The organism is Hydrogenoanaerobacterium sp., assembly GCF_032017025.1.
Classification (GTDB): domain Bacteria; phylum Bacillota; class Clostridia; order Oscillospirales; family Ruminococcaceae; genus Hydrogenoanaerobacterium.
In genome coordinates, this window is sequence record NZ_DALZQO010000003.1 from 55,366 (window position 1) to 170,708 (window position 115,343).

The 115,343-nt window shown below is 48.1% G+C and carries 116 protein-coding genes, 1 tRNA gene and 1 pseudogene (2 of these 118 only partly in view); 82 read left to right on the forward strand and 36 right to left on the reverse strand.

Annotated elements, in window-relative coordinates:
- Window positions 1-423, reverse strand: the 5' portion of a protein-coding gene (locus RTV33_RS03210; protein ID WP_312641487.1) for a GNAT family N-acetyltransferase. Its footprint begins 63 nt before the window's first position; the window shows 423 of its 486 coding nt (coding positions 1-423); its start codon is at window positions 421-423; the stop codon falls past the left edge of the window.
- A 434-nt stretch (window positions 424-857) separates the two neighbouring features.
- Here RTV33_RS03210 and RTV33_RS03215 point away from each other — a divergent pair, with 434 nt between their 5' ends.
- Window positions 858-2,666, forward strand: a complete 1,809-nt coding sequence (locus RTV33_RS03215; RefSeq protein ID WP_312641488.1) for a flavocytochrome c — start codon at window positions 858-860, stop codon at window positions 2,664-2,666.
- Between the two features lie 118 nt (window positions 2,667-2,784).
- The gene (locus RTV33_RS03220) at window positions 2,785-3,387 is read left to right on the forward strand and encodes a TetR/AcrR family transcriptional regulator (RefSeq protein ID WP_312641489.1); all 603 of its coding nucleotides are present in this window, start codon (window positions 2,785-2,787) and stop codon (window positions 3,385-3,387) included.
- Between the two features lie 279 nt (window positions 3,388-3,666).
- Here RTV33_RS03220 and RTV33_RS03225 read toward each other — a convergent pair whose 3' ends face one another.
- Window positions 3,667-4,548, reverse strand: a complete 882-nt coding sequence (locus RTV33_RS03225) for a MurR/RpiR family transcriptional regulator (RefSeq protein ID WP_312641490.1) — start codon at window positions 4,546-4,548, stop codon at window positions 3,667-3,669.
- Window positions 4,549-4,858: 310 nt separating this feature from the next.
- Between RTV33_RS03225 and RTV33_RS03230 the strand changes: the two genes are divergently transcribed.
- The 10 genes from RTV33_RS03230 (at window position 4,859) to RTV33_RS03275 (ending at window position 15,285) form a co-directional block, all read left to right on the forward strand.
- Window positions 4,859-6,562, forward strand: coding sequence for an ABC transporter substrate-binding protein (locus tag RTV33_RS03230; protein WP_312641492.1), 1,704 nt, complete (start codon window positions 4,859-4,861; stop codon window positions 6,560-6,562).
- A gap of 83 nt (window positions 6,563-6,645) precedes the next feature.
- A complete protein-coding gene (locus tag RTV33_RS03235; protein WP_312641493.1) occupies window positions 6,646-7,605 on the forward strand; it encodes an ABC transporter permease in 960 nt (319 codons plus the stop codon).
- A 15-nt stretch (window positions 7,606-7,620) separates the two neighbouring features.
- On the forward strand, window positions 7,621-8,541 hold the full coding sequence (locus RTV33_RS03240; protein ID WP_312641494.1) for an ABC transporter permease: 921 nt from the start codon (window positions 7,621-7,623) through the stop codon (window positions 8,539-8,541).
- Window positions 8,542-8,556: 15 nt separating this feature from the next.
- Window positions 8,557-9,567: an ABC transporter ATP-binding protein gene (locus RTV33_RS03245; protein WP_312641496.1), complete on the forward strand. Its 1,011-nt coding sequence runs from the start codon at window positions 8,557-8,559 to the stop codon at window positions 9,565-9,567.
- The gene (locus RTV33_RS03250; protein ID WP_312641498.1) at window positions 9,557-10,597 is read left to right on the forward strand and encodes an ABC transporter ATP-binding protein; all 1,041 of its coding nucleotides are present in this window, start codon (window positions 9,557-9,559) and stop codon (window positions 10,595-10,597) included. The genes RTV33_RS03245 and RTV33_RS03250 overlap by 11 nt, the downstream gene beginning before the upstream one ends.
- Before the next feature lie 20 nt (window positions 10,598-10,617).
- A complete protein-coding gene (locus RTV33_RS03255) occupies window positions 10,618-11,061 on the forward strand; it encodes a YhcH/YjgK/YiaL family protein (RefSeq protein WP_312641500.1) in 444 nt (147 codons plus the stop codon).
- 12 nt (window positions 11,062-11,073) lie between these two features.
- Window positions 11,074-12,753 (forward strand): FAD-binding protein, encoded by a 1,680-nt coding sequence (locus RTV33_RS03260; protein ID WP_312641503.1) that lies wholly within the window; start codon window positions 11,074-11,076, stop codon window positions 12,751-12,753.
- 5 nt (window positions 12,754-12,758) lie between these two features.
- Window positions 12,759-13,454 carry an N-acetylmannosamine-6-phosphate 2-epimerase gene (locus RTV33_RS03265; protein ID WP_312641505.1) on the forward strand — a complete coding sequence of 232 codons (696 nt, stop codon included), beginning with the start codon at window positions 12,759-12,761 and terminating at the stop codon, window positions 13,452-13,454.
- 35 nt (window positions 13,455-13,489) lie between these two features.
- Window positions 13,490-14,416 (forward strand): dihydrodipicolinate synthase family protein, encoded by a 927-nt coding sequence (locus RTV33_RS03270; RefSeq protein WP_312641507.1) that lies wholly within the window; start codon window positions 13,490-13,492, stop codon window positions 14,414-14,416.
- Window positions 14,413-15,285, forward strand: a complete 873-nt coding sequence (locus RTV33_RS03275; protein ID WP_312641508.1) for an ROK family protein — start codon at window positions 14,413-14,415, stop codon at window positions 15,283-15,285. Before RTV33_RS03270 ends, RTV33_RS03275 begins: the two co-directional genes overlap by 4 nt.
- Before the next feature lie 621 nt (window positions 15,286-15,906).
- Here the strand turns inward: RTV33_RS03275 and RTV33_RS03280 are convergent.
- On the reverse strand, window positions 15,907-16,467 hold the full coding sequence (locus RTV33_RS03280) for a phage integrase SAM-like domain-containing protein (protein ID WP_312641510.1): 561 nt from the start codon (window positions 16,465-16,467) through the stop codon (window positions 15,907-15,909).
- Between the two features lie 497 nt (window positions 16,468-16,964).
- Between RTV33_RS03280 and RTV33_RS03285 the strand changes: the two genes are divergently transcribed.
- The 7 genes and pseudogenes from RTV33_RS03285 to RTV33_RS03315 all read left to right on the forward strand — a co-directional run.
- The gene (locus RTV33_RS03285; protein ID WP_396327213.1) at window positions 16,965-17,297 is read left to right on the forward strand and encodes a tyrosine-type recombinase/integrase; all 333 of its coding nucleotides are present in this window, start codon (window positions 16,965-16,967) and stop codon (window positions 17,295-17,297) included.
- A gap of 107 nt (window positions 17,298-17,404) precedes the next feature.
- Complete coding sequence (locus RTV33_RS03290) at window positions 17,405-17,629, forward strand: hypothetical protein (protein ID WP_312641514.1); 225 nt, start codon at window positions 17,405-17,407, stop codon at window positions 17,627-17,629.
- A gap of 25 nt (window positions 17,630-17,654) precedes the next feature.
- Entirely contained in the window at window positions 17,655-18,329 is a 675-nt protein-coding gene (locus tag RTV33_RS03295; RefSeq protein ID WP_312641516.1) for a DUF2786 domain-containing protein, read from the forward strand.
- 10 nt (window positions 18,330-18,339) lie between these two features.
- Window positions 18,340-18,612: a septation protein SpoVG family protein gene (locus tag RTV33_RS03300; protein ID WP_312641518.1), complete on the forward strand. Its 273-nt coding sequence runs from the start codon at window positions 18,340-18,342 to the stop codon at window positions 18,610-18,612.
- Entirely contained in the window at window positions 18,605-18,877 is a 273-nt protein-coding gene (locus RTV33_RS03305; RefSeq protein ID WP_312641520.1) for an AAA family ATPase, read from the forward strand. Before RTV33_RS03300 ends, RTV33_RS03305 begins: the two co-directional genes overlap by 8 nt.
- Window positions 18,878-18,915: 38 nt before the next feature.
- A complete protein-coding gene (locus tag RTV33_RS03310; RefSeq protein ID WP_312641522.1) occupies window positions 18,916-19,656 on the forward strand; it encodes a helix-turn-helix domain-containing protein in 741 nt (246 codons plus the stop codon).
- A gap of 306 nt (window positions 19,657-19,962) precedes the next feature.
- Window positions 19,963-20,073: pseudogene (locus tag RTV33_RS03315) on the forward strand (hypothetical protein); the annotation flags it as partial.
- Between the two features lie 491 nt (window positions 20,074-20,564).
- Here the strand turns inward: RTV33_RS03315 and RTV33_RS03320 are convergent.
- A complete protein-coding gene (locus tag RTV33_RS03320) occupies window positions 20,565-20,729 on the reverse strand; it encodes a hypothetical protein (protein ID WP_312641524.1) in 165 nt (54 codons plus the stop codon).
- Between the two features lie 125 nt (window positions 20,730-20,854).
- On the opposite strand from RTV33_RS03320, the gene RTV33_RS03325 reads away from it, so the two are divergent.
- Window positions 20,855-21,535, forward strand: coding sequence for a manganese catalase family protein (locus RTV33_RS03325; protein ID WP_312641526.1), 681 nt, complete (start codon window positions 20,855-20,857; stop codon window positions 21,533-21,535).
- A 136-nt stretch (window positions 21,536-21,671) separates the two neighbouring features.
- On the opposite strand, the gene RTV33_RS03330 is transcribed toward RTV33_RS03325, so the two are convergent.
- Window positions 21,672-21,929 (reverse strand): GlsB/YeaQ/YmgE family stress response membrane protein, encoded by a 258-nt coding sequence (locus RTV33_RS03330; RefSeq protein WP_312641528.1) that lies wholly within the window; start codon window positions 21,927-21,929, stop codon window positions 21,672-21,674.
- A gap of 291 nt (window positions 21,930-22,220) precedes the next feature.
- The gene (locus RTV33_RS15655) at window positions 22,221-22,421 is read right to left on the reverse strand and encodes a transposase (RefSeq protein ID WP_396327214.1); all 201 of its coding nucleotides are present in this window, start codon (window positions 22,419-22,421) and stop codon (window positions 22,221-22,223) included.
- A 184-nt stretch (window positions 22,422-22,605) separates the two neighbouring features.
- Here RTV33_RS15655 and RTV33_RS03335 point away from each other — a divergent pair, with 184 nt between their 5' ends.
- Entirely contained in the window at window positions 22,606-23,460 is an 855-nt protein-coding gene (locus tag RTV33_RS03335) for a hypothetical protein (RefSeq protein WP_312641530.1), read from the forward strand.
- 124 nt (window positions 23,461-23,584) lie between these two features.
- On the opposite strand, the gene RTV33_RS03340 is transcribed toward RTV33_RS03335, so the two are convergent.
- Window positions 23,585-23,806 carry a helix-turn-helix transcriptional regulator gene (locus RTV33_RS03340; RefSeq protein WP_312641532.1) on the reverse strand — a complete coding sequence of 74 codons (222 nt, stop codon included), beginning with the start codon at window positions 23,804-23,806 and terminating at the stop codon, window positions 23,585-23,587.
- Window positions 23,807-23,984: 178 nt separating this feature from the next.
- Between RTV33_RS03340 and RTV33_RS03345 the strand changes: the two genes are divergently transcribed.
- The gene (locus RTV33_RS03345; protein ID WP_312641534.1) at window positions 23,985-24,215 is read left to right on the forward strand and encodes a hypothetical protein; all 231 of its coding nucleotides are present in this window, start codon (window positions 23,985-23,987) and stop codon (window positions 24,213-24,215) included.
- Between the two features lie 271 nt (window positions 24,216-24,486).
- The gene (locus tag RTV33_RS03350; protein WP_312641536.1) at window positions 24,487-24,717 is read left to right on the forward strand and encodes a hypothetical protein; all 231 of its coding nucleotides are present in this window, start codon (window positions 24,487-24,489) and stop codon (window positions 24,715-24,717) included.
- A gap of 795 nt (window positions 24,718-25,512) precedes the next feature.
- On the opposite strand, the gene RTV33_RS03355 is transcribed toward RTV33_RS03350, so the two are convergent.
- Window positions 25,513-25,599: transfer RNA gene (locus RTV33_RS03355), tRNA-Leu, on the reverse strand.
- Window positions 25,600-26,017: 418 nt separating this feature from the next.
- On the opposite strand from RTV33_RS03355, the gene RTV33_RS03360 reads away from it, so the two are divergent.
- From RTV33_RS03360 to RTV33_RS03375, 4 genes are all read left to right on the forward strand, one after another.
- The gene (locus tag RTV33_RS03360; RefSeq protein WP_312641538.1) at window positions 26,018-27,187 is read left to right on the forward strand and encodes a hypothetical protein; all 1,170 of its coding nucleotides are present in this window, start codon (window positions 26,018-26,020) and stop codon (window positions 27,185-27,187) included.
- Window positions 27,188-27,368: 181 nt separating this feature from the next.
- On the forward strand, window positions 27,369-28,085 hold the full coding sequence (locus tag RTV33_RS03365; protein WP_312641540.1) for a hypothetical protein: 717 nt from the start codon (window positions 27,369-27,371) through the stop codon (window positions 28,083-28,085).
- Window positions 28,086-28,326: 241 nt separating this feature from the next.
- Window positions 28,327-29,412: an NPXTG-anchored protein gene (locus tag RTV33_RS03370; protein ID WP_312641542.1), complete on the forward strand. Its 1,086-nt coding sequence runs from the start codon at window positions 28,327-28,329 to the stop codon at window positions 29,410-29,412.
- A gap of 165 nt (window positions 29,413-29,577) precedes the next feature.
- Entirely contained in the window at window positions 29,578-30,570 is a 993-nt protein-coding gene (locus RTV33_RS03375; protein ID WP_312641544.1) for a carbohydrate kinase, read from the forward strand.
- Window positions 30,571-30,634: 64 nt separating this feature from the next.
- Here the strand turns inward: RTV33_RS03375 and RTV33_RS03380 are convergent, their stop codons facing one another.
- Window positions 30,635-31,489, reverse strand: a complete 855-nt coding sequence (locus RTV33_RS03380) for a class B sortase (RefSeq protein WP_312641546.1) — start codon at window positions 31,487-31,489, stop codon at window positions 30,635-30,637.
- A 46-nt stretch (window positions 31,490-31,535) separates the two neighbouring features.
- A complete protein-coding gene (gene pyk, locus RTV33_RS03385; RefSeq protein ID WP_312641548.1) occupies window positions 31,536-33,290 on the reverse strand; it encodes a pyruvate kinase in 1,755 nt (584 codons plus the stop codon).
- Window positions 33,291-33,824: 534 nt separating this feature from the next.
- Here pyk and RTV33_RS03390 point away from each other — a divergent pair.
- Genes RTV33_RS03390 through RTV33_RS03405 form a run of 4 tightly spaced genes read left to right on the forward strand, consistent with a single transcriptional unit; the run spans window position 33,825 to window position 37,521 of the window.
- On the forward strand, window positions 33,825-34,199 hold the full coding sequence (locus RTV33_RS03390) for a GntR family transcriptional regulator (RefSeq protein WP_312641550.1): 375 nt from the start codon (window positions 33,825-33,827) through the stop codon (window positions 34,197-34,199).
- Window positions 34,196-35,095, forward strand: a complete 900-nt coding sequence (locus RTV33_RS03395) for an ABC transporter ATP-binding protein (protein ID WP_312641552.1) — start codon at window positions 34,196-34,198, stop codon at window positions 35,093-35,095. The genes RTV33_RS03390 and RTV33_RS03395 overlap by 4 nt, the downstream gene beginning before the upstream one ends.
- On the forward strand, window positions 35,070-37,328 hold the full coding sequence (locus RTV33_RS03400; protein ID WP_312641554.1) for a DUF6449 domain-containing protein: 2,259 nt from the start codon (window positions 35,070-35,072) through the stop codon (window positions 37,326-37,328). The genes RTV33_RS03395 and RTV33_RS03400 overlap by 26 nt, the downstream gene beginning before the upstream one ends.
- A 28-nt stretch (window positions 37,329-37,356) precedes the next feature.
- Window positions 37,357-37,521, forward strand: coding sequence for a hypothetical protein (locus RTV33_RS03405; RefSeq protein ID WP_312641556.1), 165 nt, complete (start codon window positions 37,357-37,359; stop codon window positions 37,519-37,521).
- A gap of 79 nt (window positions 37,522-37,600) precedes the next feature.
- Here the strand turns inward: RTV33_RS03405 and RTV33_RS03410 are convergent, their stop codons facing one another.
- The 6 genes from RTV33_RS03410 to rsmA form a co-directional block, all read right to left on the reverse strand.
- Complete coding sequence (locus RTV33_RS03410) at window positions 37,601-39,142, reverse strand: Na+/H+ antiporter NhaC family protein (RefSeq protein ID WP_312641558.1); 1,542 nt, start codon at window positions 39,140-39,142, stop codon at window positions 37,601-37,603.
- A 306-nt stretch (window positions 39,143-39,448) separates the two neighbouring features.
- A complete protein-coding gene (gene cls, locus RTV33_RS03415) occupies window positions 39,449-40,972 on the reverse strand; it encodes a cardiolipin synthase (protein WP_312641560.1) in 1,524 nt (507 codons plus the stop codon).
- A gap of 144 nt (window positions 40,973-41,116) precedes the next feature.
- Window positions 41,117-42,046 (reverse strand): alpha/beta fold hydrolase, encoded by a 930-nt coding sequence (locus RTV33_RS03420; RefSeq protein WP_312641562.1) that lies wholly within the window; start codon window positions 42,044-42,046, stop codon window positions 41,117-41,119.
- Window positions 42,047-42,073: 27 nt separating this feature from the next.
- Window positions 42,074-42,514: a hypothetical protein gene (locus RTV33_RS03425; RefSeq protein WP_312641563.1), complete on the reverse strand. Its 441-nt coding sequence runs from the start codon at window positions 42,512-42,514 to the stop codon at window positions 42,074-42,076.
- A gap of 102 nt (window positions 42,515-42,616) precedes the next feature.
- Window positions 42,617-43,780 (reverse strand): hypothetical protein, encoded by a 1,164-nt coding sequence (locus RTV33_RS03430; protein ID WP_312641565.1) that lies wholly within the window; start codon window positions 43,778-43,780, stop codon window positions 42,617-42,619.
- A gap of 191 nt (window positions 43,781-43,971) precedes the next feature.
- Complete coding sequence (gene rsmA, locus RTV33_RS03435; RefSeq protein ID WP_312641567.1) at window positions 43,972-44,850, reverse strand: 16S rRNA (adenine(1518)-N(6)/adenine(1519)-N(6))-dimethyltransferase RsmA; 879 nt, start codon at window positions 44,848-44,850, stop codon at window positions 43,972-43,974.
- Window positions 44,851-45,178: 328 nt separating this feature from the next.
- Between rsmA and RTV33_RS03440 the strand changes: the two genes are divergently transcribed.
- The 8 genes from RTV33_RS03440 (at window position 45,179) to RTV33_RS03475 (ending at window position 53,360) form a co-directional block, all read left to right on the forward strand.
- On the forward strand, window positions 45,179-45,670 hold the full coding sequence (locus tag RTV33_RS03440; RefSeq protein ID WP_312641569.1) for a dCMP deaminase family protein: 492 nt from the start codon (window positions 45,179-45,181) through the stop codon (window positions 45,668-45,670).
- 218 nt (window positions 45,671-45,888) lie between these two features.
- Window positions 45,889-46,773, forward strand: coding sequence for an ATP-dependent Clp protease proteolytic subunit (locus tag RTV33_RS03445; RefSeq protein ID WP_312641571.1), 885 nt, complete (start codon window positions 45,889-45,891; stop codon window positions 46,771-46,773).
- The gene (locus RTV33_RS03450; protein WP_312641573.1) at window positions 46,770-46,973 is read left to right on the forward strand and encodes a YlzJ-like family protein; all 204 of its coding nucleotides are present in this window, start codon (window positions 46,770-46,772) and stop codon (window positions 46,971-46,973) included. Before RTV33_RS03445 ends, RTV33_RS03450 begins: the two co-directional genes overlap by 4 nt.
- A gap of 24 nt (window positions 46,974-46,997) precedes the next feature.
- On the forward strand, window positions 46,998-49,745 hold the full coding sequence (locus tag RTV33_RS03455; protein WP_312641575.1) for a DNA translocase FtsK: 2,748 nt from the start codon (window positions 46,998-47,000) through the stop codon (window positions 49,743-49,745).
- Between the two features lie 43 nt (window positions 49,746-49,788).
- A complete protein-coding gene (locus RTV33_RS03460; RefSeq protein ID WP_312641577.1) occupies window positions 49,789-50,196 on the forward strand; it encodes a bacteriohemerythrin in 408 nt (135 codons plus the stop codon).
- 52 nt (window positions 50,197-50,248) lie between these two features.
- Window positions 50,249-52,159 (forward strand): YgiQ family radical SAM protein, encoded by a 1,911-nt coding sequence (locus RTV33_RS03465; protein ID WP_312641579.1) that lies wholly within the window; start codon window positions 50,249-50,251, stop codon window positions 52,157-52,159.
- 25 nt (window positions 52,160-52,184) lie between these two features.
- Window positions 52,185-53,126: a ComEC/Rec2 family competence protein gene (locus RTV33_RS03470; RefSeq protein WP_312641581.1), complete on the forward strand. Its 942-nt coding sequence runs from the start codon at window positions 52,185-52,187 to the stop codon at window positions 53,124-53,126.
- 12 nt (window positions 53,127-53,138) lie between these two features.
- On the forward strand, window positions 53,139-53,360 hold the full coding sequence (locus tag RTV33_RS03475; protein WP_312641583.1) for a DUF3006 domain-containing protein: 222 nt from the start codon (window positions 53,139-53,141) through the stop codon (window positions 53,358-53,360).
- Window positions 53,361-53,637: 277 nt separating this feature from the next.
- Here the strand turns inward: RTV33_RS03475 and RTV33_RS03480 are convergent, their stop codons facing one another.
- Both RTV33_RS03480 and RTV33_RS03485 read right to left on the reverse strand, forming a co-directional pair.
- On the reverse strand, window positions 53,638-54,624 hold the full coding sequence (locus RTV33_RS03480; protein ID WP_312641585.1) for an ROK family protein: 987 nt from the start codon (window positions 54,622-54,624) through the stop codon (window positions 53,638-53,640).
- 238 nt (window positions 54,625-54,862) lie between these two features.
- Complete coding sequence (locus RTV33_RS03485; RefSeq protein ID WP_312641587.1) at window positions 54,863-55,528, reverse strand: HD domain-containing protein; 666 nt, start codon at window positions 55,526-55,528, stop codon at window positions 54,863-54,865.
- A gap of 277 nt (window positions 55,529-55,805) precedes the next feature.
- Here RTV33_RS03485 and galE point away from each other — a divergent pair, with 277 nt between their 5' ends.
- Complete coding sequence (gene galE / locus RTV33_RS03490; protein ID WP_312641589.1) at window positions 55,806-56,813, forward strand: UDP-glucose 4-epimerase GalE; 1,008 nt, start codon at window positions 55,806-55,808, stop codon at window positions 56,811-56,813.
- Window positions 56,814-56,923: 110 nt separating this feature from the next.
- Here galE and trmB read toward each other — a convergent pair whose 3' ends face one another.
- Both trmB and RTV33_RS03500 read right to left on the reverse strand, forming a co-directional pair.
- Window positions 56,924-57,589 (reverse strand): tRNA (guanosine(46)-N7)-methyltransferase TrmB, encoded by a 666-nt coding sequence (gene trmB, locus RTV33_RS03495; protein WP_312641591.1) that lies wholly within the window; start codon window positions 57,587-57,589, stop codon window positions 56,924-56,926.
- Between the two features lie 110 nt (window positions 57,590-57,699).
- Entirely contained in the window at window positions 57,700-58,356 is a 657-nt protein-coding gene (locus RTV33_RS03500) for a metallophosphoesterase (RefSeq protein ID WP_312641593.1), read from the reverse strand.
- A 247-nt stretch (window positions 58,357-58,603) separates the two neighbouring features.
- On the opposite strand from RTV33_RS03500, the gene RTV33_RS03505 reads away from it, so the two are divergent.
- Window positions 58,604-59,929, forward strand: coding sequence for a D-alanyl-D-alanine carboxypeptidase family protein (locus RTV33_RS03505; protein WP_312641595.1), 1,326 nt, complete (start codon window positions 58,604-58,606; stop codon window positions 59,927-59,929).
- 56 nt (window positions 59,930-59,985) lie between these two features.
- Here the strand turns inward: RTV33_RS03505 and RTV33_RS03510 are convergent, their stop codons facing one another.
- Window positions 59,986-62,331 (reverse strand): hypothetical protein, encoded by a 2,346-nt coding sequence (locus RTV33_RS03510; protein ID WP_312641597.1) that lies wholly within the window; start codon window positions 62,329-62,331, stop codon window positions 59,986-59,988.
- Between the two features lie 337 nt (window positions 62,332-62,668).
- Window positions 62,669-64,231, reverse strand: coding sequence for a ribonuclease Y (gene rny / locus RTV33_RS03515; protein WP_312641599.1), 1,563 nt, complete (start codon window positions 64,229-64,231; stop codon window positions 62,669-62,671).
- A gap of 704 nt (window positions 64,232-64,935) precedes the next feature.
- Between rny and thrS the strand changes: the two genes are divergently transcribed.
- The 10 genes from thrS (at window position 64,936) to RTV33_RS03565 (ending at window position 75,279) form a co-directional block, all read left to right on the forward strand.
- Window positions 64,936-66,873: a threonine--tRNA ligase gene (gene thrS, locus RTV33_RS03520; RefSeq protein ID WP_312641601.1), complete on the forward strand. Its 1,938-nt coding sequence runs from the start codon at window positions 64,936-64,938 to the stop codon at window positions 66,871-66,873.
- A gap of 293 nt (window positions 66,874-67,166) precedes the next feature.
- Window positions 67,167-68,105 (forward strand): AEC family transporter, encoded by a 939-nt coding sequence (locus RTV33_RS03525; RefSeq protein WP_312641603.1) that lies wholly within the window; start codon window positions 67,167-67,169, stop codon window positions 68,103-68,105.
- 194 nt (window positions 68,106-68,299) lie between these two features.
- Window positions 68,300-69,193, forward strand: a complete 894-nt coding sequence (locus tag RTV33_RS03530) for a diaminopimelate dehydrogenase (RefSeq protein ID WP_312641605.1) — start codon at window positions 68,300-68,302, stop codon at window positions 69,191-69,193.
- Window positions 69,194-69,377: 184 nt separating this feature from the next.
- Entirely contained in the window at window positions 69,378-69,878 is a 501-nt protein-coding gene (locus RTV33_RS03535; protein WP_312641607.1) for a DUF177 domain-containing protein, read from the forward strand.
- A 30-nt stretch (window positions 69,879-69,908) separates the two neighbouring features.
- Window positions 69,909-70,091 carry a 50S ribosomal protein L32 gene (gene rpmF / locus RTV33_RS03540; protein WP_312641609.1) on the forward strand — a complete coding sequence of 61 codons (183 nt, stop codon included), beginning with the start codon at window positions 69,909-69,911 and terminating at the stop codon, window positions 70,089-70,091.
- A 117-nt stretch (window positions 70,092-70,208) separates the two neighbouring features.
- Window positions 70,209-71,537: a DUF512 domain-containing protein gene (locus tag RTV33_RS03545; protein WP_312641611.1), complete on the forward strand. Its 1,329-nt coding sequence runs from the start codon at window positions 70,209-70,211 to the stop codon at window positions 71,535-71,537.
- Between the two features lie 226 nt (window positions 71,538-71,763).
- On the forward strand, window positions 71,764-73,083 hold the full coding sequence (gene der, locus RTV33_RS03550) for a ribosome biogenesis GTPase Der (RefSeq protein ID WP_312641613.1): 1,320 nt from the start codon (window positions 71,764-71,766) through the stop codon (window positions 73,081-73,083).
- A gap of 117 nt (window positions 73,084-73,200) precedes the next feature.
- The gene (gene plsY, locus RTV33_RS03555) at window positions 73,201-73,857 is read left to right on the forward strand and encodes a glycerol-3-phosphate 1-O-acyltransferase PlsY (protein WP_312641615.1); all 657 of its coding nucleotides are present in this window, start codon (window positions 73,201-73,203) and stop codon (window positions 73,855-73,857) included.
- Window positions 73,858-73,870: 13 nt separating this feature from the next.
- The gene (locus tag RTV33_RS03560) at window positions 73,871-74,884 is read left to right on the forward strand and encodes an NAD(P)H-dependent glycerol-3-phosphate dehydrogenase (protein ID WP_312641617.1); all 1,014 of its coding nucleotides are present in this window, start codon (window positions 73,871-73,873) and stop codon (window positions 74,882-74,884) included.
- Window positions 74,885-74,901: 17 nt separating this feature from the next.
- On the forward strand, window positions 74,902-75,279 hold the full coding sequence (locus RTV33_RS03565) for a hypothetical protein (RefSeq protein WP_312641620.1): 378 nt from the start codon (window positions 74,902-74,904) through the stop codon (window positions 75,277-75,279).
- Window positions 75,280-75,319: 40 nt separating this feature from the next.
- Here RTV33_RS03565 and RTV33_RS03570 read toward each other — a convergent pair whose 3' ends face one another.
- The 4 genes from RTV33_RS03570 to rpmB form a co-directional block, all read right to left on the reverse strand.
- The gene (locus RTV33_RS03570) at window positions 75,320-76,372 is read right to left on the reverse strand and encodes a DUF4097 family beta strand repeat-containing protein (RefSeq protein WP_312641622.1); all 1,053 of its coding nucleotides are present in this window, start codon (window positions 76,370-76,372) and stop codon (window positions 75,320-75,322) included.
- Window positions 76,369-76,959 (reverse strand): HAAS signaling domain-containing protein, encoded by a 591-nt coding sequence (locus RTV33_RS03575; RefSeq protein WP_312641624.1) that lies wholly within the window; start codon window positions 76,957-76,959, stop codon window positions 76,369-76,371. The genes RTV33_RS03570 and RTV33_RS03575 overlap by 4 nt, the downstream gene beginning before the upstream one ends.
- Entirely contained in the window at window positions 76,946-77,272 is a 327-nt protein-coding gene (locus RTV33_RS03580) for a PadR family transcriptional regulator (RefSeq protein WP_312641625.1), read from the reverse strand. Before RTV33_RS03580 ends, RTV33_RS03575 begins: the two co-directional genes overlap by 14 nt.
- 138 nt (window positions 77,273-77,410) lie before the next feature.
- A complete protein-coding gene (rpmB, locus tag RTV33_RS03585) occupies window positions 77,411-77,599 on the reverse strand; it encodes a 50S ribosomal protein L28 (RefSeq protein ID WP_312641627.1) in 189 nt (62 codons plus the stop codon).
- A 368-nt stretch (window positions 77,600-77,967) separates the two neighbouring features.
- Between rpmB and RTV33_RS03590 the strand changes: the two genes are divergently transcribed.
- From RTV33_RS03590 to RTV33_RS03645, 12 genes are all read left to right on the forward strand, one after another.
- A complete protein-coding gene (locus RTV33_RS03590) occupies window positions 77,968-78,630 on the forward strand; it encodes a site-2 protease family protein (protein WP_312641629.1) in 663 nt (220 codons plus the stop codon).
- Window positions 78,631-78,640: 10 nt separating this feature from the next.
- Window positions 78,641-79,369, forward strand: a complete 729-nt coding sequence (locus RTV33_RS03595; protein WP_312641631.1) for a segregation/condensation protein A — start codon at window positions 78,641-78,643, stop codon at window positions 79,367-79,369.
- Between the two features lie 27 nt (window positions 79,370-79,396).
- Window positions 79,397-80,008 (forward strand): SMC-Scp complex subunit ScpB, encoded by a 612-nt coding sequence (scpB, locus tag RTV33_RS03600; protein ID WP_312641633.1) that lies wholly within the window; start codon window positions 79,397-79,399, stop codon window positions 80,006-80,008.
- 10 nt (window positions 80,009-80,018) lie between these two features.
- Window positions 80,019-80,684: a DUF2953 domain-containing protein gene (locus RTV33_RS03605; protein ID WP_312641635.1), complete on the forward strand. Its 666-nt coding sequence runs from the start codon at window positions 80,019-80,021 to the stop codon at window positions 80,682-80,684.
- Between the two features lie 59 nt (window positions 80,685-80,743).
- The gene (gene ytfJ, locus RTV33_RS03610) at window positions 80,744-81,154 is read left to right on the forward strand and encodes a GerW family sporulation protein (protein WP_312641637.1); all 411 of its coding nucleotides are present in this window, start codon (window positions 80,744-80,746) and stop codon (window positions 81,152-81,154) included.
- A 68-nt stretch (window positions 81,155-81,222) separates the two neighbouring features.
- Window positions 81,223-82,353 (forward strand): D-alanyl-D-alanine carboxypeptidase family protein, encoded by a 1,131-nt coding sequence (locus RTV33_RS03615; RefSeq protein WP_312641639.1) that lies wholly within the window; start codon window positions 81,223-81,225, stop codon window positions 82,351-82,353.
- Between the two features lie 110 nt (window positions 82,354-82,463).
- Window positions 82,464-83,336, forward strand: a complete 873-nt coding sequence (locus tag RTV33_RS03620; protein ID WP_312641641.1) for a pseudouridine synthase — start codon at window positions 82,464-82,466, stop codon at window positions 83,334-83,336.
- Between the two features lie 12 nt (window positions 83,337-83,348).
- Entirely contained in the window at window positions 83,349-83,726 is a 378-nt protein-coding gene (locus tag RTV33_RS03625) for a GNAT family N-acetyltransferase (RefSeq protein WP_312641643.1), read from the forward strand.
- 221 nt (window positions 83,727-83,947) lie between these two features.
- A complete protein-coding gene (locus RTV33_RS03630; RefSeq protein WP_312641645.1) occupies window positions 83,948-85,381 on the forward strand; it encodes a carboxyl transferase domain-containing protein in 1,434 nt (477 codons plus the stop codon).
- A gap of 78 nt (window positions 85,382-85,459) precedes the next feature.
- Window positions 85,460-85,870 (forward strand): biotin/lipoyl-containing protein, encoded by a 411-nt coding sequence (locus tag RTV33_RS03635; RefSeq protein ID WP_312641647.1) that lies wholly within the window; start codon window positions 85,460-85,462, stop codon window positions 85,868-85,870.
- 83 nt (window positions 85,871-85,953) lie between these two features.
- Window positions 85,954-87,354 carry an oxaloacetate decarboxylase subunit alpha gene (locus tag RTV33_RS03640; RefSeq protein ID WP_312641649.1) on the forward strand — a complete coding sequence of 467 codons (1,401 nt, stop codon included), beginning with the start codon at window positions 85,954-85,956 and terminating at the stop codon, window positions 87,352-87,354.
- Window positions 87,355-87,497: 143 nt separating this feature from the next.
- Window positions 87,498-88,499 (forward strand): DUF4349 domain-containing protein, encoded by a 1,002-nt coding sequence (locus RTV33_RS03645; protein ID WP_312641651.1) that lies wholly within the window; start codon window positions 87,498-87,500, stop codon window positions 88,497-88,499.
- 42 nt (window positions 88,500-88,541) lie between these two features.
- On the opposite strand, the gene RTV33_RS03650 is transcribed toward RTV33_RS03645, so the two are convergent.
- Window positions 88,542-88,796, reverse strand: coding sequence for a DUF3343 domain-containing protein (locus RTV33_RS03650; protein ID WP_312641653.1), 255 nt, complete (start codon window positions 88,794-88,796; stop codon window positions 88,542-88,544).
- Between the two features lie 2 nt (window positions 88,797-88,798).
- Window positions 88,799-89,401 (reverse strand): sulfurtransferase-like selenium metabolism protein YedF, encoded by a 603-nt coding sequence (yedF, locus tag RTV33_RS03655; RefSeq protein WP_312641655.1) that lies wholly within the window; start codon window positions 89,399-89,401, stop codon window positions 88,799-88,801.
- A gap of 271 nt (window positions 89,402-89,672) precedes the next feature.
- On the opposite strand from yedF, the gene RTV33_RS03660 reads away from it, so the two are divergent.
- From RTV33_RS03660 to spoIVA, 19 genes are all read left to right on the forward strand, one after another.
- Complete coding sequence (locus RTV33_RS03660; protein WP_312641657.1) at window positions 89,673-90,551, forward strand: YicC/YloC family endoribonuclease; 879 nt, start codon at window positions 89,673-89,675, stop codon at window positions 90,549-90,551.
- Window positions 90,552-90,563: 12 nt separating this feature from the next.
- On the forward strand, window positions 90,564-90,806 hold the full coding sequence (locus RTV33_RS03665) for a sodium ion-translocating decarboxylase subunit beta (RefSeq protein ID WP_312641659.1): 243 nt from the start codon (window positions 90,564-90,566) through the stop codon (window positions 90,804-90,806).
- A gap of 159 nt (window positions 90,807-90,965) precedes the next feature.
- A complete protein-coding gene (gene remA / locus RTV33_RS03670; RefSeq protein ID WP_092755666.1) occupies window positions 90,966-91,235 on the forward strand; it encodes an extracellular matrix/biofilm regulator RemA in 270 nt (89 codons plus the stop codon).
- Window positions 91,228-91,836 (forward strand): guanylate kinase, encoded by a 609-nt coding sequence (gene gmk, locus RTV33_RS03675; RefSeq protein ID WP_312641668.1) that lies wholly within the window; start codon window positions 91,228-91,230, stop codon window positions 91,834-91,836. Before remA ends, gmk begins: the two co-directional genes overlap by 8 nt.
- Complete coding sequence (gene rpoZ / locus RTV33_RS03680) at window positions 91,833-92,057, forward strand: DNA-directed RNA polymerase subunit omega (RefSeq protein WP_312641670.1); 225 nt, start codon at window positions 91,833-91,835, stop codon at window positions 92,055-92,057. Before gmk ends, rpoZ begins: the two co-directional genes overlap by 4 nt.
- Window positions 92,058-92,090: 33 nt before the next feature.
- On the forward strand, window positions 92,091-94,559 hold the full coding sequence (gene priA / locus RTV33_RS03685) for a primosomal protein N' (protein WP_312641672.1): 2,469 nt from the start codon (window positions 92,091-92,093) through the stop codon (window positions 94,557-94,559).
- 28 nt (window positions 94,560-94,587) lie between these two features.
- Window positions 94,588-95,052, forward strand: coding sequence for a peptide deformylase (gene def / locus RTV33_RS03690; protein ID WP_312641674.1), 465 nt, complete (start codon window positions 94,588-94,590; stop codon window positions 95,050-95,052).
- A 150-nt stretch (window positions 95,053-95,202) separates the two neighbouring features.
- Complete coding sequence (gene fmt, locus RTV33_RS03695) at window positions 95,203-96,129, forward strand: methionyl-tRNA formyltransferase (protein WP_312641676.1); 927 nt, start codon at window positions 95,203-95,205, stop codon at window positions 96,127-96,129.
- Window positions 96,130-96,325: 196 nt separating this feature from the next.
- Complete coding sequence (locus RTV33_RS03700) at window positions 96,326-97,024, forward strand: zinc metallopeptidase (protein WP_312641678.1); 699 nt, start codon at window positions 96,326-96,328, stop codon at window positions 97,022-97,024.
- A gap of 60 nt (window positions 97,025-97,084) precedes the next feature.
- The gene (rsmB, locus tag RTV33_RS03705; protein ID WP_312641680.1) at window positions 97,085-98,440 is read left to right on the forward strand and encodes a 16S rRNA (cytosine(967)-C(5))-methyltransferase RsmB; all 1,356 of its coding nucleotides are present in this window, start codon (window positions 97,085-97,087) and stop codon (window positions 98,438-98,440) included.
- Window positions 98,437-99,507, forward strand: a complete 1,071-nt coding sequence (gene rlmN / locus RTV33_RS03710) for a 23S rRNA (adenine(2503)-C(2))-methyltransferase RlmN (RefSeq protein ID WP_312641682.1) — start codon at window positions 98,437-98,439, stop codon at window positions 99,505-99,507. The genes rsmB and rlmN overlap by 4 nt, the downstream gene beginning before the upstream one ends.
- The gene (locus RTV33_RS03715) at window positions 99,479-100,213 is read left to right on the forward strand and encodes a Stp1/IreP family PP2C-type Ser/Thr phosphatase (RefSeq protein WP_312641684.1); all 735 of its coding nucleotides are present in this window, start codon (window positions 99,479-99,481) and stop codon (window positions 100,211-100,213) included. The genes rlmN and RTV33_RS03715 overlap by 29 nt, the downstream gene beginning before the upstream one ends.
- 33 nt (window positions 100,214-100,246) lie before the next feature.
- A complete protein-coding gene (gene pknB / locus RTV33_RS03720) occupies window positions 100,247-102,286 on the forward strand; it encodes a Stk1 family PASTA domain-containing Ser/Thr kinase (RefSeq protein ID WP_312641686.1) in 2,040 nt (679 codons plus the stop codon).
- A gap of 101 nt (window positions 102,287-102,387) precedes the next feature.
- Entirely contained in the window at window positions 102,388-103,275 is an 888-nt protein-coding gene (gene rsgA, locus RTV33_RS03725) for a ribosome small subunit-dependent GTPase A (RefSeq protein WP_312641688.1), read from the forward strand.
- Window positions 103,272-103,895 (forward strand): thiamine diphosphokinase, encoded by a 624-nt coding sequence (locus tag RTV33_RS03730; protein WP_312641691.1) that lies wholly within the window; start codon window positions 103,272-103,274, stop codon window positions 103,893-103,895. Before rsgA ends, RTV33_RS03730 begins: the two co-directional genes overlap by 4 nt.
- A gap of 108 nt (window positions 103,896-104,003) precedes the next feature.
- Window positions 104,004-104,153 (forward strand): hypothetical protein, encoded by a 150-nt coding sequence (locus tag RTV33_RS03735; protein WP_312641693.1) that lies wholly within the window; start codon window positions 104,004-104,006, stop codon window positions 104,151-104,153.
- 21 nt (window positions 104,154-104,174) lie between these two features.
- The gene (gene spoVM, locus RTV33_RS15660) at window positions 104,175-104,255 is read left to right on the forward strand and encodes a stage V sporulation protein SpoVM (RefSeq protein WP_396327216.1); all 81 of its coding nucleotides are present in this window, start codon (window positions 104,175-104,177) and stop codon (window positions 104,253-104,255) included.
- Window positions 104,256-104,405: 150 nt separating this feature from the next.
- Window positions 104,406-105,941, forward strand: a complete 1,536-nt coding sequence (locus RTV33_RS03740; RefSeq protein ID WP_312641694.1) for an SPOCS domain-containing protein — start codon at window positions 104,406-104,408, stop codon at window positions 105,939-105,941.
- Between the two features lie 25 nt (window positions 105,942-105,966).
- A complete protein-coding gene (gene spoIVA / locus RTV33_RS03745) occupies window positions 105,967-107,445 on the forward strand; it encodes a stage IV sporulation protein A (RefSeq protein WP_312641695.1) in 1,479 nt (492 codons plus the stop codon).
- A 168-nt stretch (window positions 107,446-107,613) separates the two neighbouring features.
- On the opposite strand, the gene RTV33_RS03750 is transcribed toward spoIVA, so the two are convergent.
- From RTV33_RS03750 to RTV33_RS03785, 8 genes are all read right to left on the reverse strand, one after another.
- A complete protein-coding gene (locus RTV33_RS03750; protein WP_312641697.1) occupies window positions 107,614-108,783 on the reverse strand; it encodes an ROK family protein in 1,170 nt (389 codons plus the stop codon).
- 159 nt (window positions 108,784-108,942) lie between these two features.
- Window positions 108,943-110,154: an MFS transporter gene (locus RTV33_RS03755; protein WP_312641699.1), complete on the reverse strand. Its 1,212-nt coding sequence runs from the start codon at window positions 110,152-110,154 to the stop codon at window positions 108,943-108,945.
- A 69-nt stretch (window positions 110,155-110,223) separates the two neighbouring features.
- On the reverse strand, window positions 110,224-111,258 hold the full coding sequence (locus RTV33_RS03760; RefSeq protein WP_312641701.1) for a s-methyl-5-thioribose-1-phosphate isomerase: 1,035 nt from the start codon (window positions 111,256-111,258) through the stop codon (window positions 110,224-110,226).
- Window positions 111,259-111,279: 21 nt separating this feature from the next.
- Window positions 111,280-111,921, reverse strand: coding sequence for a class II aldolase/adducin family protein (locus RTV33_RS03765; protein ID WP_312641703.1), 642 nt, complete (start codon window positions 111,919-111,921; stop codon window positions 111,280-111,282).
- Window positions 111,922-111,932: 11 nt separating this feature from the next.
- Window positions 111,933-113,228 (reverse strand): amidohydrolase, encoded by a 1,296-nt coding sequence (locus tag RTV33_RS03770; protein WP_312641705.1) that lies wholly within the window; start codon window positions 113,226-113,228, stop codon window positions 111,933-111,935.
- A gap of 9 nt (window positions 113,229-113,237) precedes the next feature.
- A complete protein-coding gene (locus RTV33_RS03775) occupies window positions 113,238-114,068 on the reverse strand; it encodes a purine-nucleoside phosphorylase (RefSeq protein ID WP_312641707.1) in 831 nt (276 codons plus the stop codon).
- Between the two features lie 31 nt (window positions 114,069-114,099).
- A complete protein-coding gene (locus RTV33_RS03780) occupies window positions 114,100-114,840 on the reverse strand; it encodes a nucleoside phosphorylase (RefSeq protein ID WP_312641709.1) in 741 nt (246 codons plus the stop codon).
- 75 nt (window positions 114,841-114,915) lie between these two features.
- On the reverse strand, window positions 114,916-115,343 hold the final stretch of the coding sequence (locus RTV33_RS03785; protein ID WP_312641711.1) for an ABC transporter permease. Its footprint extends 499 nt past the window's final position; 428 of the gene's 927 nt are visible here — the last part of the coding sequence; its start codon lies beyond the right edge, outside the window; it ends in the stop codon at window positions 114,916-114,918.

Consider the following 115,343-nt stretch of genomic DNA (forward strand, 5'->3'; position numbering starts at 1 on the left):
CTGCTTAAACCCTGTTTTAGCAAAAACTTTTTGCATTGGTATATTGTCTTTGTGGGTATCGGCACGAACATTGCCAAAATTATGAACACACCAATTCATGCAAAAGGTGGCAACCCCATGTCCGCTTGTTGCCGCCAAGCGGTGAACCGTCACATACGGTTTATCGTTCAGCCACGAGCCATCATAGATTTTTTCGTAGGTGGGCTCTCTATCATTCAGCAGGCAAAATGCTCCAACAATCTCGCCTGCATCTATGCAGATGTAACTGATGCTTTTTTCAATGTCATCAATAATCAAATCGCGTGAAGGATGGCCGTTTTGCCATTGAGTTGGATTCCCATGTTCCCTCATAAACTGGCGCGCTTTTGTGTAAAGCTCCATCAAGGTTTCTAAATCTTTCAATTTTGCCTTTTGAATCTCCACTGTATACTCCTCCCGATTGTGCTTTATAAATTTGATGCGCAAACGTTTCAATTTATTATATCATAACCCGGTCTTAAAACACAGTTTTGCACTTGCGCATAGCGCAAGTTTGCGTGCTAAGGCACGCAAAGACCGTTTCCGATGTAATAAAACATATTTGCCAAACGGCAAGTACCGCGCTGCGCGCGGCATTCAGCCAAAGGCTGAATGTTGTTTTATTATATCATAAAAAGCGTAGCATTTGCGAGGGCTTACTCTTCAGCTTTAATCCTGCAGGGTTAGATATAAAAGAGGAAAGGAAATTAGTAACAGCTTTTTATTAGAAAATTTTAATGATTTGTTAATTTCATGTTGACAAAAAGCAAAAACATTGTTATTATTTTATCGAACACATTATAGAACGATGTTCTAATTGTTTGGAAAGAGGAGACACAATGAAAAAGTTATTAAATCGAGCACTATGTGTATTGCTGTCTGTTGCTATGGTTTTTACTGTAACGGCATGCACAGGCAAAGGTGCCTCATCATCGCAAGCAGAAGCAGGCAAGTTTAAAGCTGGTACCTACACAGCGGCGGCCAAAGGAATGGGCGGCGATGTTGCGGTTGAAGTTGTTCTGACCGCAGATAAAATTGAAAGCATAAAGGTAACCTCTCACAAAGAAACACCGGGAATCGGTGACCTGCCCATTGAACAGATTCCTAACAAAATTGTTGAAATTCAGGGGCTTGGCGTAGATACCGTAGCAGGAGCAACTATAACGAGCTCGGCAATTATAGCTGCGGTGACAGACTGCTTAAAACAGGCAGGTGCTGACACAGAAGCGCTTAAAGCGATAAAGGGTGATGCTGCTCAAAAAGCAGAAGATGTAACCCTTGATGCCGACGTTGTTGTTATTGGTGCAGGCGGTGCAGGCCTTGCAGCAGCCGTTACAGCACATCAGGCAGGAAGCTCGGTAATCGTTATTGAAAAAATGCCAAAGGTTGGCGGAAACACCATACTGGCCGGCGGTGCACTCAACGCTGTTGATGAGGGAAGCGAAACAGCAATTGCCAATGACGACTCGGTTGAAAAACACTATACCCAAACCTTTGAGGGCGGCGATAAACAGGGTGACCCTGAGCTGGTTCGCACACTTGTAACAAATGCTTGGGCTGGAGTAGAATGGCTAAAAGGCATGGGCATGGAGTTTAAACCCGGTACATTTACAGTTCTGGGCGGTATGTGGCCAAGGGCACACAAACCCGTTGATCCTGTGGGAACAGGCTTCTTCAACACTTATACTAAGTACATCGATGCCAATGATAATATCGAAGTGATGCTTAATACAAAGGCTACCGAGCTTATTGTAAAAGACGGTAGAGTAAGCGGTGTAATTGCAGAAGGCGAAACCGGAAATAAGGTTACACTCAATGCAAAAAATGGTGTTGTAATGGCAACAGGCGGCTTTGCCGGAAATGTTGAAATGCGCCAGAAGTACAATACAAAATGGGCTACGCTTGATGACTCCGTTAAATCTACAAACCATGCAGGCGCAACAGGCGACGGTATTATACTGGCTGAAGCTGTAGATGCGCAGCTGGTTCAGATGGAAAACATTCAACTGCTGCCGATGGGAGACCCTGAGACAGGCAGCCTGAGCGGAAACATTGAGATGGGTGTTGAAAACAGAATCTTTGTAAACGACGAAGGAAAACGATTTGTTGATGAGGGCGCACGCCGTGATGTAATGACGGCCGCACTGTTTGAACAGACGAACAATCATATGTGGATTGTATTGGACAGCCATGACTACCCCACAGGCGACGAGAAGAACAACTTTAACGAATCGGTAAATGAGCTTATTGCTGCAGGCCGCGCATTTAAGGGTGAAACCCTGGAAGAGCTTGCAGGAAAAATAGGTGTTGACCCGGCTAACCTTACTGCAGCCGTAGAGGACTTTAACAAGCATGTAGATAGTAAGGAAAAGGATTCGTTTGGCAGAACACTTTACAAAGATAAGATTGATAAAGGGCCTTTCTATGCAGCACCGCGTATTCCCACTGTTCACCACACAATGGGTGGTGTAAAAATTAATAAGGATGCACAGGTTATTGACAAGAACGAAAAGGTGATTCCCGGTTTGTATGCAGCCGGAGAGGTAACCGGAGGAATTCACGGTACAAACCGTTTGGGCGGTAATGCGCTTACCGATATTCTTGTTTTTGGCAGAATCGCGGGTGCATCGGCTGCACAGGCTAAGTAATTTTTAAAGTATAGTTTTTATAGATTTAACGTCCGACAAAATATTCGGGCGTTAAATCTTTTTTTAGCAATATGTGGTATAATTGCCTAAAAGGCAAATTTGACAGGAGGTGCTGAAGGTGAGGGAAAGCCCAAAAAAGAGCCAAAAAAGACAGGAGCTGATTCAGACCATCATAGAGGTTGTCAACAGGTTTGGCTATGAGAATTTGACAATTCGTGATATCTGCAGAGAAGCGAGCATATCAATCGGCACCTTTTATCATTATTTTGATGAAAAGTCTGATGTAGTTCGTATACTGTTTAAAGGCATCGATGATTATTTTGAAGACAGTGTTCAGCCTACGTTTGGCAACGATGAACTGGAGAACATTCTGACCTTTGTATCGGAGTATGCTCTGTACTGTCACAAGAGCGGCGTTGCCATTACCAGGGAAATTAGCACGGCCCCGCTGATTAATACAAGCCGCAACTATCTCTCTAGCCAGCGGCGCAAGCTTTCCATTATCATTGAAGGCGTTGTTACACGCGGTCAGCAAAAAAATCAGATAACCCGTGAGCTTTCTGTTGCACAAATAGCTCAAATGGTTTTAGTTGGTATGCGCGGCTATGCTGCCGACTGGGCAAAGAATGAAGGCTCTTATGATATTGTAGAAGCGGTTAAAAGCCATTTTATCGTTTTTAATAAGGGCATAAAGCCGTTAGATGATTATATTACGGATTAACCAATACAACAAAACAATGATGTGACCGCAAAGTATTCAGCCGTACTAGAATAACAAACGCACAAAAAGCCCTCTTGCATATATTGCAAGAGGGCTTTTTAAACCCGGTTGCATCAAGCAACCGGGTATTTTTACGTTGTTCGTCACGTTTTAGGATGAACTTTGCGCAGATGGTTTGGATGAGAGGCAACGCACAAAAGCAAGGTGCTCGAGCCAAAGCCGTACCGGTAATCAGTGCTGCTTCCCCTAAATTAGCGCATAAAAAGCTAAGGGAATCAATTAAAGAAGCTTTTTGGCGGTGGCATCCGCCGTAATTTCAATGTTGCGGTAGCACATTTCGTGGTTGGTGCGGCAAAACTCATTGAACAAAACGTCAATAATGAGTAGCTGCGCCACCTTTGCCGCCACAGAACCCACCTGCAACGGGCCCTCATTGGAGCCACAGAGCAGAATGACGTCCGCAAAGGCAGCAGCAGGGGATTTTTCGAATTTTGTGACAAGGATTACCTTGAAGCCATTACGGTTGGCAAGACGCATTACATCCACAATCTCACGGGTAGCGCCGGAGTAGGAGAAAAAGAGGATCGCATCGTCCTCGGTGAGCAGGGAGGAAGCCATCGTCTGCATGTGGGAATCTTCAACATAAAAAAAGTTGGGGGAAGCGGTGATGAACCGTCCCCATGCCTCCATAGCCATAATAAGCGACGCGCCCTGCCCAAAGCAGTAGACGCGCTTTGAATGGCTTAAAATCTGCACCGCTTTGGTTATGGAGGTTTCGTCCAAAAGCTTAAGAGTCTGCTCCAGTGCGCTTACCTGTGTACTGTAAAGCTTTTCGCACATCTGCTCAAAGGTATCCTGAGAGTCCACCTTGCCATAATTGGTAACAGAGCCGGAAGCATTGACCGAAGCGGTGCTGGAATTTTCTTCTTTAAAAATAAACTTTGCCAGCGCAAGTTTGAATTCGTTATAGCCGCCAAAGCCTAACGTCTTGCAAAAACGGAAGATCGTCGCCTCTGCAACACCGCATTGCTCTGAAAGTGCAGTAATGGAAAGCTGGATAACCTCGACCTTATTACTGAAAAGATAATTTGCAATTTTTTTTTCAGATTTAGTCAAGGAATTGTATTTTTTGTTTAAAATTTCGAAAATGTCTTCTCCCAAGAAAATCACTTCCTCTTAATAGAATAGATGATATAAAACCGAGCAGATGCATTAGCACTCCTATAAAACCGCATTAATATAAGAGATTTTAGCATAAGAAGCAGCTGTATAACCTATATTAAAACACTTTTGCGAAAAGTACAATAGTTTTTAAGATAAAAAAGGTGAAACTGGAAATATGCACAATGAATGAAACTAATTTTTATTTGATGCATTAATTGAAAAATATTTTTAAAATGATATACTGGAGTTAATACAGCGATTCAGGCGTACCGAGGTCTATAAAAACAAATTAACAGGAGGATTCAGAATGAAAAAGCTTTTATGCGCAGTTTTGGCATTGGTTATGATTCTGTCGCTTACAACAGCCTGCTCCGGAGGCAACACACCCAGTAGCTCACCGGCAGCTCCACACGCTTCCGGCGGTGAGGCAAAACCTGCCGACCCCGCAAACGGTGTAGGCCCTACCAATGAGAATCCGCTTTCTGATGTAAGAATCCGTCAGGCAATTGCATATGCAATTGATATGGATGCGATTGCAACCGGTTTGTATGAGGGCGCAGCGATTCCTGCAGATTCACTGATGCCGAACGGTGACTGGAAAGCACCCGGGCTGGAGCAGTACAAGTACAATCCGGAAAAAGCAAAGGAACTCCTCAAAGAAGCCAAGTGGGACTCTAACCGCACTCTAGATGTGGTTTACTACTATGGCGATCAGCAAACCGTTGACCTGATGTCTGCAATTCAGCAATATCTTGCGGATGTTGGCATGAAAATGACTGCCAGAAAGCTGGAAGGCGATCTTTCTGCACAGCTTTGGGTAGCACCTTCCGACCCTTTAAACGGTCCTTCTGCAGTTGATTGGGATATGGCATACGGTGCGGTGGGCGCACTTGCCCCGCATGAGTACTACAACCGTTTTCTCGGCGGCAACTCCAGCAACTCCCACACACCGAAGGACGACAAATATGACGAGCTGATTGGCAAAACCAACAACCTCGCAGATGTAGCTGCACAAAAAGAAGCCTTTATGGAAGTGCAAAAGTACGAGAACGCAATGTTGCCTGCACTGCCGCTTTATTACCAGCAGGTTTATGTGCTGGAGAGCAGCAAACTGAACCGTGGCAATGTAGCACTGGGCAATGAGCAGTTTAACTATGACTGGGATATTGTCAATTTGGATATTGAAGCGACCAATGGCAAAAAGCTGATGAAAACCAACGGCGCACCCATTGAGTTCTTTGAAGTGCCGTACCTTAACCCCGGCTTCCACATGAGCACTAAGGTTTTGTATGACCACCTCGTGGTTGCAGATGCAGCCTTGGGCAGCTTTAAAGGTCAGCTTGCTTCCGAGTACAAAGTTAGCGCAGACGGTAAAGTATTCGAGTTTGTGCTTAAAGATGGAATTAAGTGGCATGACAACGAACCCATTACCGCCGCAGACGTGAAATGGAGCTATGAGTTTGCAACCAAGGTTCCGGCACTCAACAGTGTCATCGGCTCCACACTCCAGAAGGTTGACGGCTACAAAGACTACATTGACGGCAAAGCGGAAGAAATCAAGGGTATTACCATCGACGGCAACAAGGTTACCTTTACCTTTACCGAAGTAGACCCCAACGCGCTGCTTACCTTCTCGCAGTTGCCTCCTCTGCCTAAGAAATATTTTGACGGCATAGACCCTATCAATGTTCAGCAGGCAAAATACTTCCAGGCTCCCGTAGGCTCCGGCCCCTTCAAGATTAAAGAAGTAAAAATGGGCGATTACACAACCTTTGTTCCTTTTGAAGGCTACCACGATGGTAAAGCTAAAATCGAAGAGATCCAGATGTACCCCAGCGGCGAGTCTGACCCCAATCTGGTAAAAAACGCCAGCGCAGGCAATGTGGACTATGCATACACCAAGTCCGCCAGCGATTATCAGGCGCTTAAATCCGTAACAGGCATCAAGGTCACACCGGTTGATATCCGTTACACAAGGCTTTTGTATATCAACAAATTTCCACATAAGTAAGCGTTAAGCAAATCAAAAACGGCAGAGTGACGCAAACGGCGGCTCTGCCGTTTTTGAAGAATGTTATTGAAAAGGGTGTAGCTATGTTATCATACACTGTCCGCAAGCTTTTAATGCTGATACCCATGCTGCTGGTCATAACCTTTATTATATTCCTGGGTATGGAGGCTATGCCGGGGGATGCGGTCTCTTTTATGGTTCCACCGGATGCGCTCGCCAACATGACGCCGGAAAAAATGGAGATGCTGCGAGAATCGCTGGGACTAAATGACCCCTTTATTGTGCGGTATTTTAGTTGGATCACCGGAATATTACGAGGGGACTTCGGCTACAGCCTAACCAGCGGCGTACCTGTCAGCCAGATCATCATGAGCAAGCTCGGAGCTACCGTAGAGCTTTCAGTAGCAGCGTTGTTGTTTTCCACCATTCTCGGCAATGTTCTGGGCATTCTCAGCGCCATTAAAAAAGGTTCTATTGGGGATAACGCCCTCACAGTTGCAGGTATGATCGGTCTATCCATTCCCGAATTTTTCTTTGGGCTTGTCTCCCTCTTAATTTTCTCCATCAACCTTGGCTGGCTGCCCATCGGCGGTCGAATTTTGCCGGGATATGAAACATTTTGGGATCGACTTCCGCACCTGATACTTCCCGCACTGGTGCTTGGAATTGCAATGACGGCGGGCGTCATGCGTTACGCACGCTCCAGTATGCTGGATTCGATTAATAAGGATTACATAAGAACAGCAAGAAGCAAGGGCTTACCCGAATGGCGAGTAAACCTTGTACATGGCTTCCGAGTAGCATTGACGCCGGTCATCGTATTGGTTGGCTTCCGCCTTCCGGTACTCATTGGCGGCTCGGTAGTAATAGAACAGATTTTCCAGTGGCCCGGGGTAGGAAATGAATTTGTAGCGGCAATCCGAGGCGGAAATACCCCTGTCGTTATGATGATTGCACTGTTATCCGTAACGGCGGTTTTGCTTGCCAGTTTTCTGGTTGATCTTTTTACCGCTGTGCTGGATCCTCGTGTAAGACTTGATTAAGGAGGGGGAAAGGCAATGAAACGTTCCGAAATAAAACTAAACAAAAAAATGGATAAAATTAAGGCAATGGAGGAGCAAGGCCTTTATAAAAAGAAAAAAGGCAGCCGTGCCCTCCATAAGCTGCTCAACAATCGTCTGGCTGTTGTCGGGGCCATCCTGCTGCTGATTATTATTGTAATGTCCTACGGCGCGCCGCTTTTCACCCAGTACAGTTATAAAACGATGGACATGAAAAACACCCTGCAGCCCCCCAGTGTGGAGCACATTTTTGGTACGGATAAAATCGGTAGGGATGTATTTGCACGCGTGCTATACGGTGGCAGAGTCTCTATTTTTGTGGGGCTGGGCAGCGCGTTGGGCGCGGCGTTAATCGGTGTGGCGCTGGGCTGCTACGGCGGCTACAAGGGCGGCTGGTTTGACGCACTCGTATTCCGAATTTCAGAGGTATTCATGGCATTCCCTCAGATGATATTGGTGCTGCTTTTGGTCGCTATCATGGGGCAGAAGTTGAGTAACCTTATTTTAATCTTTGTTATTACCGGCTGGGGCAGCGTTTACCGCATGGCAAGGGCACGCATGCTCTCGCTGCGTGAGGAAGAATATGTGCAGGCGCTCAAGGCGTTCGGGGTAAGTGATTTTAAAATAGCATTCAAACACATGCTGCCCAACGCGATTGGCCCCATTGCGGTAAACATTACCTTGAGTACAGCGATGTTCATTTTGCAGGAGGCGGCGCTGAGTTTCCTTGGGTTGGGCGTACCCATGGAGGTTCCCACTTGGGGCAATATCCTCAATGTAGCAAACGACCTCACCATTCTCAAAGAAAACTGGTGGATATGGCTTCCCGTTGGCATTGTCATCTCTCTGTTTGTGCTCAGCATTAACTTTATCGGCGATGGCTTGCGCGATTCCGCGGATCCGTCACAGCAAGGGTAGAAGGAGGAAAAGCAAGTGAACGACAATACCGTAATTTCTGTTAAAAACCTAAAAACCTTTTTCTATCAAAACGGCAGATGCAACAAGGCGGTGAACGGAGTCTCCTTTGAAATCAAAAAGGGCAGAACTTTGTGCATCGTGGGTGAAAGTGGCTGCGGCAAAAGCGTAACGGCCTCCTCCATTATGCGCCTGCTGCCCGATCTCTCCCGCATAGAAGAGGGTGAAATCATCTACCACAAGGGCGAAGAGAATATTCACATTGAAAGGCTGGAAAAGAACGGTAAAGAAATGCGCAATCTGCGCGGGCAGGATATAGCCATGATTTTTCAAGACCCTATGACGGCGCTAAATCCGGTGTACACCGTGGGCTTTCAGATTAAAGAAATGCTTACCCAGCACTACAAGCAGCGCAATAGAAAACGCGTGGATGCAAAGGTGGTTTCACTGCTGGAGGATATGGGCATTCCTGCGCCGGCACAACGCGCAAGGGAGTACCCGCACCAGTTTTCTGGCGGTATGCGCCAGCGTGCTATGATTGCTATGGCAATGGCGTGCTCGCCCAAGGTGCTCATTGCGGATGAGCCGACCACCGCACTGGATGTTACCATACAGGCGCAGATTTTCGAGCTAATGGAGACCCTAAAGAAAAAAAACGATACTGCCATCATGCTCATTACACATGATATGGGCGTGGTAAGCGAGCTGGCGGATGACGTTGTGGTTATGTACATGGGCAATATTGTGGAAAGCGGCACCGCGGAGGAGCTGCTCCGTCACCCGCATCACCCCTATACCAGAGCACTGCTCCGCTCTATCCCTGTGCTCGGCAAGGGGCACAATCAGGATATCCAGCCCATCCGCGGTGTTACACCGGACCCGTACAACCGCCCCGTCGGCTGCCAGTTTGCACCGCGTTGTGACTACTACAATGCAAAATGCGAGGTTATGCCCGGGGAGGAAATTGTCTCGGGAACCCACTGTGTACGGTGCCACAACTACAAGGAGGCGGTAGCAGATGGAAAATAAAAAAGAAGTTTTACTTAGCCTGAAAAACGCCAAAACCTATTTTCCAATCAAAAAAGGCGTTATGAAAAAAACGGTGGGCTACGTAAAAGCGGTTGACGATGTCACCATTGATATTTACAAGGGCGAAACACTGGGCCTGGTAGGCGAAAGCGGCTGTGGTAAAACAACGCTTGGTAAGTCCATCCTACAGCTCATAAATTCTACCGGCGGCGAAATGCTTTACAATTTTGGCGGAAACATCGGCGTAAAAAACCTCAAAAAGCTAACATCTGCGGAAATGAAGCTGGCACGCAAACGCTTACAAATCGTCTTTCAGGATCCCCAATCTTCCTTAAACCCCGCGTTTACCATCTTTGGTTCGCTGGAGGACCCTCTCAAGCAAAACGGTGTTGCAAAGCGGGAAGACCGCCGAAAAATTATTGGCGACCTGCTGGAGCAGGTAAATATGCGCAGTGAGTATATGGATCGCTACCCCAACGAGTTTTCGGGCGGGCAGCGGCAGAGGATTGGCATTGCGCGCGCCTTGAGCGTCGAGCCCGAGCTGATCATCTGCGACGAGGCGGTGAGCGCGCTGGATGTTTCCATTCAGGCGCAGGTGCTCAACCTGCTCAAGGAACTCAAGGAGAAAAAGAACCTTACTTATATCTTCATTACCCATGACCTCAGCGTTGTGGAATACATCAGTGACCGCATTGCCGTTATGTACCTTGGGAAAATCGTGGAGATTGCGGACGCCGAGGCACTGTATGAGAATACCCTGCACCCCTATACAAAGGCATTGCTTTCCGCCATTCCGGTTGCAGACCTTGACAAAAAGTCGAAGCGCATCGTGTTGGAGGGCGACGTGCCCAGCCCAGCCAAGCCACCAAGCGGCTGTACCTTCCACCCAAGATGCAAGAATTGTATGGATCGCTGCAAGACCGATATTCCGGCCTTGAAAAAATACATGGTGGATGGCAAAGAACATTTTGTAGCGTGCCACCTGATGGAAGAACAACAGCAAGCAACTCCGCTAAGCGAACAATCCTGAACAGAAAAGAGTTTTTAACGATGATAATGGATCAAATCAGCAACGCCAACCGCTATACCAGCAGCGTAAAGAACCTGGCAAACGCCCTGCGCTACTTAGAGGGCAAGGGGAAGCTATCGGAGGGCAGGTACGAGTTTGACGGGGGCTTTCTGCTTGCAGTTTCGGGCGAGACGACCCCGCTGGAAAGCAAGGATTTTGAAGCCCACCACGAATACGCCGATGTGATGTTTGTATTAGAGGGCGGCGAAGAGGTGAGTTTTTGCGCGGTTTCTGAACTGGAAACCGTACAGGAATACAATGAGACAGAGGACTGCTCATTCCACAGGGGCAGCGGAAAGGGCTGTATTGTTGCGGTGCCCGCCGGCATGTTTTATGTAATGCTGCCCGGTGAGGGGCACAAGCCCTGCATCCATACAGGGCAGACCGGCAGGTACTTTAAATACATCATCAAATGCAGGCAATAGGGGGCTGGTGCAGTGCAAGAAAAGCTTTTGTTGAAACCCTGTGACATTATCGTAATCGGTGCAGGGCTTGCGGGTATCAAGGCTGCATACGAGGCAGCACTGAGCGGACTTTCTACAAGAATCATCGTAAAAAGCAGGCTTTGTTCCGGCTCCAGCTTTTACCCTAAGATGGATAGTCTCGGCTGCCAGTGTACCTCCGATGACCCCATGGACGAGCAATACTTTTTTGAGGAGATGGAGGACAGCGGGCTTACCATGAACAGTCCCTCACTCACCAAAGTTTATGTTGAAAACATTCGCGAGCGAATAGGTGATTTTGATAAGCTTGGCATCCCTTACCACAAGCTACAGGATAAAAAGATAGCCTGCTTTGCCAAACGCCCCCGCGATATCTACGTCTGGGGGGACTGGGACGGTATCCGCACCAATGTGCGGGAGCTGTTCGCAGCGTTCCCCAATGTGGAGATTCTGGAGAATACCGACGTAGTTGGTATTTTGCAGCAGGGTGGCAGGGTAAAGGGAGTGCTTGCAGTGGGCAGCGACGGCAATCTGCTGCGCATGTCTGCCAAAAGCGTGATCCTGGCGACCGGCGGGTATGGCTCTATCTACGAGCACAGCCTCAATACCTCAGATGTAAGCGGGGACGGGCAGATGCTTGCCTACAACGCGGGTGCAAAGCTTATTAATCTGGAATTTATTCAGTTTATCCCCGGCTTTCTTTCGCCCGTTTATAAGATCATTCTACGGGAGCCAATGCTGCTGCACTGCAAGGGCTTGCCGGATGCCGATGGCAGGGAGCTTCTCTCAGAATATCTGAGCAGCGATCAGGAGATTGAATCGTGCATGCAGCAACGCTCTACACATGGCCCGTTCACCTGCCGTACTGCGGCAAAGTACTTTGACATTGCCATCATGGAGGAGATTCTCAAAAGCGAAGAGACCAAGGGAGTGCAGATTAAATACGAACACTCACTTTACGAAGATGAACGAGAGGTCGTGCGCATGCACCTTGAATGGCTGCGGGAAAAATACCGCATTGACCCCTGTAGGGATAAAACCTTTGTCGCACCATTCTGCCACGCCGCGAACGGGGGTGTAAAGGTAGATGAGCACTGCTCCACCACGGTGGCGGGGCTGTTTGCAGCGGGTGAGGTGGCAGGCGGCATTCACGGGGCAGACCGCCACGGCGGCAATGCCACGGGCAGCTGCATTGTGTTCGGTACCATAGCAGGCAGGTCAGCCGTAGCCTATGCACAGGGCGCAGACATACCGCCAAGCCCCACAGAGGCAGAGCAGGAGGAATACATAAGCACTGTTTACCGTGGTGGCACGGGCGAGCTTACCCCGGCACAGGCGTCTGCCGAAGTGAAACGGGTGATGTGGCGCAATGGAAATATCATACGCAGTGAGACGGGGCTCGCCACCGCGCTGGAACAGGTGGAACAGGTAGAGGCGAACTTTGACCCTATGCGCTACATAGCCAACCCCTCGCAGCTTAAGCAGGCAGTTAACACCGTAAACACAATTCGGCTTGCAAAATTGGTGTTGGGCGCAATGCGTGGGCGCCGTGAAAGCCGCGGTTCACACTACCGTACCGACTACCCAGCACTTGACCACAATTACGATAACCTGCGCATTGAAGTTACAAAGCAAGGCAATCTGGCTGATTACAGCCTACAGGAAAGGCGATGAGAACAATGAACAACAAAGAAGTTTTAGAAAAACTGCGGGGCGGGCTGATCGTTTCTTGTCAGGCTTTGGCACATGAGCCGATGCACAGCTCCTACATTATGTCCCGCATGGCATACGCCGCATTGTTAGGCGGTGCTGTCGGTATCCGCGCAAACAGCGTGGAGGATATTACCGAGATCAAAAAGACGGTTCAGCTTCCCATCATTGGTATAATCAAAAAAGATTTTGAAAGCTGCAACATCTATATTACCCCCACCATGGAGGAGGTGGATTGCCTGGTGGAAACCGGAGTTGAGATCATTGCCATGGACGCGACCTCCCGCCCGCGCCCCAATGGGGAAAATATTGCGGAGTTTTTTGCACAGGTGCGCAAGAAATACCCGAGCCAGCTTTTCATGGCAGATTGCGCCACCTTTGAGGAAGCACAGCATGCGGATGAAATAGGGTTCGATGTGCTCAGCACCACACTTTGTGGCTACACAGAGGATACCAAGGGCGCGATCATCCCAAGCTTTGAGCTGATTCAAAAGCTTGTACAAAGCACCGAGAAATTTGTGATAGCCGAAGGCGGCATCTGGACGCCGGAGCAGCTGGTTCAGGCTTATGAATGCGGCGTGGACAGCGCCGTAGTGGGCACCGCCATTACAAGACCCATGGATATTACCAGACGGTTTACAGCAGCAATCCGACATAAAAAATAAAATTTCAAATATCAATTTGAAAGGAAACAGGTAGTATGGCTAAATTTGATATTAAGGACATTACCGGTGTGATCCCCGCGCTGATCACCACATTCGATGAACACGAGAATTTTGATGAGCAAAGAATGCGCACCGTCACCCGCCACCTGCTAAACGAGGGTGTGGATGGCTTTTACCTCACCGGAAGCACCGGCGAAACCTTTTTGATGACCCCTGAGGAGCGGCGCCGTGTGGTAGAGGTTGTGGTGGATGAAGTACAGGGTAAGGTACCTGTTATTGTACATGTGGGCGATATTGGAACCAAAAAGTCCATCGAACACGCAAAACACGCCTATGAGGCTGGTGCAGATGCCATCTCCTCGGTGCCGCCCTTTTACTGGAGATTCAGCGAAGACAATATCTACAACTATTACAAGGATATCACCGAATCCACCCCGCTGCCCATGATCATCTACAACATTCCTTTGGCGGGGCTTGTGGGGTACGATACCATCAAACGGCTTGCGACCATCGAGGGGGTAAAGGGCATCAAATATACTGCCACCACCCATTTTGAGATAATGAAAATTAAGCAGGAACTCGGGCAGGATTTTATGATTTACTCCGGTGCGGATGAAATGGCAGTCAGCGGGCTTGCCTTTGGCGCAGATGGCATCATTGGCTCGTTCTATAATGTTATCCCTGAGCTTTTTCAGGACATCTACAAGTTAATGAAACAGGGAGATGTCAACAGAGCGAGAGAAAAACAGGAGATTGCAAACAAAATCATCCTCAAGGCGGTTAGCTACGATTACCTTGCGCTGATGAAGCGTATGATGGCATGGGGCGGTGTAGACGCAGGCTACGCCAGAAAACCGTTCACCAATTACAGCGGCGAGTGTGAGGAAAGCATCAAGGCAGAGTTCAGCACAATTAAAAAAGAGAATAACATTACAGACATTAAGTTTATGAAAGAGCTATGAAGATAATTTCGCTTGATATTGGAGGAACCTCAATCAAAGCGGGCGAGGTGGTGGATGGGAAACTTGTTTCCCGACAGGAGTTTGATACCAACGCTAAGCTGGGCGGTGCGTTTGTCATGCAGCGCGCGCAGGAGATTGTAGGCAGTTTTTCCGGCTTTGACCGTATTGGAATCAGCACCGCGGGACAGGTGAATCCCGTTACAGGGACAATTCGATTTGCAAACAAAAATATCCCCGATTACACCGGAACGCAGGTGAAAAGCCTGCTGGAAGCCGCGTTTGGTAAGCCTGTAGTGGTAGAGAACGATGTAAATGCTGCCGCGGTGGGGGAAGCGCATTTTGGTGCAGGCAGGGGAGTGCGCGATTTTCTTTGCATCACCTATGGCACAGGCGTGGGCGGGGCAATCGTGATAAACGGAAAAGTCTATTCCGGCAGCAGCTTTTCCGCAGGGGAGTTCGGGCATATCATCACCCATGCAGGGGGCGAGCTGTGCAATTGTGGGCAGCAAGGTTGCTATGAACGCTATGCCTCGGCAGGTGCTCTGGTGCGCCTCGCCACAAAGCAGGATAGCACCCTCACCAGCGGGCGAGCTATCTTTGAGCAGATACACAAACCTCAGGTGCGTGAGTTGGTGGATGACTGGATGACCGAGATTCTATACGGGCTTACCACCTTGATCCATACTTTTAATCCTGCAATGGTGGTGCTGGGCGGTGGAATTATGAATGAGGATTATGTAACGCAGGGCTTGCAGCAGCGCTTACCGCAGCATATTATGAGCAGCTACCACCATGTGCAGCTGCAGCAAGCACAGCTGCGTAATAACGCTGGCCTTATGGGCGCGGCGTATCTTGCACAGCAACTATAAGCAATTTAGGTAACAGCCTAGGCTTCTCTGAGTGTTAACCAATTTAAAGATGTGTAGTATTCTTTTGAGAAGGATGCCAGCAGACAAGAGCTGAAATCGACTTAGGCAATATTAAAGCCTCTCGTACAACACAGTGCGAGAGGGCTTGGTTTTTCGCGTATGCAATAAAATTGTACCATGTTAAAGCTAATTAATTGTAGTTGTTTCATTACAAGTCTTTGATAATTTGCTCTAATTTTAAATCTGGAAAAGAGATTCACCGTTTTCAACGCCTACTCATAAAATAGAATTCAACTAATTCTGACTCTGATTCTGAAAATTATCTTTTCCTGCTCATGATACCACCTAATACGAAAAAGGATATAAGAAAACCCTCACACTTTTTTAGAGTGTAAGGGTTCTCTGCGAGCTCCGCTGTATTAAGATATCATTCGATTTTCAAGTTGGGATTTGAACTATTATGTGACAAAGATCATGCCCATAATGTTGTTTAACATCACTCTGCTTACGCAAGTACAAAATATCCCATACAAAGAGCTATAGTTGACAGCATATAAAGAGAAGCCTGTAACCATTCTTTATGTTTTATGTTGATAATCACATTTAAACTTCCAACAACTATCATAGCGACACTGTACTATTTTTAAGATCAACACAGTCCCATTGGAGGGCAACTATTTCGCTTCTACGTAAACCTAAAAGCGAAGAAATAAGAACTGGGAGAAATATTTTAGTATCTGCCATAGACTTCAATAACACTTCGATTTCATTAGGTGTATAAAATGTGTGGATGTAAATTTCCTTTTTAGGGAGTTCGGCATCCATTGCAGGATTGTACCTAATAAAGTGTTTCTTTTTCGCATAAGCCAATGCTTTACGTATATTCGCATGGTGTTTTAATACCGTGCTTCCAGAAAGCCCTCTTAATATTTGATATGAATAATAACGCTCGATATCCTCTGTGGTTATTTCAGTCAATTTTTTACCGAGCATAGAAAAATATGGTGTAATATAATTATACACCACTTTGTAATAACCCTCATAAGTCGATTTTTGAATTTTGGATCTGTGTATTTCTAACCAGTCCTTCATAAAATCACTAAACAGCACTGAGTTGTCGTTTATTACATCAGCATTTAACTTTAAAGCATCAATTAATTGCAAAAGCTCTTGCTCCGACATAATCTTTACCTCCATTGTAATGTGTTATCTAATAATTATAACACTTTATCAATAGTAAACTAACACAGCGAATCTATGAAGGACTTAAAATCCCTCGGTGGCAACATCGTACCGGTTCAATTCCGGTCAGCGGCACCATGTTAAAGTCATGTATGAGATTCGAACTCATACATGACTTTTTTCTTTATCTGTGATAATCTGAAGCAAAGTATATTTATTATAGTTTGAAAAGGAGATTATTATGAAAGTAGTTAAGTATTTTCAAATTGCATTTTTAGTTGTGGGAATGCTGACATCCTTAGAATTTATCTTTATTAGAGGGATGTTCACATGGTTAATTGCTGTTGGTAATTAAGAGAAAGGCAACATATTTAAGGTCTGAAAAAACTCTGGTAATTGAGAAGAAATTAAAAAACAGCTCTAGTTACCGGACTCTTTGCATGCCCCAAATTCTTACTGATTATCTTGTGCAAGAAAAGAGAAAGCAGAAACAATACATGGTAACCAATAGAGAAGAATACAATAAAACGTATACCAATTTTCTGTGTATAGATGAGTATGGTAACATCATTACTCCAGATTACATTACTTACGCATTTAGAAACTTCATTAAAAGAGAAAACTTAAAACCTATAAGATTTCATGACTTGCGACATAGTTTTGCTAGTGCATTGCGAAGTCAGGGAATAGATATGAAGCAAATCCAAGAATGGCTAGGGCATAGCAATTATTCTACAACAGCAAATATTTACACGCATGTTGACTTTATTGATAAACGAAACGCAGCAGAAAAAATAGATAAGTTAATGCATTTAAAAATTGTTGATTGAATGCTTTACCCTTAAATTCTACTTAAACAAAGAACTTCACATCATTTTGTGGAGTTCTTTTTATATTTATTTTCAGTTGCCATATAAAACATCAGGAGGAAAACAAAATGCAAGGAAAAGGTTTAAGAGAGTATTTACAAAAAGCCGAAATTGAGTACATTGCCACTCATGGGGGAGGATACCCCGAAACCTTCAAATGGGATGATGACATCGAAGCACATGTACGCAAAATGGGTTTCCGCATTAAGGAACGTATCGTTGTGGATGGGAATTGGTTGTGTACCACCAATGGTATCAGCATTTGCCTTGAAGATGGTTTTATAACTAAATAAGCGTTAGTAACGGAGGTATAAAAATATGGATATTAAAGATAAAATTGCGAAGCTGTTAGCACTGGCTGAAAGCCCAAATGAAAATGAAGCGCGCGCTGCAATGCTTAAGGCTAAGGAATTGATGGTACAACACAAACTAACGCTTTCCGATCTTAAAACAAAGCCAGATGCTAAAGTAATCCAATATTTAACTGGCGTAACATGTAGTAAGCGTCGAGACGCATGGATAATTGACCTTTGTGGCGTAATCGCACGTAATTACTGCTGCAAAAGTTATTGGAATTCTCGCCAATACAAACAAACTGTTGAAATCGGAATTGTTGGATTTGAGGAAGATGTGCAAATCTGCAACAAGATTTTTCATTATGCTTTGGATTGCGTGAATTCTTGGATTCAAGGAAAACGTTTACAGCTTTCTGGAATGTACGATGCGTTTACAATACGTTCTGTTTGTGATAGCTATGCAAAAGGTTTTATACAAGGGATTAGCGCAGCATATCTAAAACAGGAGGAACAACATCAGGAATGGGGGCTAGTTGTTATTACCCCAAAAGAAGTTCAAGAGGTTGTAGATGGATTTAGAGACTCTAGTTTTAAAGGCAAAAGTGCTATGGTTCCAGAAATCTATAATCACGGGTTTTCAGATGGGATGGAGTTCAATCCAGCCGACAAATTAGAAAGCCCCTCTGTAGCAGTATAAGGAGAAAAAAATGAGTATCAAAGTTTACAGTATGCACCTTTGCCAAACTCCTTTAGTAAAAGCAATTGCATCCATCACTATTGACGGCAAATTTGCCGTCAATAGCATTAAGGTGATACAGCTGAATGAACGTCTTATGGTAGTTATGCCGAGCGCCGAGAACCAGCAAGGTAAGCATCACGATTTAGTGCACCCAATTAATGAAAGCACCCGCAAACAGCTAGAAGAAGTTATTTTAACTGAATATAAAAATAAAACATCGGGAGGAAAACAAAATGAGTAAAATTATCGCAGTTGCAAATCAAAAAGGTGGGGTGGGCAAAACTACCACCGTAGTAAATTTGGCGGCAGCACTCAGCCACGCTGGGAATAGAGTGCTGATGGTAGACCTTGACCCGCAAGCAAGCCTAACGGTATGCCAAGGAATAGAGCATCCGGACGAACTGCCGATCACCATCACAAACGTGCTTGCGGATATAATGGAAGATGCATTTGATATGAAGAAAAGTCAATATATCCTAACCAAAGAAAAGCACCTGAACCATTAAAGTTCAGGTGCTTAATATTTTTGAAAGGAGATGCCAATATGAGCCGCTATATTAAACTACCGGATGCCGTTTTCAATTTTAACCTCAACGCAACCGAACTCATGGTGTACACCGCTCTGCAAAAGCATGCTAATATCTTTGGTCGTTGCATCGTCAAGCACAGCACCATCGCGCAGCTCATCGGCGCGTCCACCGGCACCGTCTCCCGCGCTACACGGGCACTAGAATCGAAAGGTCTTATCTTTATTCACGCTTGCCGTAATAAAAAGACGGGTGACCAGATCGCCAACGGCTATACCCTCGAATCATTCACTGGCGGATACACAAAGTTGCCCGCTAACATTCATGCCTACAAGCTCCCTAAAAGCGTTTTCAAGGTTTACGTATACTTTCTCAAATGCAGATGTGAAAAGAGCCTACAGGCTGTTCCAAGTCTGTCCCAGATGGTTTCTGTACTACATATGTCTAAGCGCACCGTTATAGATGCTGTAAATTATCTGCAAGAGCGGATGTATCTCAGCAAAGAGCGTTACGAGCGCAAAACCGACAATCGCATTGGCCACAACAGGCATATCGTATTTACACCAGTGCTGCGTGCTATTATGCTGCGCCTAGTGTGTGCTCTTAACAAGGCACAAAAGAGAATACGGGCAACCCTGTTTCAGAGGGTTGCCCGCATCGCAAAAAATTATATTACCAAGTCTATCTACAGTATACTTAACACCTATGAAATCGTCAAGCATATTGCGCCCAAAATCCTTTTTTATTTAGTAATTTGAGTGGTACTAATCTGATGGGGCAGTAACTATACCCACTTTACTGCAACTGAAAAGATAATATTATCATGTTCTAGTATAGTTATATCTAGGTTTAATAGATACATGGTCTTGACCGTATTTCAAACTGCGCACCGTAATTCAGTGCGTATTTTTATTTTCAGTTGTTAAGACAGGTTACCCTAGTTGTCTATTTACTTTTTAATTACAAAATTAGAATATATTGCTTGACAATACCTCCCATTAACTTATAAAGAGTTGCTGGGTATACTATCGTTACGAACGTCCGTTCTTTTGAGAGGTGAAAAAGTGGGTAGATCGATATTACATTGTGACCTCAACAATTTTTATGCATCGGTAGAGTGTCGGCATCATCCAGAGCTGCGTGGTAAGCCTGTTGCGGTCAGAGGGGATGAATGTTGAGTATTGACAAAAAATTATCTGGCTAAAAACTATGATATAAAAACAGGTGAGACAATTGGCAAAATATAAAAGCACTCTATAGCAATATATAAACGCTCATTCTGTGAAAGTCTATCGCTGTGAGCGCTAGTGCAGAAGAGCGGACATATTCATTATGCACCTATGTGTGTTTTTCTATCACATAATTTTATAATTAGGCATATAAATATAAAGAGTATATATTCGGCTACCTGCACGATATCTCTAAATACGAACACACTTCATCTCAAATCAGTGTTTTAGCGATTACGAAACAGATCATAAGCTGTTGCACATAACAAAAAAGATAGGTGAGATAAACTCGCCTATCTTTTTTGTTATGATTTCAATTTACGTTACTCAACACTGCACACCTTTTCATATTTAGTATTCTGTTTGTTAAGTCTGATATGCTTAATCGTACTTATGCAAATAATAGTAATTATAACATTAGCTTCTCATATTAATGCTTATCTATCTAATTTCATAATCAAATTATCTAAAATATTGATATCTGAATCCACATTTTTAAAATAGTCTTTTCTTGGACGTTTTCTGTCTTGCTGAACTTTAATTCTATTGCGATTGTTTTTGTAAACTCGTATAAGTTGTATTGGCATATATATAATTGCCATCTATAACACCTCTTAAATTATTTTATTTTAGTATATCCTGTAATAATGCTTTTATATTTATAAAATTACATATTGTTTTAATCAAGAGGGATAATATGAATAAATCAATATGGGAGGCCTTTTATATGTTTAAACATGAAAAACAGTTATTCCATCCTGTTGAAGTAGAAAAACCAAACCCACAATATGCGGTTTTAATGCAGGAACAGCTTGGCGGAGGTAATGGCGAATTAAAAGCAGCTTTGCAGTATATGTCTCAGAGTTTTAGAATAAAGGATCCAGAGATTAAAGATTTATTTATGGATATTGCAGCTGAAGAATTAAGCCATATGGAAATGGTGGCAACTACAATTAACTTATTAAACGGACATGATGTTGATTACAATGCTGTAAGAGCAGGGGAAATCCAAACTCATGTTATACTGGGATTAAGTCCTGGGCTAATTAACTCATCCGGCTATTCTTGGAACGCAGATTATGTTACTGTAACAGGCGATTTGTGTGCTGATTTGCTTTCAAATATTGCATCTGAGCAGCGAGCCAAAGTGGTTTATGAGTATCTCTATCGCCAGATAGACGATAAAAAAGTGAAAGAAACAATCGATTTCCTCTTAAATCGAGAAGAAGCACATAATGCGTTGTTTCGGCAAGCTTTCAACAAAGTGCAAAATACAGGTTCAAATCAAGATTTTGGAGTTACTCAAGATTCGAAACTATACTTTGACCTTTCCAGTCCATCGCCAAACAATACTCAGTTTGGTGATACTAAAGCTGCTCCCCCAAGTTTTAACAATCCTAATCAATAAAGCTATATAATTTGTAAGACAAAAGTCAAATTTAATGTTGTAAAGAGAGCGGAGCTGCTTGATGGCTCCGCTTTTATTTCACTTAGGTTGGCTAATTATTTTGATTATATTAAATATCCAAGCAAATCATGCTATATTAATTTCGATTCTTACGTATAGTGTTTACAATTAGCAGTAGAATGACTGCACCACCGGTTGCTATAAGTAAACTCCGAAGATTAAATCCTATTATTCCATATCCTCCAATCAAATTCATTGCAAGACCACCGATAAAGCAGCCGACAATACCTACCAAAATATTCATGCCGACACCCATTTTATTGTCATTATCTGTAATTAGGCTTGCAATCCACCCAGCAAGTGCACCAATAATTATCCAGCCAATAATACCCATGATTTCATCTCCTTACATATAGCTTTTCTTAATATTTAGAAATTATGACTAACAAGCAAAATACTGAAAAAGCATTGAGGTTATCTTAAAAAGCACAAAAAAATACGGGTAATCCGTTTCAGAGGGTTACCCGCTTCGCAAAAAATTATAAAATTAAGTTCTAACTACAGTTATCACTATCAGGGGCATCGAAGCGATTCTATAAAAAGTTTTTTCCCCAGGCATCGTCCGATCAGTCAGATCAGTCATTAAAAGCTTTGCATTTATACGCATGGTTAGATAGCTTAAACACTACCGGTTAAGGTTCTTTAGTTCTTGGTAAGCATCCAATGTCGGTTCAAAGTCTACTAATTTGTAATCTATTCCATAGTTTGCAATCTTTACTTTATCAAGCGGATTAGTTTTTCCTTTGCGAATCGCTATCATTGTGTATTTTTTCATGAGATAGGCATTTACAACGCTAACAAATACACCATGTTGTTTCAGAAACACCAGTATTAGATAATGATATGCACCAGTTTAAGTGCAACAATTCGGCACGACTTGCATAGTATGGATACTGGAATATTCTTATAGATTCCATCTTATCTATCTTGTGAATAGATTGGTTCCATTAATACCCTTACCTCATATAATATAGGGTAATCCAAATTTATTCTATAAAGGAGAAACAACAATGGCAACTTTTTATAATCAAGCAACTTTATCATATAATGGAAATGTTATTAACTCTAATATTACAACAGGTGAATTATTAGAGGTTCTTTCTGCAACAAAAACTGCAGTGATGGACGATTATGTCGCAAACGACGATGTAACGTATGTTATAAGCATTGTTAATGCAGGTGCAACAGCATTTACAGGTTTAACGATTACGGATAATCTCGGCACTTATGCGTTTGGAGCAACAGAATTAGTGCCGCTAACCTATATAGCGGGTTCGATTCGATATTATATTAACGGCGTTTTGCAAGCAGTTCCATCAGCTGTTGGTGGCCCACCATTGGTTATTACCGGCATTAATGTGCCTGCCAATGGAAATGCAACAATCATTTATGAGGTTCATGCAAACCAATATGCTCCCTTAGGTGTAGATGGTACCATTGTAAATGAAGCCGAAATAACAGGTGGGGGATTAGCTACTGCTATTCTTATTTCGGAAACAATTAGCACTGAGAATATTGCAGTCCTTACCATTAGTAAAAGCATTTGTCCTTCAACTGTAACTGAAAATGGACAGTTAATCTATACTTTTACTATCCAAAACACGGGCAATACTGCAGCAACAGCCGTAGATAATGTTATTCTTACGGATACCTTCAATCCCATTTTGAACCCTATTAGTGTAACATTTAATGGCGCTAATTGGAGTGTTCCCGTAAATTACTCCTATGATAATACAACAGGTGAATTTGCAACCGCATCCGGCCAAATTACAGTGCCTGCCGCAATCTTCACTCAAGACCCAGTAAATGGTAACTGGGAAGTTACTCCAGGCGTGAGCACACTAGTTGTAACGGGAACTGTATAATTTAGAGTATTATCGTATTACTATTTTAAATAGTTTTTAAATCCTCGTAAAACATTGTCTGAATTAAAATGCCGTCTTCGCGGGGAATGATAGTAAAACAAAACAGTAAAAGACGGAGCGACTCTTAACGAGTAGCTCCGTCTTCTTTATCTGGGATATATTCGACGAGATCACCTGGTTGGCATTCAAGCAATTCACACAACTTTGCAATGGTGGACATATTGACATCAGTGTTTTTAACAAGTCTTGCAACAATTGTTGGAGAGATTCCCATTTTACGCAAGTCAAATTTTTTTACTCCCTTTATCTCCATGAGTTCAAAAAGTTTTCTATAAGAAACAGGCACGGATAACCCTCCTTTCAAGTCTTATTGTATCTTATTGTATACGATAAGTCAACACAATATCGTACACAATAAGATACAATTAGCAATGTACATCTTTGTGTACATTGCTAATTGATAAAATGTATCCTATAGTGTACAATAAGTGCATAAGGTAAAACAAAAACAGGAGGGTATGAAGATGAGAGCAAGCACCGCAATGACGCTTAAGCGGGTTACAAACAAAATTCCCGGAAACCAACACATCATGGTAAGAGATTATCTATCTGGTGTGCACTATGCCGACGGAACTGCAAATGAAATCAACGAGAAAGTGTTAGATAATAGGCGGGAATTGAAAATGTCCAATGTCTACGGAATATCGATTGAGGGTAACAACATCATTGCAATAGATGTGCTGATTGAGGAATAGTCCCACTGACGAGCTGTAAACCCCGAAAGGGGTCTGCGGATAGCAAATAAATGATAAGGGGAACAAAAATGATAACGTATTATCAAAATTGGACAGAGAATGAGCTCCGTAATGCTATATGGCAATTATCAAATGGTATGTCTTGTAGGGGCCCATATGCAGATAAAGAACTGATACGTAGAGAATTAAGACGACGCGGGCTATCAGATGAGGGTTATCACAACACATAAGCCGCTACAGCCCAGCATGAGGCATCAGAAAGGAAAATATCATGAACAAGCAAAGAAGAAAAACCTTACAGGAACTGAAAGATCAGCTTTCGGACTTACGAGACGCTTTGGAGATGATTATGGATGAGGAGGAAGAATATCGTGATAACATTCCAGAAAATTTGCAAGGTTCTGAACGTTATGAGAGAGCCGATGAAGCATGCGACAACCTTTATGAAGCTGTGAGCAGCTTGGAAGGTGCTATAGAAAGCATCGAATCTTTACTTGAGTAATCAAATTAAAAACGGCGCGCTTGCCGCGCCACCGTCCGTCGGTAAAAGTCCGACGCTGAATGAGCAGGAGCGAAACGGTGCATTTTTGCTTGCGAGGGCAGGATATTTATGTAATGTTTTTTCTTCAGCTGTTTACTGGTAAATACTTGCAATGCTTGACAGCTTGTGCTATATTAGTTTCAGACAACAGAAAAACACCCTCACAGCGCACTGCCTGCTTGCAACAGACAATGCGCATTCGCCTTAAAGATGAACATAACATCTTGTAAGACTTATGAGAGTGCATTCATGTCGTGATTTTAGCACGACTTGATATACACTGTCAAGAGCTTTCAGATGCTAACCATCCATCAAGATGTATCTGAAGGCTCTTGTTTTTTGTTTTAAGGTGGTCACAACCGCTTTAAATATACCCATACCGAATAGTAAGTTCAGTCGAATAAACCTAATCGGTATGTATTGCGGAAAAGCTCGCAAGAATACACCCAGCGACCTGACCGCGATTGGAGTACATTGAAAACTGAACAACTCGAATTGACAAGGGATATCAAGTTGGTGAGATAGTGTGCCACGACATTGTTTAACACGATCGAGCACGCCTCACGTTGCATAGCAACGACCGATAACGTGTTATAAGACGTATTTACGCTTACACAGGAACAGTAGTCAATGTAGAGCCAAAATTATATAATCACCGAGCGGAGGATGTTAGCGCATTCTCTGCTCGGATTATATACCGTTATACCACAAAAGAGCCTATAGAAAATAGACTTTTTTGTGATATAATGTGAATAATGGTGCCGCTGACCGGAATTGAACCGGTACGATGTTGCCATCGAGGGATTTTAAGTCCCTTGCGTCTGCCGATTCCGCCACAGCGGCAAATCTGTTGTAAATCGACTTAATAATGATACAATATTCCCCCCTGCTTGTCAATACGAGGAATAGATAATTCCTCGGGTTTGAACTTAACCCATATCTAGTAGGTGCCGTACGTGTTATACACTAGACAAAAGAAATTTGTTCGTAGAATGCCGTATTGTTTACAATTTGTAAATAAATTATGTATATATAGGTTATATTTGGTGGTATAATAAACATATGGAAATATAGAAAGAAATAATTAGAGTTATCTGCAAAAGTGGTTACAAATGAATTACAAATTAGTGTCAAAACAGTGTTGACAAAATTTCCCGATTGTCGTATACTAAGGTTACAGGGATGAGGGGAGCTAGAGACCCCGCACCGTAATACAAAGTATTCAAACAATATAAACTATTTCTATCAGGAGGTACAAATCATGAAAAAAGTATTAACAATTGTTCTCGCGCTGACACTTGCGCTGGGTATGTCTACAGTTGCATTTGCGGCAAGCAAAACCGAAAACATTCATGTCAACGACTCGGAGATCTACACCTATGATTCCAAGGCGAAAAAAATGGAAAAATCAGACACTTCAAAAAATTTAATTCCAGGGAAGACCTATTATATTCCTGTAGAGAATTTAGATACTAACTACAGCAAGAAGGATAGTAGTACACCTTATGGAAACATCACCTCTACCAGTGCACTCAGTGGCTACAAGGTTAGACGTTCTATTGATGAGGGTGCAAAGGTAATTAGTGATGTGCAGTTTGTTATTAAAGATGTAAGCAATGGATATAGCACTACAGTGCATTCCAGCAACAAATATGCATTTATTGCGGTTACGACCAAAGATAATTTTGCTACAAGTGACATTACGGTAACAATGGATATTAACGTGTATGGCAGCAGCACCTATAAATTTGATGGGAACGTAAAGGATGTTACAGTTCCTTTTAACTATGATTTCACTTATGGCACAAAAGACGCTACCAACTATATCTCTGTAAGTGATGCAACTCCTGTAGTCAATTTCGATAACGTAGACAGCGATGAGATTGAGATTGGTTTCAACGATGCAAAAGACGATGTCCGTTTCGTAGTTAACGCAAAAGGCCAAAAAGAACTATTCCTGCGCTACAGCGATGACGAGACCAGCTCTGCAGCTTCTGCAATCGCGGACAAATATCCCGAGGCTGCCCTTGACTTCCACCTGTTCGAAGGCAACAACAAAACTTTCCGTAGAACCGGTAAGCTCTATATTCCTGCAAAAGAGATTGAAGTGAAAGACGGCAAGATGGCTGCTCCGTACCTGTACGAAATTGTAAATGGAAAACTGACCGACATCAAAGCCACTTACGATTCTAACGCTGAGGAGTTCGTAATCTCCACCAACAAACTCGGTAACTACGTAGTTTCCGACACTAAACTGAAGAGCACTTCTGATAAAGACGAGAGTTCTTCCAAAGATGAGACATCTTCTGGCAATGGCTCAACGGGTAACCCCGATACTGGTGCAAATGATGTTATAGGCGTGGCGGTAGCACTCGCAATTGTTTCTCTGGCAGCAATTGGCGCTACTTCCTTTAAAAAGCGTACAAAATAATTTAATTGAATCATACGAAAAGGGACACCACGGTGTCCCTTTTTAAATTGTATAGTTATAAATCCCCGCATCTATGCACTAAAAACAGGGAATAATCATTGATAAAGTCACCAGTTTGGGTTATAATTAGAATAAGACAAATAATGTTAAGGGTATGGCCCTATCTTACAGGAGGATTATCATGAAAAAGGTGTTGGCAATTGTTTTGGCAGTTATCTTAGTGTTCGGAATGTCTACCGTTGCATTTGCAGCGCGAGTTGTTGATATGGGCAGCCTGGGCGGAGATTTGTTTTTGTACAATGCCTCGAAAGAAAAAATGGAATCCATCGGCGTGGGCAGTGAGCCTGTGTCATCGGGTTCAACCCTATATATTCCACTGAGAACCAAAGTGGATACCGACGATGGGATAAAGAGTGCCAATATTTCAAAAGTTTCTGATTTAGGCGACTATAAAATGAAGCTGAGCGTTACCGAGGGTAAAGGCATGGTGGAAAGTGCTCGTTTTACCATACAGGATGATTTTGACGGACGCAATGCGGCGCATGTTGCGATTAAAACCAAACCAAATACCACCGGTAAAAAGGTAGATGTAGAGTTTACTCTTACCGTAACCCCCAACAACGGCGCTACTCTTGAAGGCATAGATTATGCTTTCGAATACGACTTCTACTTTACGATAGCACCTGCCAAGGGCGAAACGGCGCCTTCCGGAAGCAATAAGGAAGAGACTAAACCGGAATCGAGCTCTGCCGCGCCTGCTGAAAACAGCAATGCGGCCAACGCTCCATCCAATACCGATGCAGAGAAAAACCCCGAAACAGGTGCGAGCAGCTTTGCCGCGCTTACTGCTGTAGCAGTGCTCGCATGTACCGCGGTACTTGCAACAAAAAAGAAATAGGGCAGATATGCTTATGATAAAAAAGGAACGCTTTTGCGTTCCTTTTTATTTTCCATGATCCTAGCAGTACACATGGTAATGTTTACAAATTGTTACTTAGTTCAATTCAAAATTACAAATTGGTAACAAAAACCTCTTGATTTGCATCGAGATCACCCCTATAATGGGAAACAAGCCAAGCACACACGACAGGTTTGTTAAGTGTGCTGAGAGCTACAAAATTAAATCAGGAGGAAACCAAATGAAAAAGATCATTGCTATGATCCTTGCTCTGACAACAGCGGCAAGTCTCGCGGTTACTGCATTCGCTGAGACATCTGACAATAATACCGAAGCAAAAAATGCCACCATTTCTTTTGATAAGGATGCTGACGGCGTTGAGCTGAACAAAGACACCGTACTTACCCCTGGCAAAACCTACTACTTCCCCGTGAAGTACACCGCTGCAGGCAGCGACACTGCAGAGGCTCTTACTTCTGCACAGTTCAACAGCTTCAAATTCCACTTTGCAAACGAAGAGGGCAAACGCTCTATCGATAGCATCAAAGTTGAGAAGTACAAATCTGTTTACAGCCTGGCAGTAAAAACCAAAGCTGGTTGGCCTACCACCATCTCTGATGTTGCTTACGCTGTAACTGTTATCGACACCAAAAACACAGACGCTGAGATCAACGCAGCTTCCCTGAACTTCCAGGTTGGCTACAAAACCATTGATGAGAGCGCTCTCAAAAACCCCGATTACGTTACTGTTAACCCCTCTGCTCCTGTAATTACTGAGGACAACTTCAACACCCTCAATGACCTTGCAGACGGCAAAGAAGTTACCTTCGCTAACGGCGACTGGGAGTTTACTGTTCGCGTTAAAGGCATGAAAGATACTAACATGGTTTCTAATCAGGACGACATCGACGAGATCGTTGAGAAGTTCGAAGGTCAGGAATTTAAATTCGTATCCTTCCCCGGCGGCCCTGAGTTCCGTACAACCGGTACTTTGAGCATCGACGTTTCTTCTGAGATGGAAGATTATGCTGGCAAATTCTTTGTATACAGATACCTCAATGGCAAACTCACCAAAGTTGATGCTTCTGTAAATGCAGATGATGAGCTGCTCACCATCAAAACCAAACAGCTCGGCAGATTTGTTATCACCAACAAAGAGATCAAAGACAACACCATCGTAGTTGAGGGTGGCAACAACGGTTCTTCCTCCAACGGCAATGGCTCTGAGAAAAACCCCGACACAGGCGCTAACGATTTCGTTGGTCTGGCTGTAGCTATGGCTGCTGTAGCAGCTGCTGGCATCGTGGTTGCTCGCAAACGCAAATAATTCGGCATAACTTTATGCTAACAAAAAGAGGACGCAGAGTGCGTCCTCTTTTTTGTGCAATAAGTGTAAAGCAGCACAATTGACAAACAAACGCGAATCGAATAACATAAAAGCATAGAAGCGGCCGGTAACGGTTGTACAAGAAAGCAGATGTGACAAAAAAAGATGGAAGAGAAAAGTTTTAAGTATGATATTATTGCGGTTGGAGAGTGCCTGATCGATTTTGTATCCCGCAAAGATGACCAAGGAAAGAGGCTGGTGCTGGAAGGCAACCCGGGTGGTGCACCGGCAAATGTGCTGGCGATGGCGGCAAAGCTGGGGCTAAGAACAAGCTTTATCAGCAAGCTTGGCCAAGATAGCTTTGGAGATTTTTTGAAAGACTCTATAGCGGATGCCGGTGTTGATACGCAAAACATGATTATGACCGAGAAGCACCCCACCACATTGGCGTTTGTCACACTGGACAGCACAGGAAACAGAAGCTTTGCTTTTTACCGCAACCAGACTGCGGATGTTATGCTGACAGAGCAGGAAATTGATTATGATGAAATTGCAAAGGCGAGGGTGTTTCATTTTGGCTCTGTCTCTATGTCGGCAGAGCCTGCACGCACTGCCACCCTGCAGGCGGCGCAGTACGCCCATAAACAGGGGGTAATGGTATCTTACGACCCAAACCTGCGTGAGCTGCTGTGGCAAAGCCTGCGGGAGGCCAAAGAGGTGATGCTGCAGGGCATGCAGTATGCCAATGTGGTAAAGGTGTCGGACGAGGAGCTGGTTGTTCTCACCGGCACCCAAGACCTGGAGCAGGGGATGCGCAGTTTGTTCGAACAATATAATCTCAGCCTGCTGGCGGTGACGATGGGCCCCAAAGGCTGCGTCTGCTGCTGCAAAGCGGGCGTTTTCAGCTCGAAGACCTTTGACGTTGCCTGTGTGGACACCACCGGTGCCGGCGACGCGTTCTGGGGTGCCTGCCTCTATCAGATTTTGAAGAATGAGAAGGCACTTGACCAATACACCGCGCGGGATATGAAACAGCTTATGGATTTTTCCAATGCGGCCGGTTCCCTTACCACAACCCAAAAAGGGGCGATACCGGCGATGCCTACAGAAGAGCAGATACAGGATTGTATCGCTAACACGCCAAGATGTGAAGTGTAAAGATAAAGTACAGTGATATAAAAAACGGACATCCGAAAGGATGTCCGTTCTGCTTTTTGCGAAACTATTTAAATGTTGGTGCTTTTGGAGAGGGGTTTTTCACAACGTTAACAGGGTCGGTATCTTTCTCGCTGGTGTGCAGTAATCTGCCCATAACCACAAAGCGCTGCTGCTTGTTGCTCACTCCGCCAAATTTATAAGTACAGGTGGATAAGGTCAAAATCTTATCGCTCGCGGTCACATTGACATCAAAATTGTGCTCAGACCGAACCCTTGCCTCTTTTACCAAATCGGTAAACTGGGTCACATCGTTAAACTTGGTACGAATATAATCAAAGCCTGTCTCGGTGTAAAATGTAGCGAACACCTTAAACACCATCTCATCCTCACCGGTGGTAAAATAGACGTAAGGATGCGCCTTGGCATACTCAAGATCGGTATAGTTCATCAGCTGCGCAAAACGCAGACCGTTCTTTTTATCGTCATTGAGGTTGTGCCCGTAGATGATAGTGTTCTTGCCGAGCGACGCACGGTTCTTTGTGGTGTTGCGGTAGTCTGCAAAGTAGCAGCCCTCCAGCGCCCATTTACCGTTGTTATCCATACGCATGTATTTTTCATTGCCCTTGGGGTCTTGGAATACAACATCATCAATGGGAGTGCCGGGAATTCTCAGCCAGCCCACAGTTTCATTGCTTTTTTGTTCATATTCCTTAATCTTCTCAACGATGGTTTTATCTGGCTCTACAGGGGTATTGTCATCTGCAATATACGCAGGCTCTGTAAGCGGATTGTAGAAAGGGTAGGTGCTGACGGGTGTTACGTCATCCGGGTTTGTACTGGGCTTTTTTGAGCATGCTGCAAAAGAAAACAGCATCATAGCTGCCAAAGCAAGGCAAAGAATACGTTTGCGGTTGTTCATATGGTACCTCCGAAGTAAAAGTATACACGCCGCCAAGGTAAACAGGTTAACCCTTGTGAGGAGAATTACAAACAATGCCTCTCGCTGCATCAATGGTAACCGCTGTGCCAGATTTTAAAATCTCGGTGGCATGTTCCGCTCCAACAAGTACGGGAATATCCAGCGTAAGCCCCACTATAGCGGCGTGAGAATTCAGCCCACCCGCTTCGGTGACAATACCGGACGCTTTTTTCAAGAGTGAGAGAATGTTGTTGGAGGTTTGCGGTATTACCAATATATCACTTTGCTTAAAATTGGTCAATGCTTCTTCTTCATTCCGTGCAACACAGATGTTTCCAAATGCGCTCAGGCAGTTTACGCCCTGCCCCGAGACGAGTACATCGCCCACCATATGCACCTTCAGCAGGTTGGTGGTACCCGAAATGCCCAGCGGCACACCTGCGGTAATAACAACGAGGTCGCCGCTCTTGACGAGGTTATTGCCCTTAGCCACATCAACCGCATGCTGGAACAAATCGTCAGTAGATTCTTTTTCTTCAATCAACATAGGGGTTACGCCCCACGACAGGTTCATCTGGCGGTATACGGTTGGGTTGGTTGTACCACTGATGATGGGCATTTCGGGGCGGTATTTTGAGATCATTTTTGCAGTTTTCCCCGATTTGGTAACGGTGATGATAGCGGCTGCTCCAAGGTCATATGCGGTGGTGCAGGTTGCATGAGAAATTGCGTTTGTAACGCCCTGAAGCCCGTGCATTTCACGTTTAAAAAACCGCCCGCGATAGTCGATATCGTTTTCTGCGCGTACAGCAATACGAGCCATGGTTTTAACCGATTCAATGGGGTATGCACCGGCAGCGGTTTCGCCCGAAAGCATAATGGCACTGGTGCCGTCGTAAATTGCATTGGCAACGTCGGTTGCCTCTGCTCTGGTGGGGCGGGGGTTCTTCATCATGCTGTCCAGCATTTGGGTAGCGGTGATCACCTGCTTGCCCGCGGAATATGCCTTTTTGATGAGAAGCTTTTGCACCACGGGTACTTCCTCAAACGGAATCTCAACGCCCATGTCACCGCGTGCAATCATAACACCGTCGGATACATTCAGGATGTTATCGATATTTGTAACACCCTCGGCATTTTCAATTTTAGCAATAATACGGATGCTGTGACAATTCTTGGTGTCAAGAATTTTGCGAATCTCAAGAATATCGTCAGCAGAACGGGTGAAGGATGCTGCGATAAAATCAAAGCCCTGATCAATACCCCACAGGATATCGGCATGATCTTTTTCGCTGATATAGGGGAGAGACAAGCGCACACCGGGTACGTTTACGCCCTTGGTGTTGCTGATGATACCGCCGTTGATGATTCTGCAGATAATGTCGGTGCCACCTTCAACGCTGAGAACTTTAAGCTCAATGAGACCGTCATCCAGTAAAATTTTAGTACCTGCGTCAACATCGGCGGGCAGCCCTTTGAATGAAATAGTAGCCTTAGCGCTGTCGCCTTCAATTTCGTCGGTGGTGAGGGTGAATACCTCACCGCTTTTCAGCTCAGCCTTGCCGCCTTTAAATTTGCCCAGGCGCACCTCGGGCCCTTTGGTATCAAGCAGCGCTGCAATGGGTAGGTGCAACTCCTCACGCAGGGCGCTTAAAATATTCAGCTTTTTGAGGTGCTCCTCATAGCTGCCGTGCGAAAAGTTGAATCTTGCCACGTCCATACCGGCGAGAATCAGTTCGCGAATTTTTTCCTCTGTTTCGGTTGCAGGCCCCAGTGTGCAGATAATCTTAGTTTTCCTCATAAATACCACTCTCTTTTCTGCCCAACCATTGGCAAACTTGGCAACACAAGGTTGACCGCACTTGTGCATGCTCGCTGTGATTGGGTTCAATTTATTTGTACAGCGGGACGATCCCGCGTATTGTTGGCTAAAATAACAATCTGTTTAATTATAATATAAATAGCGAAAAAATTCAATTAAGAGTCCGTTAAGATTCAAAAAAGAAGCTGTTTTTTGCATACAAGTAGTATACCTCTTTTCAATCATTTCAGCTCAAAATGGGCATAATGTAAATAATTGTGATGGAATTCCGGTTAAAAATGGAGGGTGTAACGACGCTGACCCGGGCAAGGCATTTGCATGGCAGATGCCGGCGGACACTTTTCCAGTTTATTGACAGAAAAGCAATAAAACTCCTTGCAATTTAAAAAATTTTATGATACTGTATTACTGTACTAGACGAACTAATACAGATAATACAGTGGATAAAGTTTACAAAACAAGTGTGAAACTGTTTCTATTGAGCGGGCAATGCCTGCGGAAAGGGGTAAAAGTATGTTTGTACTGGAGCTGCAAAGCCGGGTGCCTATTTATGAGCAAATGAAGAAGAAGATTACCGAGCTTGTGATGCTGGGGGTGCTGCAAACCGATGAGCAACTGCCGAGTGTACGCAGCTTGGCGCGCGACCTTGGAGTAAACCCAAATACAGTGCAAAAAGCGTATCAAGAGCTGGAGCGTGACGGAATCGTATATTCTATGACCGGAAAAGGCAGCTTTATCGCCGATTTTGCACGGCAAAACAACGTTATTCTTCAGCAGGCGCAGAGTCTGCTGAAAGAGGCATTACAAGGGGCAAAGCTTGCCGGCATTGCAAAGAAAGAAGTGGAGCGCTTTGTTAACGAGACTTATGGGGAGGGAATGAACCGATGATTAAGGCAACCAACCTGACCAAGCGGTTTGATGATAATATTGCGCTTGCGAGCCTTACCACCGAAATTTCAGCGGGCTCTATTTATGGGCTGGTGGGCAGCAACGGTGCGGGTAAATCTACGCTGCTGCGTCTGATTGCCGGGGTATACCGCGCCGACGAGGGCAGCATAGAGGTCGACGGGCAGTCTACCTTTGAAAACAGCCAGGTGAAGGATAAAATTTTCTTTCTCGCCGACGAGCTGTTCTTTTTCTCGAATTCTACCATGAATCAAATGGCGAAATTCTACAGCGGGCTGTATGAGAACTGGTCTCACGTACGCTACAACCAACTTTGCGTTACGTTTCCCATTAACGCGAACAAACGAATTAATACTTTCTCAAAGGGTATGCAGCGGCAGGTAGCCATTATACTGGCGCTCTCCGCCCAGCCCGATATCCTGCTGCTGGATGAAGCTTTTGACGGTTTGGATCCTGTGATTCGCGGCTTGGTGCGAAAAATTTTGGCGGATGATGTGGTGACTCGCGGAATTACCGTCATCATCTCCTCGCATAACCTGCGTGAGCTGGAAGACCTGTGCGATCAGGTTGGCGTACTGCACAACGGCAGAATTTTGTTCCAGCGCGAAATCGACGACCTCAAGCTAGGCTTTTTCAAGGTGCAGTGTGCGTTTAAGCCCCTGCCCGAAAAAGCGGCATTTGCAGGGCTTGACCTGCTGCAGTTTGAAACCCGCGGAAGCCTAGTGAACCTGATTGCAAGGGGCAACCGTGAGAGCATACTGGAGTATATTGAAAAAATGTCCCCTTTGTTTGTGGAGACTGTTCCGCTGACACTGGAGGAAGTATTTATACATGAAATGGAGGCGGTCGGCTATGACTACAGCAACATCCTGTTCTAAACAGAATAAGTTTCAGCATATGTATCTCGGGGCCCTCCGCAGAGGAGCACCCCTCGGCATCTTCTATGCACTCCTGCTGTTTGCCCTGTTCCCTTTAATGTACATGATTACTCTAATGACCATGAATCCTGCCAAAGAGAATTTTCAAGCCTCTGAGTATCTGTACGGCTACGCAGGTATTTACAGCGGTGTTTCAGCGTTCGCGGTGGCAATGAGCTGTGTCGTTATTCCGATTGTATTCGGCGTAACCATATTCTCTTACCTGCATAACAAGCGTGCCACCGACGTGTATCACGCATTGCCGATGAAGCGTCAGACGCTGTTTACCGCCAACTACCTTGCAGGGCTTACCCTAATTTGGGTACCGCTGATAATAAGCTTTGCGACGGTTGCCATTGCCGGTGCCGGCTTTGCGTCAATACTCACCTGGGTATACTCGCCTGCACGTATTTTTACCGAGTTACTCGGCTGGCTTGTTGTAGCTTCTGCGGTTTTTACCATTACGGCGACAATTGCAGTGCTTGCGGGCAACAGCTTTGATACGGTGATGTTCTCGCTTGCATTTGGCGGTATGTACCCGGTGATTCTGTTCTTTGCCAAAATGGTGATTGACAGCTTGCTGCTGGGCTTTACGGGGCGGTGGAGCATTGGGCTGATGAACGAGCTGAACATGCCTGCACTCTCACCGTTTACGGTAATGATATACAGGCTTACTATGCGAATTGGTAACGAGGGTGTATCACCGCTCACGTTCAACACACGCTTTACGGTTTATACCTGGGCGACCGTTGCATGGGCAATCATCACGGTTGCGCTGTTCTTTGTAGCAAATTTTCTCTATGCCCGGCGCAAAAGCGAGCTGGCGGGGCGCACCACCTCGTCATCTGTTCTCAACAGCATTGTCAAATATGTGATTACCTTTGTGTTTGGAATTATCTTTGGCCTGCTACTGTCCGCCAGCTTTGACAGCAAAATGATGTTCCTTGTGGGCGCTGTGATTGGCGGCTGCATTGCTTACGGCGCATTTGAAGCAATTGCGGCAAGGGGCTTTAAAACCTTTCCCAGGGCGTTTATACAAATGGGGATTTCGGTGGGACTCACCGTTGCGTTTGTTGCGGTGTTCCTGACAGGCGGGCTGGGTTACGAAACCCGTATTCCCGCTGCGGAGAGCGTTGCAAGTGTTACCATTAACTACAATGGGCGATTCGGAAGCCGTTACCTTTACAGCGAGGATAGCATGGTGAAAGATTACCCCTACAACAGCGCCGAGGATATGGGCAGAAACGTTGTGCTCACCTCGCCCGAGGCGATTGAGATTGTACGCAAGCTGCATGCCGATACGGTGAAAGAGCAGCGCGGGCGTGACGAAAAACACTTCAACTGGGAAGAAAGCTCCAATATATACCCCAATATTATTTATAAGCTGAAGAATGGGAAAAGTGTAATGCGCAGCTACAGTGCCATTACGATGGAAACCGCGCAGGTGCTCGGCAGGCTGGAAGATTTGGAGGAATTCAAACGCCAGACCAACCCTGCGTTCTTGCTTGAGGCGGGGCAGCTCAAAGGTGTGGAATTTATGAACCGCTTTGCCACGGGAAATACCTTTGAAGCGCTCAGCGAGGCACAGCAAAAACAGCTGCTTGACGCATTGCAAAAGGATGCCCTCAGTGAGCGGGTAGAGGATATTGTAAACGAGAGCTACGATGCGGTGGGCTATATTCGCCTTGTGGTAGCGGGTACGTTTGCAGAGCCTACTTTTGTTCCCACCAGCAGTACCATTCTTATTACGGAACAATATGCCAATACCATTGCATGGCTAAAAAGCAACGGCTTTTACGAGAAGATGGAAGTGGACGAAAGCAAAATCACCAGGGTAGGAATCAACCGGTTGAACTCAAAATATATGGGATATGAAAACGATGCAGTCTTTATCATGATGAACCCCGATGCCGGCATGATGGATCGATACCAAGTGTTTGATTCGGAATATGCAAAAGAGGAATGGCTTGCTGTTGATGATGCAGAAACGGCGAAAAAGCTTTATAAGCTGGGCAGAAACAGCGGAGCCTCGGACCGAAATGGGTATCAGCTGTACTTCGAATATGGCGACAGTGAAAATGCACTCTGTCTATTCGTCCCCCAGAGCAAACTGCCAAAAGAACTTGCTGACCGTTACAGTACGCTTATCGGAGATGAACTAACGTATGCAAAAGAAACTGCATATTTATGGTAATGCTTAATTTTTTAAGGGAGAGCACATCTTGAAAAACATAACGATTATTATCATAGCGCTCGTTCTTGCGCTGGTAACAGGCTGCAAGAGCGTGCAAGCAAAGCCGTTTGCGCCATACAGCTCCTCTTGCAGGGATTGTTATGTATCGGTGAGCACCACCATGCAGATGACGGTAAGCATCTACTCTATATAAAGGAATAAAAACACTCACAGCAAAACAAACCCCCCGATGCCGGTTAAGGCATCGGGGGGTTTGTTTTTACTAGAGCAATTTACGCATTGGCGGCAAGCTTTTTCATAGAAAGCTTGTGGAGCACAACCAGTGCAACCAGCAGGATTAGGATAGAGGAACCGAGGGTGAGCCATAGATTCGCATGGGTGAAGCCTGCAACCAGATAACCAAAGAAGCAGCACACCGCGACGGTGAGCGCATAGGGCATTTGGGTGGAGACATGCTCAATGTGATCGACCCCCGCGCCTGTGGAGGAGAGAATGGTAGTGTCGGAAATGGGCGAGCAATGATCGCCGAATACCGAGCCTGCCAGTGTTGCAGAAAGCGAAACCACCATAAGCTCCGGAGCGATTGCCATGCATACGGGAACAACGATGGGGATAAGAATACCAAAGGTACCCCATGCAGTGCCCATGGCGAACGAAAGGAACGCTGCAATTGCAAAGATGAGCGCAGGGATGAGCGCGGCAGGCATGTTGCTGCCCTCTACAATACCCTTAACGTATTCGCCGGTGGAAAGCAGGTCACGGCAAACGCCGCTGATGGTCCATGCGAGAATGAGGATGATATCAGCGGGAATCATAGATTTTGCACCCTCGGTGATACCGTTCATAAAATCACGGAACGAAACCACCTTGCGGGGAACAAACAAAACAAATGCAACCAGCAGTGCGGCAAAACCGCCCAGAACCAGTGCTTCGGCAGCGACACAGTTGCCAAACGCAGCAGCTATGTTGCCGGCAATGGCAGGGTCGTCGCCCCAGAAGCCACCGTTGTAAAGCATTGCCAAAATTGAGAATACAATCAGTGCACCGATGGGGATAAGCATATCAAATACTCTGCCCTTGTCTGAGATTTTTGTGTTGTCCTGCATCTCAACGTCAATTGCACCGAGATCACCTTTTTGTGCCCTTAGCTCGGCTCTTTCCATCGGCCCGAAGTCCAGGTTGGTAACGGAGAGAGCAATTACCATAACAATGGATAAGATAGCGTAAAGGTTGTACGGAATCGTGGAGACAAATGCCGCAAGGTCGCTGTCAAACGCGTTGGTAACGCGCAGGTTTGACCCAACTGCCGCTGCCCAACTTGAAATAGGAGCAATAATGCAGATCGGCGCAGCGGTCGCATCAATAATGTACGCAAGCTTTGCACGCGAAATGCTGTATTTATCGGTAACAGGCTTCATAACAGTACCTACGGTAAGGCAGTTGAAGTAGTCATCAATAAAAATAAGTGCGCCCAAAGCAGAGGTTGCAAGCAGCGCAGAGCGTTTGCTTTTCAGCTTGCTGCCTGCCCACTGGCCATATGCACGTGAACCACCCGCCATGGTAACCACCATAACCAGTGCGCCCAACAGCGCAAGAAACAGCAGAATGCTCATATCAATTCTGGATGCCATCAGCTTAAAGGTGGTGTCGACGGTGCCTACAATTGGGTTGAGCCCGGTGTTCAGCGAATAAATCAGTGTGCCGGATAGGATTCCGATCATCAGCGAGGAAATAACCTCTTTGGTAATAAGTGCAAGGCTGATGGCAATAATGGGTGGAAGCAGGGATAAAAACCCTACCTGAATTGCTTCCATGAAGAAAAAACCCCTTTCCAAAATTCCTTTTTCGGCTCGTCTGCAATGCTGTGAGGCAGCCCCAAGCCAAAGTTTACAAAAATTATCATAACACAACTCGCATAGGCACACAAGGCAAAAAGTTTACAATATCTTCATATTCTGCCGATTTAATCAGATAAAGCAAATTAGACATGCTTTTTTGGTTAAAATGACGGTATCTTTGTTATTCTTGCAAAAACAAAGCAAAAAGCAGGACGTTCTCGTTTGAGAAAACATCCTGCTGCAGGGATTCTTCCGTTTTGGTGCAGATTTTATACGTTTCTGTTACATCAAAGGGGCAAAAGCGCGAAGAATGGAGCGGAGAAGCCGATGGCGGCGTGTGATGCTGCGGGATGCCTCAAGGGTAATCTCCTGCGAGGCGGCAAAGGTTTCGAGAATATCGTTTTTTACCTGCTCCACAATGGAAGAGCAGTAGAATAAAACACCGCACTCAAAATGAAGGTAGAAGCTGCGGTAATCCATGTTAGTGGTACCTACCATGGCAACCTCGTCGTCACATACCAACATCTTTGCGTGTATAAAGCCGGGGGTATATTCGTAAATTTTTACGCCCGCCTCAATCAGCTGATAGTAGTTGGACTGTGTTACCATATGCACAAACCATTTGTCGGCAATGTGCGGGGTGATGATGCGTACATCCACGCCGCTTTGTGCTGCTATGGTGAGCGCAGTGATCATCTCGTTGTCGAGAATGAGGTAGGGCGTAGTGATATAAACGTATTTTCTGGCACAATTGATCATCTGAATGTAAGCGTTCTCCGCCACATTAAAGTTGTCGATGGGGCTGTCGCCGAATGGCTGTATATAGCCATCGCTTTCAAACTGCTCGGTTGGCATATAGCGGTCGAGGTCAAGGCTGACATCGTTACTGAACTCCCACAAGTGAATAAACATCAAGGTGAGGTTGCGTACTGCGTCACCGCGTAAAACCACAGCAGTGTCTTTCCAGTGCCCGTGCTTGGGGAATGCGTTGATGTATTCATCGGCAAGGTTGATGCCGCCGCAGAAGCCTACATTGCCGTCGATAACGGTGATTTTACGGTGGTCGCGGTAATTCATTGCGCTGGAAAGGCGGGGCCGAAACGGGTTAAATACCGTCACCTCAATGCCGGCCTTGCGCATCTGCCGGTCGTAACCGGTGGGAAGCGTTTGGATGGAGCCGAGATCATCATACATAACTTTAACCTCAACACCCTCAGCCGCTTTTTGCTTGAGGATTTCAAAAATAGGGTCCCACATTTTGCCTTGCTGCACAATGAAATACTCCATAAAGATGAACTTTTTTGCTTTTTTCAGCTCTTCCAGCAGAGACACCCATTTATTCTCGCCAAGCGAAAAGTAACCCGCTTGTGTATTTTTGCATGCGGGGAAGCCGGAAATACGTGCCACATACTCCGACTGGCGAAAGAGCATAGGGTTATACTCCTGCAGCTCTTGATGTATTTTTTCATTTTCATCGAAATGATGGTACTGATCGTTGGCATAGTTGCTGATTTTAGTTTGCAGCTTTTTGTTCAGGCTCTTGTTTCCGAACATCACATAAAACAGCCCGCCGAATAACGGCACCAACAGGATGGGGATGCACCATGCCAGCTTATAGGTGGGGTTGTCCGGCTTGCCGATAATCCAAAGAATCACGGCTAGGCTGGCAAACTGAAGGCCCCAGTAAACATAAACCCATTTTTCGCTGAGTGACATGACCAGAGCTATTATAAAGAAAAGCTGTACCGCAATCAGTAGGGCGACAATGACCATCCTGCTGAATAAGAACTTTATAATCTTTTTCATACGACCACTCCTCTATATCTCGCTATCCAAATTTTATCATGATTTCAAAAAGTTTTCAATTAAAAGAATGCCACCCGCTTGCAGCGAATGGCATTGCAATATGGCTATTGTAGCAAAAAAATGCGAAAATATAAGGGTGGTGCACTAAATTTTACGTTTGACCCATTCATAAATGTCTTCGTAGACCGCATTGCGGTTCAACTCATTCAGCATCTCATGGCGCCCGCCTTTGTAAAGCTTGAGCGCCACATCAAACAGTCCGGCATCCTTTATCATCTCGTACACCTTTTGCACACCTTCACCGTAGTTACCCACGGGGTCATCCTCACCCGAAAAAATAAAAATAGGAAGGTTTTTGGGCAAACGATGCGCCCAGGTAGGCTGGTTGGCAAGATTGGTGAGCGTGAACAAATCACGGAACGCCGCATTTGTAAACAAAAAGCTGCAATTAGGGTCGGCACGGTATGCGTCTACAATGGCATGGTCGCGTGTCAGCCAGTCTTTATCGGTGCGTTTTTCAAAACGGTCGTTATACTTCCCAAACGCTAGGTTATCCAGCAGCTTGCTGCGCTTGCGCGGGCCTTGTGTTTTACACAGCAGGTTTGCCAGCTTAATCGCTACACCGGTGAGCGGGTTAGGCCCGCCGGTACCGCTGATGATTGCACCGTCATATTCCTCGCCGAAATCGGCAAGGCAGCAGCGTGCAACAAACGAGCCCATTGAGTGCCCCAGTAAAAAATACGGCATACCGGGGAAACGCTCCTTCATTTGCAGGGTGAGGGTATGAACATCGGCAACCAGATGACTGCAACCGTCTTTTTCAGAAAAAAAGCCCAGCGCGGCGGCATCGGCCGCCGAATGGTGGTGCCCAATATGGTCGTTGCCGCACACCATAAAGCCCTTGCCACATAAAAATTCGGCAAAATTATGGTAGCGGTCTATGTACTCGCACATGCCGTGCGAAATTTGCACAATGGCTGTTATGTCAATATCGGTTGGGATGAACAGCTTGGCGGATACGGTATCGGTACCGTTTGCACTTGGATAGCTGATTAGTTCTGTGTTATAACCCATTCTGTTACTCCTCCTGAGAGAATATGGTTAAAGCCTGCTTTCCGTCATCGTTGGCAGTACCTCTCCGTCCAGTGTTACGGAGAAAAAGCTGGCGTGCTCAAAGCGCGTCCAGAGTTTTGGTAGTATGGAGTTTTCTCCTTCGCGCATACCGGTGACAACGTTAATTGCTTTGTTATCGCGGATAAAATTGGCGATTGATTTTAGGGAATCGGTGGAATATTGGATGGACATCACTGCATTGTTTTGTTTTGATACTTCAAACAGGTATTCCAGCGCATCCGTGTCTTTTTTTACATCTTCGGGGTTCATCACACTAATAACGGTGAGATCGGTTTTTGAAATATCGGCAATGACACGCCCCGCTTGAATCAGTCGTTCACATTGCCGCTGATTGGTGACGCATACGACGGTAGAATTTAAAATAATATCCTGTGTAGGGTTGCTGTAGCTTGTTTCAGCTAAGTTCATAAGGACTTACCCCTTCATTTTATTGCAGCAGAAGACATTCTGCCACCCATACACAGTATACTATACATTTGTAAACAAATCATTAGCATAACTAAAACAAACCTATTTTCGCTTTGCAACAAAAGCAAGGGCGAATACCGCGCCTACAATATAAATGCCGCCAAAGAGCATGGCTTTATTACTGCTGTCCGGCGTGGTTTCCTCCTGCAATCGTGGGGGAGTGTACTCGGATGAGGGATCGGAGGCCATTGGCACAACCGTTTCAATGGAGGCGAGCAGCTTGACTTCCTGCTTGGACGACGAAGCTTTGCTTGCTCGCTCAGACCGGGAAGAGCTTGCAGCGCGGCTGCTGCTTACTTCCGATTTGGATTCGGAGGAATCTTGATTCGATACCCTTTTTGTAGAGGTTTTGCCACCGACCGGGCGTTGGAGATCGGGGTCTGTGGAAGAGGAGGAAGGCTGTGGCTCTGATTCACTACTGGGGGCAGAAAGGCTGCCTTCGGTGACGTCGCTGCCGATAAAGCTTGCCTGCGCCAAGCGCATACTGCCCGTGGAGGTATTGGGAGTTGTTCCGCCGCCTGCAAGCGCAAAGGAGCGCATCTCACGCAGCTCCAGCCGAATGTAGCGCGTGCCTGCGGGGATGGGGCAGGAGTAGGTTTCGTAGTAGCAGCCATAATCCCCGCCTTCCTCCGCTGCGCTGCGGATAGAATTGAGAACGGGTGAGGCAGGAGAAAAGCTTTTATTGTCGGCAGAGCAGGAAATGGAAAGACCATATGCCGCGGTATCCTCCGAGGGCGCTTCTCCGGGATTAAAAACAAACAGGAAATCTCTTTCCCTGAGGTGCATCGTCTGCCAGCCAAGATCCGGTGTATAAAGGTACATGCCGTCCCCGCCCTTAGACAGCTGAGGGCGATAAAAATGCGACAAATCAGATCCGCGCCCATAGCCAAGCCTATAGATACCACCGCTTTTTGAAGCCGCAGTGGAAAAAATGCTGTAAATAGAAACCGAGACCGACTGCGCACCCGATACCGCATAGAGTGCAAAGGAGGGATTGGCCGGGCTTGAAAGCGACAAAGCCGTAGCATCGGGGGCAGAGGGCCACCCAACGTCTACGGCTACGTTGTTTTTAGAAGCAACTAAATTGGAATAGCTGCGCCAAGTATCGCCTTGTGCAGAAGCAAAGTCATCCGTTATGGATGCGGCAAAGGCGGTTACAGGCAACAGGCATGCGATGCACACACAAAAAAAGAGGAACCTTTTCATATTGTCGTACCCCAAACTTCTGAATTAATACCAGTTTAACACAATTTTGGAAATACAACAACAAAATTTTACATAATTCGACAAAATATGAGTTACAGCGATTCCGTTTGCAAAATGGTACTATTTGCGTACCCAAAGGGCACGATGTTACAGCACTGGTATTGGAAGGCTGCATACATGGCCGCCGGTGCCTACTTTTCCGGTTTATTACCGGAAAAACCCGAGAGCTGCTCGGCAATCGCCTGAAACTGCTTCAGTGTAAGTTGCTCGGGGCGTGCGGTAAGGGAAATTTCCGCGCGCTCCAGCGCTGCGTTCACCGCCGCCTTTTCCACCCCCAGCGCCGAGCAAAGCGAGTTGGCGACTGTTTTTCTGCGCTGCGAAAACGCGCCTCGAACCACCTTGAAAAAGTGAGCCTCATCCGCTACCTGTACTGCAGGGGTATCGCGGATATCCAGCCGAATGACGCAGGAATCTACATCGGGTGAGGGCATAAAGCTGCCGCGTGATACCCCAAACAGTACCTCCGGCTCGCTGTAATAGCGCACGGCAAGGCTGATCGCGCCCACATCGCGCGTGCCCTCCTTTGCACAGATGCGCTGTGCCGCTTCTTTTTGTACCATAACCGTAATGGATTTGATCGGCAGCTTTGCTTCCAACAGCCCCATTAAAATGGGCGAGGTGATGTAATAGGGCAGGTTTGCGCAAACCGCAACCTCCATCCCTGCAAATTCCTCGGCAATCAGCTTGGCAAGGTCTACCTTCAGCACATCCTCGTTAATAATTTTAATATTATCGAATTCGCCAAGAGTTTCGCCAAGAATGGGCAGCAGGCGGCTGTCCAGCTCGATGACAACAACCTTGTCGGCGCGGCTTGCCAGCTCGTAGGTGAGCACGCCAATACCTGCGCCAATTTCGATGACGCCAACCCCTGCGGCTGCGCCGCCCATTTCGGCTATGCGCGGGCAGACAGACGGGTTGATGATGAAATTCTGTCCCAGAGCTTTCGAAAAGGTAAATCCATGGCGGTTTAGAATATCTTTAACGGTACCAATGTTGGTCAAATTAGACATCGGGTAATCCCTCCGGTTTTTTCTGCGTTGGTGTTTTGATATTTTCTTAATGATTGCTCTATACAAAGGGTGAAACAGTTTATTATGATAAATGATACCGCAAGCGTAGTTCGGTGATATCATTGCCTTTCTTCGGTGGTTGCCGCGTAAGCGGCGAGCCGAAGGGGATTAGAACGAGTATAATAAACGCTTTTGCGTTTATTATACCATATTTTCTTTCTGTTCGTCACAAAAAATGGATTTGCGGCAGAAGGATAAAAAATATTGCGAAGCATGCGCAATTATACTATAATAGGTGCAGACAACACACTGGAAAGGGTGAAGATTTATGACGCGACGCGACAAAATCAATTATTATCTGGATATTGCGGAAACTGTACTTACGCGCGGAACCTGTATGCGCCGGAACTTTGGTGCAATCATCGTAAAAAACGATCAGATCATATCCACCGGTTATGTTGGCGCGCCGCGCGGGCGCAAAAACTGTACCGACTTAGGTTACTGCACCCGTGAACGCCTCAAGGTGCCTCGCGGCACAAGGTACGAGCTGTGCCGTTCGGTGCATGCCGAGGCGAACGCCATTATTCACGCACAGCGCAGCGACACCATTGATTCCACCCTGTATTTGGTAGGGCGCGAATATCAAAGCGGTGATTACGTCAAAGACGCAAACCCCTGCGCCATGTGCAAGCGATTGATTATCAACGCGGGCATCACAACCGTAATTGTGCGTGACGACAAAGAAAGTTTCCGCACCATCAGCGTTGTAGACGAATGGGTCATGGACGACGAGTCGCTGGACGAAATCATTGGTTACTAAATGAGGTAAGAATCTTGTTATAATCAAAAGCCATCTGCGCGGAGCGGATGGCTTTCGTTTTCTGCTGAAGCAAGCAGCCACAGTAAAACAATTGTTCTTTTTGATTGCGCAAAGATTAAAATCAAGGTATAATATAGTATGTATGTTTATGTGACATATTACAGCGGCTTTTGTAAAGAATACCTAGTATCAATTCGGAATTTTTGGAGGATGATACGATGCGTAAAGAGCAACAGCTGCAGCAGGAAATAGAAGAGAACGAGCAAGAAAATGAACAAGAGAACGAACAAGAGAACGAGCAGGAAGTAACTGCGGATGATCAGCAAACCAGCCAGATTTTACAGACCGGCTCGATTACAGGAACCAAGGGGAAACACGTGATTCACTGCCTCACCATAATTGGGCAGGTGGAGGGGCATTTTATTTTGCCGGCACAGAACAAAACTACAAAATATGAGCATGTCATTCCACAGCTTGTCGCCATTGAGCAGGACCCTGATATAGAAGGCTTAGTGATTATACTCAACACCGTGGGCGGTGATGTAGAGGCCGGACTTGCGATTGCAGAACTGATTGCGGGGATGAAAAAACCCACCGTATCTCTGGTTTTGGGCGGCGGACACTCCATTGGCGTACCGCTTGCATGCAGCGCAAAGTATTCCTTGATTGCACCCTCGGCGACAATGACGATTCACCCTGTGCGCATGAATGGGCTGGTGCTCGGTGTACCGCAGACCCTTTCTTATTTTGACAAGATGCAGGAGCGCATTGTGCGCTTTGTTACCGATAATTCGACCATTTCACCCGAGCGCTTTCGCGAGTTGATGATGAACACAGGTGAGATGGTGATGGATGTGGGCACCGTGCTGGATGGTGAGTCCGCCGTTAAGGAGGGGCTAATCGATGAGCTGGGCGGACTTTCCCGAGTGGTAGAAAAGCTGTACGAGCTGATTGAAAGCAACCCCGCAGGCGCAGAAAAACCGGAGGATAAGCCGCAGCCTGCCAAAGAGGAAGCAGCGAAAACCCCTAAACCCAAAACAGCAAAGCCCAAGCGCTCCGGTACAAAATCGCGAGTGCGTAAAGCAAAGGAGGCAGCGCAATGACGCATTTGCACACCGTTGTTCCAATCGAGCAGGTGTTCCCGAGCGAGCCTGCGAAAACTGAAATGGTAAGCGTAGGTAGCACTTTTATTGAAGGGATGCGCGGCGAAAACGGCATTCAGATAACACGCCTGATTTCGACCGACCCAAAGATGTATCTTGATGAAAGGTATGCACCCGGGCAGAACTATAGAGACCGTTAGCTGGCAACAGAGAGGATAGAAGACATGGCAGAAAGAAAGAGCGGTGGCACCGCTACCAAACGTAAAAATTCAGAGCGGGCAAAGCGTGCCGCAGAGACCAAAGCGCGGCAGGAGGCGCAAGCCCGTTACCAAAAGCAGCTTTGCGCGCTTGGCTTGTTTGCTGCAGGCATTTTTTTGTTTGCGGTGTGCATTGTTGAGGGCCAAAACTTTTGGACAACGCTGCACAACAGCCTGTTCGGGCTGTTTGGCTGGTGCGCATTTTTGCTGCCGGCTTCCCTCATCTACATTGCGGTGCTTGCCACAATGGATAAGGGCAATATCAAGCACAAGCTGTGGCAAACCGGGGTGCTCATTCTTTTGCTATGCGGTATTACGCATGCGTTTGCGATGGGTGACTTTGAAAGCGCGGGCTTGTGGGACAGCATTGTGTACCTGTTTGAAAGTGGCATTGAGCTGCGTGGGGGCGGCCTTTTTGCCGGTGTTATAGGTGTACCGTTTACCGCGCTGTTTGGCGCAACAGGTGCAAAGGTCACCATGATTATTCTCATTTTTGTGTTCCTTATGATCATCACCGGCACAACCCTGCACGAATTTATGAAGAGCGCCTACAAACCGGTGAAAAAGATTGAAGAAGCTTATATTGAGCGTGCGGAGGAACGCCGCACCGTTTCGGGCGCGCGATTTAACATTGATGTGCCTTTGGCGGAGGAAGAGCTGCCGCAGCACCCGGTGCAGTCTCCAAAAGCTACAATGGAGTATACCGACAGCATGAAGATGGAAAGAGACAAGCTGCTTGGTAAGGATGGAGAAAGCTTTACCGGCGACCCGCCCAAGGCAAAAGGTCTTTTCGGGTTTGGCAAAAAGCAGCCTGCCGCAGCACCGGCAGACAAAGCGGACAAGCTTGGAATTGACGATATTGTCAACAAAGCCATGGGGCTAGAGGCAAATGCCTTCAAGCCCGTTTACATATCAGACGCAGATGCGGAAAGCGGCATGATTTCGGAGCCGACCGCACAGCCAAAATCCGATGATGGTCGGTTCTGTTTTCAGGTTGGTGTAGAAGAAAAGATTGAAAATGAGTTTGGCAGCGATTCTTCTGATGAGACGATGCAGTACCGCGGAGCAGTGACTGAGATTCCTGTAGAGCAGGTGAATAGCCTACCGCTTGAACCGATGGATGCGCACACAATGCTGCAGCGCGCCCTTGCTGAGGAGCTTCAGCCAGAGGAGGATACCCACATTGACGGGCGTTTCCAGGCAAAATTTACCGAGGTAGAGGGCAAAGAGGATTTCAATGCTTATATCTTCCCACCGATCAATCTGCTGAAAGAGACGAAAAACGATTTGTCGGAGGATGTACCCGATGAGCTCAAAGCCAACGCACAGCGGCTGGTGGATACCCTGAACAGCTTTGGTGTGCAGACACGTATCATCGATATTTGCCGCGGCCCCGCTGTTACCCGCTACGAGCTGCAGCCCTCGGCAGGTGTTAAAATCAGCAAAATTACAGGACTTGCCGACGATATCGCACTAAACCTCGCGGCGGCGGGTGTTCGTATCGAGGCTCCCATCCCCAACAAGGCGGCGGTGGGCATTGAGGTGCCCAACAAAACCATCAGTATGGTGGGAATTCGAGAGCTGATCGATTCGGACGTGTTTATGGATGCACAGAGCAAGCTGACCGTTGCACTTGGTAAGGACATCAGCGGCAACATCACCACCGCCGATATTGGTAAGATGCCGCACGTGCTGATTGCGGGTGCGACGGGCTCGGGTAAATCGGTGTGTATCAACTCCATTATCATCAGCCTGCTGTATAAATCTACCCCTGATGAAATCCGCCTTTTGATGATTGACCCCAAGGTGGTGGAGCTGGGCGTTTACAACGGCATTCCGCACCTATTGGTGCCTGTTGTCACCGACCCGCGCAAGGCGGCAGGTGCGCTGAATTGGGCGGTTTCTGAAATGCTAAACCGCTACAAAATTTTTGCCGACAATAGTGTGCGCGACTTAAAAGGCTACAACAAGCTCGCAAAGCAGGAGGACAGCCCCCTGCAACCTATGCCCGAGATCGTAATTATCATTGATGAGCTTGCCGACCTGATGATGGCAGCCCCGAACGAGGTGGAGGATGCGATTTGCCGTCTTGCACAGATGGCACGTGCCGCGGGGATGCATCTTGTCATTGCAACACAGCGCCCGTCGGTTGACGTTATCACCGGTGTTATTAAAGCCAATATTCCAAGCCGTATTGCGTTTGCGGTTTCATCGCAGATTGACAGCCGCACCATTTTAGACGGCGGCGGTGCGGAAAAACTGCTTGGGCGCGGCGATATGCTGTTTTTGCCGGTAGGTGTTTCAAAGCCCACGCGTGTGCAGGGGTGCTATGTCAGCGACAAAGAGGTTGAAAAGGTTGTTAAATTCGTCAAGGACAGCCAAAACACCGAATACGATGAGGAAATTATGAACGAGATTGAACGGCAGGCGGTTACCGAAAAGGGTAAAGGCAGTGGAAGCGATGGCGGCGGTTTTGACGCGGAGGATGAGATGCTTGCCAAAGCGATTGAGGTTGTCGTTGAAATCGGGCAGGCATCCACATCGCTTTTGCAACGCAAGCTCAAGCTTGGCTATGCCCGTGCGGCGCGTATCATTGATGATATGGAGGAGCGGGGCATTGTGGGCCCGTTTGAGGGCAGCAAGCCGCGCGCTGTGCTCATCACTCGTCAGCAATGGGTAGAAATGAGAATGAACAGTGAGGAACAGACAGTTTAAAACGAAACAAACCGACACCATAAATTGAAAGGGGTTTTTCACGATGGCATATGCATTTACAGATGATTTAAGAACAGGCAATGCAACGATTGACCACCAGCATGAACAGCTGTTTTTGGCTATTAATAATTTGTTGGACGCCTGCTCGCAGGGCAAAGGACGTGCGGAGATGGACAAAACCGTGAAATTTTTGTACGACTACACCATAAAGCACTTCAGCGATGAAGAAAAACTGCAGCAGCATTCGCAATACCCCGATTACTTAAACCATAAAAAATACCACGAGAGCTTCACCGGCGTGGTCAGAGAGATTATGGACGAGCTGGAACAGAAAGGCCCGTCCTTGACACTGGTGTTCAAAGTGAACCAATCGGTTGGCGGTTGGCTGATCAACCACATTAAAATAGAAGATGCAAAGGTTGCTGCGCATATCAGGCAGCACAACGGCTGAGCCGCAGCTTAACCCAAGCAGAGGGGCGGGGAACCCGCCAAAAGGAGATTTTATGCCATTTTTACCACTGAATAAACAGGAGATGCAGGAACGCGGATGGGACGGTGTGGATTTTGTCTGTGTAACAGGCGATGCGTACGTCGACCACCCAAGCTTCGGCATCGCCATTGTCTCACGTGTATTGGAGGCCGAGGGCTTTCGCGTGGGGATGATTGCACAGCCCGATTACCGCAGCGCCAAGGCGTTTGATGTATACGGCAAACCAAAGTACGGCTATTTTGTCACGGGCGGTAACATCGACAGCATGGTGGCGCATTACACCGCCGCAAAACGCAAGCGCAGTGATGACGCCTACACCCCCGGCGGCAAGGCGGGCAAACGCCCCGACCGTGCCACCATTGTTTACTGCAACAAAATTCGTGAGCTTTACCCCGATGTGCCGATTATGATTGGCGGCATTGAGGCAAGCCTGCGCCGCTTTGCGCACTACGATTACTGGGACGACGCGGTTCGCCCCTCTATTTTAGTAGATTCACAAGCGGATATTTTAAGCTTTGGCATGGGCGAAAAGCAGACAGCGGAGATTGCGCACCGCCTTGCTTCGGGCGAAGACGTACACAGTATTACTGATATACGCGGCACATGTTACATCGCAGCACACGGCACGCCGGTAGAGAATGCAGTATCCATCGCCTCATTCGCTAAGGTGAGCGCCGAGAAAACCGCCTACGCCAAGGCGACGAAACAGCAAATTGATGAGCAAGATTATGTGTACGGCAGACCCATTGTGCAAAAGCATGGCGATGTGGTTGTGGTGCAAAACCCGCCCATGACCGCGCTGAGCCAAGAGGAGCTGGACCGGGTATTTTCGTTGCCGTTTATGCGCTATTACCACCCCAGTTACGAGGCGCAGGGCGGGGTTGCGGCCATTGAAGAAGTCGAATTTTCGATTATGCACAACCGCGGCTGCTTTGGGCACTGCAACTTCTGTTCCATCGCGTATCATCAGGGTAGGCATGTCACCTGTCGCAGCACGCAGTCGGTCATCGAAGAGGCAAAGGCATTCACTAAAAACCCACGCTTTAAGGGGTATATTCACGATGTAGGCGGCCCTACCGCGAACTTCCGCCTGCCAAGCTGCAAAAAACAGGAAAAACTGGGGCTGTGTAAAGATAAAAAGTGCCTTGCACCCGCCGCATGCCCTGCTTTGCAGGTTGACCACAAGGAGTACCTCGAGATGCTGCGCGAGCTGCGTGATATTCCAAAGGTAAAGCAGGTGTTTATCCGTTCAGGTATTCGTTACGACTACCTAATGCAGGATCAAAACGATGCTTTCCTCAGAGAACTGATTACCCACCATGTAAGCGGACAGCTCAAAGTTGCGCCCGAGCACTGTTCCGCACAGGTGCTCGATCGTATGGGTAAACCGCATATTGAGGCTTACAACCGCTTTCAAGAGAAGTTTTATCAGATTACAGGGCGCATCGGCAAAGAACAGTACTTGGTGCCATACCTGATGTCATCACACCCGGGATCTACGCTTAAAGATGCGATTCAGCTTGCGGTGTTCCTGAAAAAGAACAACATCCGCCCCGAGCAGGTGCAGGATTTTTACCCCACGCCCGCAACAGTTTCGACCTGTATGTTCTATACGGGGATAGACCCCTATACCATGAAACCGGTTTATGTGCCGAAAACAGCGGAGGAAAAGGCGATGCAGCGCGCACTGCTGCAATACTTCCGCCCTGAAAACCGCCGCCTGGTAAAAATGGCACTGCTGAAGGCGGGGCGCTCTGATCTCATCGGCAACGGCAAAGAGTGCTTGATTGCACCCGATAAAGATTTTGTAGAAAAACAGAAACATATTACTATGCGTAAAGAAGAGGAACGGCGCGGCAAGCCTAAGAGCACCAGCCGTTACGCAAAGGGCAAACCAAAGCAGCGCCCAAAGGCAAAGCCATAGGCGCCGCAGACGAAAGGATTAAGCAATGTCGAGATACAGAAGACCACAGCGCCTGAATTGGGGCTTTGCGGTGGTGGTGTCGGTGCTGCTTGCAGCGGCAATCCTCATCACCCTCGCAGACAGCATGGATTTTAAATTTATTCCCACATGGGACGAAATTTTTGCCGAAACCGAGCTTGCCGACCCTGTTTTTACCTCGGCAGATGCTTCGGTACATATCATTGATATAGGGCAGGGTGACAGTATACTCATTAAAACACCCGAGCACAATATACTCATCGACGCGGGAGAGCGCGACAAGGGTGCCGAGGTGGTGAGCTACCTGCAAAGTCAGGATGTAATGGCGCTGGATTATATCATTGCCACTCACCCGCATGCCGACCATATCGGCGGTATGAGCTATGTGATTGAGCAGATGGATGTGGGAAGCATCATCGCACCCAAGGTGCCCGACAGCATTACCCCCACAAGCAAAGCGTATAAAAACATGCTCACAGCGATACAGCAAAAAGGCTTGAAGATTAAGCTGCCCAAAGCGGGGGATGTATACAACCTTGAGGATGGCTCACAGTTTACCATACTTGGCCCTGTTGAACCGAGCACCGAAATGAACAACAACTCGGTGGTGCTGAAATTTGAGTACGGAGATATCTCATTTGTGCTCACCGGAGACTGTGAAAAAGATATGGAGAATGAAATTTTAGAAACAGGCGCAGATGTTTCCGCCGATGTGCTCAAGCTTGGGCACCACGGCAGCAACACCAGCACCGGTAAAGCATGGCTTACCACGGTGAGCCCCTCTTACGCAGCAATTTCTTGCGGTAAGGATAATTCCTACGGACACCCGCATAAAGAGGTTGTAAGCCGCCTGAAGGAGGCCGGGGTGACCTATTACCGCACCGACCTTGCTGGAACCATTATTTTTGAAACAGACGGAACAGCAATTCAGGTAAAGACTGAAAAATAAGGGGAAGTTTTTATGATACATCTTTCGATTGACCGCTTTGAGGGTGACTACGCGGTATGCGAAAACAGCGGCGGCGAAATGAGCGATATTCTCATCAGCCTGCTGCCCCAGGGTGTAAAAGAAGGCGACATCATCGTATTGCACAGCGACGGGCACTTTGAACTCGATACCGAAGAAACCGAGCGCCGCCGCAAAGAAATGATAGAGCTGCAGAACAAGCTGTTTGAAGAATAAAAAAGAGCCGTAAATGGTCGAGCTCCATAAGGAAGATATGACAAGAGCCACGGGGACATTGTTTGTCCCCGTGGCTCTTTGTTCGCATTATGCCTCATAATAGTAATTCGTAATATGTTAAATTGGAATCCACAGTTTTGTTATAAAAAATCATATAGATTTTAAATAATACAACAAATCCTGTCTTATATAAATAATGGGACTTTCAGCTTGTTCCGGCAAGAGGCATGTCATAAATAACACTAGAAAAAGTTTGAACAGCTTGCCTGACTTCCAGTTATGCCCATAATCTGTGGCTGCTTTTTATCTTTTCATTGGCATAAATGGCGGCTCCTAACATTCCCGCTGAATCTCCTAAATCTGCAGTAACAATAGAGCATGCCGTTTGTGATATTTTTAAAGCATGCGTACTTACTATGTTTCTGGCCGTTGCTAAAAGCCTTTCGCCGGCGGCTGACATGCCTCCCCCAATTATTATTGTTTCGGGGTTATATAAATTAATAATGTTTACTAAGCCATACCCTAAAATTTCTCCTGTTTCATGCATGGTGCTGACAGCGGTAGAGTCACCTTCATCATAAGCTTCTGAAATCATTTTGGCTGTTATCTTATTATAATCATTGTGTACCCATTGAGTAATAATACTTTTGCTACCAGCTTGCAACTTATCTGTTAAGGTTCGCAACATCCCCAACGCAGAAACATATCTACCCAAGCAGCCAGAGCTCCCGCATCGGCAGGGGCGTCCGGTACGGTACATGTTCATATGGCCAATCTCCCCTGCACTTCCTGTTGTACCATAAAGCACATAGCCGTCCATAACGATACCGGCTCCCAAGCCTGTTCCTAATGTCAAAAGAACAACATTCTTTTTCCCTTTTCCGGCGCCAAAGTACCACTCACCATATAGATTTACCCTTACATCGTTATCTATAAATGATGAAATTTTCAAACGTTCCTGAAACCACTCGACAACGGGGACATCGCTCCAAGAAGGGAAGTTAGGAGAGAACTTTGAAATACCGCGCTCTAGATCCAATAAACCGGGAACGCCAATTCCAACACATCGAATATGACTATTCTCGATATGCTCTTTACCTAATAAATCGGTGATGCTTTTTAACATTCGCTGCAGTACTTCTTCTGATCCTAAATGCGCTTCCGTAGGGATTCTGCTTTCCGCAATTTTGTCATAGTTGGTTGTAAAGATGGCGGTCTTTATATTGGTGCCGCCCAAATCTAGGCCTACACAGTATTCTGCCATAATAGCCCTCCGTAATAATCCAAATGAACCCGTTTATGTGAACATTTTAGCACAATAAAACATCATCGTAAAGCGGATTTTATGCCCTTTGGCAGACCTGCATATTGTTTGCCTTGGCACAAACAAAGCTGGTCTGGGCACGCCTCAAGCCCCTATGATACAAAGAAAGGGCGAATAGCCAAAGCTACTCGCCCAAACTTTCCCATTGCGCCCCATCTAAGCTGCGGCTCTTTTTTGTTTACATTACGTCCAAACCGTTGATAATAAGCTTGAATTTGAGGTTGAGATAATCTGCGGCGCGGCGGCAGAGCAGCATGCGACCAAGAAAAATCTCGAAATAGTTCATCACAGGGCATATTTTGGGGTCGATGGTGAGGTCGAGAGTGACCGCTGTTTTATCGTCCGCAAGGGTCATCTCCGAACGCTCAACCGCATAGTTGACACGATCGTGGATATCAAAGCTGGCGATATCGCGGTTTCGCACACGGCTGCGGCGAACATCGCATTTATCGGCGAGAATCAGCGCGGCAGCGACGGCGTTTACCGGCACTGCGGTGCTTTCATCATGGTTGCCGATGGCGGTGATCACTGTGGATATTTCATCGGCCGGCATACCCATCTGGTCAAGGATGCGAAATGCCATAATCGCGCCGCTCTGTGCGTGATCCTCACGGTTGATAACGTTGCCGATGTCGTGCATATAGGCAGCAATTTGCGCCAGTTCACAAATGCGCTTCTCATAGCCCAAAGTGTTTAAAATTTCATAAGCCTGCTGCGCACATTTACCCACGTGGGCGAACGAGTGCTCGGTAAAGCCCATTGCAATTAGGGTTTCGTCGGCTCGTTTGATATAGATGCGAATGGCTTCATTCGCTTTAACATCCTCAAAAGTTACTCGTGACATAGGGGCGCCTCCGTTTCAATTGTCGATTGAGTTTATTATACAGGATTTTGCACCGTAATATCAGATGCTAATTGTAAAACTTTTGTAAGATTGTGCAATTGCTGCCTGCCTGTTGCACGTTTATGGATTTATGTTGTAAAATTGAAATATCGGTTGACTTTGCGGGTGGGAAAAGAATATACTAAAATCACAAGGATAAAGCAAAATACAGGCATTATATAATATGGATAATTTTGAACACATTTGTGCAAATTTAAACAATATGGGGGATGTCATTATGGCGATTTTAGTAACAGGCGGCGCAGGTTTTATTGGCAGCCACACCGTTGTGGAGCTGCTTGAGCAGGGCAGAGAGGTCGTAATTGCCGACAACTTTGTTAACTCTAAGCCCGAGGCGCTCAACAGAATTCGCAAAATTACCGGCAAAGACTTCAAATTTTATGAGGTTGATATGCTGGACAGAGAGGGACTCTCTAAAATATTTGATGAAAACAAGATTGAAGCGGTTATTCATTTTGCGGCGCTCAAGGCCGTGGGTGAAAGCGTTTCGCAGCCGCTGCGTTATTACTACAACAACCTGACCGGCACTTTGGTGCTGTGCGAGGTAATGGCGGCGCATGGCTGCAAAAAAATCGTATTTTCCTCCTCGGCAACGGTTTACGGTATGCACAATCAGGTGCCGTTTGTTGAGACGATGCCTACCTCCGCAACCAACCCCTACGGCTACACCAAGGTGATGAACGAACAGATGCTCACCGACCTATATACCGCCGACAATGAGTGGAGCGTGGTACTGCTGCGCTACTTCAACCCCATCGGTGCACACAAAAGCGGGCTGATCGGCGAAGACCCCAACGGTATCCCCAACAACCTGCTGCCTTACATCGCACAGGTTGCTGCGGGCAAGCTGAAGGCACTGAGCGTTTACGGCAACGACTACGACACTCCCGACGGCACTGGCGTTCGCGATTATATCCATGTAGTAGACCTTGCAAAAGGGCACCTCAAGGCACTCAATAAGCTGGACAGCGAAAACGGCGTAAACATCTACAACTTAGGAACCGGCAAGGGCTACAGCGTGTTGGATGTTGTGGAAGCGTTCAAAAAAGCAAGCGGTATGGATGTACCCTACAACATTGTTCCCCGTCGCCCCGGCGATATTGCAAGCTGTTATGCAGATAGCAGCAAAGCGGAGCGCGAGCTTGGCTGGGAGGCGGAGTTCGATCTTGACCGTATGTGTGTGGATTCGTGGAACTTTACCAAAAACAACCCCAATGGGCTGTAACAATTAGCTTTCTTCATTTTTTCATTTTCATAAAACAGGGATCGTGTGGCGGACAACACACGGTCCCTGTTTTATTTTGTCGCCGATTATGCGTGTATGGGCACTACGACTTATTGCTTCTGAAAAACAGCGATTAAAAATTTGATGGGAATCCCCTCTTCAGAAAACATTTTTTCATGCTCAGTGGGTACGCTGCCCTCGAAACCGCTGCTGTGTAGGTCGCGTGTCATATATTTTATGACAAAGCCGCACTCTTCAAGGTACCCCAAGGTATCATCAAATAGGCCGTCGTCATCCGTCTTAAACCAGAGCTCCGCACCATCCACTAAAAACCGCTTGTAGGTGGTGAGTTGGCGGGGATGGGTAAGGCGCTTTTTTTGCTGGGGGAGTTTCGGCCATGGATTGCAGAAATTGATATAGATACGATGGATTTCATCTACATCGTCCTCCAGCATCAAAAACAGGCGCTCAATGTCCTGTGTCATCAGTCGAATATTATCAGTTTCACGGCCTGCCGCGGCGTATTCTCGTTCGATATTACGCTTGGCAAGCCCCAGCACAGCATCAATTAAATCCACCGCAAGGTAGTTGTGTTCAAAATCTGTCGCTGCCTGTTTTGAGATGAACCCACCCTTACCGCAGCCAAGCTCTAAATATATTGGCTTATCGTTGCCGAACCACTCGCGCCATTTACCGCGGTGCTCACTTGGGTGCTCAGTATAAAAGGGACAAGCATCCAGCTCGGGCTTTGCCCATGGTTTTCTACGTAAACGCATAAAATTACTCCTGTTACAAAAGAATTGTCACCCCAAACGCGGTGCGCTCAGGATGACAGTTTTAATATTACGGTTCCTTGCTAAAATACAGAACAGTTCCATTTGCTTTGTTAATCCAACCGATGAACCTCTTTGAATACACCCACATATTTGGGTGGTATCACCTTATCGATGTGCTGGTAGCCAAAAAACCATTTTTTAAAGTGAATGATTTTCGCCGCTTCGTTCAAAAATGCATATAGATGATTGTAAATGTTGTTATCCATATTCAAAAAGCTTTTTACAATACCGGTGCAGTCATGTGTAATGACATAATCCACGATGTAGTCTACTTTTTGCAGGTTGCGGTTGGCTTCGTACAGGTCGTCTATGGTGGGCAGGCAATCGGCCATACCGGGGGTTTCACAGTCAACATCGGTGTTTTCACCGCCGCCCAGAGTAAAGATGATTTTTCCGTCGATGTTGTAGACCTGTCCGCGCATTAAGTGAAACAGCCGCCCCGAAATGTTATGCACCTTTCCGCCGTTCCACTGTGTGACCTCATAGCCTTGCAGCAGGGTGTGATTTTCGTGCACGCCATCAATAAACGCAATGTTATACTTGCGTTTACCTAGTTTTTTCAGCATACGCTGTTCTGCCTTGCTGCCGTTCCATACAAAGCCGAAATCTCCGCAGACAATCAGGGTATCACCCTTGCGCAGTTTTTTCAAAGCAGGGGCTTTAAAACGATCCAACTCGCCGTGCATATCTCCTGTAACGTATACCATTGTGTGACCTCCTTGAGACCCACCAGTGCCACGTTACCGCACAGGCTGCCGGCGGGGAAAACTTCTGTCAAATTGTAAACAAACTTGGATAACCTTTTTATTTAGATAAATATCTGTTATAATAAATACTTAAGATAATCTGCTGTTATTTGGTTTTCCCACTGGGGACAAGCCAAAGGGATACGATTAAAATAAAAGATAATAACCGTAATACGGTTATTATATCACAAACTAGGAGCAACTGTATATGCGCAAACTAAGTTTTTCCCTTGCTTTGCTAATGACGGTGATATTTTGTACTGCCGCTTTTTCTGTGTCGGCGGCATATACTCCACCGTTCGACATCACCGCCGAAGCGGCATATTTGGTCAATCTGAACACAGGCGATGTCATCTATGAGAAAAATGCCGACAAAAAGATGTACCCCGCGTCGCTCACTAAGTTGATGACCTGTATTTTGGCATTTGAGCTGGTTGACGACCTCGACAACACCACGGTTACCGCAAAAGCGTACATCTACGATGAGTTTTACGGCAAGAATGTTTCCACAGGCGATATTCGCCGGGGCGAAATCATGACGATGCGGCAGCTGATTTATGCGATGCTGATGCAGAGCGCGAACGAGGCAGCGAGTATTGTGGCCGATTACTTGGGCGACGGCAGCATTGCCTATTTTACCGAGATGATGACAGAGCGCGCTAAAGAGCTTGGCTGCACCGGCACTAATTTCACCAACCCGCATGGCTTGTTTGACGAAAACAACTACACCACAGCAAAGGACATGTACCTGATTGCAAAGCATGCAATCGGTATTCCGGGTTTTCTTGAAATTGCGTCTACTACGCATTATCAGGTGGGCTCTACCAATATTCACGATTCGCTCGCATGGAACACCACCAATAAAATGATGGTAAAGGGTACCCAATATTACTATGCTCCGGTAAAGGGGCTGAAAACCGGTACGCTGGATGAATCGGGAAAATGTTTTGTATCCACGGCCTCGCTGAATGGCTTTGATTACCTGTGCGTTGTGTTAGGTGCCCCGCTGATGGATGATGAAAACGGCAGAGAGATTGGTAACAATGCCTTTACCGACACCAAGCAGCTGTACCAGTGGGCATTTGATACATTTAGTATTAAAACACTGATGGAAAAAGGCAGTGATATTACGGAGATTCCACTGCGGCTTGCCAAGAACACCGACCATATGAAGCTGGAAAGCAGTGAGCGTTTTACCTCACTGGTACCCGATGAAATCGAGCCTTCTAGTGTGGTACTGGAGTACGACCTACCTGAGCACATCACAGCACCCGTAAAAAAGGGTGACGAGGTTGGTAAGGTAAGGTTGATTCTCGCCGGTGAGCAGATTGGTGAGGTGCCGTTGGTGGCGACCTCCAGCGCGGAACGCAGCCAGGTGCTTTATGTGCTTGACCAAGCAGAAAACATTGTGCTGTCGTTCTGGTTTAAGTTCGGCGTGATTTTTCTTGTAGCGTTTGTATTGTTCTATATTGTATTGATGGTGATACGTAACCGCAACCTGCGCCGCAGCCGAAGCACCCGCCCAAGAAGATAGTTTTAACACAAAAGCAAAGGCTCCTGTCTGAACCAGACAGGAGCCTTTCTAATGCGTTAGTTGAATTTCTTTCGCTGGAGTACGATGCAAGCCACAATACCCGAGATTGCCGCTACGATAACTGTAATTAGAACTACAATGAGCAAAGGGGACATTTTCTTTCTTTCGGGGTCGGGCTCCGGCTCCGGATCGACATCTACCGGCTCAGACGGTTCCTCGAGCTCCTCCTCCGAGGAGGAATCAACCGCTTGTGAAGACTCGCTGGAAGATTCGCTGGAGCTCTGTGAGGAGCTTACCGAAGGTGTAGATGGTACAATGGGGGTAACTACGGTCGGCTTCGAGGATGCTGAAGAGGAGGAAACGGACGATGATGATGATGCGTCGGGCTTACCTGCATTTTTGTACAGGGTTTCGAGCTCTGACAAGGTGTAATAGATGCGGTTACTCTCCACCTTTTTGACGTTTTTGCCGTAGATGGTAATATCCTTGCCCTTGTCGCGCTCAATGATGAGCGTAATGCTTCTGCCCTTGAGCTTTTCCAGAATGACGGCGGGGATATTGTCGTACGATTTGGCGTATACCCGCACGGTGTCGCCGCTGTCGGCATCAATGACCTTATCCTTGATGTCCATCCAGAACTCATATTCATAGTTCGGTTCTTTGGAGGAGCTACCACCTGTGGAAGCACGGCGCAGGGTGACGTTGATGGCAACGTTACGGTTAGCGATGGATACATGGGAGGGGATGTTCAGTAGGGTGCTGCCGCTGATGGACTGGCGTGAGGTGCTGTTCGAGTTATAACTGCCCTGTACCCAGTTAACATCACAATCAATAGTATCATTGCTGTTTCCATCTAAAATAACCTTTACTTTTTTTGGTAGCGCAAGGTTAGCAAATGACGTGCCAACTTTACCTGTAATATCGGCGGGTTGTTGGATTGTGCCGATGTTCTTTAATACTGTTATAGAAAGAGTGGGTGTAACGGGATAATTATTAGCAACAGCGCTGATGCTTAAAGAATTACCAGCAGTAATTTCGGGATAGTCACCTTTAACAGTGATCTCATTCTCAGTGACAGTATAGTATGCTTTATCGATTGCTGAGCCGCCGTTAATTAACTGCCCTGTTATCATTGCATTGCTAAAGCCAACCCCACCGTCATGCCGTATTACAAAATCTCGATTGTGGCGAATAGAGTTTACATCTTGTACTGCTAGTGTAACAGTTTTCTTAACCGTAAAGGTTACCGGCGCAGCAGTTTGGGTTTGATCACCCAATTTTGCGGTCATTGTTACTTTAATTTGTGTTCCGGCATCAGCATTGTTAACAGTCAAGTTATTATCAACAATCACTTTGCCCAAAGGCTCTGTGACATAACTGTATGTCACTGTGGTTCCGACTGGGTGAAGAATGCATCCCGTTGAATTTCCGGTTGCACTGGGGTTAAGGGGAATGGTTGCGATTGTAGCACCGGCGGGTATAATAATTTCCGTAGTACTGGGAGTTAGCTTTGCATCGGTTAGGCTGCAGGTGCAGACGGCTGCAGCAGCAGTAAGCCTGTTATTGTGATCATTATTAATCTTGCCTTCTACCTCAAAAATCTCGGAGCTTAACTTTTTAATGATAAATTTTGTTTTGGCATCTCCTGCTTTTACCGGCATATATACGGTGAAAGCACCGCTGTTATCAGTGGTAACGGGTTTATAGGTTGACGAATTGTCCACAGAATAACTTATATTTGTGTTTGCATTCCCTGTTGGCAGAGTGATTACAGTTTTGTAAAGCACAGTGTTACCGTCAGCAGCGGTCAGAATACCACTGGTAATGGTCAATTTAGCGGGTATGGTTGCATCCTTGCCGATAGTAAGCTTTCCACCTGTTACACTTGTAGTACCGCTTACTGTACCGTTTTGCAGGGTAACTGTACCACCGGTTACGGTTAGGCTACCGCCTATACCGCCAGAAACAGTCAGCGTGCCCGCGCTTAGCGAGAAACTGCCGCTAATGCCGCCGGTAAGCGTGCTCGCGGTGTCTGTTGTGAGGTTTACGGCCGCCCCTGTGCCGACTGCAAGCGCAGCTTTGCCTGTAGGCGCGGTAATGGCTGCACCGTTCAGCTTGATGTTGGCGGTGGCAGCATCGGCCACTGTAACGGTATTGGTAGTTGATGTGCCAGTAACCGTAATAATTTGCCCGCTGTCAAACTCCGGTGAAGTAACTTGGGGGGCTCCGTAAGTAACAGTAATGTTATTGCCTGTACCTTTGTTTACGGTTATATTTCCATCGGCAATGGAGATAGAAGCTGACGGTGGATCCGCCGCAAATGCTGTGGTAATCCCAAAGGCTGAAAGTACCGTTACAACCGCAATCATAAACAATATTGCTTTAGAAATAGATTTTCTCATTGTTTTAACACCTCTTTCAAAATAGAAAATAATTTAACAATTTCATCATAACACAAGTTTAATGTAGTTTACAGTATTTGTAAAAATCGTTTACATTTTATTAGTAACTTATTTAACATTTTTTATTGCACTTATTCTAAAATTAGTAAAGATGCCCGTGAAAAGCAGGTAACTCACAGCTTGCATATCATGAAGTGGAGGGGATGCGGGCGACAAGGGTATGCCGTACAATAGGTGTACCGTACGTTTGCATAAAAAAAGCAAACCACCCGCACTAGGCGAATGGTTTGCTGCTGTTGTATCAGATAATGTCCGAGTTGCTTTCGGACATAGCTTGCTACTTGGCGTATTCGATTGCGCGGCTTTCACGGACGACATGCACCTTGATCTGTCCGGGATAATCAAGCTCAGACTCAATCTTCTTGACAATATCGCGGGCAACCAGGGTCATCCGGTCATCCGAGATAATATCGGGCTTTACAATAATTCTAATCTCGCGGCCTGCCTGAATGGCGAAGCATTTTTCAACACCCTCAAACGAGGTTGCAATTTCTTCCAACCGCTCAAGACGCTTGATGTAATTTTCGAGGTTTTCGCGTCTTGCACCGGGACGTGCCGCAGAAATCGCATCCGCTGCCTGAACTAGGCAGGCAACAATGGTCTTTGGCTCCACATCACCGTGGTGTGCGTGAATCGCGTTGATAATTACATCGTTTTCTTTGTATTTTTTCGCTACATCCACACCGATATCGACATGCGAGCCCTCAATTTCGTGGGTGAGTGCTTTGCCAATATCGTGGATTAAACCGGCACGCTTTGCTTGGTTTACATCTGCGCCAAGCTCTGCCGCCATCATACCGGCAAGGTGAGAAACCTCAACCGAATGGTTCAGTACATTTTGCCCATAGCTGGTGCGGTAACGCATGCGGCCGAGCAGCTTAATCAGCTCAGGGTGCATGGCATGTACGCCGGTTTCCATTACAGCGCGCTCGCCGTCCTGCTTAATCTTAACGTCGACCTCGCGCTGTGCCTTCTCCACCATTTCCTCAATTCTTGCGGGGTGGATGCGTCCGTCTTGAATCAGTCGCTCCAAAGCGATGCGGGCGACTTCGCGCCGGACAGGATCGTAAGAGGAGAGTGTAATCGCCTCGGGTGTATCGTCAATGATAAGATCCACACCGGTAAGGGTTTCGAGGGTGCGGATGTTTCTTCCTTCACGTCCAATAATACGGCCCTTCATCTCGTCGTTTGGCAGAGGAACAACCGATACGGTTGCCTCAGCCACATGGTCTGCCGCGCAGCGCTGAATGGCAGTGGTAATCAGTTCGCGTGCCTTTGTATCGGCCTCGTCTTTCATCTGTGCCTCGAACTGAGAAATTTTAAGCGCTTTTTCATGAACCAATTCATTTTCGAGGTTAGAGAGCAGATATTCTTTTGCTTGCTCAGAGGTCAGCCCCGAAATGCGTTCCAGCATTTCGAACTGACGTTTTTTGATTTCCTCAGCTTCAAAGAGTTTTTCTTCGGCATCTTTGATTTTAGACTGTAAAATCTCTTCCTTTTTCTCCTGGTTTTCAATCTTGCGGTCTAAAGATTCTTCTTTTTGCACCAGGCGGCGTTCCTGCCTTTGCACCTCGGAACGGCGCTCTTTTACATCTTTTTCGGCATCCTGACGCATTTTGTAAATCTCGTCTTTTGCCTCAACCATTGCTTCTTTTTTCTTGCTTTCAGCTGCTTTAATTGCATCGCTTAGCATGCGTTTTGCTTCTTCTTCGGCCGAGCCCAGCTCCGCCTCGGCAACTTTACGCCGATAGGCGATGCCCAAAAAGAACGCAACAACTGCACCAACCAGCAAGGCAACAACGGCTGTGATCACATAAACTAATACTGATACTGTTCCCATAGTTCGCTACTGAAACCTCCTTTTTCCAATTTGTTTCAAGCCTTGAATTAATCTAATGTAGTGTCGGGAGCAGAACACATATTTCTCTTAAAAAAATATGTGCCGTCCGTATTTAAACAGGCGGCATTTTTTGTAGAACAATATTCTTCGAATGGTACATCGAATAGGCTATCCGCTGCTGGAAGCCTACTCTGGTACGAAGCTTTAGAATCTTATCCGAAAGCGGAAATATCCGCTGAAAAATGCAACATGTCTGCACACTAGTACTATTTTATATCGTGTCAAACATTCTGTCAAGGAATTTGTAACAATTGTACGGCTTTTACCAGTTGACATTTTAATTTTTCGGTGGTAACATAGATTTAATTTCATAATATCAATACCTTGATGAGGACGGCGGCAGTCGCCATCCCCCTGTTCAGAGAGACAGCGCACCAGCTGAAAGCGCTGTTACAGAGGAAGATTTGCCGTTACCAGCCTTTGAGTGCGGTGAATGCCCGCCGGTTAAGACCCGTTACCGTCTTACGTTGAGAGGTGCAGGCGGCAAGCCCGCACAATCAGGGTGGAACCATGGAGTGTATGCTTCATCCCTATTTTTGTAGGGATGGGGCATTTTTTTATGCAGAGGATGAACCTGCTGTATAGGAAAGAGAACAGTTAGACAAATTATATTTTAGATAGAGGCAATGAAAGGATGAAAAAGAATGATTAAAGTAATGCTAAAAGGCGGCGTAGTCAAAGAATACGAAGCCGGTATCAGTGCAATGGAAATTGCAAAGGATTTGGGCGCAGGGCTTTATAAGGCTGCTTGCGCTGCAAAAATAGGCGATCAGGTGGTTGACCTGCGCACCCCCATTACAGAAGACTGTGAGCTTGCTATTTTAACCTTTGACGATGAGGCAGGAAAAAAAGCGTTTTGGCATACTGCATCTCACGTGCTGGCGCAGGCAGTGAAGCATTTGTACCCCTCAGCTAAATTTGCCATTGGCCCCGCGATTGACGGCGGCTTCTACTACGATTTTGACGTTGAAAAACCCTTTACCGCCGATGACCTCGTTAAAATTGAGGCGGAGATGAAGAAAATCGTCAAAGAGGGGTTGCCTCTTGAGCGCTTTGAGCTGGAGCCCGCTGAGGCTCTCGAACGGATGAAGGACGAGCCGTTTAAGGTAGAATTGATTCAAGAGCATGCCGCAAAGGGCGAGAAGATCAGCTTCTTTAAACAGGGAGACTTCACAGATCTGTGCGCAGGCCCGCACCTGCCCGACACCTCGCGCATCAAGGCGATTAAGCTTACTTCCTCCACCGGCGCATATTGGCGGGGAGACTCCAACAAAACCATGCTCTGCCGTGTCTACGGCACCGCATTTCCAAAAGCAAGCGAGCTGGAGGCACATTTGACGGCGATTGAAGAGGCCAAAAAACGCGACCATAACAAAATTGGGCGCGAGCTGGAGTACTTCACCACCTGCGATGCCATCGGCCAGGGTCTGCCCATTATGCTGCCAAAGGGCGCACGCGCCATTCAGCTGCTGCAGCGCTTTGTAGAGGATGAAGAGGAGAGACGCGGCTATCTGCTAACCAAAACCCCGCTGATGGCAAAGAGTGATCTTTATAAAATTTCCGGCCACTGGGATCACTACAAAGACGGTATGTTTGTGATGGGTGATGAGGAGAAGGACGCAGAGGTGTTTGCGCTTCGCCCCATGACCTGCCCATTCCAGTATCAGGTATTCTTAAACAGAATGCGCAGCTACCGCGACCTGCCAATGAGACTGGGCGAAACCTCCACACTGTTCCGCAACGAGTCTTCGGGCGAGATGCATGGTCTCATTCGTGTGCGCCAGTTCACCATTTCAGAGGGACACCTGATTGTAAGACCCGAACAGCTTGAGGATGAGTTCCGCGGCTGTGTGGAGCTTGCAAACTATATGCTGAAAACACTGGGGCTCTATGAGGATGCAAGCTACCGCTTCTCGAAATGGGACCCCGATAACAAGGATAAATACGAAGGCACCACCGAGCAGTGGGAAGCCGCTCAGGAGCAGATGCGCAAAATTCTCGACCACCTCGGCATTGATTATGTAGAGGCTACGGGCGAGGCTGCGTTCTACGGCCCCAAGCTGGATATTCAGCTGAAGAACGTGCACGGCAAAGAGGATACGCTCATCACCATCCAGATTGATATGCTGTTGGCACAGAAATTTGGCATGGAGTATGTGGATACCGACGGCTCCAAGACCATTCCGTATATCATCCACCGCACCTCGCTGGGTTGCTACGAGCGTACCTTGGCTCTGCTGATTGAGAAATACGCGGGCGCACTGCCGATGTGGATGATGCCCACACAGGTTGAGGTTCTGCCAATTGGTGAGCGTCAGCACGAGGCTGCCAAAGAGGTGGTTGCCAAGCTGAAGGCCGCAGGCATCCGTACCGAGCTGGACGACCGCAACGAGAAAATCGGCTACAAAATCCGCGCGGCGCAGCTGGAGAAAACCCCGTATATGGTTGTACTGGGCGACAAAGAGATCGAGAATAACGTTGTTGCGGTTCGAAACCGCAAAGAAGGCGACATGGGTACCATGAGCCTGGACGAGTTCATTAAGCTCGCAAAAGAAGAAATTGACAACAAGGTTATTAAATAGCCATAATAAAAAGCAGGAGCGGGCACCGCAACGGTGCCCGCTCCTGCTTTTTTTGTTCGTTTCACCAGTACTTTCACGTGCGCGGGTTTCTCTTGTTGGGTCTATTCTAAAGGTCGAGACACAACCACTCGGTATATGATTTGTCCGTACTAACGTATTTCTATTAAATTCTGTGTGGATGTGTGCCATCTTGACAGAGAGACCCTAAAACGCTATGATAGAGGTCGGAATTTATATTGCAATAGAAGAGAGAAAGGGGGCGCCGTATGCGTCCCTTTTTTGGAGGATAAAACATGCAAACGACACTTTACCTTGCGCAAGCCGCTGTACCGGTATTTGCCGCAATTGGACTCGGCTTGGTTTGCCGCAAAGCAAAGCTGCTCAGCTTTGAAGGGCTGGCGGGCATCAAATCGATTATTTTTAATATTATGCTGCCCTTGGTGCTGTTTAACGTGCTCTACAAAATTGAATACAATGCCAGCATGCTTTTTATAGTGGCGATAGGCTTTGTCAGTATGGCGCTGGCTATGGGTGCGGGTATTTTACTGCGCAAACTGCTGCGCTTTGAGCATAAGGCAATGCCCTTTTTGCTTACATGTGCCGAGGCAGGGCTGGTGGGGTACCCGTTGTTTATACTGTTGGCGGGCGAAGAGCAGATGCACCATCTGGTCACGCTGGATGTAGGCCATGGAATATTTTTCTTTACGGTTTATACCATGCTGATACAACGTGCGGCAGGCAAAAAAAGCACACCTAAGGAAATGGCTTTAGGCCTTTTAGAAAACAAAGTGATCATTGGTCTAGTGCTGGGTATTTTAGTGGGTGTAACCGGTTTGGGCAGTGCGATTTCCGGTAGCATGGCAGGCGAGGTTCTGGCGGGCACACTTGAGTTTATTACAGCTCCCACCGGTATGCTGATTATGCTTACGGTCGGCTATGAGATTTCAATGGACAAAAAGCTTATAAAACCTGTGCTTACCACCGTAGCATTGCGTATGGTCATAATGGGCACGCTATTGGCAGTATTTTCGGCGTTGGTGTTTTCGCTGATACCGTTTGATAAAAACCTGTTTTTGGCGATGTGTATGTTCTTTGCACTGCCTGCTTCGTTTACCATTTCCATTTTTGCAGACGAGCTACAGGAAGGGGAATACATATCTACCACGCTTTCAGTACAGGTTCTGATTACATTGGCGGCATTTGTGGCGCTTACGGTATACAGCATGGCATAAGTTTATATATGGATTTCTTACAAATATGAAATAAAACCATTCAAAAAATTAGAATTTATAAATATTCTGTAGAAAAAATACGGAAAAACCATTAAATTTGCAAGTCGTTACTACAAATCTTGCAAAACCTATTGACAGCAACGGTGAAAAAGCTGTATCATGACAATATAGTTTCGATAAGGAGATGTGATGTCATGATTAAAGTAGCAATTGTTGGATATGGTAATATTGGTAAATCTGTTTTTGAGGCGGTGACTGCCGCGGCAGATTGCGAGCTGGTCGGCGTTGTGCGCCGCAACCCGGCACAGGTTCCTGCTGAGCTTGCGGGTGTTCAGCTGGCTGGCGATGTTGCAGACCTTGCTGTGCGCCCTGACGTGGCGATCCTATGTGCTCCTACCCGTGCCGTGCCCGAGTTTGCAAAGCAATGCCTTGAGCTTGGCATCAACACCGTAGACAGTTACGATATTCATGGCGGCATTTGGGATTTGAAAAGCTCGCTTGACCCGATTGCGAGGGCACATGGCGCGGTATCGGTGCACTCGGCGGGATGGGACCCCGGTTCGGATTCGATTGTGCGCGCGCTGATGCTTGCCGCAGCACCTAAGGGGATTACCTACACCAACTTCGGCCCTGGTATGAGTATGGGACACACCGTTGCAGTCAAAGCGATTGAAGGGGTGCGCAAGGCACTGTCAATGACCATTCCTCTGGGCACCTCAATTCACCGCAGAATGGTTTACATTGAGTTGGAAAAAGGCTATACCTGTGAGGAAGTAGCCAAAAAAATTAAGGCGGATGCATACTTTGCACATGATGAAACCCATGTTATTGAGGTTGCCGACGTGGACGCACTGCACGATATGGGGCACGGGGTAAATATGGTGCGCAAGGGTGTTTCGGGTATCACCCAGAACCAGCAGTTTGAATTTAGCATGAAAATCAACAACCCCGCCCTCACCGCACAAATTTTAGTAAGCGCGGCAAGAGCCAGCGTAAAGCAGGCACCGGGCGCGTACACCATGATTGAAATTCCCGTAATCGACCTGCTGGAGGGTGACCGCGAAATGCTGATTCGACAGCTGGTGTGATTTGTGCTATCATAGAACTTGCAAAAGCTTTCAGCTGAATGAAACACCCGGCTGCTTGTACAAAATCTAAAACGATTTGTGGGCAAGGGCGTTTTTGCCTGTATTATCTCACAAAAAGGCGGAAAAGCTATTGACAAAGCCGCTTTAGAACTATATAATATTCTGCGTGGCGTTATGAGGTGTCATGATGATGATTGATTTAAAACAGCTCTTCGAAATTGTGGGGGAAAGCGTCAATTTTGACTGCAATCTCAACCTTTCGGGGGTCAAGCTGGGAATGACAAACCCCTTTACCGAGCCTGTACATCTGAGCGGTAAGGTTACAAACCGCGCGGGTATAGTATCCCTAAGCTATACTGCATCCGCTATTGCTCACACTGTTTGCGACAGATGTCTTGCTCCTATCGATACCCCTGTTGTGTTTGGCTTCGAACACATTTTGGTGAAACAGGTCAATGATGACAGCAACGATGAACTCGTTGTGGTGCCCAACCTTGTGTTGGACTTGGATGAGCTGGCGTCGTCCGATATTATACTTGAATTGCCCAGTAAGGTTTTGTGTAAAGAGGATTGCAAGGGAATATGCCCCACTTGTGGCATAAATTTAAATGAAAAGTCATGCAATTGCACCCAAAAGCGGGTTGACCCGCGCCTTGAAATATTAAGTAAATTACTGGAAAATTAAAAATACACAGTTTATAAGGAGGTGCTGAACATGGCAGTACCAAAGAGAAAAGTATCAAAAGCAAGAAGAGATAAAAGACGTTCCAGCGTCTGGAAGCTGGATGCTCCCGCTTTCTCCAAATGCACACAGTGCGGTGAGCTGAAAATGCCTCACAGAGTTTGCCCGAACTGCGGTTTCTATAAAGGCAAAGAGGTTATCAAGAAAGAGGCTTAATTGCCTCTCAAAGGATGAGGGAGGATTTATCCTCCCTCATTTTTTTCGACGGCAGCACTTTGTATAATAGGTACTCGGGCGTAGAACGCTACCATAGAAAGGGGAGAACTCATTGCAATGTCTGTAAAAATAAAAAGTGTCGAGCATCGCTCACCCGCACAGAAGGCCGGCATTGCGGCGGGTGAAACCCTGCATACCATTAACGGCAACCCCATTGTGGATGTGCTGGACTATCGTTTTTATATGACCGATGAAAAACTTGATGTTGAGGTGGAGGATATCGGCGGTAAGCGCCGTCATATTGCCATTGCCAAGCAGGAGTATGACGACCTCGGGCTGGACTTTGAAACCTATCTGATGGACCGGCAGCATACCTGCAAAAACAAGTGTGTTTTTTGTTTTGTCGACCAAATGCCGCCCAATATGCGCGACACCTTATATGTGAAGGACGACGATTCGCGGATGTCCTTCTTGTTTGGGAACTACATCACGCTTACCAACCTCACCGGCGAAGATATTGACCGCATTATCAAAATGCGCATCAGCCCGATCAATGTTTCGGTGCACAGCACCAACCCCGAGTTGCGCATTACGCTGATGAAAAACCCGGCAGCGGCGACTTCGCTGCGGTATTTAAAACGGCTGGCGGAGCATGATATTAAAATCAACACCCAGCTCGTGCTTTGTCCCGGTGTTAATGACGGTAAAGAGCTGGAACGCAGCATTACCGATTTGGCACAGTTGTTCCCCGCAGTAGAGAGCATTGCTTGCGTACCGGTGGGTACTACAAAATTTCGCGATGGGCTGTACCCGCTGCGCCCCTACACCAAAGATGAGGCGGGGCAGGTGATTGATACCATTCACCGCTATTCCGATGGATTTTTAAAGGAGCACGGCGAACGTATCGTTTACCCTGCCGATGAATTTTTTCTGCTGGCAGAGCGGCCTATCCCCGATGAGGAATATTACGGCGGATTCGATCAGCTTGAGAACGGCGTAGGGCTGCTTGCGATGCTGAAACAGGAGTTTGCCGAGGCACTTGCTGACGCGCGTGAAAGCAATAAAAAACGCAGTGTAACGATTGCAACGGGTGTTGCGGCGGGTGAATTTATGAAAACACTTGCGACACAGGCACAAAACAAGTACAATCAACTCAGATGCCGCGTTGAAATAATACGGAATGTATATTTTGGCGAAAACATAACTGTAGCGGGGCTGATTACAGGTACAGACTTGATTGCACAGCTCAAAGGCAAAGACCTCGGTGAAGAGGTGCTCATTAGCTCGGCGATGCTGCGGCATGAGCAGGACCGTTTTTTGGACGACCTTACCATCGAACAGGTGGAGGATGCACTGGGTGTGAAGCTCTCGGTGGTGGACAATGACGGCTACGAGCTGCTGGGCAGCATGCTCGATGAAGACCTGTGGGCAGATGCCTGTGAGTAAGCAGAGAAAGATAAACAGGTAAACAATAGTTTACGGTTCATAAGTTATCGAGCAGAGCGTAAAATAAAAGGCGAAAAGCACTCGTACGGATTACAGGCGGGCGTTGCTCGAAACGGCAGGCAAATTCTACTTGCAAGGTAAGTGAGCGGACAGAGTGTAAAATAAAAAACGAAAAATACTCATACGGATTACAAGCGGGCGTTGCCCGCAGAGGAGGCGGAAATTTATGTCAAAACCGATTATTGCAGTGGTTGGGCGGCCCAACGTGGGTAAATCTACCCTGTTCAATAAGCTGATTGGCCAGCGTCTTTCTATTGTGGAAGACACACCCGGTGTAACGCGCGACCGTATCTACGCGGAGTGCGAATGGCTGAACAAAGAGGTTATGCTGGTGGATACCGGCGGTATCGAACCGAAAACCGATGATATCATTCTGTCGCAGATGCGCCATCAGGCACAGATTGCAATCGAAAGTGCGGATGTCATTATCCTTGTTGTGGATATTAAAACAGGCGTTACCGCAACCGACCAGGATATTGCGATGATGCTGCAGAAGAGCGGTAAGCCCATTGTGCTGTGTGTCAATAAATGTGACGCGCCCGGTCAGGTTCCGCCCGATTTTTACGAATTTTACAACCTCGGCTTGGGCGACCCCGTTGCAGTATCGTCGGTGCATGGGCATGGCACAGGTGACCTGCTCGACGAGTGCTTCAAGCACATCGATTTTGACCGTGCCGAGGAATACGAAGACGATTACATCAAGGTGGCGATCATCGGAAAGCCCAACGTTGGCAAAAGCTCGCTCGTTAACAAAATTGCGGGCGAGGAGCGCATGATCGTCTCCGACATCGCCGGCACCACCCGAGACTCCACCGATACGGTTATAAACGATGAACGCGGCAAATATGTATTTATTGATACCGCGGGCATCCGCAGAAAAAGCCGTGTAGAAGAGAACATTGAGCGCTATTCGGTGCTCCGCTCTTATATGGCGGTGGATCGCAGCGATGTCTGCGTCATATTAATTGATGCGCTTGAGGGTTTTACCGAGCAGGACAGCAAGATTGCAGGCTATGCGCATGAGCAAGGCAAGGGATGCATCATTGCGGTGAACAAATGGGATGCTGTGGAAAAAGACGGCAAGACTATGCAGGAGTACCAAAAAAAGCTGGAGAACGATTTCAGCTTTATGTCATACGCGCCTTTTGTGTTTATTTCGGCAAAAACAGGGCAGAGGCTGGATAAGCTGTTTGAAATGATCCACTATGTGAACGAGCAGAACTGTATGCGTATCTCCACCGGTAAGCTCAACGATGTGCTTGCTTATGCGACAGCGCGCGTTCAGCCGCCAACAGACAAGGGCAAGCGCCTGAAGATCTACTACATTACACAGGCCTCCATCCGCCCGCCGACATTTGTATCATTTGTCAACAAAGCGGAGTTGTACCATTTCTCGTATCAGCGCTACATCGAGAACCAGATCCGTGAGACTTTTGGCTTGCAGGGTACCCCTATCCGTATGGTGACAAGGCAAAGAGGCGAGTAGGCTCATAAAATTTCTTCAAATTTCCTGTGGGGGTGTCCCCGCTCTTGAAATATGGCGGCGTACGCGTTATGATAGTAACAGCTACAGCCACCAAACTTCATCTTCGGAGGGATTGCGATGTCGACACAGACTGCTATCATTCTTGGCGCCCTGATTGTTGCGGTATGCTCCTATTTACTTGGCAGCATCAGTTGGTCGGTGATTGTTTCCAAGCTGTTTTTTCATAAGGACGTGCGCGACTTTGGCAGCGGTAATGCAGGCATGACCAATGTTTTGCGTACCTTTGGCAAAGGTGCCGCCGCGCTGGTAACGGTGGGCGATTTCAGCAAAAGCATTATCACGGTGGCGGTAAGCAGGGCGGTTTTCAGCAACCTGTTCGGCACACTGCCGTTTGACATCGGCTTTGTCGCAGGCATATTTACCATTCTGGGGCATCTGTTCCCGCTTTATTTTGGGTTTAAGGGCGGCAAGGGCGTGCTGACATCACTGGGTATGATTCTGGTCATTAACCCGATTGTATTTCTGGTGCTGTTGGTTATCTGTGTGCCGCTTTTGTTTCTTTGCAAAATTGTATCAGCTGTGTCTATTACGGGTGCGGTGCTCTATCCCATCGTTACATACGTTGTGCTCACAATAACCAACAGGCCCGCTGTGATCGACACTGTTTTTTCGGTGTTCATCGGGCTGATTGTGGTGTATATGCACCGCGTAAATATTAAACGCCTGATGAACGGTACGGAGTATAAATTTGGAAAACCAAAGGAAGAAAAATAGGAGGGAACAGCACGTGGCAAAGATTGGTGTATTAGGAGCCGGAGGCTTTGGCATTGCCCTTTCGGTGATGTGTAATAAAATGGAGCACGAGGTGACCCTGTGGAGTGCATTTCCTGCTGAAATTACGGCAATCATACGCGATGGGCAGAACCTGCGTCTGCTGCCCAAGGTAAAAATTCCGCAGGAGATCAAGCTTACAAGCACCATTGCAGATGTACAGGGCTGTGACCTTGTTATTTTGGCGGTACCGTCGTTTGCAATTCGTGAAACGGCGCGGAAGCTTCAGCCTTATATGGCACAAGGCAGCGTGCTTGCCTCGGTGGCAAAGGGCTTGGAAGATCAGTCGCACAAGCGCCTTTCTGAAGTAATTGCCGAAGAGCTGCCGCAGTGTGAGGTTGTGGTGATTTCGGGGCCCTCCCACGCCGAGGAGGTTGCAACAGGTGTACCCACCACCGTGGTTGCCGCTTCGGCAAACCGTGAGGCTGCGGAGCTGGTGCAGGATGTTCTTATGAACCCTACCTTGCGTATCTACGTGAATGATGACATTAAGGGCGTGGAGTTTGGTGGTGCGCTGAAAAACGTAATTGCGCTTGCCGCCGGTGTTTGCGACGGCCTAAAGCTGGGTGACAACACCAAAGCCGCATTGATGACCCGTGGCATTACTGAAATTGCAAGGCTTGGCGTTGCACTGGGTGCACACCATGAGACATTTGGCGGGCTTTCGGGTATTGGAGACCTTATTGTAACCTGTACCAGTATGCATTCGCGCAACCGCCGTGCCGGTATCTTCATTGGGCAGGGTAATACTGCGCGTCAGGCCCTGGAAAAGGTGGGTATGACCGTAGAGGGGTACCTTGCTACCAAGGCTGCCTACGAGCTCAGCCAAAGCGTGGATGTAGAGATGCCGATCGTAGAGCAGTGCTATCAGGTGCTGTATAAAAACAAGTCACCCAAGCAGGCGATAGCCGACCTGATGGGGCGACCCAAGCGCCATGAGTCAGAAACCATCTGGCTGCAATCCAAATAAGTCTCGGAGGAAAACGAATGGCAGACAAAAAAGAAAAAGGTAAGGGTTTAAGCCCTACATTTCGGGTAATCGCCGCTCTCTATATTTTATACCTTGCATTTGGCCTGATCAAGGATTTCGGGCAGGTGCCGAGCAATCAGCGCGTATTTATTGGTATTACGATTGTAGTATTCATTGCGGCACCCATCTGGTTTCTGATTTCGGCATTTAGAGATATTAAGGATCAGAAGGCGCAAGAGGAAGCGCAGCGAGCTGCCGAGAGCGAGCAGCTTGCCGATGATGAAGATGATGAAGATGAAGATGAAGATGAAGATGCAGTGCTTGATGTCGACTATGAAGAATCTGATGACACCATAGATAACAATGAGCACGAAGAAAAGAAGATTGAGGAATAAAAAAGGTTTCTGAGCATTGGCTCAGAAACCTTTTTGGCATTTATTGAAAGTTCACCGCAATGCTGCCGCCGCCGTTTTGTATGGTAATACTGTTGGGTGCGCCGCTGTTTTGATTGACAGAGCCGGTAAATTTTTCGTTATTTACATGAATGCTACCAAAATCGGTACTTAGGGCAATACTGTACTGCTCACGCGGGACGTCGGTGCTCAGGCTGACCTTGCCAAAATCGGAATCAATGTCGGTGATGCCTGTAAAGGTGCCGCTAAAGCTGATGTCACCGCTGTCGCAGTTTACCCGCAGCCCTTCGGCAGTGGTGTGCTCAGCTGTGATTCTGCCGAAATCGCTGTCAAATTCGGCGTTGCCAAGGCGGCAGTTTAGCACGGTGGTATCGCCACTGCTGGTGTTGGACTGAAAATTTCTGGTGGTGATGTTTTCAAAAGTTACTTTTCCAAAGTCACTGTCAAACACCAGCCCATCTGCAGTTATATCGGTAAATCGGCTGTCTCCGCTTGAGACTTCTGCATTAATGTTGGCGGCACTCACATTGCTGACGGTAAGCTTGCCGAAATCAATCTCTAAATTCAAGGTGTCTTTTACCGCGAGATCCTTCAGCTGAACATCACCCGCTGAGGTTTTGACCGTGACAAAATCAAGCTGCTCGGCGCGGTAATAAATATAGACATAGCTTTGCCCACGGCTGCCAAAGGGGATACCATCAAAAAATGAAAATACAGAGCGATTGTCATGCTGCCTTTGCTGAAATTGCAGTGTACCGCCTGCGGAAACGGTGCAGATAGGCTTTGGCTGGTTTATCGCAAAAGCATACTCTACATAGTTGCGGTCTGAGCGGATGAGCCGCACCTCGGCAAAATCAACATCCGCATCGATACTGGTGAAAGCGCCGGTGTCTACCGTTTGTGCGGTGACCCTGCCGTCATCGCTGTAGCTGTTTCCGTGGTACCAGCCTGAGGAATTGTTCCAGTAGATACCAATATTCCCACCGCTGATGGCATAGGCGGTTCCTGCAAGCAGTGCACCCAATACAACCATGCATGCGGCAACGATTAAAACGATCATCGTACTCTTTTTCATACCGTTTTCCTCCTAGTTACATTTCTGCTGATTAGACGTGCAATACCACTAAAGGTTGCTTTGGCAAGCCACAGAACAGGCAGAAAGAGCAGTAGCCCAAGCCCTGCTACCAGTAACCCCATGCCAATGGCGCATAGCCCCGTGGGCACGTGAACCCCCAGCATAAAAAAGCCCGCGATAAAGACGGCCAAACCTGCAATTATGAGTGCGAATACCCCGCAGAAAAATGCGAGCAGCACCGCTGCCGCTGCAGCCACCAGAGCAAAGGCTACACCCGCAATTGCAATTGCAATGGGCAGCGCGATGGGGGAAGCGAACACCGCGAGAACCGCAATCCAAACTGCGGAAAGCCCCTTCTTCGCCGAATTCTGCGGACGGTATACGGTTAAATCGCGAACCATATATTCCGCTGTGATCTGCTGCGCAATTTTCATTGGGTCGCCCAGTTCTTCCAATACCTTTTGCACATTTTCTTCACCGGCATCATCGAAATATTCGGTGTAGTAACGAACAGCATTTTCAATCTCCTCGGGCGGCAGTTTTTGCAGCCCTTCACGCAGCCTCAGAAAAAAATCAAGTCTGGTCATCCTCTATCCCTCCCAAAATAACCTTATCCAATCTATGCTTGTAACATACCCATTCGGTAATATACTGCTGATACTGTGCATGCCCCTGCTCGGTAATCGAGTAATAACGGCGGTTTCTACCCTGAAACGGCTGATCGTAGGTGGTTAGGTAACCGTCCTTTTGCAGCCGCCGCAGCACAGGGTAAAGTGTAGAATCCGATATATCCATTACTTCGCGTACATTTTGTGTTAAAATATACCCGTAGGTATCACCTCGTGAGAGTACAGCCAGCACACATGCATCCAGCAGTGCCGCACTTAGTCCAAACGTCATAAAGCATCACCTCTCATTAATTATATTACGTGCTATATTATACGGCGTATAATATTAAATGTCAACCAATAATATGTTTTTGGAAAAATAAAAAAAGACTACCCAAACGGATAGTCTTTTTTAAATGCAGATTTCAACTTAGATAGCGCGTGTTACTTTACCTGAACGCAGGCAGCGGGTGCAAGCGTGAATGTGGCTGGGAGTACCTTTGACAATCGCCTTAACACGTTTCACATTAGGCTTCCAAGTTCTGTTGGAACGTCTGTGAGAGTGAGAAACCCTAATACCAAAAGTAACGCCTTTTCCGCAGATGTCGCATTTTGCCATAATATCTGCACCTCCTTACCGACCTAATTTTCTGGCTGTATTTCATGCAGGTAAGGTTACCCGCAAGGTTTAACGCCTTTGATAGATTTAAATGCCGCTTATTCTAAAAAGAATAGGCGGATTTATAAAGTCAACAGTAGTATACTATCAGATTTACGAAATGAAATCAAGGGCTTTTGTAAAAATAGTACAGCGAAATATGAATTTTCGGTAAAAAAAGCTCGTAAACCGCCATTTACCTTGTAATTATGCCCTACAATAGGTATAATATAAAATTAGTAAAGTAGCACAATTTTGCCAAAATACATGTGAAATTGCGGGGGCGGCACCCGGATAACGGCTACAAAAAGTATGGAGTGATAATTTTTATGAGACTTAGCCTTCAGAGCATATTCATCAGTTTGGTAATGCTGCTGACAATTATGCCGATTCACGAGTATGCCCATGCCCTTGCGGCATATAAACTGGGCGACAAAACCGCGCGTTTTAACGGCAGAATGACGCTCAACCCCATTGCACACCTTGACCTGTTCGGAAGCATCGCGTTTATCTTGTTTGGCTTCGGCTGGGGCAAACCCGTGCCGGTTTACGGCAGCAACCTACGTAACCCCAAACGTGACATGGCGCTGGTTGCACTTGCGGGCCCGGTTTCCAACGTGCTGTTGGGTGCTGTTTTGGTGACTCTTTATAAGGTGCTGGGTGCGGTGTTTTATAAAATCGGTTTTATTACGGGGTTGGCCCAGGGCATTCTGAGTATACTGTTGATACTTGCAAATACCACCATCTACTGGGCGGTGTTCAACCTGATTCCGGTACCGCCGTTGGACGGCTCGCGTTTGCTAGAATACGTGCTGCCCCACAAATATTACTTTAAAATCGAGTATTATCAGCGCTACATCTATATTGGTATGCTGCTGCTCTTGTTTACAGGCGTATTGTCGCGCCCAATACAGTTTGTCTCAAGCTTTTTGCTGCGTTTTGTCGATTTTATTACAATCCCGGTTGATTTGCTCATAAACTTATTCCTTTAAGGAGTAACCTATGGATAAGCTAACGTTCAAGTTGGATCAGTTTGAGGGACCGTTGGATCTCCTGCTGTATCTGATTTCCAAGCACAAGCTGAATATTTACGATATTGAGATTGCAAAGCTGCTAGATCAGTATGTCGCGCACATTGATGAAGCACAGTTTCAGAACATGGAGGTTGCGAGCGAGTTTTTGGAGATGGCGTCGCGTCTTGTTTACATGAAGACGATTTCGCTGCTGCCAAAACATGAGGACGAGGAAGAAAAGCTCAAGCAAGAGCTCACCGGACAGCTACTGGAATATCAAACCTGCAAACAGGTGGCGGCGTTGCTGGCGCAGCAAAACCGCACAGCCGATTTGTTTGTGCGTGAGCCTATGGAGTTGGAAGCCGACCTCACCTATACGTTAACGCATTCCCCCAGCGAGCTGATAGCCGCGTATTTAATGACATTGGGTAAGGCACAAAAGCGCCTGCCGCCGCCGGTTACTGCGTTTTCGGGCATTGTAAAGCACAGGGTGGTGAGCGTTGCCTCCAAAATCATCTTTGTGCTCAAACGCTTGTATAAGCAGCGTCTGGTGCGCTTTGACAGCCTGTTTGAAGAAAGCGGTGACCGCAGCGAGCTGGTTGCAACCTTTCTCGCGGTGCTCGAGCTGGTAAAAAGTAAACGCGTCACAATATCGGATGATAATCAGCAGGTTATGTTCCGCAGGTCAGCTCCTGTGGGCAAAACGGACAGGTCGTAAATGTGTAACAAGGTTGGGTGAAATAAATTGCGGTTAAATAAGATAGAAAAAATTGCAGAGGCGGTGCTGTTTGCGAGCGGCGAACCGGTTTCGGCGGCGCGGCTGGCGCAGGTGCTGGAGTGCGATATCCCTGTGGCTTACAGCGTGCTCGACCGTGTACGCGACCACTATGAGGAGCAGGATGGCGCAGTGGAGATTCTGGTGCTGAACGACTGCTACCAAATGGTAACCCGCGAGCTGTATGCCCCCCACATCCGTGCGGCGCTTGAGATTAAGCGCAACCAGCCGCTTTCACAGGCGGCGCTCGAGGTGCTGGCAATCATTGCATACAATCAGCCGGTAACAAAAAGTTTTGTAGAGCAGGTGCGTGGTGTAGACAGCGGCAGTGTGGTCAATACTCTGGTTGAGAGGGGACTTGTGGAGGAAAACGGCAGGCTGGAGCTTCCCGGTAAGCCAGTAGCTTATATTACCACCTCCAACTTTCTGCGCTGCTTTGGGCTGCAAAGCCTCGAACAGCTACCCACGTTACCCTCTGAGAATGACGGTGAGGATGCTGGCGAAAATGAGATTGAGGGACAGGTCAGTTTTGATGAACAGACAGGAAGCGACCGGATGGCGATGGCTGCTCAGTTGAAATGACGGTGACGGTATGATAATTTTTTTGTGCGTTTTGGGTGTGCTGCTTTTCTTGCTGTGCATGCCGGTTTCGGTATGGATTTGCTGGGAGGACAAGCTGCAGGTATGGATTGGGTATCTGTTCTTTAAAATACAGGTGAACACGCCCGAGGAGGACGCAGAAAAGCTTGCAAAAGAAGCAGAGAAGCAGGCGAAAAAGGGTGCTGAACGCGAGCTCAAAAAGAAAGAGAAGCAAACAGGCGGCAAGCCGCAGGCACTTACCGATATGGTTGGCATTGTACTTGATCTGGTACAATCGGCGACGGGCGGGCTGCGGATGATTTTACGTAATCTGCGCGTATGTGACCTTACGCTGCACATGACCGTTGCCGCTGAAGATGCTTCGGACACGGCGGTGAATTACGGCAAAACGAGTGCCTACCTATACGGTGCGTATGCCGCGCTGCAAAATTATATCAAGATGAAACGCGTCGAGCTGGATATCCGACCCGATTTTTTATCGGACGAGGGGAGTTTTACCCTGCGCTTTTGTGTGCAGATTACCCCGATCATTGCACTGGGTGCGGCGCTGCGCATCGGCGCATCGTTTTTATGGAAGATGATAAAACGCGGTGCGGCATCTTCCGGTAATCGTACCGCAGCCCCGCAGAAAAAGGAAGAACCGGCAGGGAAAACTTAATTGAGATTAGATCAACAAAAATAATTTTAACGGCACTTTGCCGTAAGGGGTGTATTTTTATGAGTCAAAGTCAGGGGCACATCGAGGGAATTCTCAGCGCCTCTCTCGAAAATTTGAAAACACTGGTGGATGTGAATACGATCATCGGCGATCAGATTATCACGCCTGACGGCACCGTTGTAATTCCTGTATCAAAGGTAAGCTTTGGGTTTGCTTCAGGCGGCTCCGACCTGCCAACCTCCAAACCCAAGGATATGTTTGGCGGCGGCAGTGGTGCAGGCGTTACGATTCAGCCGCTCGCATTTCTGGTCATCTCCCCGGGTGGCAACGTGAAAATGCTGCAGATGGAGAAGTTTGATGGCTCAGTCGACCGTGCGGTGAATATGGTGCCCGAGGTGATTGACAAGGTTGCTGCGATGTTCAACAAGCCGAAAAAGGGCACAGAGCCCTCCGCAGTGCCCGCAGAATAATTTAAGAAACAAGCCGCCGTATAGGACAACCAACTGCCCGCATAGATATAAAATCGGGCAGGTGTTTTATGATGGTTCAAAAAATAGGTTGCTTTGGCTCAATACTGGTCGTTTTTAGTATGTTGCTTTCGGTGCAGGCATATAGCATTGAGGTGAACGCTAAGGGCGCGGTGCTGATGGATGCACAGAGTGGCAGGGTTTTGTTTGCGCAGAATGAGCGCGAGCGCATGCCAATGGCGAGTACCACAAAAATAATGTCGGCTCTGCTTACGCTAGAGCAGGAGAACCTTGATGAATACTTTACCGTTGATGCAGATGCGATTCGTGTAGAGGGCTCGTCAATGGGGCTTGTTCCGGACGATTCGGTAACACTTCGTGTGTTGGCTGCGGGTATGCTGCTTGCCTCGGGCAACGATGCAGCAAATGCTGCGGCAGTACACATTGCGGGCAGTCGACAGCTGTTTGTGGAAATGATGAACAAGCGTGCCGAAGAACTTGGCATGGAAGGTACGTCATTTGAAACGCCCTCGGGGCTTGACGGCGACGAACACTACTCCACCGCTTACGATATGGCACTGTTGGCACAAGCCGCACTAAAAAACGAGGCGTTTGCTGAGATTTGCTCGCAATACCGCATGACACTGGAATACGGGAATCCACCGTTTAAACGCTGGATGAGAAACCATAATCGGTTGCTGGATGATTATAAAGGCGCAATCGGTGTAAAAACAGGCTTTACCAAAAAGGCGGGTCGATGTCTTGTATCCGCGGCAGAGCGCGACGGTGTAACGCTGATCGCGGTAACACTTGGCTGCCCCGACGACTGGAGAATGCATACCAAGATGCTGGATTACGGCTTTGAGCAGCTGAAAAGCACCGATCTTTCTGCCCTGCTGCCGCCGCTGGAGATTGCGGTGGGTGGCGGTGTAAGCAGCAGCGTTGGGCTAGCGCCGCAGGGCGGGCTGACCGCCGCGCTGGCTGAAGGGGAACAAGTGCGCGTTCAGGCAAAAATTGGAATGAACCGTTTTGTGCTTGCCCCTGTAAAAAAGGGAGCCGCAGTGGGTGAGGTAGTGCTTACCTTAGATGGCAGAGAGCTTAGACGGATACCGTTGTGCGCTACCGAAGATGTAGCAGCACGGCCGGTTGCAGAAAAGCAAAAAGGGCTGTTAGAAAGAATCAAAAACTTTTTTCAGAGATAAATGATAAGATTAGGCGCCGCATCTGCCGCAAAGCTGTGCGGTGCTGTAAACAAACTTACGGGGTTACCCCAGGGATGAACTGCGGGAGCAGTGCAGAAAGGAAGTTTATTATGGCAGAGAAAAAAACAAATGATGGTGTACGCATTCAAAAGGTAATGGCAGACAACGGTGTTGCGAGCCGTAGAAAATCGGAAGAGATGATTGAAGCGGGGCTTGTCACGGTGAATGGCAGAAAGGCTATCCTCGGACAGAGGGTGAACCCCTATCGCGACCTAATCGCGGTGGATGGGCAAAAGCTGATTACCAACGTGAAAAAGCACCGCTATTATATTGCGCTGAATAAGCCGCGCGGCTATGTTACTACCCTAAATGATGAGATGGACCGCAAATGCGTCGCCGAGCTTGTAGAGAATGTACCGGAGCGCGTCTACCCCATTGGCAGACTGGACAGAAACTCCGAGGGGCTTTTGCTGTTTACCAACGACGGAGAGTTTGCCAATCAGGTGATGCATCCCAAGTTTCATATCAATAAAGCATACCGTGTTACGGTGCGCCCCGATGTAACCGACAAGCAGGCAATGCAGCTTGCCGAAGGTGTGATGGTTGACGGTGTAAGAACCGCACCCGCGCAGGTGACGGTGCTCACCAAAGAGCCCGGGCGTGTTGTGATGCAGATTGTGATTACCGAGGGCAGAAACCGTCAGATTCGTAAAATGTGCGAGGCGGTGGGGCTTGAAGTTGCACGCCTGAAAAGGACAAGCATTGGGCCGGTGCGCCTTGGTATGCTGCAGCCCGGCGAGTGGCGTGAACTGACCGAGCCGGAGCTGAACGCGCTTGGCTCGTCTATCCGCAGCGCGCAGCAGCAGGCTGCGGCAAATTCCAACAAAGCAAAAGCGAGCAAGCCCCGCGGCAGCTGGGGTAGCGGAAACAACCGTGCAGAAAAAAAGCCGGCCGATAAGCGCACCTATAAAAAGGTGAAATAAGGGGGCAACATAATGCTTGAGCTGAGAAAAACCGAGAACGAAGATGCTGTGCGCAGCTTTTGCCAGTACTCCAACCTGCTGTATACCGATGAATACGAGAGCTATGCCGCGCTTGACCGCGGCAAGCTGGTGGGCTACTGCATTTTTCAGCTGGGCGGAACGCTCACCATTGTGGATGTCGGTGTGAAAGAGGAATACGGAGCGGAGCTGTGTGACGGATTGGTACGTGCGGTGTTTCACTACGCGAGCGCAAGCGGGGTGAATAGCGCGATTTTTGCCGATGTATTTGATGATGACATATGGAAATTATTGCAACCTTATGGGTATACTGACAAATCTGTACATGATATTGATAATTTTTTGTCAAATTGTAAAAAATGCGGCCATTAAGCGAAGAAACGGCATAAATCTATTGTGCTTATAAATGGAACGGTGTATAATATATACTGGTTACATTTTCGGTTTTCTAGCATAATTTGGTTTTTAAGCCGAATTTTGCAGGCAGAGAACGGAAGATGAAGCGTTCTTTGCGTGTGGTAGCGTTAATACGGCCGCGTAAAAGAACCTTGTGTAGTTTCTAATTAATTTATGGTTTATAGAATGGAGGAAAAATGATGAGTGCTGATAGCAAAATAAACATCTTGGCAGGCGCTCGTGAAAAGGCGGTTAAGGCTTCTCCCGCCCGCGAGAGATTGGCTCTCCTTTTGGACGAGGGCAGTTTTACCGAGCTTGATGCTTTTGCAAAAGCAGGGGGCGGCAGCGCAGGCGTTGTAACAGGTTACGGCGCTGTGGAAGGCACCACCGTGTTTGTATTTGCGCAGGATAAGACCGAGGCGAGCGGCGCAGTGGGTAAGGTGCAGGCTGCGAAAATTAAAAAGGTCTATGAATTGGCAGTGAAAACCGGAGCACCGGTCGTAGGTATTTACGATTCGTTTGGTGCAGCCTTAAAAGAGGGCAATGACGCGCTTGCCGCATATGGCGAGATGCTGCTGTGGAGCAACAACCTTTCCGGTGTGGTTCCGCAGATTTCTGTGATTGCGGGCACCTGTGCAGGTACTGCTGCTATGATGGCAGCCAGCGCAGACCTTGTCGTGATGAGTGAAGAAGCTGAGTTTTTCTTAACTGCCCCATCCATCGAGAAAGCAAACGGTGCTTCTGTGGCGGGTGCAGGCTCGGCTGCAAACGCAGCGAAAGCCGGTGTGGCACATCTTGTCGCCAAAACCACCGAAGATGCCATTGCGAAAGCTAAGCATCTGGTTTCAATGTTGCCCCAAAACAACCTCTCCGCGCTGCCTATTTTTGATTTTGCTGCAAAAGCAGACACCGAGGCTGCTTTAAGAGCAGCTTGCGAAAGCGGCGAGTTAGACGCGGCTGCGATTGTGGAAAACATATTTGATGCAGGCAGCGTAGTGGAGCTGATGCCGGAATACGGCAGCAAGGGCGCATACATTGCGCTGGCTACCATTGGCGGCTTTACCTGCGGTGTTGCCTCCACAAAGGGTGGCCCACTGTGCAGAAAGAATTGCAAAAAGCTCGCTTTGCTGATGCAGCTTTGCGACGCTTACCAGATTCCGGTTATTACCTTTGTAAACGCCAGCGGCTTCCTTGCAGATGCTGAGGCAGAGCTCGCAGGTCTTGCAAAATATGCTGCAACACTGGCTCATGTTTATGCCGAGGCTACCACCCCAAAAATTGCAGTGATTACCGGTAAGGCCTACGGTGCTGCTTACATCGCGTTGGCAGGCAAAAACTCCAATGCCGACATTGCTCTGGCTTGGCCCTCTGCCGTTATCTCGGCACTCGAGCCTGCAACCGCAGCTGCAATTCTGCATGCGGATGATGTGAGCGCAACCAAGGATATGGCTGCCATTACCGCCGATTATATTGCGAATGAGGCAAGCCCCTACAAGGCGTGCGAGGATGGTTATGTGGATGATGTGATCGACCCCGCCAACACCCGCGATATGCTGATTTCCGCTTTGGATATGCTTTCAGGCAAGCGCGTAAGCAAGCTGCCGAAAAAGCACAGCAACATGCCTCTGTAAAGATTCTTTAGTGCATAAAAAGCAGGGCGTTTTGAAACGCTTGAAAGATACATCAATTATAAACGAGGAGGATTTATCGTGAAAAGAATGAAAGTAACCGTAAACGGTAGAGCATATGACGTACAGGTTGAAGAATTGGGTGCAGATGCACCGGCAGTAGTAACCGCACCCGCACCCGTTGCAGCTCCTGTGGCAGCTCCTGCTCCGGCGCCCGCCCCTGCAGCAGCACCAGCGCCCGCTGCAGCACCTGCTGCTCCCGCCGGTGCAGCTGGCTCTGTTAAAATCAACGCACCAATGCCCGGCACCATCGTAGGCGTTAAGGTTTCAGCCGGACAAAAGGTCTCCAAGGGCGATGTTCTTGTCGTTCTCGAGGCTATGAAGATGGAAAACGATATTATGGCTCCTCAGGACGGCACAATAACCGCTGTTCACGTTGCTCAGGGTGCAACCGTTAACTCGAACGACTTGGTTGTTTCGATGGAAGGCTAATCAGTCAACCCTGTACAAATTTTAGGAACGGCTCTGTCCGAATTACCAGTGGCGGTGTTTCCGCCGCAGAAAGGGGTGCCAATATGGCGAAATTAAAAATTACCGAAACCGTGCTTCGCGACGCGCATCAGTCATTGATCGCAACCCGCATGAGCATGGACGAAATGTATGATATTCTGCCCGCAATGGATGAGGTTGGCTTTTATTCCGCAGAGGTTTGGGGCGGCGCAACCTTTGATGCGTGCATTCGTTTTCTTGATGAGGACCCTTGGGAGAGACTGAGGATCATGCGCAAGAGAATGCCCAATACCAAGCTGCAAATGCTCTACAGAGGGCAGAACATGCTCGGTTACCGTCACTACGCAGATGATCTGGTTGCTTACTTTGTTCAGAAATCGGTTGCAAACGGCATTGATATTCTAAGAATCTTCGATGCGCTCAACGATATCAGAAACCTCGAGGCTTCCATCAAAGCCACTAAAAAAGAGGGCGCACACCTGCAGGCTGCGATCTCTTACACCACCAGCCCAGTGCACAATCTGGAGTATTTCGTAAAATACGCCAAGGAGTTGGAAAACGCGGGTGCAGACTCTATCTGCATTAAGGATATGGCGGGTCTTATCAACCCCACCACAGCACCCGAGCTGGTAAAGGCACTGAAAGAAACAGTGAAAATCCCCATTCAGCTCCACACCCACTACACCTCCGGTCTTGCTTCGATGGCTTGTTACAAGGCGGTTGAGGCAGGCTGCGATGTTATTGACACCGCAATGTCTCCGTTGGCGCTGGGCACCAGCCACCCCGCAACCGAGTCGATGGTTGCCGCGTTCAAGGGTACACCGTACGATACCGGCCTTGACCTTAAAAAACTCGATGTGGTTCGCGCTCACTTTGCGAAGCTGCGTGAAAAATATCTGGCCAACGGTCTGCTCAGCCCCAAAGTAATGGGCGTTGACGCAAACACGTTGCTTTACCAGGTGCCGGGCGGCATGCTCTCCAACCTCGTTTCTCAGCTCAAACAGGCTGGCAAAGAGGATCAGTTTGAGGATGTGCTCAAGGAGATTCCGAATGTTCGTAAGGACTCGGGATATCCCCCGCTGGTTACCCCTACCTCACAGATTGTCGGTACACAGGCTGTGTTCAACATCATCATGGGCGAGCGCTACAAGATGGTGACCAAAGAGTTTAAAGGCATGGTTCGCGGCGAGTACGGCAGAACCCCTGCCCCCATCGACCCCGAGTTCCGCAAGAAAATCATTGGCGACGATCAGCCGATCGACTGCCGTCCTGCTGATTTGCTTGAGCCTGAGGTTGAAAAGATGAAGGCAGAACTGCCTGCGAAATACAACGAGCAGGAAGAGGATGTTCTCACCTGGGCAATGTTCCCGCAGGTTGCTCCCAAGTTCTTTGAGAGCCGCCGCCAGAAAAAATACGGCATCGACGGTGAACATCTGGATGCTGAGAACGGCGTACATCCTGTCTAACAGAACCATTAAAAAACCATCTGCCAAAGGCAGATGGTTTTTTTGTAACACAATGTAATCAAGCTGTAATGCAAAAAATTACCACATCTGCTACACTAATAGGGTAATAGGATGGAATCGACAACCCGAAAGGAGCAGAAATAATGAAAAATACAGTTCGAATTACAGCATTGGTTCTGGCGCTCACACTGGCGCTGTTTGCCACAGCATGCAGTGCACCCAAAAATGCCGCTGCGCCCGCAGCCTCCAGCACAGCGGCGGAGATGTCACAGATGTTTGACGCGCATGCCGAAGAAGGTGAAACATCGGCAGACACCGCAGCAGGGATGGATAAAGGTGACAGCGCAACCGGGGGCAACATGCTGCCCGACAGCTCACGCAAGCTGATTCGCCGCGTTTACCTCAATGTGGAGGCACTCGATTTCGACAGCCTGAGTGCGTCAATTACACAGCAGATTTCGGCACTGGGCGGCTACATTGAACAGAGTGAAATCAGCGGAAACAGCTACCGCCGTGAGGGCAGACGTTATTCTCACATCGTTGCACGTGTGCCAAAGGCAAAGGTCGATGAGTTTATCGGTACGGTTGGGGAGCTTGGCAACATCACCAACAAGCAGGAATCGGTCGAAGATGTGACACTGCAGTATGTGGATGTGGAAAGCCGTAAAAAATCGCTGAAAATTGAGCAGGAACGCCTGCTTGCATTGCTGGAAAAAGCGGAGAAGCTGGAGGATATTATCCAGTTGGAACAGCGCCTGTCACAGGTACGCTACGAGCTGGAAAACTACGAATCGCAGCTGCGCACCTACGACAATCAGGTGGATTACAGCACGGTAACGCTTGACGTTAATGAGGTGGAACGCGTTACCCCTGCCGAAGAAAAAACAGTGTGGAGCCGTATGACGACAGGCTTTCAAGAAACCGTTTATGACATCGGCGAAGGCGGCCAGAACTTTGCAGTGTGGCTTGTAGTAAACCTGCCTTATCTCATCATCTGGGCAGTTCTGATTCTTGCCGTGGTAATTGTTTTACGCAAAGTAAAGCGTTTGGCAATGGGTGACACTCAAAAACTGCACAGAAAAAAATGGAGAAAAGATTTAACTGAATTAGATAATTCGGCTGATGATAACAGCCCTAAGCAATAGTGTAAAATGAAAAGGCACCGGCTTTTAGATAGCCGGTGCCTTTTAAACAGGATGATAGCTGTTTTTGCCGTCTGTTGTTTCAATGCGGTACACCTGAACTCTGCTGGAATCCAGTTTAAGGCTCGCAAGCAAGGCGGTAATGGTATCGTAATCCTCCGCACGGATACGGATAGAAATACCGCAGCTTGCGTGTATTTCGCGCGGAGTAGGCAGAATAGTAAACTCAAACTGATTGCGCAGGTGCATTTTAGTTACAATACCGTCATGCGTAGAGGAGAAAGAAAGAAGATAAAACATAACTAAAACGAAATAACTTTAGCCGCAGCAAGCATACGCGAGGAGATATCGTACATATTGCTCACGGTTCCGATTTTAAGCTGTTCGCTCAGCCCATAATAATTGAGGCAGGTGCCGCATACCAAAACCTCACAGCCACGCTCCTGTAAGGTGTGCAGGTGCTCTACCACCTGTTCGTTTTGTGTGGGTAGCTTTACCCCGCCATTCATAAACAAAACCGATTTTGGCAGGTCGTTCCCCTGCGCAAGCGTATAAAACAGCATGGTCATCAGATTACCGCCAAGTTCGGGGCTGCCGCTGCCAATGCCTTCGTTGCCGACAAACAGCACCCAATCAGCTTTTACCGCTGCTTCGGTTAGCCCCTCTGCTTTGGTGGCGGTGCTTTGTACCAAGCTGCCGTCGGCAGAAAATGCCACCTGAAAGCTTGCTCCCTCACCGAAAGCCGTTACTGTAAAGCCTTGGCTTTCGCCCAGACGTTTCAAATTTTCTACGGCTATTTGGTTATCAACCTCAATGGTAAGCTGTTTTGCACCGGCATCCAGCTCTTTTTTTGCCATAATTACAGGCATTGGGCAGGCCTTGCCCTTTGCATCAATATTTATCATGGTGGCCACGCCTTTCAAAAAATTATGATTAAGCATAGTATACCACTCTGAAACATACAAGTACAATGATGTTTTGTAATAATCGGTTCCGTATATCGAAAAACTAAATAATTACAATTGGGTTACAAAAAAACTTGGTTTTTGCTCCTTTCGGTTGCATTCATCCTGCAAAGATAGTAAAATAGAAAGATGGATTCGTTTGCCCTTTTTATTGCCTTAACCGGGTATAGAATAGAATACGGCCGCTATTTTGGCGGCTTGGAGGAATGTTATGATCAGAAGTATGACGGGCTTTGGGCGTGCACAGGAAACCATTGACGGGCGTGATATTTTGGTGGAGATTAAGAGCGTCAACCACCGTTTTTTTGAATTTTCATGCCGTGTACCACGTGCCTATGGCTATCTGGAGGAAAAACTGAAAAGCTACCTGCAAACGAAAATTTCACGCGGCAAGGTGGATGTAAACGTCACCGTTGTGACGTTGGAGGGCGCAAATGCTCAGGTAGAGGTAAACTACGAGCTGGCAAAGAGCTACACCGAAGCACTGCGGGCGCTGGGCGACAAGCTGGGGTTGGTGGATGACCTGTCGCTTTCTGCTGTTTCACGTTTTTCCGATATCTTTACCGTGCGCAAAGGCATGGAAGATGAGGAGGTCATCTGGAACGGGGTGAAGACCGTACTGGATGAAGCCGCCGAGCGTTTTGTGGCAATGCGTGCCGCCGAGGGAGACCGCCTAAAGGAAGACTGCCTAAACCGTCTGGTCAACATTGAAAACGCGGTGGGGCTGATTGAAAATCGCTCGCCCCGTGTGGTGGAGGAATACCGCGCGCGCCTTTACAACAAGCTGAAGGACGTACTGGAAAACACCAACATCGACGACCAGCGTATTCTCACCGAGGCGGCTATTTTCTCGGAAAAAACCGCAGTGGATGAAGAAACCGTGCGCCTGCGCAGCCATATTGCGCAGTTCCGTGATATTTTAAAGCTGAAAGAGCCTGTGGGGAGAAAGCTCGATTTCTTGGTGCAGGAGTTCAACCGCGAAACCAACACCATCGGCAGCAAGGCGCAGGACATCGAAGTTGCCCGTATCGTGGTAGATGTGAAAAGTGAAATTGAAAAGATTCGCGAGCAAATTCAGAATATTGAATAGGATGTGTTTGGTATGCTAGGGCTCTTCTTGATACCGCTAATGGCAATAGCCGGCTACTCTGCAGTTCGGTTTTCTGCAACCGGCAGTATCACACAGGCGGGTTCCATCGCTGTGATTGGCGGGGCGGACGGCCCGACTGCGATTTATGTAGCACATACTGTCAACCCGCTGTTGCCCATCATTCTGGGCGGTATCGCGGTATTGCTGCTTCTGGCAATGGCAGGGGCTATTCTTTACCGAAAAAAACATAGATAGCGGGCAGCGCCCGCAAGCAAGCGGGGGCTAACGTGCTGCAATTGGCAAAATGCAGCCCCCAAAACCATAGAATTCAAATAAGCACAGACAATAGCGGGCAGCGCCCGCATCGAGTTGGGGACAGCCCCCCGGATGACATGAAATAAAGGAGGAACCCAAATGAAACTGATTAATATCGGCTTTGGAAATATGGTGTCTGCCAACAGGCTGGTTGCCATTGTCAGCCCCGAGAGTGCGCCTATCAAGCGCATTATTCAGGATGCACGCGACCGCGGTACCCTGATCGACGCCACCTACGGGAGAAGAACCCGCGCGGTGATTATTACCGACAGCGACCATGTGGTGCTTTCGGCTGTGCAGCCTGAAACCGTTGCGAACCGCCTGAACGATGACGATGATGACGATGAGGAGATTGCAGAGGATGAATAACAAAGGCTTGCTGGTAGTGGTCTCCGGCCCATCCGGTGTGGGCAAGGGCACCGTTCTGCGCAGCTACTTGGCCCAGAACGAAAAGGTAAAGGTGTCGGTTTCTGCCACCACCCGCACCCCCCGCCCCGGCGAGGAGGACGGCATACACTACTACTTTATGACCGAGCAGCGATTTTGCCAGCTTGCCGACAACGACGGAATGCTGGAGCATGCGCTGTACAGCGGTAACTATTACGGTACACCGCGCGAAATGGTGGAGCGCGAGCTCTGTGCCGGAAACGATGTGATTTTAGAGATTGAGGTGCAGGGTGCAATGCAGGTAAAGCAGAAGTGCCCCGATGCGCTGATGATCTTTATTCTGCCCCCGAGCATGGCGGAGCTGACCAAGCGGCTGATCGATCGCCGTACCGAGGATGAGGAGACCATCAACCGCCGCATGGACGCCGCAAAAAATGAACTGGCACAGGCAAATCAATACGACTACGCTGTTATCAACGACAATGTCGACGATGCGGTGGAAAAAATAGGCGCAATTCTACGTGCTGCGAAATGCAGCACACATTACATGAAAGATTTTATAGATGAGGTGCAGCAGATATGAACATGTTAAGACCATCCATTTCCCAGATTCTCAAAAACAATGAAAGCCCCTACTCTCTTGTTGTTGCCGTAGCAAAGCGCGCACGCGAGATTACCGAGGAAGCAGAAGAAAACAAGAAGGTTTTGGTTGAAAAGCCTGTTATGCTGGCGGTAGAAGAGTTTGCCAACGGTAAAGTGAAGCTGATAGAGTCTGCCAACATCGGACTGAACATTGAAGAATAATTCTGCAAAATTTGTGATGGAGGACTGCTTGTCGTGACAGTGCGTTTGATAGCAAAGGTTGCGGTGGATAAAGCCGCGTTTCATTTTGACAAGCTGTACGACTATCTTGTTCCGGTGGAGTACCAGCCCATTGTGAGGCCGGGTTGTCGTGTTTTGGTGCCGTTTGGCGCAGGCAATCGCAAGCGGCAGGGAGTGATACTGGGTGTTGAAAAGCCGGAAGAAACCGCACAGACGCAGAAGATTAAGCCCCTTTCGCTATTGCTGGATGAAGAGATTTATCTTACCCCCGAGCTGCTTGAGCTGGTATACTACCTCAAGGAAAACACTTTTTGCACCTATTATGATGCGGTAAAAACCCTGCTGCCTGCGGGGGTGGGGTATAACCTCGGCTTTGTGTACCACGCAAACCCACAGCCACCCGCTGGGATAGCTGTGTTATCGGGCGAAGAGCAGGCGCTGCTCGACTATGTGAGGGGGCGCAAAGCCCCGATACTAAAAGAAAAGCTCTGTGAGGTATTTGGGCTCACCCCCGAAAATCCAATGCTGAAAAAGCTCACCGCCGAGGGGTGGCTGCTGTGTGAAGAGAGCGCCAGACGCAGAATTGGTGATGAAACCATAACGATGGTACGCCTTTGCGGCGATTGTGCCGAAGGGATACCAGACAACGTCAAGCTTACCCCGAAGCAGCGCTCGGTGCTCGAGCTGCTGTGCAGTGTGGGCACTGCTTCGGTAAAAGAGGTAGGTTATTTTACAGGCACTACCGGGGCGGTCATTAAAACGCTCGAAAAAAAGGGCATGGTAGAGCTGTTTGAGCATGAGGTGCTGCGCTCGCCCATTACCGATAGCGGGGTGCGTGCTCAGCAGACGGTGCTCACGGAGCACCAACAGGTTGCCTATGAAGGCATCAAGGCTCTTTATTATAAAAACGAGCCTGCCGTATCGCTGCTGTACGGTGTAACAGGCAGTGGAAAAACAAGCGTATTTCTGCGGCTGATTGAGGATGTAGTGGCACAGAACAGGCAGGTAATTGTTCTGGTGCCCGAAATTTCACTTACTCCACAAACCATCGAGGTGTTTATTTCGCGGTTTGGTAGGCGGGTGGCGATATTGCACAGCGGGCTTTCTATGGGTGAACGCCTGGATGAATGGAAGCGCATCCGCACCGGGCAAGTGGACATTGCGGTGGGTACGCGTTCGGCGGTATTCGCACCGTTTGAGAACCTCGGCATCATTATCATCGATGAGGAGCAGGAAAACACCTACAAAAGCGAAGCGAGCCCCCGTTACCATGCCCGCGAGGTGGCTAAGATGCGCATCTTGCGCCACAAGGCGCAGCTGGTGTTGTGCTCTGCCACACCGAGTATAGAGACCTACTATCACGCTAACGCGGGGCGGTACCATCTGTTTACGCTCACCGAGCGTTTTGGTGACGCGGTACTGCCTGCGGTTTCGGTAGTGGATATGGATGCGGAGCAGCGTGAGGGCAACCTGCTGAGCATCAGCCATGTGCTGGGCGAACAGATTGCCGAAAACCTGCAAAACAAGCAGCAATCCATCCTGCTGCTCAACCGCAGGGGCTACAACACACTAGTGAAGTGCACCAGCTGCAACACTGCGGTTTCCTGCCCGCATTGCAGCATTGGGCTCATCTATCACCATGCAAACGGGCGGCTGATGTGCCATTACTGCGGCTACTCGCGCGACCTTGCGCAGAAATGCGGGGTGTGCGGCAGCGAGTATGTGAAATATGCAGGTGCGGGCACGCAAAAGCTTGAGGACGAACTAAAAATGTTGTTTCCATCTGCGCGCATATTGCGGATGGATGCAGATACAACGATGGCAAAACACGCCTATGAGGAAAGCTTTAAACGCTTTGCTAGCGGCGATTACGATATTATGGTGGGCACCCAGATGGTCGCAAAGGGGCTTAACTTCCCCAATGTTACGTTGGTGGGTGTGCTTGCGGCCGACAGCACGCTGTTTGGCGATAACTTCAAAAGCGAAGAACGCACCTTTAGCCTGTTAACGCAGGTGGTGGGGCGCAGCGGGCGTGGTGAGCTGCACGGCAGAGCCTACATTCAAACGCATTTCCCCGAAAACGAGATATTTACGCTGGCGGCGCAGCAGGATTATGAACGGTTTTACGAAAACGAGATTGCAACACGTAAAATTATGCTTTACCCGCCGTTTTGCCAGATGTGTGCTGTTGGCTTTAGCGGTGAAAACGAGCACGAGGTCATCAGTGCGGCACAGAATTTTCAAAATAGCCTTACCGAAACGGCAAAACGCCATTACCCTGATCTGCCGCTTCGTATCTTAGGGGTTACCCCCAACACGGTGCTGCGCGTGAGCGGAAAGTTCCGCTACAAAATTATCATCAAATGCAGGGGCAGCAAGGCCTTTCGTACCATGATGGCGGACGTACTGGTTCAGTTTGGAAAACAGCGTGGTGGCAAGGGAATCTCCGTTTACGCCGATCTGTATTTTGACGGTACAATTTAACGATATTATGATGGTGGAGGAATATAACATGGCATTACGAACAATTGCAAAAGAAGGTGAAGATTGCCTGCGTAAAGTGGCAAAACCCGTTACCGTATTTGACGACAAGCTGAAAATGCTGCTCGACGATATGGCAGAGACCATGTACGACGCAAACGGTGTAGGGCTTGCTGCACCACAGGTTGCGGTGCTCAAACGCGTGGTTGTCATTGATGTGGGGGACGGTCTGATCGAGCTGATAAACCCTGAAATCATTTCAAAGGGTGGCAAAGTGGAGGACAGTGAGGGCTGCCTGTCGTTCCCCGGGCAGTATGGTATTGTAGCACGTCCTGAAAAGGTTGCTGTCAAGGCATATGATCGAAACGGAAAAGAATTTATCATTGAGGGAGAAGATTTGCTGGCACGTGCACTGTGCCATGAAACCGATCATCTCAACGGTGTGGTATTTAAAGACCTTGTGATTCGCATGTGCACCCCGGATGAACTGGAGTAAGCGGGCAGCACCCGCATGCAAGCCGGAGATAGCAAGCCCGACCGATAAGTTGCGGACCTCGAAGCTGTAAGATTTCGATAGCTTTTCCGGTAAAAGCTGTAGAAAATTCCGATGCGGGTGCAGCCGTCACCTAAAAAGGAGCGATATTATTTGAAAATTGTATTTATGGGTACCCCCGATTTTGCGGTGCCTTGTCTGCAAAAACTGATTGATATGGGGCAGACCATTGCGGGTGTATTTACCCAGCCCGATAAGCCAAAGGGGCGCGGCTACCAGATGATGCCGCCGCCGGTAAAAGAGCTTGCGCTTTCGCATAATCTTCCGGTCTTCCAGCCGGCAAAAATGCGCGACGGCGAGGCACTCTCAATCATCAAAGAGCTTGCGCCCGATTTAATCGTAGTGGTGGCTTACGGTAAAATTCTGCCCAAAGAGATATTGGATGCACCAAAACTCGGCTGCATCAATGTGCACGGCAGCCTGTTGCCCAAATACCGCGGCGCAGGTCCTATCCAGTGGAGCGTAATCAACGGCGAGGCGGTGACGGGCGTTACCACCATGTTTATGGCGGAGGGGCTGGATACCGGCGATATGATTTTGAAGATGGAAACCCCCATCGGCGAGGATGAGACTGCTGGCGAGCTGTTTGACCGCCTTTGTATCATCGGTGCGGATTGCCTTGAGCAAACCATACGTCTGTTTGAGAGCGGAGAGCCTGTTCCCCGTGAGATGCAGGACGACGCACAGTCCTCCTATGCGCCGATGCTCGACAAAGAGCTTTCTAGGCTCGATTTTTCAAAAAGTGCACGTGAACTGCACAATCTTATCCGCGGTGTTTCGCCGTGGCCGGTTGCGCACACCACCTTCCGCGGCAAGCTGCTGAAGGTGCACAAGGCACGTGCAGCCGAAGGATTTTGCGGCGAAGTAGGCATGATTTTAGACGGCAAGCGTATGATTGTTGGCTGTGGTGAGGCTGCCATTGAGCTGCTCGAGGTGCAGGCAGAGGGCGCAAAGCGCATGACGGCGGCCGATTTTATGAACGGCAAGCGCGTGCAAATCGGGGAGCGGTTGGGCGACTGAAAGCTTGAACGAGGCATCATCAAAATCAAGTGTTAGAGAAAATTTATTGCCTGGTCATATCCAGTCAATAAAATTTTGGTTAGCTTAACAGGGTACTTTATGATGAGCGCATTAATGCGTATACTTGTACCACGCACAAGTGCAAAACTGTAGCGGTTTTGCAGCGATACGACGATAGAAGAAGGGGCGAAAGCTTATGTTTGGTTGGTATTACGATTATTACTACCTGATTCTGGTGATTCCCGCAATGCTGCTGGCAATGTGGGCACAGATGAAGGTGAGCAGCACGTTCAGCCGTTATTCGGGCGTGCGGAATATGCGCGGCTATACGGGTGCGCAGGCGGCGCGCGAAATTCTTGACCGCAACGGGCTGCAGCATGTGCAAATTCAGCAGGTACGCGGCAAGCTCACCGACCATTTCGACCCGCGCACCAATGTGGTGAGCCTGAGTGAATCGGTATACAACAACACCTCGGTGGCGGCGGTTGGCGTTGCGGCGCACGAGGTTGGCCATGCGGTACAGCATGCTACGGGCTATGCCCCCATTAAGCTGCGCGCTGCCATTATTCCGGTTACCAACATTGGCTCCAGGCTGGCAATTCCGCTGGTATTTCTCGGTTTTATTATGCAGATGGATATGCTGGTGAACTTTGGAATTCTGTTGTTTGCAACGGTAGCGCTGTTTCAGCTGGTGACCTTGCCGGTAGAATACAATGCAAGCAACCGTGCACTCGAAACGCTCGAGAGCACAAACATGCTCGCCTCCGACGAGATGAAGGGTGCAAAGCGTGTACTCAGTGCCGCCGCGCTTACCTACGTTGCCGCTCTGATTGTAGCGGTAGCCAACCTATTGCGGCTGATTCTGATTGCGGGCAACCGCAGACGCAACGACTGACGACGGCGAACCGCTGTGTGTAAACCAAAAAAATGATTTTTATAGACAAGGAACGACTACATGAAAAGTGCGAGACAAGTCGCCGTACAGGCGTTGGTAAAAGTAAATCAGGACGGCGGCTACTCCAATTTAGTCATTGACAGCGAGCTGAGCAAAAGTGAGCTCGACCCGCGTGACAAGGCATTTTGTACAACATTGTTCTACGGTGTGCTTGAACGGCGAATTACGCTAGATGCCGTATTGCAGAAGTACTGCAAACAGCCGCTGAAAAAGCTGATGCCGCAGGTACGTGAGCTGCTGCACATTGCGGTGTATCAGATCATCTACTTGGATGGCGTGCCGTCCTCTGCAGCGGTGAACGAAAGCGTTGAGCTTTCACGCAAAATGAAGTGTGGACATGCGTCCGGCTTTATCAATGGTGTGCTGCGCAGCTTCCTGCGTGATGGTGGCAACCTTGACGGCATTTTGCCCGACCGTGTTAAAAAACCTGTGGAATATTTAAGCCTTAGCCATTCGGTACCCGAATGGCTGGTAAAGCATTGGATTGCCGATTACGGGATGGACAAGGCCGAAGCCATACTTGCAGCCGCCGCAGACCGCCCCCCGCTTTACCTGAGGGTAAACAGCCTCAAAAACACCCCCGAGGCGCTGGCAGAGGCGCTGCGCAAAAAGGGGATGGAGGTTGCCATTCGTGAGGACATCGGCAACTGCCTTGAGGCGGAGAAGACCGGTGAAATCGATTACCCTGTACTGTACAAACGCGGGCATTTCACCGTGCAGGATATCTCCTCGCAGCTTTGTGTACAGGCAGCAGACGCGAAGCCGGGCATGCGCTGCTTGGATGTATGCGCAGCCCCCGGCGGAAAAAGCTTTACCCTGGCGCAGATGATGGAAAATGAGGGCGAATTGCTCTCGCTTGACCTGCACGAGTTTAAAACCAAACTGATTCAGGACGGCGCAAAGCGGCTGGGGCTTAACTGTATTCAAACAGCGGCAGGTGATGCACAGGTTTATGACGAAACCCGCGGCGAGTTTGACCGCGTATTGTGCGATGTTCCCTGTTCGGGGCTTGGTATTATCCGCCGCAAGCCCGAAATCCGCTACAAAAACCCCGATGAATTAAAGGGTTTACCCGCAATTCAGTATAAAATATTGGAAACTTCATCAAAATATGTTAAGGCGGGGGGCAAGCTGATCTACTCCACCTGCACCCTTAGCCGTGCGGAAAATGATGAGGTGGTGGAACGATTTTTGGCAGATAACCCCGGTTTTTGCCCGGAGCCGCTGCCGGAGCATATTCAAAAGCTGACAGGGGCAGACGGTGCTTACAAGGTTACGCTTTTGCCCGAGATGCTGAATTCCGACGGTTTTTTTATAGCCACACTGAGACGAGTTAGAAATGGGGAGTGCCTATGAGCGGGACGGTTGATATCAAATCGATGACGCTGCCCAAGCTGGAGGCTTATTTGCAGGAGATGGGAGAGCCCAAATTCCGTGCGAAGCAAATTTACCAATGGCTGCACCAAAAACAGGCAGACAGCTTTGCCGAAATGAGCAACCTGTCTGCTTCGCTGCGCGAGCGTTTGGAGCAGCAGTGTTATATCAACACCCTTACCGTACGCCGCAAGCTGGTTTCTGGTTTGGACGGTACGCAGAAATTTTTGTTTGGTTTACGCGACGGCGAGGCAGTGGAGAGCGTATTGATGAAATACAAGCATGGCAACAGTCTGTGCATCTCCACCCAGGTGGGGTGCCGTATGGGCTGCGGTTTCTGTGCATCCACCATACTGGGCTTGTGCCGCAACCTCACCCCAAGCGAAATGTTGGATGAGGTGTATTACGCGCAGAAGATCAGCGGTGAACGGGTTTCCTCCATTGTATTGATGGGCATTGGCGAGCCGCTGGATAACTTTGATAACGTCATGGATTTCCTCGATATTTTATCCTCTCCCGAGGGCATTAACCTGAGCATGCGGCATGTGTCGCTTTCCACCTGCGGGCTGATTCCGCGTATTTACGATTTAATGAAGAAAAAAACACAGGTGACGCTTTCTATCTCGCTGCACGCGCCCAACGACGAGCTGCGCAATAAGCTGATGCCTATAAACCATAAATACAAAATAGACGAGCTGATGAAAGCCTGCCGCGATTACTTTGATTATACAGGGCGGCGGGTATCGTACGAATATTCGCTGATAAACGGCGTCAACGACACCGAGGAGTGTGCGCATCAGCTGGGCAGGCTGCTAAAAGGGCAGGTGGCCCATGTAAACCTGATTCCCATCAACGAGGTAAAAGAACGCGACTATCTCAAGAGCTCACGTATGCGTATTCAGAAATTTATTTCTGTTTTGGAAAAATGCAAGATCAATGCAACGGTGCGGCGCGAATTGGGCGCGGATATCAACGCGGCGTGCGGCCAGCTTCGCAGAGAGGAAAAGGGGGCGGAAAACAATGCTGAAGGCTTACGGGAAGACGGATAAAGGCAAAGTTCGTGCGAACAATCAAGATAGCTTTGCCATTAACAACCTTTCAGACATTGCTCTGCTCGCGGTGGTGTGTGATGGAATGGGCGGCGAAAAGGGCGGCAATATTGCCAGCCGCAACGCCGTAAACATTATTACACAGCACATAGGCTCAAATTACCGCGACGATTACGACAGCAACAGCATCCGCAATGTAATGCTTTCTGCGGTTTCGGTTGCGAACGCGCTGGTTTATGAAATGGCGAAGAAAGATGAAAACCTGGCAGGTATGGGTACCACACTGGTGGTTTGTGTGATAAAAAACAACATGGCGCATATTGTTCATGCCGGCGACAGCCGTGCTTACCTTGTAAAGAACGGCGAGCTTTGCCGTATGACGCGCGACCATTCAGTGGTGCAGCTGCTGATTGAAAACGGCGAGCTCACCGAGGCAGAAGCCGCGGTGCATCCCAAAAAGCACTACATTACCCGGGCTTTGGGTGTAGGTAAAGCACTGGATGCCGAATACACCGAGAGTGAGTTTTCCGAGGGGCAGATGCTGCTGATCTGTACCGACGGGTTGACAAACCATGTGGCGGAGGAGATTATGCTGCAAACCCTGCTGCAAACCAACATTGAGGACGTACCGCAAAATTTGGTTAGCCTTGCAAATGCACAGGGCGGTACAGACAATATTACAGCAGTGGTTCTGTGTAACCGATAACCGACACTTCACAAATTCAGGAGGCAAGTGTGCATGGATAGATACATCGGCAAACGGCTGGACGGCCGCTACGAGATTATGGAGCTGATTGGCGTTGGCGGAATGGCAAATGTCTATAAAGCGCATGATACGGCGGAGGACAGGATTGTCGCAGTAAAGATTCTTCGTGAAGAATATATGAGCAACGAAGAGTTTCTGCGTCGTTTTAAGAATGAGTCCAAGGCGATCGCTATCTTAAATCACCCCAATATTGTTAAGGTATACGATGTTATTTTCAACCCGCAGATGCAGAGCATCGTGATGGAATATATCGACGGAATATCGCTTAAAGAGTACATTGACCAGCAGGGCAGGCTGAAATGGAAAGAGGCGGTGTATTTCACCGTACAAATTCTGCGCGGCTTACAGCATGCGCACGACCGCGGTATTGTTCACCGCGACATTAAACCGCAGAACATCATGCTGCTTTACGATGGAACCATCAAGATTACCGATTTTGGCATTGCCCGCTTTGCACGCTCTGAAACCAAAACGCTTACCGACCGCGCTATCGGCTCGGTACACTACATTAGCCCCGAGCAGGCACGCGGCGATGTCACCGACGAGCAAACCGATATCTACTCGGTGGGGGTCATGCTGTTCGAGATGCTCACCGGCAAGCTGCCGTTTGAAGCAGACAGCCCCGTTTCGGTTGCAATCAAGCAGATTCAATCGATTCCCAAACGTCCACGAGAGATCAATCCCGATATCCCCGAGGGGCTTGAGATGATAACGATACGCGCTATGCAGAAGGACGTGAACAAGCGTTATCACTCTGCTGCCGAAATGCTGCGGGATATCGATGAATTCAAGCGCAACCCCAGCATCAGCTTTGAATACAAGTATCTCACTGAGCCAATGCCCAAAGAGATTTCCAATACCATAAATCGTACGAAAGCGGCACCTCCGCCGCCGCGCAGACGCAAGCCGGTACCCGCAAGAGGGGCACCGAAGCCGCGCTCGCATACAGATCATGGAGAGGGGGAGCAGGAGATCGTGCAAAAAACACCGGTGCTGCCAATTTTGGCAGGTGTAGCGGGAGCATTCCTGCTGGTATCGTCACTGTTTATTTTCTGGATGTTTTACACAAACAATCCATTTGAATCGGTGGAACAGATCAAGCTGCCCGACTTTGTAGAGCAGAAGTATTCCACCGTTAACCAGAAATACGGCAAAGAATTTAAGATTGAGCGCGAGGATGTGCCCAACAACGAGTATGAGCGCGGAATTATTATCGACCAGGTTCCAAAATCGGGACGCAGAGTGCGCAAGGGCAGCACTATTACGTTAAAGGTAAGCAGCGGCGCGCAAACGGTGGTGATGGAGGATTACGCCGGTATGCCGGTAGCTGAGGTGATGGCAAGGCTAAAAAGCTTAGGGCTCAAGGCGACCGAATCCAACATCAACCACCCGAATATTCCCAAAGGTCAGGTCATCAAAACCGACCCGCCCAAAGGGAGTGAAATCACCACCGATACACCGGTGGTTGTATATGTAAGTATGGGCGCCGAGAAAAAGCTGGTGCCGGTGCCGGATTTGATTGGGATGGATAAAGAAGAAGCGAAGGCGGCACTTGCTATGAGCCGCCTGAAGGTAGGTACGGTAACTCCTATCACCTACAGCCAGCTTGACCCCGATAAATTCGAAGACGAACCCCCGGTGGGCACCGTAGTGGCACAAAGCCCCGAGGCCTTGGGTGAGGGCGACAGCGGACGTATGGTGGCAGAGGGAACAGCGGTCAATATCAGCGTTTACGAGGGCGATACCGATATTGTGCGCATGATTGTAAAGGTGAAGCTGCCCAAAAAGCTTGACAAAGAGGTGAAGCTGAAAGCCGAAATGGACGGTAGAGTGGTGAAAGAGGCTTCGCTGAACCCCAAGGCAGAAAAGACATGGTCGGTTACCTTTGAAAGCGAATACACCACTGAGTATGCCACAATTTATATCGATGGGCGGGTTTACTGGGAGCTGGAGCTTGATTTCAGCCATGGTACCCATTCCATCATTACGGATAATTCTGACGATTTTGAATAATAGTATAGCGAGAACAAAGAAAAAAAGCGGCAAGGCCAGTGAAGGTCTTGCCGCTCCTGCAAAGTTAAGCAGGGAACATCTTAATATTTGGGAGAAGCAGGATGGATGAAAAAAGCGGGTTAATTATGAAGGCAATGAGCGGGTTCTACTATGTGAAATGCGGTGACGAGCTGATTGAATGCCGTGCACGCGGTGTGTTCCGCAAGCGCGGGCAGGAGGTTTTTGTGGGTGATACCGCAAAGGTGGAAATGACCGACGGCGGCAAGGGCTATGTGGTGGAGATTGCACCGCGCAAAAATGTTTTGGTGCGCCCGCCGCTTGCCAACATCGACCAGCTCGTGATGGTGATTTCCACCTGTGAGCCTGTCCCTAACCTTCTGGTGATTGATCGGCTGATTGCCATTGCCGAGCGCAAGAGCATCGATCCGCTTTTGGTGTTTACCAAAAAAGATAGGGCGGATTCACGTGAGATTGCCGATATCTACCGCCATGCGGGCTTTCGTGTGATAGAGGTATCCAACACCACCGGCGAGGGGATAGATGCGGTGCGTGCACAGCTCTCAGGTAAAATCAGTGCGTTTTCAGGCAACTCGGGCGTGGGTAAATCCAGCCTGCTCAACCGTCTGGACGAAAGGCTTGCCATCCCCACCGCCGAAATTAGCCAGAAGCTGGGCAGAGGGCGGCACACCACCCGCCATGTAGAGCTGTTCCCCCTGCCGGAGGGGGGATATGTTGCCGATACACCGGGCTTTTCATCGCTCGATCTGGAACGCTGCGAGACGATTCTGAAAGAAGATTTGGCAGAATGCTTTCGTGAATTTGCCGATTACAGCGAGAAGTGCAAATTTACGGGCTGCTCTCACACCAAAGAAAAGGGCTGTGCCGTACTTGCCGCCCTGGAACGCGGGGAGATTGAGCCGACCCGCCACGAAAGCTATGTAAGCATGTGGAACGACGTGAAAGACTTAAAGGAGTGGGAACTGAAATGAAGCGCTGTATTATTATAGCCGCCCACAACGAGACAGCAATAAAAAACATTGTCCACATACGTCCGGATGATTTTATCATCTGTGCGGATGGCGGATATGCTTTTGCGGCAGCAGAGGGAATTGTGCCCAACCTTGTGGTCGGTGATTTTGACTCGTTTGAAGGCACGGTTGAAGCAGGCATTGAGGTAGAACGTGCTGCCCCGGAAAAAGACGACACCGATACACTGCTCTGCTTAAAGCGCGGCATAGAGCGAGGCTTTGACGAGTTTATTATCGTCGGCGGCATTGGGGGCAGGCTTGACCATACCATTGCCAACCTGCAAACAGTAGCGTATGGCTGTGAGCAGGGCTGTTTTGTCCTTCTGGCAGACAGCAAAAATCTTGTTACCATGATTGGGGCAGACACGGTAAATTTACCGCGGCTGGAGGGGTACAAACTTTCGGTATTTGCGTTTGGTGATGCCTGCACCGGTGTTTATGAAAAAGGTGTGAAATATCCGCTTACCAATGCAACCGTCACAAACACCTTTCCAATTGGAGTGAGCAATGAGTTTGAGGCAGATACCGCTACCATTTCATGCGGTGCAGGAAAGCTGATGATTGTGTTATCCAAAGAATAAAAGCAAGTTGGGGTGCCGTAAGGCACCCTTTTTTATGTTTGTAACCAAAACCTTTCGAAATGCGTATGATAAAGCAAGAATAAAAGTAGAGGGAAGGACGGTGAGCGTATGCGCAGACGGTGCGGCAGGTGTGTAAACTGGTGCGGTATAGCCATTGCAATTGGTGTGGGGCTGTTGGTTGTTTTGTTTTGCCCCTTATGGGTACTGCTGACACTGGCGGCAATTGCACTCATTGTGCTGGGTGCCCTGATGCTTTAGCGTTAGAAGGGTGGTACATAAATGAAAATTGTTGTGGTAAAAAGCCCAAGATTCTTAGCGCCTTTGCTCCGACTGATCTTTAAGATCAAAAAGGATGACTGATGGCGCGCCATTGCAGATAAGACCGTCCGCTGCTTGCGGATGGTCTTATTTTTGTATGTACAGCACTTTTTCTTTGCATACACATCGCATATTTAGGACAACAAGCGAATATAGTTACTGTAGAAACTGAAAGAAGGGGAGAGTATCCTTATGGAGCTAAAGGTTATCAAAGAATCGGTTACCGTAAATGAGGTAGTTTACGATTCATTTACAGAGCTGCCCATAGAGTGTGATGTGCTGTTGCCGGACTATTGCCCCGACATCATGAAGGTGCTGAAATGCTGCGCCACACCTGTGTTCACACAAACTACCGTGGAGGGCAGTAGCCTTACGGTAGAGGGGTACGCTTTGCTGGAATTGTACTACCTGTCAGAAAACAGGCAAATTCGGTGCAGTGAGCACAAAACGCCCTTCAGCAAGGTGTTGGATCTCAAGTGCACCCCCGAGAACCCAACGGTCAGTGTATCCGCTACGGTAGATTACCTCAACTGCCGTGCCGTTAATCAGCGCAGGGTTGATATTCGCGGTGCCATGACAATATCGGCAAAGGTAATTGCACAAAAGAGTGAAAATGTTGTAAGCGACGCTGAGGGCGGCGGTGTTCAGCTGCGCAAAAATGCAATGAACACAACCTGCGTGGTGGGTACCGCAGAGCGCCAGTTTACCGTGCGCGAGGATTTGGAGCTTGGCTATGGAAAATCTGCAATCGGTGCAATTGTGCGCAAACAGGTGCAGGCAGTAGCAACCGACTGCAAAGTGATCTCAAACAAGATTGTAGTGAAAGGCGAGCTGATCATCAACCTGTTCTACCTCTGTGAAGAAGATGAAAGGCCGGAGACCATGCAGTACAATCTGCCCATCAGCCAGATCATTGACCTTTCAGGCGTGGATGAGGACTGCAAATGCGATGTACGCTTCCGTGTAATATCCTGCGACATTAAGCCCAAAGCCGACCTGGACGGTGAAAGCACTATGCTTTCTGCCGAGGTAACCCTTTGCGCGGTGGCAAAGGCACACCGCAATACACACGTTCAAGCAGTTACCGACGCATTTTCTACCACCTATGAATCAAGCTTTGCCGAACGCCCAATTACAGCACTTAGGCTGATTGATGTCGTGGACGACAAGCACCACTATAAAGAGCATCTCGAGCTGCCCGATGAGGTAGTGTCGGTACTGCACATGTGGTGTGACGCCGCGTTTACAGGTGGTAATCTGGTGGATAGCGGAGTACAGCTTGACGGCAGGCTGATGCTGAGCATGTTCGCGATGGATAACGAAAACAATCCGGTTTATTTTGAGAAGCCTGTCGATTTTACCCATATGGTTGAGCTGACAGATCAGGAAGAGAACCTGCTTGCTGATATTACGATGAAGGCGGCTTCATGCGAGTTTACTCCAACTGGAGATGGAAGGGTTGAGGTTCGAGCAGAGATTATCATCTGCGGCACACTGTATGGCATAATGAAATGCGATGTGATGAGCGACCTTGCGGTGGATGAAACCAAGCCTCAAAAGCGGGACGGAAATACCGCCCTTACCATCTACTTTGCGCAGCAGGGCGAATGCGTTTGGGATATTGCGAAGCGGTATCACACCTCGGTGGCGGCGGTGATGGAAGAAAACTCCATGGAAAAAGAACTGCTGCAAAGCCGCGCCACACTGCTCATTCCACTGATTGTTTGAAAGGGCGAAGGAGGTAACGGAAATTATGGAAACACGTAATATCTATCAGGATATTGCCACCCGCACGCAAGGCGACATCTATATCGGGGTGGTGGGGCCGGTTCGAACCGGTAAATCAACCTTTATCAAAAAGTTTATGGAGACGCTGGTGCTGCCGAATATTCCAAGTGAATACCGCCGCGAACGCGCTACCGATGAATTGCCGCAATCTTCGGCAGGCCGGACCATTATGACTACCGAGCCGAAGTTTATCCCAGAGGAAGCGGTAGAAATCAACATGGACGATAACGCATCGCTGCAGGTACGGATGATCGACTGCGTTGGATACATAGTACCAAGCTCGTTGGGTTACGTGGAGAATAACGCGCCGAGAATGGTAATGACCCCGTGGTTCGATCAGGAGATTCCGTTTAACATGGCGGCGGAGATCGGTACTCAAAAGGTAATTACCGAGCATTCCACCATTGGGTTGGTGGTTACCACCGACGGCAGCATCAGCGATATTCCGCGTGCCGAGTATGAAGAAGCCGAAATGCGTGTCATCGACGAGCTGAGGCATATTAACAAGCCGTTTGTGGTGCTGCTCAACTGCGTCAACCCAAACACCCCTCAAGCGCAGGACCTGCGCGATAACATGCAGGCGAAATACGGTGTTCCGGTGCTGGCGGTAAACTGCCTTGACCTAGAAGAGCTTGATATTAAAGAAATTTTGGCCTCGGTACTGTATGAGTTCCCGGTAAGAGAAATCAGTGTAGAAATGCCACGCTGGATTCTTTCACTCGGAAAAGATCACTGGCTGAAAAGCTCGCTGATGGGTTCGATCTTTGGTGCTTGCAACGATATTACTCATATGCGCCAGATTAAAGAAAAAATGCCTGCTATCTCAGAATGTGAGAATGTCAGCAATGCGCAGATCATGGGTATCGATCTGGGCAAGGGGGCGGCACGACTGTGTGTTAACATCCCGAGCCAACTGTTTTATAAGGTGCTTGGTGAAACCACCGGTATTGAAATAGAGTCGGAAGAGGCATTGATGCCCTGCATGATCGAGCTTGCACAGATGAAGTGTGAGTACGAAAAGGTGAAAGGCGCGCTTGATCAGGTAGCGGCTACGGGCTATGGAATTGTGATGCCGACGATGAATGAACTTACGTTGGAGGAGCCCGAAATTGTAAAACAGGGCGGGCGTTATGGGGTAAGGCTGAAGGCGAGCGCACCGAGCATCCACATGATGCGTGCCACCATCAACACCGAGGTAAGCCCCATTGTGGGCAGCGAAAAGCAAAGCGAAGAGTTGGTAATGTACCTACTCAAAGAGTTTGAGGAGAGCCCTGCGAGAATATGGGAATCCAATATTTTCGGTAAGAGCCTGCATGAACTTGTAAACGAGGGGCTGCACAACAAGCTTTACCGTATGCCCGAGGATGCACGCATTAAGCTGCAGGAGACCATTGAACGTATTATCAACGAGGGTTGCACCGGATTAATATGCATTATACTGTAACGGTATACGCAAAAAAACCACCCATAATTGGGTGGCTTCATTGGGAAACATCACAAGAGGTACGGAACAAATAAGTTCCGTACCTCTTGTTTGGTTCAATGCTTCTAATACGTGATTCTCTTTATGAGTGGCACTTAGCTTCTTACTTTTTGTAAAAAACTGAAAACGCTAAGGGGATAAAGGCGGGTGCCACTGTGCATAAACCATTTGTGCGGCCCCTTCAATGATGGTGCGGTTGCTGTTTTCATCCAGTAGAAACTCGGGCTCGATGGCTGCTTTTACCGCGCGCCGCGAATTATTGATGCTTCGAATAACAGGGAGCATGGTTTCATACAGGGTTTGGTTGATGCCGCCGATTACCACTGCCTCGGGGTCGAACAGGTTTACCATAATCGAAACCGCTTCGCCCAAAACCTCAGCATTTTCAGTGGTTGCTGCAAGGGCATTATGGTCCCCCGCCTCTAGCGCGGCAAGAAACTGCCGCCATGCCGCCAGGTTGCCAATGGACGGTTCGGTGCCGTCAAATTTTTCTGCAAAGCCATATACCGAAAGATCGGTTTGAAAACAGCGTTTGTTGCCGCAAACAGCGCAGCTTCGTGCGAGCCGCCCGAGTGGAGCGTGAGAAATTTCGGTGGAATATCCCCTGCGCCCGATGATATTGTTGCCCTCGCTGATGATGCCGATTCCGACACCCTCACCGAGGTAAAAGTACAGGATGTTTTGCAGCTTGCGTTTTTCAGCAAGACAGATGGCGCAGAGTGTAGATTCATTCTCGATGAAGACAGGCTTACTTAGGCGCTCCTCAAGCATGAGACGCAAAGGCTGGCCCTCGTATAGGCTAAGCTCTGAAGCGACAATTTTACCTGTAACAAGGTCGTAAATACCCGACACCGCCACACCAATTCCAATAACAGCCTCTTTTTGTGCGTTTGTTAAAAAACGGTTATAGCTTTGCGCGAGTGCATCCAAGCATGCTTCTAAGCTGCCGTTAATATCATAATAAACCCGGGTGCTGCAAACAGCCGAACCGCACAAGTCGCACAGGTTCAGCTCAATAACCCCTGCACTGTGAGCATCGATAGCGACGATGTAATAGGTATCGAGTTTCAGGCTGATCCATTTTGGAGTGCGACCGACGCTTCCGGTATCCTCCTCTGAAACTTCGGTGATGATACCAATATCGTACAGCAGGTTACACAGGTTGGAAACTGTGGCAAAGCTGAGGTTCAGGTCGGCGGAAATCTGTTTTTTGGTCACTCCATCTTTACCACGCAGATAATCTATGATATATTTAATGTGATTCTTGCGGATATCCACTACACTGTGGATTTTACTCATTTCTACCACCTCTATTTTCTAATAATTATTATAATTAGTATAAAAAATATTAGCAATGGCATAACAGCCAATCTTTACGTCCTTTATTTATGCAGAAAAGAAAAAACACCTTTTAGCAAGGTGTTTTTTGATTCGTGTTGTTGTAACACAGCGAAGCAATTATGCATCTACCTTGGATTTTCGAAAAATAAGTGCCGTGAGCACACAGGCCACAGTGCCAAAGGCAAGTAAAGCCAAGAACGATGGCACATAGCTGTGGTAGGCGGTTTGCATCATACCTGCAACCATAGGCCCCAACAGAGAGGAGGCGATGGTGGAAAGGTTGGTAAGTGCATAGTTAAAGCCCAGATATTTCATGCCGTACTGTGCGCGGATAAAATGGTTCTGCGCAATGGAGGTGCCGCCGTATACCGCGCCCACCAGTGAAAAGCCCGCCGCCAGCAGCAGGATAGAGCCGGAGGTGAAGGCCAAAATACTCAGTAGGGCACCCGCAATGAGGAACAACCCAATGAGCAGGTGGGTGAAACGGGGTCCTACGCGGTCGAGCAGATGGCCCCACACAAGGCGTGAAAACCCGTTGAAGATGGACACAACGCCGGCGACGAAACCGGCTGCCGCGGAGGTGGCACCGATGTCGATGGCGGCGGGTGCTGCATGCCCAATGATCATCAGCCCCGCGCCGCCGGTGATGATTACCCACAGCACAAACAACTGATACGGCAGTTGGCGCACCATTTCACGCGGAGGAACATCGGGTACGGCTTGTTGCGACACAGATCCGGTCGCCGGTGATGCTGCAACAGGGGCGGCGGGAATGCGCATCACGATTGCCGCAAGCACCAGCAGCGCGAAGTAGATCATGCCAATGATTAGAAACGCGGTGCGCCAGCCCCACAAATTGATCATGGACGTAGCGCCGGAACCGAGTACCAACCCACCCAGCCCAAATGCCATCAGCAGTGAACCGGTGACGGTGCCTGCCTTTTGAGGGAACCAGAATACGACCGCGGTGAGCACGCAGTTGTAGCATACACCTACACCAAAGCCACTGAATACGCCGTAAAATAAGTATAACCCGAACAGGGTGGTAATCTTAACCGCGCCTAAAAACCCGACGAAAACCAACCCTGCCGCCACCAATAGTGAGAATCGCACCGACTTTTTGGCGGTAAAATAGCCCGAAAACATGCCGCCCACCACCGATACACTCATAGAAACGGTAAACACCATTGAGGTTTGTGCGCGGTCCCAGCCAAATTCGCTTTCGATCGGCGCGACAAACACCGACCACGCAAACAGCAGCCCGGAGAACAGCATCAGCAGCAGCCCGAGTATGAGCTGCATGCTGCGGTAAAACTTGATACGATCCATAGGAGGTTGCCTTCTTTCCTCAGAAAAATGCCGCCGACCAGATAAGCCGACGGCAAGGAATCGATTGAATCAGCGGTTGTAGTAAGCGGCGAGATCGAACGCCGGGAAGATGCCTTTGTCGGTGACGACACCGTCGCAAAGGTTTGGTGGAGTAATGTCGAACGCAGGGTAGAAGCCCTTTACGCCGTCCATCGTGGTTTTGGTGCCCAGTGAGTCCATGGCAAGGGCAGGGTCGCGCTCTTCAATGGTGACGGTATCAATTGTGGGGTGGGCAAGGTTGGGCGTGCCGGTTACGTAGTAGGGTACACCCCAGTAATTTGCAGCAAGCGCAATTTGGAAGGTACCCACTTTATTGACAACATAGCCATCCATCGAAATAACATCGGCTGCCGAGGTAAACACATCAACATTCTTCTGTTTGATGGTATAGCCGGGCATATTGTCGGTAATTACGGTGACATCAAAGCCCATGTCGCACACACAGCTTGCGGTAAGGCGCGCACCCTGGAAGTAGGGGCGTGTTTCGGGGCAGATGACCTTGATTTCGTTGCCATTGTTGCGGCAGGCACGCAGCATCATACCAATGATGGTTTCTGCAAAGCACTGTGTCATAACTGTGCCGTTTTTAGGGAACTTGCTTGCGAGAAGAATACCGGTTTTCTCAATTCTCTCATATTTTTGGTTGACGTCCTCAAGGGCGCGGTTGAACACAGCGTCTACAACGTTTGCACCGGAGGCAATTGCCACGCAGGCGGCGTCCAGACAGCTGTTTACTGTTTTCACCATTTTGGCAACCGTAGTGGGACGTGCGTGCGAAAGAGTATAAGCCGCATCCTCAAGGTATTTCATCATATCGGCTTGGTTCTTATCGCGGCACTCATAAGCGGCGAGCGCCATGCCCATTGCCGCTGCGGTATAAGGGCCGCCGCTTTGGGTAACCATGTCGGCAATTGCCTGAGCAACCTCCTGGTGTTTGGTGCAGGTTACAAACTCGGTGCGGATAGGGTAGATGCGGCGGTCAAGGATGCGTACCTTGCCGTCCTCATACCACGCGATATTCTCGTATTGAAGCATAAAAGCGAGGTCTTTGTCTGCTCTGATCATAATAATTATCCTCCCTGTTTTTTATTCTTCCGGCACGCCCATTTGACGGCGCATTTTGTTTTGTTCTTCTTTTGACATTACGTGTACGTTGCCAATGATTTTAGCCTGTGTGCAGATTTTTGCTGCGTCCTCAGTGTAGACGGCGCGAATATGCGCCCTGTCGAGATTTGGGCCGATGGTGAGTACACCGTGGTTGGCAAGCAGGCAGGCGGTGCGGTTATGCAGCACCTTCAATGCTTCGGTTCCAAGCTCTGCCGAACCGGGGATGCGGTATTCGGCTACAGGAACATCACCCAGCAGGAAGAACATCATCTCAATGAGGATGACGGGGATGTTGTCGTGAGTGACAGCAAAGCCGGTAGCATAGGGCGAGTGGGTGTGTACCACCGCATGTACATCGTCGCGGTTTTTGTAGATTTCGGTGTGCATACGCCACTCGGAGGACGGTTTGTTGTGCCCCTCAATAATCTCGCCGTCGAGAGTAATCACCATCACATCATCAACTGTCATGGTTGGGTACGCAATCGAACCGGGGGTAATGGCAACCAAACCTGTTTCCGGGTCACGCATGCTCAGGTTGCCGCTGGTACCTGCAAATAATTTTTCTTCATACGACTGCTTGGAGTAATCCAAAACAGCTTGTTTCATCTCTAATATCGTCATTGGCTAAATCCTCATTTCAATTGCGCTAATTTCTCATCCTTAATGCGGTTCACATGGAACAGTACCTTTTCAAGGTCGATGCCTGTGAACACACCGTTTTTATAAACAACATTGCCGTCGATCATCGACAGGCAGATGTCACCGGACTGCGCAGAGTACATGATGTTGGAGAGTACATCAAAAACAGGCTGCAGGTGAGGCTTGTCGAGGTCGTACACCACAATATCCGCACGATTGCCCACCTTGATGCTGCCGCAGTCGGCTCTGCCCTGCGAGAGCGCGCCGTTTCTGCATGCCAGCTCCAGCAGTTGCTGGGGGCCTAAGAACAACGGGTCGTTGTTCGCACCCTTTTGCAGAATGGAGGCAAGGTTGACTTCTTCCAACGAGTTAAGGTTGTTGTTGCTCGCCGCACCGTCGGTGCCGATGCCGACGCGGATGCCTTTTTCCAGCATCTTTTTAACAGGGGCAATGCCGCTGCCGAGCTTTAAGTTGCTCGACGGGCAATGGCAGGCGGTGACGCCCTTTTCTTTCATAATGTCAAAGTCCTCACCCTCTATCCACACACAGTGTGCCGCAGTGGTAGGCACATCGAACACGCCGCATTTGTTGAAGAACTGCACAGGCGTGAGCCCGCCGCGCCGCTGCTTGCATTCTTCATGTTCCTTTTGTGTTTCAGAAATGTGAGTGTGCATGTTGAGGTGATTTTCTTTTGCAAACTGTGCAATTTCGTGCACCAGGGTCTCGGTGGAGGTGTACTCCGCGTGAAGCGAGGTATCACCGATGATGCGGTCGTGATTTGCGTTTTTAACGTAATCCATCAGGTAATGGATGCCCTTGTAGCCGTTTACGTCGGTAAAATGTACGTCATCGCTAAAGGCAGAGCAGCCATGCGACAGGTTCGCCTTCATGCCCGATTCCTCCACCGCTTTGGAAATGCCGTCCATCTCCATGTACATATCAGTAAACGATACCGCGCCGCTTGCAATCATTTCCGCCATGCCGAGCAGACCGCCCCAGTACATATCCTCGGGGGTGAGCAGTGCTTCAAACGGGAACATGCGCTCGTGCAGCCAGCGGTGCAGGGGCAGCCCCTCGCCGTAGCCCCGAATCAGCGTCATGGGTACATGGCAGTGGATATTGAAAAAGCCGGGCATCGCCACCTTATTGCTGCCGTCATAAATTTCGCCCTCGTAGCCGGCGGGCATATCTTTACCAATATAAGTGATTTTCTTACCATCGGTAAGCAGGTTCATATGCTCCTGCGCTTCATAGTTTTCATCAATAATGGTAATGTTTTTAAAAAGCATAGCGGGCACCTACATTTCTTTGATGATTTCGCGGAGCAGCTCTTTGAAGCGGCCGGAAGCATCGTGCGCTGCAATAGAGACCTCTTCGCCCGAAAGCTTTTGAGGCAGTACGCCCGCCGCCATGTTGGTCATCAGGGAAAGTGCGAGCAAATCCATACCGCAGTGCGCCGCGGTGAGAGCCTCGGTAACGGTGGACATACCCACAGCGTCGCCACCAAGAGTGCGGATGGCACGAATTTCAGCGGGCGTCTCGAATTGCGGGCCCATCCAGAAGAAGTAAGTGCCGTTTTGCATGCGGTATTCCTGCCCAAGCTTTTTCGCACAGTCCATCGCCAGCTTGCGCAGCGCAGGGGTGTACATTTCGCAAACGTCAAAGAAGCGCAAACCGAATTCAGGTAGGTTGGGGCCTCTCATGGGGCTTGCGCCCATCAGCTTGATGTGGTCGTTGATGATCATGATATCGCCAACTTTGTAAGCCGTGTTGACTGCGCCCGCAGCGTTGGTGAGGATGGTTTTTTGCACGCCGATCAGCTTGAATACGCGGATGGGAGCGGCAAGCTGCTCAAATTCGTAGCCCTCGTAGTAGTGGAAGCGACCTGACATACAAACCACATATTTGCCCGAAAGCTTACCGAAAATCAGCTGGCTTGCATGAGATTCCACAGTGGAAACCAAAAAGTTCGGGATGTCTTTATAGTCAATAACGATCTGATCTTCAATTTCATCGGCGAGAGAGCCGAGCGAAGAACCTAAAATCAAAGCGATTTCGGGCTTATGGGGGATTTTACTTAAAATATAATCTGCGCTTTCTTTGTAAAACTCGTAAGTATATTTTTGCATAACAAGTCAATCCTTTCTTATTTAAGATAAACTAATCCAATTCTACTGCAATAATAGCATCCAGTGCAATCTTTATCTGATCGTTTACCGCTTGTGTTACCTTATCGGTATCCGGCTCGTAGCCCTCAACGCCAACCAGCTCAAACGCAGGTGCGTCGGCCGCAATAATGGCTCCTGCCTTTACACCGTGCAGCGAGGCTACCACCAGCAAGCTTGCAACCTCGTTTTCCATTGCCTTAACGCCTGCTTTTGCATACAGCTTTACGGTAGATTCGAGGAAGCTTGGGTAGAACAGGGCTTGTGTCAGAACAATGCCCTTGTGTACGGCAATGCCATTTTCTTTTGCGCTTTTAGTAAGAGCATAAACTACGTCGGTATCGGCAATAGCGGGGTAAGAGAGGGGAATCATTTTTTCGGTTACGCCCTCTTCGCGGCAGGCGGCAGTTGCAACAACAATGCTGCCCGCAGTTACCTCGGGCTGCATTCCGCCGCATGTACCCACACGGATGATAACCTTAGCGCCTGCGCGCCACAGGCTCTCGAATGCGATAGCGGCGCCGCCGCAGCCCACGCCGTGCGAAGTAACAGTGACGGGAACACCCTTGTGCTCGCCGATGTATGTCCAGTATTCGCGGTTCTTGGCAAGGCATTTGCTGTTATCCAGCAAGGCTGCAATACGCTCTGCGCGGGCAGGGTCACCGCAGGTGATAACGCGGGGGTGAATCTCGCCCGCCGCTACCTGAATACAGGGAAATTTTTTCTGATCAGACATAAACTTCTACTCCTTACTATTATTATGATGTGTTTTACTGCACCGACCAATTGTGGCAAAATTGGTAAAATAAAATTAAGATTTTTTGGTTTTTATAGCAGGGGAACGTTTATGGAGTTTACCGCTGGAGAAAACAAGTGCAATAACGGTTACGATATAAGGCAGGGCCATGGTAAGCTGGCTCTTGATTGCGGTGCCCTGCAGTGCATTGCCGATTGCCTCTGCAAAGCCGAAAAAGAAGCTTGAAATTACGACACCGATGGGGTGTGCACCGCCGAGGTTGGAAGCCGCCATAGCAAAAAAGCCACGCCCTGCGGTTACGTTTTCGGTATAGAGGGTTACCTGACCGAGGGTGAGCAGCACGCCGCCCAGCCCGCAAAGCAGCCCGGAGAACACCACCGCACCGATTTGGGTACGATCGGCATTGATACCCAGTGAGTTAACAGCCTTTTTGTTGATGCCCACCGCTTGCAGGCGAAAACCACTCACGGTTTTAAACAGAT

What these genes read in the sequence shown, in the direction of transcription:
- rsmA (WP_312641567.1), bottom strand. Translation starts at nt 44,850, where the DNA reads ATGTCTAATTTGACCAACATTGGTACCGTTAAAGATATTCTAAACCGC.
- RTV33_RS03750 (WP_312641697.1), bottom strand. Translation starts at nt 108,783, where the DNA reads ATGAGTAAAATCCACAGTGTAGTGGATATCCGCAAGAATCACATTAAA.
- RTV33_RS03525 (WP_312641603.1), top strand. Translation starts at nt 67,167, where the DNA reads ATGCAAACGACACTTTACCTTGCGCAAGCCGCTGTACCGGTATTTGCC.
- remA (WP_092755666.1), top strand. Translation starts at nt 90,966, where the DNA reads ATGAAACTGATTAATATCGGCTTTGGAAATATGGTGTCTGCCAACAGG.
- RTV33_RS03390 (WP_312641550.1), top strand. Translation starts at nt 33,825, where the DNA reads ATGTTTGTACTGGAGCTGCAAAGCCGGGTGCCTATTTATGAGCAAATG.
- RTV33_RS03530 (WP_312641605.1), top strand. Translation starts at nt 68,300, where the DNA reads ATGATTAAAGTAGCAATTGTTGGATATGGTAATATTGGTAAATCTGTT.
- RTV33_RS03255 (WP_312641500.1), top strand. Translation starts at nt 10,618, where the DNA reads ATGATAATGGATCAAATCAGCAACGCCAACCGCTATACCAGCAGCGTA.
- RTV33_RS03735 (WP_312641693.1), top strand. Translation starts at nt 104,004, where the DNA reads ATGCGCAGACGGTGCGGCAGGTGTGTAAACTGGTGCGGTATAGCCATT.
- RTV33_RS03445 (WP_312641571.1), top strand. Translation starts at nt 45,889, where the DNA reads ATGCGTAAAGAGCAACAGCTGCAGCAGGAAATAGAAGAGAACGAGCAA.
- pknB (WP_312641686.1), top strand. Translation starts at nt 100,247, where the DNA reads ATGGATAGATACATCGGCAAACGGCTGGACGGCCGCTACGAGATTATG.
- RTV33_RS03395 (WP_312641552.1), top strand. Translation starts at nt 34,196, where the DNA reads ATGATTAAGGCAACCAACCTGACCAAGCGGTTTGATGATAATATTGCG.
- RTV33_RS03545 (WP_312641611.1), top strand. Translation starts at nt 70,209, where the DNA reads ATGTCTGTAAAAATAAAAAGTGTCGAGCATCGCTCACCCGCACAGAAG.
- RTV33_RS03270 (WP_312641507.1), top strand. Translation starts at nt 13,490, where the DNA reads ATGGCTAAATTTGATATTAAGGACATTACCGGTGTGATCCCCGCGCTG.
- rpmF (WP_312641609.1), top strand. Translation starts at nt 69,909, where the DNA reads ATGGCAGTACCAAAGAGAAAAGTATCAAAAGCAAGAAGAGATAAAAGA.
- rsmB (WP_312641680.1), top strand. Translation starts at nt 97,085, where the DNA reads ATGAAAAGTGCGAGACAAGTCGCCGTACAGGCGTTGGTAAAAGTAAAT.
- RTV33_RS03480 (WP_312641585.1), bottom strand. Translation starts at nt 54,624, where the DNA reads ATGGCAGAATACTGTGTAGGCCTAGATTTGGGCGGCACCAATATAAAG.
- RTV33_RS03700 (WP_312641678.1), top strand. Translation starts at nt 96,326, where the DNA reads ATGTTTGGTTGGTATTACGATTATTACTACCTGATTCTGGTGATTCCC.
- RTV33_RS03580 (WP_312641625.1), bottom strand. Translation starts at nt 77,272, where the DNA reads ATGACGTTTGGACTAAGTGCGGCACTGCTGGATGCATGTGTGCTGGCT.
- der (WP_312641613.1), top strand. Translation starts at nt 71,764, where the DNA reads ATGTCAAAACCGATTATTGCAGTGGTTGGGCGGCCCAACGTGGGTAAA.
- RTV33_RS03765 (WP_312641703.1), bottom strand. Translation starts at nt 111,921, where the DNA reads ATGACGATATTAGAGATGAAACAAGCTGTTTTGGATTACTCCAAGCAG.
- rlmN (WP_312641682.1), top strand. Translation starts at nt 98,437, where the DNA reads ATGAGCGGGACGGTTGATATCAAATCGATGACGCTGCCCAAGCTGGAG.
- RTV33_RS03470 (WP_312641581.1), top strand. Translation starts at nt 52,185, where the DNA reads ATGTCGAGATACAGAAGACCACAGCGCCTGAATTGGGGCTTTGCGGTG.
- trmB (WP_312641591.1), bottom strand. Translation starts at nt 57,589, where the DNA reads ATGCGTTTACGTAGAAAACCATGGGCAAAGCCCGAGCTGGATGCTTGT.
- RTV33_RS03455 (WP_312641575.1), top strand. Translation starts at nt 46,998, where the DNA reads ATGGCAGAAAGAAAGAGCGGTGGCACCGCTACCAAACGTAAAAATTCA.
- RTV33_RS03650 (WP_312641653.1), bottom strand. Translation starts at nt 88,796, where the DNA reads ATGTTTTATCTTCTTTCTTTCTCCTCTACGCATGACGGTATTGTAACT.
- spoVM (WP_396327216.1), top strand. Translation starts at nt 104,175, where the DNA reads ATGAAAATTGTTGTGGTAAAAAGCCCAAGATTCTTAGCGCCTTTGCTC.
- thrS (WP_312641601.1), top strand. Translation starts at nt 64,936, where the DNA reads ATGATTAAAGTAATGCTAAAAGGCGGCGTAGTCAAAGAATACGAAGCC.
- cls (WP_312641560.1), bottom strand. Translation starts at nt 40,972, where the DNA reads ATGAAAAAGATTATAAAGTTCTTATTCAGCAGGATGGTCATTGTCGCC.
- plsY (WP_312641615.1), top strand. Translation starts at nt 73,201, where the DNA reads ATGTCGACACAGACTGCTATCATTCTTGGCGCCCTGATTGTTGCGGTA.
- RTV33_RS03505 (WP_312641595.1), top strand. Translation starts at nt 58,604, where the DNA reads ATGCGCAAACTAAGTTTTTCCCTTGCTTTGCTAATGACGGTGATATTT.
- RTV33_RS03425 (WP_312641563.1), bottom strand. Translation starts at nt 42,514, where the DNA reads ATGAACTTAGCTGAAACAAGCTACAGCAACCCTACACAGGATATTATT.
- rny (WP_312641599.1), bottom strand. Translation starts at nt 64,231, where the DNA reads ATGGGAACAGTATCAGTATTAGTTTATGTGATCACAGCCGTTGTTGCC.
- RTV33_RS03715 (WP_312641684.1), top strand. Translation starts at nt 99,479, where the DNA reads ATGCTGAAGGCTTACGGGAAGACGGATAAAGGCAAAGTTCGTGCGAAC.
- RTV33_RS03665 (WP_312641659.1), top strand. Translation starts at nt 90,564, where the DNA reads ATGCTAGGGCTCTTCTTGATACCGCTAATGGCAATAGCCGGCTACTCT.
- ytfJ (WP_312641637.1), top strand. Translation starts at nt 80,744, where the DNA reads ATGAGTCAAAGTCAGGGGCACATCGAGGGAATTCTCAGCGCCTCTCTC.
- RTV33_RS03500 (WP_312641593.1), bottom strand. Translation starts at nt 58,356, where the DNA reads ATGGTATACGTTACAGGAGATATGCACGGCGAGTTGGATCGTTTTAAA.
- RTV33_RS03285 (WP_396327213.1), top strand. Translation starts at nt 16,965, where the DNA reads ATGGTAACCAATAGAGAAGAATACAATAAAACGTATACCAATTTTCTG.
- RTV33_RS03625 (WP_312641643.1), top strand. Translation starts at nt 83,349, where the DNA reads ATGCTTGAGCTGAGAAAAACCGAGAACGAAGATGCTGTGCGCAGCTTT.
- rpoZ (WP_312641670.1), top strand. Translation starts at nt 91,833, where the DNA reads ATGAACATGTTAAGACCATCCATTTCCCAGATTCTCAAAAACAATGAA.
- RTV33_RS03215 (WP_312641488.1), top strand. Translation starts at nt 858, where the DNA reads ATGAAAAAGTTATTAAATCGAGCACTATGTGTATTGCTGTCTGTTGCT.
- RTV33_RS03300 (WP_312641518.1), top strand. Translation starts at nt 18,340, where the DNA reads ATGAGTATCAAAGTTTACAGTATGCACCTTTGCCAAACTCCTTTAGTA.
- RTV33_RS03280 (WP_312641510.1), bottom strand. Translation starts at nt 16,467, where the DNA reads ATGTCGGAGCAAGAGCTTTTGCAATTAATTGATGCTTTAAAGTTAAAT.
- RTV33_RS03240 (WP_312641494.1), top strand. Translation starts at nt 7,621, where the DNA reads ATGAAACGTTCCGAAATAAAACTAAACAAAAAAATGGATAAAATTAAG.
- RTV33_RS03365 (WP_312641540.1), top strand. Translation starts at nt 27,369, where the DNA reads ATGAAAAAGGTGTTGGCAATTGTTTTGGCAGTTATCTTAGTGTTCGGA.
- RTV33_RS03400 (WP_312641554.1), top strand. Translation starts at nt 35,070, where the DNA reads ATGACTACAGCAACATCCTGTTCTAAACAGAATAAGTTTCAGCATATG.
- RTV33_RS03420 (WP_312641562.1), bottom strand. Translation starts at nt 42,046, where the DNA reads ATGGGTTATAACACAGAACTAATCAGCTATCCAAGTGCAAACGGTACC.
- galE (WP_312641589.1), top strand. Translation starts at nt 55,806, where the DNA reads ATGGCGATTTTAGTAACAGGCGGCGCAGGTTTTATTGGCAGCCACACC.
- RTV33_RS03450 (WP_312641573.1), top strand. Translation starts at nt 46,770, where the DNA reads ATGACGCATTTGCACACCGTTGTTCCAATCGAGCAGGTGTTCCCGAGC.
- rsgA (WP_312641688.1), top strand. Translation starts at nt 102,388, where the DNA reads ATGGATGAAAAAAGCGGGTTAATTATGAAGGCAATGAGCGGGTTCTAC.
- RTV33_RS03330 (WP_312641528.1), bottom strand. Translation starts at nt 21,929, where the DNA reads ATGGGTATTATTGGCTGGATAATTATTGGTGCACTTGCTGGGTGGATT.
- RTV33_RS03755 (WP_312641699.1), bottom strand. Translation starts at nt 110,154, where the DNA reads ATGGATCGTATCAAGTTTTACCGCAGCATGCAGCTCATACTCGGGCTG.
- RTV33_RS03620 (WP_312641641.1), top strand. Translation starts at nt 82,464, where the DNA reads ATGGCAGAGAAAAAAACAAATGATGGTGTACGCATTCAAAAGGTAATG.
- def (WP_312641674.1), top strand. Translation starts at nt 94,588, where the DNA reads ATGGCATTACGAACAATTGCAAAAGAAGGTGAAGATTGCCTGCGTAAA.
- RTV33_RS03645 (WP_312641651.1), top strand. Translation starts at nt 87,498, where the DNA reads ATGAAAAATACAGTTCGAATTACAGCATTGGTTCTGGCGCTCACACTG.
- RTV33_RS03250 (WP_312641498.1), top strand. Translation starts at nt 9,557, where the DNA reads ATGGAAAATAAAAAAGAAGTTTTACTTAGCCTGAAAAACGCCAAAACC.
- RTV33_RS03370 (WP_312641542.1), top strand. Translation starts at nt 28,327, where the DNA reads ATGAAAAAGATCATTGCTATGATCCTTGCTCTGACAACAGCGGCAAGT.
- pyk (WP_312641548.1), bottom strand. Translation starts at nt 33,290, where the DNA reads ATGAGGAAAACTAAGATTATCTGCACACTGGGGCCTGCAACCGAAACA.
- rpmB (WP_312641627.1), bottom strand. Translation starts at nt 77,599, where the DNA reads ATGGCAAAATGCGACATCTGCGGAAAAGGCGTTACTTTTGGTATTAGG.
- RTV33_RS03510 (WP_312641597.1), bottom strand. Translation starts at nt 62,331, where the DNA reads ATGAGAAAATCTATTTCTAAAGCAATATTGTTTATGATTGCGGTTGTA.
- RTV33_RS03775 (WP_312641707.1), bottom strand. Translation starts at nt 114,068, where the DNA reads ATGCAAAAATATACTTACGAGTTTTACAAAGAAAGCGCAGATTATATT.
- RTV33_RS03345 (WP_312641534.1), top strand. Translation starts at nt 23,985, where the DNA reads ATGAGAGCAAGCACCGCAATGACGCTTAAGCGGGTTACAAACAAAATT.
- RTV33_RS03295 (WP_312641516.1), top strand. Translation starts at nt 17,655, where the DNA reads ATGGATATTAAAGATAAAATTGCGAAGCTGTTAGCACTGGCTGAAAGC.
- RTV33_RS03410 (WP_312641558.1), bottom strand. Translation starts at nt 39,142, where the DNA reads ATGGAAGCAATTCAGGTAGGGTTTTTATCCCTGCTTCCACCCATTATT.
- RTV33_RS03760 (WP_312641701.1), bottom strand. Translation starts at nt 111,258, where the DNA reads ATGATCAGAGCAGACAAAGACCTCGCTTTTATGCTTCAATACGAGAAT.
- RTV33_RS03440 (WP_312641569.1), top strand. Translation starts at nt 45,179, where the DNA reads ATGACGCGACGCGACAAAATCAATTATTATCTGGATATTGCGGAAACT.
- RTV33_RS03310 (WP_312641522.1), top strand. Translation starts at nt 18,916, where the DNA reads ATGAGCCGCTATATTAAACTACCGGATGCCGTTTTCAATTTTAACCTC.
- RTV33_RS03485 (WP_312641587.1), bottom strand. Translation starts at nt 55,528, where the DNA reads ATGTCACGAGTAACTTTTGAGGATGTTAAAGCGAATGAAGCCATTCGC.
- RTV33_RS03535 (WP_312641607.1), top strand. Translation starts at nt 69,378, where the DNA reads ATGATGATGATTGATTTAAAACAGCTCTTCGAAATTGTGGGGGAAAGC.
- RTV33_RS03380 (WP_312641546.1), bottom strand. Translation starts at nt 31,489, where the DNA reads ATGAACAACCGCAAACGTATTCTTTGCCTTGCTTTGGCAGCTATGATG.
- RTV33_RS03375 (WP_312641544.1), top strand. Translation starts at nt 29,578, where the DNA reads ATGGAAGAGAAAAGTTTTAAGTATGATATTATTGCGGTTGGAGAGTGC.
- spoIVA (WP_312641695.1), top strand. Translation starts at nt 105,967, where the DNA reads ATGGAAACACGTAATATCTATCAGGATATTGCCACCCGCACGCAAGGC.
- RTV33_RS03660 (WP_312641657.1), top strand. Translation starts at nt 89,673, where the DNA reads ATGATCAGAAGTATGACGGGCTTTGGGCGTGCACAGGAAACCATTGAC.
- RTV33_RS03630 (WP_312641645.1), top strand. Translation starts at nt 83,948, where the DNA reads ATGATGAGTGCTGATAGCAAAATAAACATCTTGGCAGGCGCTCGTGAA.
- RTV33_RS03460 (WP_312641577.1), top strand. Translation starts at nt 49,789, where the DNA reads ATGGCATATGCATTTACAGATGATTTAAGAACAGGCAATGCAACGATT.
- RTV33_RS03360 (WP_312641538.1), top strand. Translation starts at nt 26,018, where the DNA reads ATGAAAAAAGTATTAACAATTGTTCTCGCGCTGACACTTGCGCTGGGT.
- RTV33_RS03640 (WP_312641649.1), top strand. Translation starts at nt 85,954, where the DNA reads ATGGCGAAATTAAAAATTACCGAAACCGTGCTTCGCGACGCGCATCAG.
- RTV33_RS03770 (WP_312641705.1), bottom strand. Translation starts at nt 113,228, where the DNA reads ATGCTTTTTAAAAACATTACCATTATTGATGAAAACTATGAAGCGCAG.
- gmk (WP_312641668.1), top strand. Translation starts at nt 91,228, where the DNA reads ATGAATAACAAAGGCTTGCTGGTAGTGGTCTCCGGCCCATCCGGTGTG.
- RTV33_RS03230 (WP_312641492.1), top strand. Translation starts at nt 4,859, where the DNA reads ATGAAAAAGCTTTTATGCGCAGTTTTGGCATTGGTTATGATTCTGTCG.
- RTV33_RS03290 (WP_312641514.1), top strand. Translation starts at nt 17,405, where the DNA reads ATGCAAGGAAAAGGTTTAAGAGAGTATTTACAAAAAGCCGAAATTGAG.
- RTV33_RS03565 (WP_312641620.1), top strand. Translation starts at nt 74,902, where the DNA reads ATGGCAGACAAAAAAGAAAAAGGTAAGGGTTTAAGCCCTACATTTCGG.
- RTV33_RS03595 (WP_312641631.1), top strand. Translation starts at nt 78,641, where the DNA reads ATGGATAAGCTAACGTTCAAGTTGGATCAGTTTGAGGGACCGTTGGAT.
- RTV33_RS03275 (WP_312641508.1), top strand. Translation starts at nt 14,413, where the DNA reads ATGAAGATAATTTCGCTTGATATTGGAGGAACCTCAATCAAAGCGGGC.
- RTV33_RS03575 (WP_312641624.1), bottom strand. Translation starts at nt 76,959, where the DNA reads ATGACCAGACTTGATTTTTTTCTGAGGCTGCGTGAAGGGCTGCAAAAA.
- RTV33_RS03465 (WP_312641579.1), top strand. Translation starts at nt 50,249, where the DNA reads ATGCCATTTTTACCACTGAATAAACAGGAGATGCAGGAACGCGGATGG.
- RTV33_RS03320 (WP_312641524.1), bottom strand. Translation starts at nt 20,729, where the DNA reads ATGGCAATTATATATATGCCAATACAACTTATACGAGTTTACAAAAAC.
- RTV33_RS03570 (WP_312641622.1), bottom strand. Translation starts at nt 76,372, where the DNA reads ATGAAAAAGAGTACGATGATCGTTTTAATCGTTGCCGCATGCATGGTT.
- RTV33_RS03350 (WP_312641536.1), top strand. Translation starts at nt 24,487, where the DNA reads ATGAACAAGCAAAGAAGAAAAACCTTACAGGAACTGAAAGATCAGCTT.
- RTV33_RS03615 (WP_312641639.1), top strand. Translation starts at nt 81,223, where the DNA reads ATGATGGTTCAAAAAATAGGTTGCTTTGGCTCAATACTGGTCGTTTTT.
- RTV33_RS03335 (WP_312641530.1), top strand. Translation starts at nt 22,606, where the DNA reads ATGGCAACTTTTTATAATCAAGCAACTTTATCATATAATGGAAATGTT.
- RTV33_RS03325 (WP_312641526.1), top strand. Translation starts at nt 20,855, where the DNA reads ATGTTTAAACATGAAAAACAGTTATTCCATCCTGTTGAAGTAGAAAAA.
- RTV33_RS03605 (WP_312641635.1), top strand. Translation starts at nt 80,019, where the DNA reads ATGATAATTTTTTTGTGCGTTTTGGGTGTGCTGCTTTTCTTGCTGTGC.
- yedF (WP_312641655.1), bottom strand. Translation starts at nt 89,401, where the DNA reads ATGATAAATATTGATGCAAAGGGCAAGGCCTGCCCAATGCCTGTAATT.
- RTV33_RS03305 (WP_312641520.1), top strand. Translation starts at nt 18,605, where the DNA reads ATGAGTAAAATTATCGCAGTTGCAAATCAAAAAGGTGGGGTGGGCAAA.
- RTV33_RS03235 (WP_312641493.1), top strand. Translation starts at nt 6,646, where the DNA reads ATGTTATCATACACTGTCCGCAAGCTTTTAATGCTGATACCCATGCTG.
- RTV33_RS03780 (WP_312641709.1), bottom strand. Translation starts at nt 114,840, where the DNA reads ATGTCTGATCAGAAAAAATTTCCCTGTATTCAGGTAGCGGCGGGCGAG.
- RTV33_RS03430 (WP_312641565.1), bottom strand. Translation starts at nt 43,780, where the DNA reads ATGAAAAGGTTCCTCTTTTTTTGTGTGTGCATCGCATGCCTGTTGCCT.
- RTV33_RS03740 (WP_312641694.1), top strand. Translation starts at nt 104,406, where the DNA reads ATGGAGCTAAAGGTTATCAAAGAATCGGTTACCGTAAATGAGGTAGTT.
- RTV33_RS03730 (WP_312641691.1), top strand. Translation starts at nt 103,272, where the DNA reads ATGAAGCGCTGTATTATTATAGCCGCCCACAACGAGACAGCAATAAAA.
- RTV33_RS03590 (WP_312641629.1), top strand. Translation starts at nt 77,968, where the DNA reads ATGAGACTTAGCCTTCAGAGCATATTCATCAGTTTGGTAATGCTGCTG.
- RTV33_RS03475 (WP_312641583.1), top strand. Translation starts at nt 53,139, where the DNA reads ATGATACATCTTTCGATTGACCGCTTTGAGGGTGACTACGCGGTATGC.
- RTV33_RS03265 (WP_312641505.1), top strand. Translation starts at nt 12,759, where the DNA reads ATGAACAACAAAGAAGTTTTAGAAAAACTGCGGGGCGGGCTGATCGTT.